This window comes from Bartonella sp. SL320, from assembly GCF_059687635.1.
In genome coordinates this window covers 517,501-632,843 of record NZ_CM185143.1, presented here as the reverse complement: position 1 = coordinate 632,843, position 115,343 = coordinate 517,501, and the positions used below count along the sequence as shown (strand labels likewise).

Below are 115,343 nucleotides of genomic sequence, written 5' to 3'. Positions count from 1 at the left end.
TAATTAAAGGTATTTTTTGTAGATCACAAACAAAAATGGTGTACCGAGCGAAAAACTTGAAGAAAAAATCACTTATAAGATATTAAGCCAAAGCTTGTGGTAAAAGTCGGGAGTTAACAAACTGTATAATAACGCCACCTTTTTATTTCAACAAGTATAAAGAGGATAGTGTACAATAGTTTTGCTATTATATGAATTGATCATTATACTCATCATACTATTCGACGCGCAGTGGTATAAAATAAACTTGGATACCTGATTTTTCTTTAAAATAAGCAGATGTGCAAAACGATGGGGCTCTGTGTACCATGGTTTCAACGATATTTGTCCTTTATCATCTGGTCAACTTCATCAAGCTCTCTGCAAGTGCGCGATGCTACGCGTCGAATAGTATAATGGTAAATTCATTAAACAGCACCACCTTGACGCTTAATAAAAGAGAAAGCCGGCATCATCATACAGTTTTTCAGAACCCAATGTTTACCCCCCCTTAAAACTTGAAACGGTTCATAAAAAAACATACTTACACAGTTTTACTCCACAAAGCTAATCCACTTGTGATGTACAAGAGAGATGGTTTTCACTAACTCAATATGGAGCAATTTGGGAATAAGGAAGTCTGACGATATTCGAGCCCCTCATTCAACATGAAAAAATAAACGCTCTTTACAAATCACTATCTTGTCATTATGCGATTTCATCTGACATAAATTCTTCTCATTCCATTCATTTTTTTATGAACACTAAAATCTGTAAAAACGCTGTTAAAGTAAAATAAAATGAGTGCACAAATATTTCTATCCTTTTGTAAGATGGATATGTAAACTTGAATTAAGAACGCAAAAATCCTGATTAAAATCAAAGTCTGTGCCAGCATAGCCTTCGACAACAATAGAAACAATTATTCTCGCTCCATAGTAAAAAGAAGGATAGATAACTTCATCTAAACTTATCCTCTTTAGAACATAATAAAAAGTATTTTTTATTTGCTACTGAGAAGTCTTTAATCTTCGAAAGATTGACTGATTAAACATGCTTACAAAAGAGACCTATCTTTAGCAGGAGCGCCCCCTATTCCATCAAAACTGTATTTGCTTATCTCAATAAAACCTTCACGATTTTTATAAAGTCCTCATTGTTAGAATATGACCCCATAGGATATAAAAATATGCCTATTTGCGTTTCTTTTATAGATAGATTAAAAGTGACAACACCTTTGATCACTTTGTCTGTATTAATTTCTCTGTTGGACAATAATTTATGGTATCTAACACGCCTTTTCTTGCTCTTTTACCTTTAGGGGCACACGAATATCACGGAGAGCATCTCCCCTTTGAAACAGACTGGATTATTGCTGACGCTTTTGCCAAAGCCCTTATGTTAGAAACAAAAGAGCACTATCATATCACTCTTTTACCAGTTGAAAAAATTGGTTATTCTATAGAACATATGGATGTTATAGGCACACAAAGCCTCACCTATTCTGATGCAATTCAACGCTGGATAAAGATTGGTGAAAATTGTTATCACAAAGGGATCAACCGTCTTCTTCTTCTCAATGCTCACGGAGGTAATTCCCCTTTAATGAGTATCGTTATTACCGAATTACGAAGGCGCTTTTCCATGCTTGCTGTGGCAACAAGCTGGAGCCGTTTTGGTTTGCCACAAGATCTGCTAGAACCTTCTCAGCAACATCTTGATATCCATGGAGGTTTTATCGAAACTTCTCTCATGCTTTATTTAGCCCCAGAAAAAGTCCATATGGAAAAGGCCGTAAATTTTCATAATAAACAAGAAGATATGATTGCCAATTATCGCTATTTACGCGCTTATGGTCCTCATGCCTTTGGCTGGACAATGCGTGATCTAAACCCGCAAGGAGCAGCAGGAAACGCAAGCAAAGCAACAGCAAAAGCTGGTAAAGCAATCTTTTTTCATGTTCTATCACAGCTTCGTGATTTACTGGATGATATCAAGCGATTTAATATAAACACATGGCAATAAAGCACAATAAAAGGTCTCTCCATGGAAACAACACCCCAAAAAAAGCTTCCTGTTACGGTTATCACCGGCTATCTTGGAGCAGGGAAAACCACCCTTCTCAACCGTATTCTCAGTGAAAATCATGGCAAACGTTACGCCGTCATTGTCAATGAATTTGGTGAAATTGGGATTGATAATGACCTGATCATTGAATCCGATGAAGAAATTTATGAAATGAATAACGGCTGTGTTTGCTGCACTGTGCGTGGTGATCTCATTCGCATTCTAGAAAGCCTGATGCAACGTTCTCATCGATTTGATGCGATTATTATAGAAACAACAGGACTTGCAGATCCCGTTCCCGTAGCACAGACCTTTTTCATGGATGATGCTGTCCATGAAAAAACAACTCTCGACAGTGTCATAACAGTCGTTGATGCAAAACATTTACCCTTTCAACTGAAAAAAGGTCATGAAGTTGAAGAGCAAATTGCCTTCGCAGATATCGTTCTTTTAAATAAGACTGACCTCGTCACGGCACAAGAATGTGCCCATGCAGAATCTCTTATTCTTGCCATCAATCCTCGCGCTATACTCTATACAACACAGCGCACCAATATTTCTCTTGATAAACTCCTTAATCGTGGTTTCTTTGATCTCCAACGAACGCTCGACCACGATCCTCATTTTCTTGATCACGAGAGTGCAGATCAACATGCTGACCATGTATGTGGTCCCGATTGTCATCATGACCATCATGACCATCATCACACGTCCCCCATTCATGATATTACCGTCACTTCTATAAGTTTAAAAACAGGTGCTTTGCAACCAGAAAAGTTTTTTCCTTGGATTCAGCAGATTACACAGCAACAAGGACCTGATATCTTACGTCTTAAAGGTATCCTTGCCTTTCAAGGAGATGATGATCGTTATGTCATTCAAGGTATTCATATGCTTCTTGAGGGACAACACCAACGCCCATGGCGTGAAGATGAAAGGCGAGAAAGCCGCCTTGTTTTTATCGGACGCTCTCTTGATGCTGAAAAGTTAAAAACTGGTTTTGAAAATTGTGCATAAATAAAATGAGTGAAAATGCCAAACATTATCCATTATGATCTCCAAAGTTACTGCCTTTCTTGTGGTTTTATAGGCAATAAACCAGCCTTTGTTTCGGTGGAAGGTTTCATTGTTTTTTTAACCCCCACCCCACAAACCTTTGAAGTTCACCAAGGCATAATTTCAAGTCATTTTTCCCATGACAATACCACGATCCTCACCGGGGGTGAAGATGGAAAAGTCTGTCAAACAACAGAAGGTGGTCACATAGAACTTCTCAGTCAAAAAGAACGCAAATGGATTAATCACGTGGCTTTTGGACCCCAAAAAGCTTTTGCCTTTTCCTCCGCACGTCTCGCATTTGTGCATGTAGAAAAAGAATGCCAAGAGCTCACGCATGAACGCAGTGTAGAGGGGCTTGCTTTTGCCCCAAAAGGTTTACGACTTGCCGTTGCCCATTACAATGGCGTTACGCTTCATTGGCTTTCAACACAAACATCTCCGACTAAATTAGTCTGGAAAGGGGCTCATTGTGGCGTCACCTTTTCACCAGACAACCGCTATGTCATTTCCACGATGCAAGAAAACGCCTTACATGGCTGGCGCCTTAGCGATCATCAACATTTACGGATGAGTGGCTACCCAAGCAAAGTCAAAAACTGGTCTTGGAGCGCAAAAGGAAAATGGCTCGCAACATCAGGTGCCTCTGCCGCAATTGTTTGGCCCTTTCATACAAAAGACGGCCCCATGGGAAAAACACCTCTCGAACTTGGAACACGAGCAAATGCACTTGTTAGCACCGTTTCATGTCACCCAAATCAAGAGATTGTCGCCATAGGCTTTAACGATGGCATGATTTTAGCGGCACACTTTCGTGATGGAAAAGAAGTCCTTCTAAAGGGGTATGGGAAAAGCGCTATATCAGCACTCAACTGGGATCAAAAAGGACAAAACCTTACCTTCGGCAGCGAAAATGGTGAATGTGGGGTGATTAATATCACGAATTAAGCCAAACACGAACAAACATAACCATCACCGATAAAATACCCACACAATCCTCTACAAATCTGAGCTCGCGCGCATCTCTAGAGCTCGTAAATTTCCAACCCCTCTCCCTCAAAAGTTCCCTGCCATTCCCAAAGTCTCTATAATTATGAAGCCTTCCACCTTGCTATCTCTCACCTTTAGATAAGAAAAAGCCTTAGACATATTTTTGACCTTTTAACGTTGTGCCCTCCATACAAAAATAACACCTATAAGAGCAAACCACCCCCTATCGCCTCTAAAAACTCTCCTCTCTATGAGAGACCTATACCATGGGCTGATACACCCATAAAAACACTTTTTCAAAACTTCAGTAAAATAAAGCTTATATTATCATCGAAAAAGGCTCATTTATTCCTACGATCAGAAAAAAGAAATCAACACTATTTTTCTAAATAAAAGTCCTTTAACCTCATCCCCTTACCGCAAAAAGTCAAACTCCCTACCCATTCTGATCAACAATCCGGTTTCTTGTATAGACATATCAAATTGGTTTATAAAAAGTGCTCATTATTTTACATATCGAATGAAAGTCCTTTAAATCGTAAAATTCTCTTATTTCAAATCTGTTTATATTAAATCAACCAAAACCATTTGCTTGCACATTAAAAATAGAATGATGATGCCCACTTATTACAGCCATCAAAATAATCTATATCTTATCAAAGTTGCTCTTGACATCTATCATCTGCCAAAAAGCCTGCCTAAAAACACGATCAAGCATCCTTTTTATTGATAATTTGACTTCAAACTCTCTCAGCCTTTTCTAAACAGACAAGTATTTCTCTAAAACCCTCAAGGAAACATCCTAAAAAAAGAAAACACTTATTTGTCACCTTTTATATCAAAAAATACATTCATGAAGAAAAATAGATCTCAAAATATTAAAAGGAAAAAGATTTTTCTGCCTTTGATATAAAAATAAACAAGTGTAGCTTTTTTAAAAAAGACGACGTAATCCAGCAGAGAAACTTGCTCCCGCAAAACCTACTTTCTTCAATCTATGCTGATAAGCGACATCCCCATGAAGAGAAAGTTTGGAAGAAAGTTGCGCCTTAAATCCAAGCCCTGCTTCCACAGAAGAACCAAAAGAACCTAACTGGAAATCATCTTTAAAAGAGACAAATTTCCTATCTTCAAAACTGTGCGAATAAGAAAGCTTGCTATAAAAGGAAACAAAACGTCCCTCTTCAGAAACATTAAGTGTCTTGCTTAAACGCCCACCAACACGCCCCACCCAGTGATGAAATTTTCCCAAATCAACATCAATATGATCAATATCATATGCCGGATTAAACTGAAGATGCTGATAAACAACCTGAAGCTGTGGATCAAAAACAATTCCTTTATAGCCTATTGAAAATGTTTTGCCACTCGTTAAAGAACCACTAAACTGTTTTCCCTTTAATTCTACAACCTTGCCTCGTGCAAGCGTCAAAACATCACCCTTGAAAAGACCATAGGATAACACCCCATCGATATAAAAACCCGTCTCATGCTGCAGACCTCCATAGGCCCCAACAGACCATTTATCAAACGTGCTTTTTTTGCTTTGTTCAACATTCTGAGGAGCAAGAGAAAGATTTCCATAGTTCCCTAAAGCCCCAAGAAATGTCCGACTATATAAACTTTCAATCTCGTTTAACAAAACCCCTGCTTGAAATGCATTATAATCGAGCTCAGCGCCATAACCATATTCAAAAGCCGATAAATTAGAAGCATAATAATGGCTCCCCCCATAAGCATGCAGAAAAAAAGCTGTCTTTTCATCATCTCTCCCCAAAGAATAAACAGCATTCCGCATAGTCTCTAACGTCTTATTTTGCATGGTTATCTCCATCAACCCCACATGGAAGAAAGCATTTGGCAAAAGCAGATATGTTGGCAATTGAGGAACAACAGCTCTAATTTCTAATTCCGGCTGAACATCAAACGGGATAGAATCCGTAGACGAAGGATCAACAGGAGCTGAAGGGTTAGAAGGCGAGTCAGATGTCAATGATGTGGGAAGTGGCTCAGGAGGAAAAGGTTGAGGATCAACAGGATCAGAAGATGAAGAAGAAGGTGAATCAGACATCAATGATGTGGAAAGTGGCTCAGGAGGAAAAGGTTGAGGATCAACAGGATCAGAAGATGAAGAAGAAGGTGAATCAGACATCAATGATGTGGAAAGTGGATCAGGAGGAGAAGATTGAGGATCAACAGGATCATAAAACGAAGAAGAAGGTGAGTCAGATGCCAGTAATGTAGGAAGTGAATCAGGAGGTGGAGAATTCATAAGATGAGACCGTGGAAAAGAATCAGGTTTAACAAACGGACCATGATAAGCTCCCATTCCAGAATGGATATAGACACCTTCAAGACGAAAATCCCAAAACCCCCCCTCACCTTCCACTAATCTTTGCCTAGCATCCGCTTCTCCAAAGGGTGAACCTGGACCATAACCACGAATACGATATTGATAAGGCAAACCTTTCACCGTAGTATAGCCATCATAACCATTGGCGATTCGAAAAGAACCTGCCTGCGCTGTTCCAGCAACTTGAATGAGTGAAATGCTTTGATCTATTCCCTCATAAATTTCTTCTCTTACCATTCTTGGAAAATTTTGCACATGAATGAATGTCGTTCCAGAGACATCACCAGAGATCAATATACGATCAGCTTTTTGGGGATCAAACAACCCCTTGTCATCCAAAAATACATTCAACCTAATCTGAGCATTTCCGCTAGCAGTGTATGCTTTCTTATATGTTGATGCTAGAGTCTTATCTCCTGCCTCTATGCCTGTTTTTTTCCCAATGCGCAGCGTTTGATAACCATTCGAGATATCTTCGTCATCAAAGATCAATATACTATCGGCAAGACTTAGAGATGAAAGTGATGAAACAGATTTCTGTAAACCATTATATTTACTTTTAGTAAGATACCATTTTGAATAACGGGTTAACTCTAAATTGGCAGTCGATCTATCGTCAACACGGGTTCCTCCTTTAAGAAAGGAAAAGTTTGTTTTCACCGATAGAGAAGCATTATTTTCAGCTTTTAGCAACAAATCACCATAAATTTTTGTTTCATCCGATAATTCAAGAATGCCGCGCGCTTCATAATCTTTATTTCCCTTCGCATAAAACGCCATGCCATCTAGAACTGTCATATTTGCCCGAGATAAAGAAACAAAGGCTTCCCCCGAAATAACTTTTTGAGTTTTTATAATTTTGTCATCATCGCGTTGTTTCAACATTTTAGCAAACTCTTCTGGAGCTAAAACATTAAAATACAGACCATGTGCCCCCACTCCTTTTACAGAAATATTATTGCCCTCCATTTTAATATTTGTCTTCTTAAAACCATCTGGTGAAACATATTTTTGCGTTAACTTGCCATTATCATCAGCATAGCCTGAAAAGTTTTTAATCAAAAATGCATGCATAGAATTAAGCTGAACATAACCTTTTTTCAAATAAACATTACCCCCTTGAAAAATCTCAAAAATGTTCGCTAACTCTTCTATAGAACCTTCATTATCTGTTATAGTTTCCTCGCCCCTCCCCAGTCCTACAATACTCACATTATCGAGAAAATAACGCCCCCCAAACTGGGTTGAAAATGAGCCAATCTTGTTAAAATTAACAGTACCGTGTGATATTCTCACCATTGCATCAAAACCGCTCATAATAGCGATCCCTTTTACATTTAAATTATCGGGCTCAATATCAATATTGACATTCTCTAAAGAAACATCTGTTCCTCTCCCCCATGCATAAATAGCATGTGAGGTCCCCTTAATTTCCCCTAGTGCCATATTAATAACGGCATTCTGAGCACGAAGAGCAGGTATATTTTTAAAATCTGTCATCTCTAGATTAAGCTTCCCACCATTTCTTACATAAGCCCCATAAGTAGATATTTTATCTGGATTATCGCCATAAACTGTTATATGAGACGCATCAACAACTGTACCTGGTTTTTCTATATATAGGGCTGCAATAGGCACAGAACCTGTAGTTTCTTCCTGTGAACTTTTTAAATAATAGATTTTATTTACAAGAAAATGCGTTCTCATATCATCGCATTTATAAAGTGCATCTCCTGGATCATTTGAAGACCCCGCAGCACTAACATAAGTAATCTGCAAAAAATAAAGAAGTGCTGTTGTAAAATTGCATAAAAATACATGTCTTTGAAATACATAAACCATAACTCTTCCCGACTCCTATTCCCCTACTTCTATTCATCGAAAAATAATATCTATATTTAAACTAATAAATTTCTTAAAATACAATAAATATAAAACTAAAGAGCTACTTTTAATACTTAATATAACAATATAATACTATATATACTTATATATAAGTTACTATATAGTTTATGTATAGCTAAAAATGATAATGTAATCCAGCAGAGAAACTTGCTCCCGCAAAACCTACTTTCTTCAATCTATGCTGATAAGCGACATCCCCATGAAGAGAAAGCTTGGAAGAAAGTTGCGCCTTAAATCCAAGCCCTGCTTCCACAGAAGAACCAAAAGAACCTAACTGGAAATCATCTTTAAAAGAGACAAATTTCCTATCTTCAAAACTGTGCGAATAAGAAAGCTTGCTATAAAAGGAAACAAAACGTCCCTCTTCAGAAACATTAAGTGTCTTACTTAAACGCCCACCAACACGCCCCACCCAGTGATGAAATTTTCCCAAATCAACATCAATATGATCAATATCATATGCCGGATTAAACTGAAGATGCTGATAAACAACCTGAAGCTGTGGATCAAAAACAATTCCTTTATAGCCTATTGAAAATGTTTTGCCACTCGTTAAAGAACCACTAAACTGTTTTCCCTTTAATTCTACAACCTTGCCTCGTGCAAGCGTCAAAACATCACCCTTGAAAAGACCATAGGATAACACCCCATCGATATAAAAACCCGTCTCATGCTGCAGACCTCCATAGGCCCCAACAGACCATTTATCAAACGTGCTTTTTTTGCTTTGTTCAACATTCTGAGGAGCAAGAGAAAGATTTCCATAGTTCCCTAAAGCCCCAAGAAATGTCCGACTATATAAACTCTCAATCTCGTTTAACAAAACCCCTGCTTGAAATGCATTATAATCGAGCTCAGCGCCATAACCATATTCAAAAGCCGATAAATTAGAAGCATAATAATGGCTCCCCCCATAAGCATGCAGAAAAAAGGCTGTCTTTTCATCATCTCTCCCCAAAGAATAAACAGCATTCCGCATAGTCTCTAACGTCTTATTTTGCATGGTTATCTCCATCAACCCCACATGGAAGAAAGCATTTGGCAAAAGCAGATATGTTGGCAATTGAGGAACAACAGCTCTAATTTCTAATTCCGGCTGAACATCAAACGGGATAGAATCCGTAGACGAAGGATCAACAGGAGCTGAAGGGTTAGAAGGTTTTTGTTCAACAGTTACAGAAGGAGGAATAACAGAATCCGTAGATGAAGGAGTGACAGGAACAGATGGCTTAGCAGGCATAACCACATCAGTAGAAGTCTCAACTGGAACAGTTGGGACAGAAGGAGACGTCGGCTGAGAAGGAGTAAGCGTAGAATCTGTAGGGAGCAATGTTTCAGACGGCTTAGATCCTTCAGGCAAAGAAGGCGTAGATGGGATAAGTGGGGGTTCAACAGTAGGAGGTTGTTCTGGGGAAAGAGTCTCTGTTGGTCGTTCAGAAGGAATCTTTTCCCCTTCAGGTTTAGGAGGAATCACTGTGGATGTCGGCTTAGAAGAATCTAACTTAGAATCAATGTAAACACTTTCGAGACGAAAATCCCAAAAATCTTCTTCCCCTGCAATCAATCTATTCTTTGGATCTGCTTTTCCAGAGGAAGAACCTGGACCATAACCATGAAGTTTATATTGGTAAGGGAAACCATTCACCGTCGTATAACTATTGACTAACTTAAAAGAACTCTCCTCTGCCGTTCCTGCAACTTGAATAAGTGAAATACTTTGACTACCTTCTTTACTGCCTGCTTCATTATCTAAAGTTTTGGAAAATTTCTCCATACCAATAAGGGTGGTTCCAGAAACATCACCATAGATCAAAATGCGATCTGTTTGTTGAGGATAAAATAAACCATCTTTATCCATAAATGCGCTCATCTTAATCTGAGCATTACCTTCTGCACTGTATACTTTATTAGGAAACTTATCCATACCCGCTGCTTTATCGGTATTATCTAATGCATGAATATTATCTCCATTAGATATTTTGTTTCCAATATACAATGTTTGGTAATCTTGAGAGCCATATTTCTCAAAAACAACGGTACTATCAACAAGACTTAAAGTAGAAAGCGATGAAACCGTAAAGTCTGCTTCTTGTGAGCCTTGATATTTACGCTTAGTAAGATACCATGTTGAACTACTTCTTAAATGTAAATCAATACGAGAGCTATCCTCAATGCGTGCTCCCCCTGTAAGAGTGGAAGAAGAGGCTTGAACACGAAGAGAAGAATTATTTTCAGCTTTTAATAACAAATCACCAGAGATTTTTGTATTTTCCGATAATTCAAGGGTAGCTTTAGCCCCATAACCAGAATCCCCCGTACTATAAATAGCAATCCCCTCTGGAACTAAAAAATTTGTCTTTGATAACTGAACAGAAGCCTTTTCCAGAGCAAAGCCTTGCGCTCCCAGATTTCTCAGATTTCCCCATATATCATTGGAATCTAATCCATAAAAATACAGACCATAGGTTCCCTTACCCTGAACCGAAATATTGGACTTTTCAATCTTAATATTCGTCTTCTTCAACGCATCAGCTAAATTAAATCCTTGCCTCAACAACCTACCTTTATTACGCACATTTCCTGAAGCATTTTTAATCAGAAAGACATGCATATCACTCAGTTCAATAGAACTATTATTTAATTGAACAAAACCACCTTGAGAGATATCAAAAGCTTCTGGTAATTTATTGATACTTCTCTCACCAACGATAACAGTTTCCTGTTTTCCTTTGCCCTTAATGACAGAACTATCAAAACTATACTCTCCCCCATACAATGATGAAAACGCACCTTTCTCATTAAAAGTAATGGTACTCCCTGACAGCCTAATCTTTGCACCCAAACTGCTAATCAGCGCCATCTCTTCTACACCATTCAATTCTTTTGGTGTCGTTTCTTTTGGTGTCGTTTCAATCTTAACACTCACTAAAGCAATATCCGTTCCTTTACCCAATGCAGAAATAGCATGAGAAATCCCCATAATAGTGCCATCTGTCATGCGAATAACTGCACTTTCAGCATGAAGAGCAGGTATATTATTAAAACTTGAATCTTTTAAATTAAGATGAGCTCCCTCTTTTGCTAATGCACCATAACCGTATAGTTCATCTGAGTTATCACCCGTAACAGTTATCTGAGAGGCATCAACAACTGTACCTGCTTTTTCTATATATAAAGCTGCAATAGAATCGGAATGAGAAGAAATTACCCCAGAATTTTTCAAATGATAAGTTTTATTTTTAAGCGTATGTTTTTTACCATCACTACATTTGTAAAACTGAGCGTTTGGATCACAATTTGCATTAACACTCACGATTGGTAAAAAAGAAACAACCGCTGTTGTAATAAATAAAAATCTATACCTTCTTAAGATATTAACCATAATTTATCCCCAATTTTCCCTTCTTCCCCCCTTTTTATTTAAGAATAAACAAGAGCTGAAATAACGCTCAGTTAAGCCCACAAAAAGTAAGAAGTATAAAACTGAAATGATCGTTTTATACTTCAAACTCCACTCTCTACTTACGAAAAACTTTTCTTATATTTCATCAGTATCTAAAAACGATAGCGTAACCCGCCTGAAAAAGTCATCCCTGAAAAACCTGCTTTGCTAAGACGCTGCTGATAAGTTACATCTCCACGCAATGCAAAATTTGAAGACAACTGGGCATTCATCCCTAATCCAGCTTCTAAAGAAGAACCAAAAGCTCCTAATTGGAATTCATCTCCAAACTGCACACGTTGTTTTCTCCCAAAGCTATTGGCAAGATGAAGTTTTCCATTGAAAGAAATAACAGAACCTTCTTCAGAGGCAGCAAACGTTTTGCTTAGAGATCCTCCAACACGCATAAGCCACTGACCAAGGCTCCCCATTTCAATATCAAAGTCATCAATATCTAACGTCTTATCAAACCGCACATTTTGATAAATGACCTGGACCTGCGGATCAAAAATAAGCCCATCATGTCCTGTCTTAAATGATTTCCCTGCAATCAATGAAGTACCCAAAGGAGTTCCTTTCAATGTTGCTGTTTTACCCCGCTCACGTGTGAGAACATCCCCTTTAAACAACTCAAAGGAAAAAAGGCCATCGATATAAAATCCTGTATCATGCTGCATACTGCCATACGCTGTAAGAGACCATTTATCAAAGGCACTTTTTTTGCTTTCTTCAACATCTTGAGGTTGTAGAGAAAATTTTCCATAATTTCCCATTATTCCAAAACTCAAAGTATGATCTGTATCCTCAATCGTATTGAGCAACATACCAGCCTTTAGTGCGCTATAATTCAAATTGCCACCATAACCATATTCAAACGCAGATAGATCAGAAACATAGCGATAATTTGCACCGTAACCTTGCGCAAAAAGGGCAGGATTTTCACCATTTTCTCCCAAAATTCTAGCAGTACTACGCAATGTTTCCAGCTGTTTGTTGGAATTATTCATATCCATCAAACCAACCTGAAACAAAGCATTCGGCATCAACAGATAAGTTGGAACTTGTGGAACAACAGCTCGAACGCCCTCTTCAAGAGAATGAGCAGAAGCATCATAATCAACTAAAATATTATCATGATGAACCTGAGATCCAACAGAACGAGAGACACGGGAACGAGCAACAACTTTCTTCACTTTAGAATAACGTTTTTGAAAAAGGTCATGAACATATTCAGCTTCAAGTCGGTAATCCCAAAAATCGCCGTTATACTCAATATCATTCCTCTTAACGGATCCATTCTTACTTTTTGGTCCATAAGCACGGAGACTGTATCGATAAGGTGCCCCTCTTAAAGCGACATAATCCGTTGCCAGTTTAAAGGAATCTTCCGCCGCCTTTCCATAAACCTGAATAATTGAAGCACCATGGCGATCCCCTTTCTTAGCTATTAGTGTCCTGCCTTTCCCTGTAATCACTGAAGGATTTACAATATACACCTTAGTTTTTCCATAAACATCACCATAAATAATAACTCGATCAGCTTTTACATTTTTGTTTTCACCGTTTGCAACAAGATGTGCATTGACATGCAGACGAGCATCCCCTCCTGCAACGTAAGCATAATCTAAGCCATTATCATCACTCAAGCTGCCAATGTTAAGGGTCTGATAATGAACACCTCTTGGTTTACTAAAGAAAATTGAACTATCAATAACCCTTACAAAGGAAACGGATGAATCATGCCTCTTATCATTTTTCCCTAGTGTCACTGTCCATGGTGTCACTGTCCATTGTGATTGATTGAACAACTCAATACTACCATAAGAACCTTTCTCAACATGTGCTCCCCCTCTAAGAAAAGACGCATAAGCATCAAGCGCAACAAATGAATTCTTTTTGACCTCTAATAACTGACCTGCAAAGATCTTTGAGCCTTCTGATGCTGTAATATAAGGATATCTTCTCGCATCATCACTATAAATCGCAGTACCATTGGGAATATGAAGTTCTGTATTTTTAAACCGAACCTCCCCTAAGCTCGCAAGCTGCTCACCTTCTTGATATTCATATTGCGAAGAACTTCCTCTAAAATGCAGACCATGCACTCCATGTCCTTTAAGAACGATCTTTGAGTTTTCAAAAGAAACAAAAGACATAAGATTATCCCGCAACTCAAATTTTTCTTTAAAAACAGGATTTGCACTTTCAATCGCTATGCCATGAACATCTGTAACATGAACGTTACCCTCATCAACGAAAAGAAAACCACCCTGCTTCACACCAAACACAGATTGAGATAACTTATTTTTACTACTTGTCTTTTCGCCATTCCCTGTAACAGACAATTTCTTAAAAGAAGTATTGTCATCTTTTGATACAAGAACTCCTGAAGTAATCTTTTCAGATTTATTAAATTCCAAAGTTCCACTAAGTTTTGGAGTACTGTTCTTTTCTGTACCTTTCTCTAACTTAATATTTACATTCTGATATTGCGATATAGAATTTATAGAATTTTTATCCAATCCCGGTACATATAATTGATCACCCCTTTTAACAGTCTCAGCAGCATCACATGGATAGGATTTAAAAAGAGAATTACACAAAGGTTTTTCCTGTGCATTTACATCTATATTATGCACAAAAAACAAAACAGACGTCGTAAGGGCACATAAAGATACATGGCGTTTTAATACTTTAATCATAATTTATTCTATAACTTTCTTTATTTAATCTTCATCGAAAACCCAAAAGACATATCTGGTTTATCTATGGATTGTTCCTATTATGTGCCGTTCACATAATTCGTTTTGTATTATATGTAAAGATAAAAGTCAGAGAAATAACACAATAATGTCACGTTTTGTGCATACGGTTTTCACAAAGAATATATTAAGAAAAATACAGCTAAAAATGATAGCTTAATCCACCAGAAAAATGCGTTCCAGAAAAGCCGGCCTTCGTAAATTTGTGCTGATAAATGAGATCACTATGAAAAATGATTTTTTCAGATAACTGCGAATAAATTCCAATTCCCGCTTCTAAAGAAGAGCCAAAAGAACCAAGCTCAAAAGCATCGTTAAAATACACAAATTGTTTATCGTTAAAACGACGAATAAAATAAAGCTTACCATAGAATGAAAGAGCCTGTGCTTCTTTCGTCAACGTCAGTGTTTTAATTAAATGTCCACCAATACGTAGTCCCCAATAATCTAGCCTTCGCATATTAATATTAAAATTATCAATATCACGAGTCTCATGAAACTGGAGATTTTGATAAACAAATTGGACCTGTGGTTCAAAAATAAAACACGGACAGCCTACCATAAATATGTTACCAGCCGTTAAGGAAAAACTTAAAGGTTTACCTCTTAATGCAGCCGTTTTACCTCGCTCTCGTGTGAGAACATTGCCATTAAATAGACCGTAAGAGAAGAGACCATCCAGATAAAAACCCGTATCATGCTGCATGCTGCCATATGCTGTAATGGACCATTTATCAAATATACTTTCTTGACGTTGTTTCACCTCTCGAGGTTGCAAAGAAAGTTTGCCATAATTTCCCATAATCCCAAAGGATGTTGTACTGTATGTATTTTCGATTTTCTTGAGTAAAATACCTGCCTCTAGTGCATTATAATCAAGTTCACCTCTAGATTCATATTCAAGTGAAGGCAAATTTGAAGTATAATGGTGATGTCCACCGTAACCGCGCAAAAATAAAGCGGGATTTTCATTAATTCTCCACAACCGATGAGAAAAAGTCCGCAGTGTTTGCATCTGCTTGTTTTGATTACTGATATCCATCAATCCAACATGAAATAAGGTATTTGGAACAAGAATATAGGTAAAAAACTGTGGAGCAGAAAAAAGCTCAAAAACAGGTGAACCAGATGTAAGCGGCACAACAGAAGAATTGGAAAGAGTAGACGGTGGGACAGATGGACCGGACGCCGAGGGAGCAACAACAGAAGGGATGTGAGAAACAGAAGGGGGAATAGAAGAGCCAGCTGTCGGCACAACAAGATGAGATTTGTGAATAGAGGGTCTAATAGGTTCAAGAGAGGGTGGCAGAGAAACAAGGGAAGAATTTGGAACATCCTGCATAAAAACATCAGAATTATTATCAAAATCATTAGATGAAGGCAGAAGAGGAGAAACAGATGAATCGACAGGAAAAGAAGAGCGTATCTCCTGATGAGTTTTTTTTCTAGAGTTAGAATCCATAAGCTCCCCCTTATCTCCAGTAATATGAGGATGAGTTTCAGGAAAAAAAGGAACGTCATCAGAAGGAGGAGGAACAACGTCAATAACAGGAATAATTTTAGCCGGATCAAGAGAGGGAGAATCAACAACTTGACTTTCAAGGCGAAAATCCCAAAATTTTCCAGTATTTTTAAGCACTCTTTGATTGGAATCGGCTTCCCCTAAAGTAGAGCCTGGACCATAGCTCTTAAGACGATATTGATAGGGGGAGGCATCAAGTGTGACATACCCCCCCTTTAACTGAAAAGAATCTTCAGCAGCTTGTCCATAAACCTGAACAATGGAAATCCCTTGATTATTACCCCCCTCTCCCGTCAGTGCTCCTGGACTTCCAGGAACCTTATAGATATCGATTGTTGTTTTTCCCTCAAGATCACCATTGATTAAAAGCCGGTCCGTTTTTTGTACTCCAAGTTCCCCCCTTTATCTAAATATGTATTGAGATAAAGCTTCGCATCGCCTTGCGTTTTATAGACAGTTCCTGATCCCTTTCCAATGAGCAGTGTCTGATAACCATTGGTTGTTTCAGATTTGAGTTCTTCAAAAATAAGAGAACTATCCGTAAGACTAAGTGATGAAACGAAGGAATAATCCCCTAACTTAGAATTAGAAACATCAGAACTTTGCAGTTTATCATATTTGGGTTGCGATAAAATCCACCTTGAACCATTTTTTAACACTATCTTGGCTGTCGAACTTTCATCCACATAGGCACTTCCTTGTAAGGTAGAAGCATCGGCCTCAATCGTAACATTGGAATGTTCAACAGCTTTCAGGAGTGAATCGCCAGAAACTTTTGAATCTTGCAAGAGTTTAACAGCGCTTTCAAATTGGCGACTATAAATAGCCGTACTTTCTGGAGCCACAAAGGTTGTCTTAGTTAAATGGACAGCTCCTTTTCCAGGTATAATTGTTTTTTTATCATTAAAAACAGCTTCCCAAAAAAAGTGCATACCATGAAATCCATTTCCTCTTACAAAAACATTGGAATGTTTAACATGGGCAGTATTATGATTATTTCCCTGCAATACAATGCCATGAGCCTGGTTAACATTAACGTTTCCCTTCTGAAAATTAATCATGCCTTTCCCCTGAAGCATACTAAAAGCTGAAGCTTCACGATAATTATCTGTCTTTGTTTCCTTTTTCCCCTTCCCAATAATAGAAACACCTTCTAAATGAATTTCTCCATCTCCTCCTGTTTGGACAGCAATACCCTCAGTAAAGTCAATTTTTCCGCCTTTCATATAGGTTTTAGCTCCACTATGACTCAAAAGACCTATCGCATCAGCCGCTGTTATAATCTCTGTCTTGGTCAAAGAAACAAAGGACTTCTCACTCGAAACACTGACCCCCATTCTGGTTGCTTTAATCACCCCATCCTGCATTTCAAAAGCGCCACCCTCATTAATATCGGCCCCTATCGACACGTTGTTTAACATGGAGTCAAACAGAGCAACACCTCCCCCCTTTGAAGCTTTTACACCCGTCGTCCAAGCGTTTTTTCCTGAATGGCTATTTACACTCAAAACACCGTTAATGATGATAGCGCTTCCCTCAATGACTGTATCTTCCCCTGATGCCTCTAAGGCTGCATCTAAACTCTCACCCGTGAGTTTATAAGTTTTCCGAGAAATTTCATGCGTTTGACCATCATTACAGTGATAAAATGAAGCACTTTCGCTACAGGAATATTCCTTCTTCTGAGAAGAAACTTCACCACCATCAGCATGATGTACAAAGAAAAAAACAACCGTTGTAAAACGACATAAAGAGAGATGATTTTTAAGCATAATTTTCTACAAACTTTCTTCCCCTTCTCTAAAAACAAGAAAATACGTGTTCTGTTGAATAACGTTAATTGCGTGTAATAATTTAAAATACATTTTGTATTTTTATATATCCACTACAACTCTCGTGTAAAGATAAAGGCTAAAAATATAGCAACTTAAGATTGTGTTTTATAAAAACGTGCAAAATAGAGATAATAAATCTCCCATACCCCAAAGTTGTAATCTCCAGAGAATTTATAAGCTTATACAAAAGGAGATGACATATCATCTCACACTTTATGTTTATCGCGCTCTTTAAGAGAGTCACAACTATCACGTAAAATAAAACGCCCTAAATAGAATATCGGTATATGACCAATATACATGCTTATTTTTAAGACACATACCTCTCAACGCATCCAATCCCATTTCACGAGTGCGCCTGTGAATAGTATAAAGATAAATTCACTAAGCCCTCCCATCTTTACATACAGGAATAAGAAAACCGACACCATTACTCACTTTGCCAGCCCTAAAATATGATAAAAAAACTTAGTGTTTGAGGCGGATCAGAAGAGGCTTCCTCGTATCCAGTTTTTATTTTCACGGCTCTCCCCCTTGTAACGTATATACGAATGGTTTTTATTGATTCAACATAGAACAAGATTTGAAATGAAAGAATCCCGCGATATTCATATTTCTCATTCAATATAAAAAAACGATGAATTATTATTATAAATCAGTATCTTGATTATAAGAGAAAAAACAGCATAAAAAGCAAAAGCTAGAAACTAGAAAGCCTTGATCTTGTTAAAAAAAAGAAACAAACATGCTGATGCAAAAAAACGTTTTTTAAAAGCTTATTTTCAAAATTGTCAATAAAAACAATCATAAAAAAAGCCACAAGCAATGCCTGTGGCTTTTTAAAAAATTAATCCAAAAGGCAGTCATCCTAAAAACGATAGCGCAATCCACCAGAAAAGCTGATTCCAGAAAAACCACCTTTACTCAACTTATGCTGATAAACCAAATCCCCATGAAGCGAGAATTTTTCAGATAAGCGGGCATTAAGCCCCAATCCAGCCTCTAGAGAAGAACCAAAAGCCCCTAGCTGGAAAGAGTCTTTAAAGTGCACAGACCTTTCTTTGCCAAAATCATGAGAAAAATGAATTTTACCATAGAAAGAAACATCACGGTCCTTTTCAGAGGCAGTAAGCGTTTTCGTCAAACGACCACCAAGACGGACCAGCCATTGATCAAGTTTACCCATTTCAATATTAAAATTATCAATATCATGGACTTCACTAAACTGAAGATGTTGATAAACAATCTGAGCCTGTGGATCAAAAACAACGCCTTCATATCCTGTGGCAATTTTCTGACCACTCATCAAGGAAACACTTAAAGGGGTGCCCTTTAATGTAGCTGTCTTCCCCCGTGCCAGAGTAAGAACATCCCCCTTAAACAAACCATAGGACAAAAGACCATCGACATAAAATCCTGCATCATGCTGCATGCTACCATAAACTGTCGCCGTCCATTTATCAAATGTACTTTTTTGACTTTGCTTAACATCTAAAGGCTGCAGAGAAAGCTTTCCATAAGACCCCATAACCCCAAAGGATAGGGAACTGTCAACATTTTCAATGCTTTTTAGCAAAACACCGGTCTCTAGTGCATAGTATCCCAGATCGCCTCCATAACCATATTCAAACGCAGATAAATCTGAAATATAACGGGAGCTCCCCCCATAACCACGCAAAAATGAAGCGGGATTTTCATGAACCTCTACGCCACGAGGATGAGCACGTTGTATCTCCAACTGCTTATTTTGATTGCTGATATCCATCAAACCAGTATAGAACAAACTATTCGGCAAGATGAGATAAGTTGGAACTTGCGGAACAACAGCCCTTACACCGCGTCCAGATAGAGGAACAATTTCAATCTTAGAAAGATTATTCTCAGAAGAGGCATTTTTAGGAGACGTACGTCCAGAAACCATAGAAGTATACTTATAATCAGCCAGTGATTGAACATCTCGACTTTCTAAGCGAAAATCCCAAAAATCTCCCTTACCCTCAACAAGCCTTTGAGCAGAATTCGCGTTTCCTAAATGAGACCCTGGACCATAAGCATAGAGCCTATATTGATAAGGCAATCCTTCCAATGCAATATAATCACCTTCTAACTGAAAAGAATCTTCTCCTGCTTTTCCAGAAACCTGAATGATAGAAATACCCTGATTATTTCCTCCCCTCCCCGTTTTTCCCCCTGGACTTCCAGAGACGCTTTGCACATGGACTATCGTTTTTCCTTCAACATCACCATAAATTAACAACCTATCAGTTTTCTGATTTCCAATCACTCCACCCTTATTTAAATATGTATTAAAATAAATATGTGCATCACCTTGCGCTTTATAAACAACACCTTCTCCCCTTCCAATACGAAGTGTTTGATAATCACTCATTGTATTGTCTGTGTTTTTTTCAAAAACAATAGAACTATCCATAAGATGCATCAACGAAACCAATGAAGCACCTACAGAACCAAAGCTGCGTAATTCTTTATTTCCTGATTTGGGCAGCAATAAAGTCCATTTCGAACCATTTGTTAACCGAAATTCAGCAGAAGAGCTTGCATCAACATGCACTCCCCCAATAAGCACAGAATCATCAACTGAAACCTTTACTAAAGAGCCCTCTACAGCCTTCAACAATAAATCTCCAGAAATTGTAGATTTTTCTAAAAGTCTAATAAGACCACCGGATTTAGTACTATAGATAGCCATACTATATGGAACTTCAAAAGAAGTCTTTCTCAATTCGACTTCCCCTCGCATGGGTAAATTCGTCTTTGGTAAACTTCCAAATAAGTCTTTCTCCCCACTAAAAATATAGGACACTGTTTTCAAAGAAGAGCCTACTGTTTGCTGGTTTTTTGCCTCTTCGCTTTCCACAAAGCGGATACCATAAGATATATCACTATTGATGGAAACAGTAGAATGCACAATATCAACCAAACCCGCATTTCCCAGCAATGATAGACCATGAGCATTAACAACCTTAACTTGACCTGCACCATAATAAATGTAACCACCATTCTTGGTCATCTGAAAAGCTGAGTTTTGTCTATGATTGTTTAAATCTATTGCCTGAATACCATTATCGATAATAGAAACGCCCCATAAGGCAACTTTTCCCCATTCTCCTGTATGAACACCAATACCACGTGATAAATAGATTTGCCCACCTCCTATCTCAACATTTCCATAATTATCTGCCTTTATACCGTACTTCCAAAAGTTTTTTGTCAAATCACTACTGTTATCTGAAATATCAGTAATAGATATGTTTTCGCCATCCACCGAGGTCCCACTTCCAAATACTTCTATAGCCACCTCTTTAACTTGATTCTCATCAGTTTTCTGATAAGTTTTATTTTGAATGCCATGCCTCTTACCATCACCGCACCGAAAAGGTATAACATTTTCAGAACAAACGACATTCTCCAAATAGATTGCATGCCCATCAACAGTATGTGTCAAAGAAAGAAGTGCGGTTGTAAAAGTAAACAAGGAGAGACGATTTTTAAATACCTTGACCATAATTCCACCATAATTCTGCCCCCGACTTAAGAGAAAAATTTAATACGTTTTGGTTTAAAATGCGTAGACAATTAATATTTTTTGTATTTTATGTAAATATGGAATTTAAAAATACACGCTAAATCCATCGTTTTTATAAAAAATTTATCAAAATAAAACTGAAAAACGAAAGAAAAATCATCTCTAAAGTTATTATAAAAGACAACTTTAGTTAGTTTACATATACTAACACGCTTCCTTTAACGGATGCCACATCAATCCTCAGAGCAGATCCCGTCAATATCTTTGCAATCAATATTCTCTTGAAAGAATAAGCCCTCTGTAAGCAGACAAAACATATATCCAAATTGGAAACAAAGGGATCATATATGTCTGCTTTTAGGCAATCTTTATAGACAAGATAGCCTAATTTAGAATGGGAATGTATAATAATCAAAATCAATTCCTATTTTTTACCATCTTCTTATTCGACTTTACAACATTCAAAATGCCATCAGAGCCATATCTTTAAAAAATAAAGATTACACATGACTTCATCTTATTATTGATGCACATTCTTAAAAAAATACATTTCCTGAAAAATCAGTATTATGTTTCTTATTCACCAGTATTTTCAGATATCTCTCATTTCGCCCATTCCTATTTCACAACAGCAGCACATATAATATAAAGTATCATCGGATACAGCCCTCATTCCCCTTGCGATGTATCATTTTCTTTGCCAATTTCTAATGATGCCCCCTCTCCTCTTAACACAATTTATAAAATCACATTGCAGCCTTTCTTAAAACGATTGTTATTCTCCTGCCAATCTACCCATACAAAGGACAAGCTTTTTATGGATTCAAGAGTATTGAAAATGAAAATATTTTTAGCATCCTCGATTAAAAAATATCTTTATTAATCAGCGCATTATAAACAATATAACAATCACTCTGAAATACATTCTTTGAAACGACAACATACAAAATTATTCAATTTTTCAAGGAAAATAAAAGCCCCCAAAACATATTAAAGAAATGCAAAATCATACTCTATAAAAAGACTATAACAACAAAATGATGAGAGCTCGAAAAAAAGCCACAAGCTATGTTTGTGGCTTTTTCAAAGATTAATCAAAAACAATAACGATATTAGAAATTATAACGCAATCCCCCTGAAAAACTGGTTCCAGAAAAACCAGCTTTCGTAAGCTTGTGCTGATAAACTAAGTCACCGTGAAGTGCAAAATTTTGAGACAATTGGGCATTAAAACCTAATCCAGTTTCTAATGAAGAACCAAAAGCCCCTAACTGAAAAGCATCTTTAAAATGCACAAATTGTTTTCCTTCAAAACCATGAGCAAGATTAAGCTTGCCATAGAAAGAAATAACTTGAGCCTCATCAGTGGTAATCAGCATCTTTGTTAAACGCCCTCCAAAACGCCCTATCCACTGATGGAGTTTTCCCAACTCAATATCAAAGCCGTCCACATCACGCACCTTATTAAATTGCAGATATTGATAAACAACCTGAACTTGCGGATCAAAAATAAAACCGTCCTCTCCCACCATAAATGTTTTACCAGCCGTCAATGAAGCACTTAAAGGGTTTCCCTTTAATGTTGCCGTTTTCCCCCGTGCTGTTGTCAGAACATCACCCTTAAATAAACCGTAAGACACAAGACCATCAACGTAAAAACCTGCATCATGTTGCATACCACCGTATGCTGCAACGGACCATTTATCAAAGGTACTTTTTTGACTCTGTTCAACATTTAAAGGTTGCAAAGAAAATTTCTCGTAAGACCCACTAATTCCCAAAGAAGTGGTCCCATACATATTTTCAATTGCTTTCAGCAAAATACCCGCCTCTATGGTATTATAATTAAGCTCGCCGCCATAACCATATTCAAGCGCTGAAAGATTTGAAGTATAACGATAATTGCCGCCATAACCGCGCACAAAAAAGAAAGGATTTTCGCGGCTTTCTAACAGTCCACCAGTTGCAATTCGCAAAGCTTCAAGCCGCTTATTTTGATGACTAACATTCATCAAACCAAGATGAAGTAAGGCATTCGGCAACAGCAGATAAGTCGGAACCTGCGGAACAACAGCCTTAATGCCCGGCTTAGGACGAGGTTCCGGCTCTGGTCCTGGAGGAGGTGTCGGACGAGGATCTGGTTCCGGTTTAACACCATCAATAGATCGACTCTCAAGACGAAAATCCCAAAATTTTTCACTCCCTCCAACTAATCTTTGAGCAGAATCAGCCTCCCCTAACTCAGAATTTGGACCATAACCATAAAGCTTATACTGATAAGGTAATTCGTCTAACGCTACATAACCACCTTCCAACTGAAAAGAATCCTGCTTTGCTTCTCCAGAGACCTGAATGATTGAAATACCTTCATTCCTCCCTCCCCTTCCCGTGTATCCTCCTGGACTTCCTGCAACAGCGCGCACATGGAGCTTTGTCTTTCCCTCAACATCTCCATGAATTAAAACACGGTCCGTCTTTTGCTGATCAAGAGAACCACCACTATTCAGATAGGTATTCACAAAAATAGAGGCACCTTCACGTGCTTTATAAACCTCACCCTTTCCATTTCCAATACGAAGAGTTTGATAACCATCAATAGAAGAAGTTTCATGTCTTTTAAAGTTAATAGAGCTCTCACCCATAAGACTGACGAGTGAAATAAAAGAAGCCTCTACATCCCCCTGTTGATCTGTTGGCAACTTTTGTTGTAAAATCCATTGAGAGCCACCTCCTAAATAAAGTTCGGCCTTAGAATCTTGATCAACGTGTGTACGACCTTCAAGCGTAGAACCATCAGCCAAAACTGTTATAGAAGCCCCTTTCTCAGCTTTTAATAAAAAATCCCCTGACTGAAGAGTGCTTTTCATCAAACTTACCACACCAGAAATAACGTTTTCACCATAAAGAGCCGTATCATCTAAAACAGACAACTTTGTTGTATCCAAATTAACAACATCCAATCGTTGTGGTGTTTTTTCTTCCTCTAATGAAGTTTCCTCTTTTTTATCTCCACCTTTGCTCCATGGTTTTTCTCCCTGAAAATAGACACCATAAGATCCCTCTCCCTTTACTTTAACAGAAGAAGACTTAAGATTAGCCTCAGTCACATAAAAGTTATTCGCTAAATCTTCTGCTTCATCTTCGGTTTCAGATTCTTCTTCAGATCGTTCTGACCCAGAATATAAAGGCTTAAATGAGTTTTTTAACAAGATACCATGCACCCCCTCAACATCAATCTTTCCCCCTTTAAACTCAACCTTTCCCCCTTCATCCATTAAAAAAGCGGCATTATTTTCGCCTTTTTTACTCTTTCCAGTAATCCTAACATCATCGAGAATAATCTTTCCATCTAATGTCGAAGAAACCCCATGACTATTCATAAAATCAATTGATCCACCTAACACCTCAATTTTTGCACCACCATAATTATAAAGGCTTGCCTTCCCACCATCAGTTTTAATTTTCGTATCTTTTAACATAACATACGTTGGCTGTCCTATTGCTTGAACAGCCATAGCACTTCCCTGAATAGTCCCACCATCCACTTTAATTACGCCATTACTCGCATGAAGAGCTACTGGCTTTCCCTCTTGAAGAGTTGCATTATTCTGGAAAGTAAAATTCTTCAAAGTAATTTGACCACCCTCTGATACAGACACACCACGAGTCAAGAGTTTATCAGAATCTTCACTACCAACAGTGACATTTTCTCCTTTCACTTTTGCATTCTTCCCTTTTACCGTTATAGCAACTGTGGAGGGATAGCGAGAAGCATTAGCTTTTGTAATCTTATAAGATTTATTATCAATTGTGTCCTCTCCACAACCATTGCATAAATAATATAACCCATTATACAATACCAACTTTTCCCCATCCTTTTTATAAATATACTTACCATCTTCCTTATCTCCACCCTCTCCACTAAGAGGGCGTCCAGCATTACTCCCACTAAGAGAATTTCCATCGCTAATGTTCCCCCTCCCTATACCCCCACCGCTGCCAGGAACAGTGATTATATCAGCCCTTTCCCCTTCCTCTCCACCAAGTGAGGGGCGCCCATTATTGTTCCCGCAAAGAGAACCACCACTTCCACGGATACTACCCGAAAGATTAATCCTACCACCATTAACACCAGCATTAGTATTAATACTATCTTCCTCAACACAGATGTTGCCACTTAAATTTCTCGTTAAAACATTCCCAGAGCTGCTCGTCCCTGGCCCTCCAGAAAGCACATTAGACAATATCGGAGTAACAGTGATGTTATAACGCACAACACTATCACGTCCCCCTCCATTTACAGCGATCGCTATTCCATTTTGGAGAAAAGAAAGGATAGCTGTTGTACAGGCACATAAACACACATGATTTCTAAACACCTTAATCATAGTTCCCTCGAAACTTTTCTTCCCCTCTCATTGAAAACAAAAGCACTCGAAAAACATGCCGCCATGCACCTAAAATATGAACGGTGTAACAAAAAGGACATGCCTCATGCTCATTTGAACGCGCAATGAATCATCCCTATAAACTTGGCAGAAACTCTACGTAAAAACCATCTATAAGAGAATAATAACAAAACACACTTTATAAGTGTATAATGCATTCTGTATCTCGTGTAAAGAAAAAATGAAATCAATACGTGTAATTAATTAAAGACACAATTTAGACTTGTGAGCTTTAAGAAATTATTCCACAATAAGATGAATGCAAAAATGATTCAAAACAGTGAACAAAAACTCTCAAAAATGAGTTTTAGAAAGCATCAAATATTATATTAGATAATATCAATATGGCATTCAAAAAGATAACATAACACATAGTGGACTCCTGCACGCTTTAAAAGCCCATACAAGTGAGTCACTCTATCACTTCATCAGCAGCACAAACTTTAAGAAAATTCGCTTTAGCGTAGAAAGACACGCTCATGCGTACAATAAACTATATCTTTTTTTACTCATATCAAGAAAACGAGCAATTTTTAAAGAACAAACGCAAGTTGTTATAAAGAAAAAAGGCAGCACATAGTGCTGCCTTTTTTTAAAAAGTACATACTGTACCTCATATTAGAACTGATAACGTACTCCTCCGGAGAAACTTGCTCCAGAAAAACCAGCTTTATTAAGCTTATGTTGGTAGAGAACATCAGCATGCAGAGAAAACTGTGGCAATAATTTGGCATTAAAGCCTAATCCAGCCTCTAGTGAAGAACCAAATGCTCCTAATCGGAAAGTATCACTGAAACGCACAGACTGTTTGCCTCCCAAACCATGAGCAAGATAAAGCTTACCATAGAAAGCAACGGCATCTACACCTTCAGAGCCTGTAGGATTCTTGGTTAAGCGTCCACCAACACGTGCCACCCATTGATCAAGGTTACCCATTTCAATATCAAAATTGTCGATATCACGAGCCTTATTAAATTGGAGATGTTGATAAACAACCTGAACCTGCGGATCAAAGACAAAGCCCTTATATCCTGTAGCAATTGTCTGACCACTCATCAAGGAAACACTCAAAGGTTTACCTTTCAATGTTGCTGTCTTACCGCGTGCAAGAGTGAGAACATCACCTTTTAACAGACCATAAGACAAAAGACCATCGACATAGAAGCCAACATCATGCTGCATACTACCATAAGCTGTAGCAGTCCACTTATCAAAGGCGCTCTTTTGACTTTGCTCAACATTCAAAGGTTGTAGAGAAAGCTTTCCATAAGTTCCCATAACGCCCAATGATATAGCACTGTCAGCATTTTCAACCGTTTGCAACAAAACACCAGCCTCTACACCATGATAGTTAAGATCGCTGCCATAACCATATTCAAGTGCAGATAAATCTGAAGCATAACGGAAACTTCCACCATAGCCACGCAAATACAAAGCAGGATTCTCACGAACATCTACCATTCCTTTAGGCGTCATCCGTAATGTCTCCAACTGCTTATTTTGATTGTTAATATCCATCAAGCCAGCATGGAATATGCTATTAGGCAAGGTAAGATAAGTTGGAACCTGCGGAACGACAGATCTGACAAACTGTTCAGAAACGGAAGCAGATCCAGTAGACTTCACATATTGATTTTCTAAACGGAAGTTCCAAAACGCTCCACCATCCTTAACAAATTTCTGTTGCGCATGTTCCTGTTTTGCAGTCGCTTCTGGACCATAAGCACGAAGAGTGTATTTGTAAGGTGAGTCTAACAGTGCAACATAATCGCCATCAAGTTGGAAAGAATCTTTCTTCGCTTGACCATAGACCTGAATAACTGAAACGCTGTGCGCAATCTTGGCATTCGCTTTAGCATTTCTTACACTGCTTGCATCACCCCGTACATGTATTTTTGTTGTTCCAGAAACATCACCATAAACAACAATCCGATCTGTGACTTGCTGATCACTTGGATCATGCGGGTTTAAACGTGCATTGAGATGAATTATAGCATCACCCTGCGCCTCATAAACTGTGCCTTTTCCATTTCCAATATGAAGAGTTTGATATTTCCCTTCAGATTCTGAAGATTTAAAATTAATAGCACTATTGATAAGACTTACAAAAGAAACACATGAATCCATACATCCTGAATCTGACGTAACCAAATTCTTCTGTGCACTTCTTTTGAGAATCCACTCTGATCCATTAGTCAAAATTAAGTTGATATAAGAGCTTTTATCAATATGTGAACCACCTATCATTGTAGAGTCATTAACCGAAACCAATATATTGGAATCATTTTCAGCCTTCAACAATAAGTCACCAGAAAGGCTTGTTTTATCTTTTAATGAAACAAGACCTACAGAAGTATTACCATAAATAGCAACCCCCTTGGCGACTTCGAAATTAGCCTTTTTCAATGAAACCGTCCCTGTTATGCTTACAGGTGTTTTTTCCTGTTTGGATTCAGCACTACGCTTAACAACACCAGAACGCTCTACTGCTTCTAAGCTTTCACTTCTATTTTGTTTTCCCACACCTTGCCCATCAAAATATATACCATAAGCTCCATCACCTTCCACTTTAACAGTCGAAGATTCGATATTAGCATGATTCATCGTAGGACGTGCATCAGAGGATCTTTTTCTTCTAGAAGAACCCGACCCAGCCACATCACCATCAGTAGTTCTCATAACCAAAGCGTGTCCATCAGTAGCAACATTTCCATTTTTAAAATCAACAGAAGCATTATTACTCAACACAAAAGCTGCACTCTCTATATTCTCTGTAGAATCTAGCTTCCCTGCCGCTTTTTTCACAGTAATGTGAACTTTATCTAACTGAACACTACCTCCAGATTTCGACTTCACTGCTACACCCCCTGTCATACTGACAGCCCCAGAGTTCATGGCTATCTTACCAGCCTTACTTTCCAAACCAGCCGCAGCACCTCCCCCCGTCACATTAATTGTCGTGCCTTTCAAGTTAACAGATGATCCAGAATCTGCCAAAGCGCCTACATGATAAGCATTGACTGTGCCCTCATTCATCGTAATTTTTCCGCCACTTTTAGCTTCAAGACCAATTACAGAAGATGTAATTGTTGATTTTTTATCCAAAACAACCTCAGCTTTTTCTTCTACCAATACAGCACTTACAAGCTTTGACTTTGGAAAATCAGTACCATTCTTCAAATCAGAACTATCCGCACCACTAATGGTAACATTCTCTAACTTGATAACTGTATCCTCACTCTTTGCATGCATAGAATGCTGAGTATCACTATTAACCTTCAGTGTAAGATCTTTCAGTGTATATGTTTTACCATCACTGCATGAATAAGACGTCTGCAAACCCTTCCCACCATTATTCTGTGTAGCATCACTACATGAAGTAGAAGACGAATTTACAGATGCAGCAGGCGAAGGCTCCTCAGATGTTTGTTTTCTCTTACTTGAAAGTAAAATACGCCCTTTTCCTAAAGTGTTACCCCCTTCTCCCTTAGCTGAAGAATCCTTTTTCTCAGATACAGTATCAACCAAGGTAGAAGAAACTTTAGACTCTGTTGTTTTCTTAGAATCGCCAAGTACTACGATCTTGGGATTCCCCGATATAGAAGATTGAGAAGTAGAAGTCCCAGAATCTATAGGAGGTATATCAACCGTAACACCATCAGTAGAAGAAGAGCTTCCTGCATTTTTCTTTTCTCCGCTTGTATCAATAGCTTCACTTGAGCCAACAAGATTCTCAGTAGGAGGAACATCCAACGAAGAAGATGGAGTATCTTCTTCAGTTTCAGAAACTGTAGAAATTTCAGATAGAGAACTTAAAGCTGCCTCATCATCACCTGTATCAGCTCTTAAAAGCGTAGGACTATTCGACGCAGAAGATCGAGAAGCAGAAGGCATAACGGTCTCAGTAAGATTCCCTTCTTCTACTATATCATAACCAGCTTCTTCTGTTATACCATACTCAGCTTCTTCTACTATACCATAATCAGCTTCTCCACGTGTGTTACTAAGAAGAACAATACCTAAACTATCACCGCCTTCAGTCGTTGTTTCTAACTCATTATCTTCAAATTCAAAATCTTTATAATCATCAATACCATCAAGATAACTATAATCATAACCCGTTGCCTGCCCATCTTCATTTAAGATCATTACAGGAGGAATATCAAACACATCACTTCTTCCCCGATCCTTCAAAATCTTACCAAGAAACGTAGGATCATCAGGAGTTTGAGAACTATACAGTATCGGATGTAAATCATAACCCATCACATATCTTGCTAAAACTCTAGCTGATGCAGAAGGATAGGTATTATCTTCACCATCCTTTTTATCCTTCTGCATTTTACCTTCTAAACGGAAGTCCCAAATCTGTTCATTTCTTACAAACCGCTCATCCAAAAATTCCATACCTGGGGCAATAACTGGACCATAAGCACGAAGAATATACTGATAAGGTGAACCGTCTAGTGTGACATAATCACTACTTAACTTAAAAGAATCTTTCGTTGCGTCCCCATAAACTTGGATAATTGAAATACTAGGAAAATGATTATTGCCATAATCAACATTTTTAGCCTCAGGTTTTTGTTTATTTACAGCATCATACATATGCTTGTCATTCACATATACTGTAGTTTTTCCTTGAACATCACCATAAATCACAAGTCTATCAGACGCTTGCCTGCTACGCTCTCTATTAAGAAGCAACTGTGTATCTACATTGAAGTAAATTTTAGAATCCCCAGAGGCTTTATAAACCGTTCCCTTAGAGGTTTTATAAACATTTTTCCCAGAGCTTGTATCAATCGTTTGTCCTCCTATAATGTAAAGCGTTTGATAATGTTCATTATTTTCTGGAGGAATAAATCCGATAATACTACCAGAAATATCGATAGATGAAATATACGAATCTGTATCAGTAACACCTGAGTTTTTCCAACCTCTATATTTATTTCTTGTTAAGTACCACTTTGAGTCTCCGTGTAGATAAATCTTGGCATCAGAATCCACCCCAGTATAGGCAGCACCTACAATTTTAGAATTAGAAGAAAAAACTGATAATTTTGCATTAGAGTAAGCGTCCAATAATAAACTACTTTCAAGTTCCGAACCATTGGCAAGAACAACATACCCACTTGAATTTTCACCATAAATCCCTACTCCATCTGGAATTTTGATTGTAGTCTTATTAAAATAAACCAAGTGTCTTACATCTCTTTTTTCTGGTAAGTTTTCTACAATTTTATTGCTCTGCTCTTCTCTCTGTTCAATTTCTTTTTCACCTTCTTTTCCCTTATCAAAATATACACCATAAGATTCCTCTCCCTTTAAGTTAATCTGTGATTCACCCACATAAGCATCAAATTTCCACCTGTTTACATCATTTCCGACTCCTACAATACCATTCATAGTATTGGAAACAGAAGTAAAGAACTCACTCTCTATAGTTTCTCCATCAATCGGATATACTATTTTAGCAGGTAAAATAGGAAATTCTCTATTTTCATGCAGAACGACCCCATCACGAATCCACATAAAAGCTGTATTAGATCCATTAAATTCTATCTTATTAAGGGAGACAAATCCCCCGTGCAACAGGAATCCAACACTATCAGGACCTTCAGACTCGCTACGAACACGTTGAGGATCTTTAGATAAATCCTCCGCTCTCTCTTTTGAACGAACTAGAATCTTAGTATCCTCTAACCTAATACCCCCCTTATGTTCTGATATGCCCCCGAAGCCCCCTTCTTCAAAGATAAGCCTCCCCTTATCCATCCTTATTCCAGCACCAATAGCCCTCAAACCAATGTCCATAACATCAACAACTACACCACTCAATAAAATAAGAGAATCTTCAGAACCATGAGACATAACACCCTGACGAACTTTGCTAATTGACCCTCTATTCAAGGTAATTTTTCCACCTGTACTTTCAACACCAACCAAAAATCCCCTAATACCTGAATCGGACAATTCAATCGTGGACACCTTCGCTGCGAGCAAAGCGCTTGCATAATCCAACTGAGACAAATCTTCAGCCAGAACCCCTAAACTTTCACTGAGCTCTAAATTTCCTGGATCGGTAATAGGTACTTTATGTCTAATACTCGTATTATACAACTTAACAGTTGTATGTTTCGTCTGCCCTACGCTACGTACCAGCCCTTGCGACTGGGTATTTGGAACAAAGTGTCCTGCCGTTTCCACAGCATGATCTCCCACCGTGTCCACAGTAATAATACCACCAGACTTTACTATATGTATCTCACCATCCTTACATAACATTGGTTTATTAGTCATCTGATAATTCTTAGCTTCACACTTATAATCATCCCGTTGCGAATTACCACTAACAACAGGATTATTAGCCATAGAAGCATCAAAACCTTGTAAAAAGAAGAAAGCACTTGTTGTCAGCGCATACAAACTTGTACGCTTTTTAAATACATTGATCATATGTCAAACTTTCTAAATAATGTTGCAAAAACACTAGAATTAAGTGAAAATGAGGTAAGTGAACAGTTTGTAACATATGTTAGTCAACTTTACAACATAGTGTTATTTATTGTCGCATCATTTTGTGCATAAAAATGTCTAAGTTAAGTTTTTAAGTGCACAAACTCTTGTAATTACGTGATAAAAAGGATGAAATCACAATGGTAAAATATATGAAATGGGTGACTTCTGTCTTACTGGTTGTAATCAGCTTTGCAACGACTTTATGGACACAGACCAGTATTGCAAATACCAGTGGTAAAAATGTAACAATTAATCATGTTTCAGGAACAACTTCTGTTCCTGATTCTCCGCAAAAGGTTGTGGTGTTTGATATCGCTACCCTTGATAATATGAACCGCCTTGGGATCAAAGCAGTTGTCGGTATTCCTGAAGGACACAAGCCTTCCTATCTAGAACAATTCAATGATGCAAAATATGAAAAAATTGGGACTCTTTTTGAACCTGATTATGAAAAAATTGCCACTCTCCAACCCGATTTGATTATTATTTCTTCCAGAACGCAACCAAAATATAAAGATTTATCCAAAATTGCTCCAACGATTGATCTGACAATAGGAAACGAAAATTCTCTTGATGATATTAAACGGAATGTGTCTATCCTTGGAAAAATTTTTGGTAAAGAACAAGAAGCAGAAAAGGAAATTGCAAAACTTGATGAAACCTTAGCTGAAGTCCGCAAAAATACTCAAGGAAAAGGCACAGGGCTCGTACTGATGACCTCTGGCGGGAAAATAAGTGCTTTGGGACCAAAATCACGTTTCGATATTTTCCATTCCGCTTTTGGAATTACTCCTGCAACCGATAAGCTCACTGTACAAAAACATGGACAACTCATTTCTCCTGAATTTATTCTTGAGACAAATCCTGATTGGTTGTTGGTTATTGATCGTGATGCTGCTATTGGACGGGAAGGACAATCCGCAGCACAACTGCTTAACAATGAGCTTGTGCACCGTACAACAGCAAGCAAACAAAACCAGATTATTTATTTGGACTCTTGGAGTTGGTATCGTGCAAGTGGTGGTTTAACAGGACTGCTTGAAACCGCTAAACAAATCAATGAAGCCTTTACAAAGAGCAAATAAGCACACAAAAAAACTTGCTTGCACTATAAATAAAATTTAAAAGCAGAGGGTGTTTATTAAGCAGCCTTTGCTTTTTTTATTAGGTTTTGTTAGAAAATGATTTAACGTGAAGAATTACTGGATAACCATAGCATTTCTCATTCTCCTGTCTATCCTCAGCATTTTTGTTGGTTATTCTGATGTCACACCCTCTGATCTCTTCGCTGCTGATCCCCATGCTTGGCTTATTTTTTGGCAAACACGTCTTCCTCGTACTATTGCAATTCTTTTGGTAGGAGCAGCACTTGCACTTTCAGGCATGATTATGCAACTGTTGACACGTAATCGCTTTGTTGAACCATCAACCGCAGGAACCGTTGAATCGGCTTCCCTTGGCATTCTTTTTATTATGATTTTTCTGCCCAATATCCCTGTTTTAGGAAAAATGGTTGTTGCAACACTTTTTGCCATGATGGGCACTTTACTTTTTATGTTTTTATTACGCCGCATTCCTCTAAAATCTGCTCTCATTGTCCCCCTTACGGGGATTATGCTAAGCTATATTATCGGCTCATTAACCAATGCCATTGCAGATTATGAAATGCTCCTTCCTTCTCTTCAAGCTTACTTATTTGGTAGTTTTGCCATGATTCTTGAAGGGAAATACGAACTTTTATGGCTCTCCCTTCCTTTGTGTATTCTTGCCTATTGTACTGCTGATCGCTTTACGGTTGCAAGTTTGGGAGAAGATTTAACCAATAACCTTGGATTGAATTATCGTGTTGTCATGTTCTTTGGTCTTTTTATTGTTGCCTCAATCACCGCGGTTGTGGTCTGTACTGTCGGCCGTATTCCTTTTATTGGATTGATTATTCCAAATATTGTTTCAAGTTTCATGGGAGATAATATGCGCTATAGTGCTCCTTGGGTAGCCATCAGTGGTGCAGGATTGGTCTTGATTTGTGACCTTTTAGGACGAATCATTCATCCTTCTTTTGAAGTTCCCATCAGCACCATGATGGGCGTGATCGGTAGTTTTATTTTTATGATACTGCTTTTACGCTGGAGAAAGCGTCTTGGATAGAAGAAAAAAAACAATATGTATCCTAACAGTGCTTATCATCTTAGCATGTCTTGTCATCAGTCTTTACATGACATGGAATATCAATGTTTATACATGGAGCTTTCGTCTTATAAAACTCATCTCTCTGCTTCTTATTGCCTATGCAATAAGCGTTTCTACGGTTTTATTTCAAACAATCGTTAACAACCGTCTTCTTACCCCTTCTATTATGGGATTTGATCAACTTTATATCTTAATAAAGACTGTTTTGATCTATTTTGTAGGCTCTCTTTCCTTGCCTTTTTTAAATGAAGAAGGACAACTCGTTCTCGAAGCTCTCATTCTCATTTTTTTTTCGACAAGCCTTTTTCGTTGGCTCTTTTCAGGAAGTCTAAAGGGACTTCACTTAACACTTTTAATTGGTGTTGTTTTAGGGGGATTTTTTTTCAGTTTACGAATGTTTATGCAATTGCAACTCAATCCAGACCAAATGATGAATTTAACGGATATTATGTTTGCAAATTTTAATAAATTTAATACATCCCTTATAAGCTTTGCCACCATCATTATTTTCATTGTGAGTTTGATTGGGTGGCGCTCACGTCATCTTCTTGATATTTTGGCTTTAGGACGTGAAAATGCTCTCAATCTTGGCGTTAATTATCATAAAAGTGCGACAGCTATCCTTATTTTTGTTTCCATTCTCGTATCCATTTCCACCGCATTGGTAGGCCCCGTCACCTTTTTTGGACTGTTAGTTGCCAACCTTGCTTATGAACTTTCACCTCAAGCAAAACACAGTGTTGTTGTCCCAATTGCAGTATTATTAGCGATTATTTGTTTGGTGGGGGGACAATTTATTTTAGAGCAAATTTTTCATATGGCAGGACGTTTAAGTTTTATCATTGAGTTTTGTGGAGGGACAGTCTTTTTAATGTTACTGATGAAGGGGAAATTAAAATGATTGAAATCAATCATCTTTCCAAGGCTTACGGAGCACGATTGATTATCGATAATTTATGCCTTCATCTTCCCAAAGGGGGGATTATTTCTCTTATTGGGCCCAATGGTTCGGGAAAGTCCACTCTTTTAATGCTGATAAGACGTCTTTTACCACACGACAAAGGAACAATTCATATCGATAATTTTGATATTGATAAATTGCCTCATGACATTTTGGCTCAAAAGCTTTCAATTTTACGTCAAGATAATCCTTTATCCTTCCGTTTAACCGTGTACGATTTAGTGAGTTTTGGACGCTATCCTTACTCAAAAGGCTGGTATAATAAAGAAGACAAACAGTTCATCGACAGCGCCCTACGCTATCTTGGTTTACAAGATTTAAAGGACCGCTTTTTAGATGAGCTTTCTGGAGGTCAGCGTCAACGCGCATTTATCGCCATGGTCATCTGTCAAGATACTGATTATCTTCTCTTAGACGAACCATTAAACAATCTAGATATGAAACATGCCGTTTCTATGATGAAACAGTTACGCCGCACAGCCGATGAACTGAAAAAAACCATTCTTATTGTGATGCACGATATTAATTTTGCCTCATCTTATTCCGATACGATTGTTGCATTGAAAAATGGGAAAGCAGCCTATTATGGAACTCCCAAAGAAATTATGCAGCCAGAAATTCTTAAGGACATTTATGATGTCGATATTCAAATCAAAACGATCAATGATATCCCTATTGCTCTTTATTATCGATAGTCTCAAAGATTTTTTGCACTTGTCTACACTGTAGAATCTGCTAGAAACATTAAAATAGACTTATTGGGGAATAGTTTAATGGTAGAACAGCGGACTCTGACTCCGTCAATCTTGGTTCGAATCCAGGTTCCCCAGCCAGTATGGCTGTAGCCTGCCTGCTGTTTGTAGCTTGCCAGCGGGTTTTGTATATTTTGACACTAGGTTTTGTACCAATTTATTTTTTTTCAGATGATTTTTAAGGGGTTCTCAAAGGGTCTTCAAAGGCCTTTCAAAGGGTGTTTTAAGATTCGTAATTTTTTGTAAGAATCTATGTTTTTTTCTTCTCAATCATCGGATCATCATTTTGAGCTCAAGCGGATATTTCTGAGAGATGAGTATGATCTGTTAAATCACTAAAGCATGTAAAGTCAGATTGGAAAGCAAGAGGGACGATTCCTGTTGGACCATGGCGTTGCTTGGCTATGATAACTTCGGCTTTGCCCTTGGCTTGCTCCATTGCCTCTTTCCATTTGTGATATTCAAGCGTGCCTTCTTTGGGTTCTTCATTGTTGAGATAATATTCTTCACGATAAACAAACAACACAATATCGGCATCTTGCTCAATTGAACCTGATTCCCGTAAGTCAGACAGTTGTGGACGTTTATCTGTACGGTTTTCAACTTGTCGTGATAATTGTGAAAGCGCAATGATGGGAATATTGAGTTCTTTTGCAAGTGCTTTAAGCCCCATGGTGATGGCTGTAATCTCTTGAACGCGGTTTTCTAAAGAACGCTTTGAACCGCTTGTCATCAGTTGGATATAATCAATGATCAAAACATCTAGACCATGTTGTCGTTTAAGACGCCTTGCACGCGCAGCCAATTGTGCAAGGGATACAGCCCCCGTTTGATCGATATAAAGAGGAATGGTTTGAAGGGAACGCGTCATGTGAACAATATTTATAAACTGATCATCAGAAAGATTCCCCCGCCGTATATCAGAAGAAGAAACCTTCGTTTGTTCTGAGATAATGCGGGTTGCAAGCTGTTCTGTTGACATTTCAAGTGAAAAGAAACCAACAATACCCCCTTCACCTTCTTTTGTGTTGCTATCACGCTTGCAAGCATTGGCAATGTTAAAAGCAATATTGGTTGCAAGGGACGTTTTCCCCATACCGGGGCGCCCTGCTAGAATAATCAAATCAGATGCTTGCAACCCACCCATTTTCGCATCAAGGCCTTTAATATGGGTTGCCATACCAGAAAGCTTTGAAGAACGCTGTTTCGCAGCACTTGCCATGTTAAGTGCCTTTGTAATGGCGGTATTAAACTTTTCAAAACCACCCCCATATTTGCCCTTTTCGGCTAATGCAAATAACTGATTTTCAATCGCTTCAATTTGTTGTAAAGGACTAAGTTCTAGAGGAGCATCAAAAGATCTATTCACAATTTGAGTGCCAAGATTAATTAAAGAGCGGCGAATAAACAGATCATAAATGACCTGTCCATACTCTTGAGTATTGATGATTGTGACAGCTTCTTTGGCTAAACGCACCACATAATTAAAGACTGTAATGTCTCCAACTTTCTCATCATTTGCAAAAAAGGGCTTCATGGTAATGGGATCTGCAACTTTTCCCTTTTGAACAATTTGTGAGATGATATCAAAAAGCCTTTGATGAAGGGCTTCAAAAAAATGTTCTGCTTTAAGAAAATCAGCAACGCTCTCAAGCGCATTATTATTGATCATGATTGCCCCAAGCAAAGCTTGTTCTGCTTCAATATTATGGGGCAGTTGCCGAAAAGAAGAGGCAAAAGTATCTCTTGGGTTTTCTGCTTCTAACACATTTAATTTTCTCATGCCTCTTTTCCTTGATTTGGTGCCTCAAAGGTGATTTCTGTGGTGTATCCGCTTTGCTTTTCATAGCGATGGGTCACGGTTACCGCATGCCATGGACCATTGATTTCTCTACGGAACCCTTGCAATAGCAGTGGTTGACCCGCCATGATCTCAGGGCGCCCCTCCAAGGTCAAAGAACCACTGCCCATCGCGCGGCAAAGCCTATCCGACTCAGAAGCTGCTGCTGCTTGTGCTTGGCTCTCACAAGGGTAGCAGGTCCGCAGACGACGCACCGGACCATGATACCCCGTGTGATGTTTGACAGAATGCTGTTGTCCTTTTGCGCGATCAAAATAAGAGGCTTCAATGGTGCCGTATTGGGTGCGCGGCTCAAGGCTAAATTCCCAATGGGAACAATCCTGTTGATGAATTGTCTGGAGAGGAAGATTGTCTCCGCTTAAAAATAAAAACTTATTGTCTTTGATCAAAAAACGCGCCTGCATCCGATCAGCAAGGCGGGTTAAAAAATCAATCGCCGATTGATCCGTGCGCACCACATAAGGCAAGGTTTGTTTGGTGAATTGTGGACTCACCTTTGCTTGATAGCCATGACGTTTGGCAAGGGTCTCAACAATCTTGCCAATGGTTTTGTGATCAAAATGTTCGCTCATCTGTTCTTTGATTTCCTCACGCATGGAAGCGCTTTTGCCACAAAGGCGTAAAATCTCTCCATCACTGCCCCCACAACTGATCACCGATTCTACAACAAAACGCCCCATAAAGGCACGAATGCTGTTCTCATAACCAAAGGTGACTTGGAGTGCGCTACCCGCTGCTGGAATCTCTAAATCATTGCCGCTATCATCAAATTCTGCTTCAAAGCTATCGGCTTCATTACTCGTATTGTCCGTGATGGTTGCCGTTAAAAGACGCTGGTAAAAAACCTCATGAACAAGTTTCTCCCCCACCCTTACCTCAATAAAGGGATATGTGCGCATTAATCCCATAGCCGTTTGACCACACTGTTCTTTTCGCATGAGACAAATTCAGGCAAAAAGACTTTTAATCCCCGCGGTAAAAAAGCCCCATACCCCGCAATTTCTGGATTAGCCTCCAGCGTGGCTTCTAAATAGCCTTTTAATAAACCCGCTTGCCTCCGGTCTCCTAAAACAGACAAGGCATGGTGATAACAAATCAGATCTAAACTCATATCCTCAAGCTCGACCACAAACTGCTTTGCGGGAATCTTCATGGGCTATCCTCCTCTTGATCATATCCCTCTTGATACTGATCACCTTGGTATTGCCCTATTTGATATTGACCTTGCGGTTTTCCCCCATCAAAAAACGGCAACAGGCTTATGGAATAGCGAATACGCCCCGATTGACCAGAACGGCTAATGTAATCATGATCTTTACGAATATGGATAATCACCACAGCGCCATGCATCAAAGCACTGTAGCTATCATCACGCATCCAACGGATCATCTGAACAGGTTTTGCTCTTCGAATGGTTCTGGTGATGGCATCAATGGCAACCCGATCACCAAACTCTTCTGGAAATAATACCCCGTGGAGGGTTTTGGGATCATTGCCATAGCCGGTAAATTGCAAACCAGGGGAGCGGCCAAAACGCTCTAAGCAAACCTCTGAGGCAGAAAACTCTTCCTCAAACGATTGGAAATTCAACCAGTCCACATAAAATTGATGCGGTCCTAACATCAGCAAAAGATCTTGTATTCCCCTCTTCTCCTCATTTTGTTGTTTGCATTATTTTGTCTCACCATTCCTGTATTGTTTGATCATATGACAATGAATATTGGCATAAAAGCGTATCTTACCATTAATAAAGAAAAATGAAGAAACTATCAGTATCTTATAATATTACATTGAATGTAAAAGTATTATTTTTTAATATACTGAAAAAATACATTATGTATTTCATATTTAAATATAAATTCAACTTTAATTTTGACAGATAAAGTAAAATAAATTATTAAAGAGATGAGTAATTAATGAAAAGCAATATCTATTTCTGTTCTTCTTTTAAAGACTACGGGGAAATGAATATTGGGGGCTTTAAAAGGAGAGTATTCGTGTATAAAAAATCCCTTCTGTCATCTATAGCGACAGCCACTATTGTGCTGTTTAATATTCAATTCAATGCACACGCTGAATCTCTAGAAGTTTCTGGAGAAGGACAAGTAGTTACTGGCGAAACTGGAAAAACCTATGAAACTCTTCATACCTTAAAAGGCGGTCAAATCACCGGAACTGATGTGAAGGTAACTGGAAATAAAGACACAAACTCAAATACTACCACTTACGTTGTAATCACTGAAGGAAAAGGCAGCACAATTAAATTAACGGGAGATCAAACAACCATTAAAGGAGCAGATTCTGACATCCGCTTTGGTCTTGAAACAAAAGATGATGCTATACTTCAAATGACTGGAGGAACTATTACCGTTTCCAACACTGGGGTTCACTTCTTGAACAGTAAGAACGCCGAAAACAAACTAGAAAATGTAACGATATCCAGTGGCAAAGACGACGTATCACTCATCAATGGAATCGTTGCAAACGAAAGTACAGTCGCTTTAAAAGATGTAAAAGTAACGCAAGCAACCAGTGCCATAATTGCAGATAAAAATTCTACAATAACAGTCACCGGCGGATCATTTGATAGCACAGGCGATGGAATATACGCAAAACAAGGAAGTTCCATTCATTTAAACAATGCTACGGTCACATCATCTTATGGAAACGGTGTCTATGCAGACGGTTCAGATTCAAAAGTTATAATGATAGGAGGAAATGCAACAACGAAAAATAAATATTCTTCTGCATTGCGTGCTGAAAATACAGGAGTAATCGATGCCACAGATGTTACACTCACAACAGATGGTACAGGAACCAGTGCATTTGCATTTGGTGAAAGCACAATTGAACTGCACGGGCATACAACGATTAACAATACTTTTAATGGTCTTGGAGCAAGCGATGGTGGCAAAATCACCAGCGAGAATTTAAATATCATCGGTGGAAAGTCAATTAATCACAATCCTGAAGAAGATAGCAATGGAATAATGACATGGAATCCTGGTAGCGAAATTAACCTAACGGGCATAACAACCATTAAAAATGTTGATATCGGTCTTTCTGCAAGTGATGGAAGCAAAATTATTAGTAAAGATTTAATAATAACCGGAGGTGAGAGCGAAAAAATAACTATTGGCGTAGAATCGTACGAAGATAGTGTAATTAAATTAAATGGTAACACAACCATTCAAGATATTGATATCGGTCTTGCTGCAGGTGAGGATGGTACAACCACAATGCGTAATGGTACCCAAAACGAAATAGAAGCAAAAAAAATTGCATTAATCGTGGAAAATGGCGGCCATATGGATCTCACGAATGTTTCTGCAATAGCAGAAATTGCTGGCTTACAATTCGCAAATTTTTCTGATAATGATCCACTTGACCCAAGTGATCCACAAAAATATCGTAGCAATGAAATCAATTTAAGCCATGCAATTTTTCACGTTGACAATGGTACAGGAATTCTCGTTGGAGCTTTCGCCGCAAAAAGCATTGAATATAGTCCTGCTCTATCAATCGGTACAGTCAATCTTAAAGATTCAGAAATCCATGGGGATGTGTTATTAGATGATGGTATCTTTTGGAACCAAATTTCTTGGCAAGATAAAAATACTTGGGATGGTAAAGAAGTTAAAGAAATCGTCAACGGTAGTTTCACATTAAATGCAGATCATTCCACTTTAGAGGGCAGAGCAAAAATTGCACAAGAGAGAAATGTACGCTTTAACCTAAAAAATGGGACACAATGGCTCTTAAAGACCAGCACACAAGACAAAGATGCTGAGGGTCATCTGCTTGATATCGCTCAAAGATCACGTTCTGATATTTCTGTACTGGATCTCGAAAATAGCTCTATTGCTTTTGCAGAACCAATAGAAGGTCATTACCACACATTGCATATAGGTTCTGGAAAACCAGAGACCAAAGCTGTTTATAATGCAACAGGCAATGGACAGATTTCTTTTAATACTTTGTGGAGTGATGGGAAACCAATAGCAGAGCAAAAAACCGATCGACTTTTGATTAATGGAAATGTTTCAGGAAATACGAACATTCTCGTCAATTTAAAAGGAAATGCTGCTCAAAAAAATATTTCTAATGTTGAGAAAAATGTGCGTGGACTTTCTCTTATCCAAGTTTCTGGAACAGCCGCAGAAGGCTCCTTTAAATTAGCCCATGGTTATACGACCATAAATGGTTCACCTGATAAATATATGCTTCGTGCTTATGGACCAGACTCAAGCCAAGGCAAAGCCAATATACAACAAAATCTGTTCGAAGAAAAAAACGAAGACTTCTGGGATTTTCGTCTACAACCTGAGTTTCTTAATTCTAATCCAGAGTCCGGTTCTCATACCGGTGGCTCTGGTTCCAACTCTGGCTCTATTCCTACCCCTGAAGAAAATGTGCACGCACCTGTCGCACAAATGGCAAGCTATCTGGTCATGCCAAACGCTCTTTTCTATAGCGGATTGACTGATATGGCAAAACAAAACGCATTGTTAGCCAATTTCAGAACATCTGTCGTAGAAAAAGGACAAAGACAAAATAATGGCTTTTTCTTATACACCTATGGAAGCACAGGAACCTTATCTTCTGAAAATGCTCCACGCCAATATGGTTATAGCGGTGCTCATCTTCGTTATACAGCTCTACAAGGGGGTGTTACCTTCGCAGCATTAGAAGAACCTAACATCACAACACATTTTGGTCTTATGGGAACCTACGGACAGCTTTCCTTTACGCCAAAAGATATGCAAGATGCTGGAAAAAACACCATTGATAAATGGTCGCTCACAGCCTATGGAACCATACAACATGACAATGGCTTTTATCTTGATACGCTGTTATCCTATGGCATCCTAAAGGGAGACATCACCAATGCTCTCATTGGAACAACCGCAAAATTGAAAAATGCAAAGATGTTGAGCATTTCCACAACTGTTGGCAAACAATTTGCCACCGGTATTCAAGGTGTAACATTTGAACCGCAAGCACAAGTTGCTTATCAACATTTGACATTTGATAAAATTTTAGATGCTGATAATCTGACGATTGACATGCAAAATCCTCATCAATGGATGATCCGTATTGGTGGACGTTTGACCAAAACCGTTATGAATAATGAAAACAACCGTCCTATGTCTTTCTATGGAAAAGTAAACTTGATCAAAACCTTTGGAGATGATCAAGCCCTCCATATTGATAAGGATTATAAACGTGATCCTACGGGAGCGGCCATTGAAGGAGGGCTTGGTATTAGCGCACAATTGTCTCAAAACCTCTCTCTTCATGGTGATGTTAGCTATCAACAAAAGCTGCAAAAAACCGGTATATCAGGCGCAAGCTTTTCAGGCGGAATACGCTATCAGTTTTAAATAAAAAACATAATAATAGCCTATTAATTTAACAAAAAAGGTAGCATACTCTGCTACCTTTTTGCTTTACAATCTATTTTTTTAAGTACTTAAAAAAAATAGAAAGCAGAAAAATATTTGAAGACTGCCATTGAACGTTGGAGAATGCTTATAACAACTTCTTGTTTTATAAAGAATAAAGCTTTGCACTTTTCAATAAAAAATGCCTAAAACAGTAAAAAAGAGCAACTAAAAGTTAAATGATATTATAAAATAATGAAAAGCTTTTCCGGGATATATAGCAATTATTATCTTCTGTTGTTTCTCACAAATTTAATGCTTGAAAACCCAAAAAGAAAACTTCTGAACATAAACTTATAAGCAAAAAAACAGGATAACACAATCAGACAAAGGATAGATGTTATAATCACTCGTATATTGCACAACCGTCGTTCTAAGAGGCTCTAATAGGATTGAAAAGATTATAGCGCAATTACTTCTCAGCAAATTGATAACTAAAAAAATCCGACAATACCCTCTAGCTTTCAATGGTATTATGGAACATCTCTAGAAATTTAAAGTGCACTTTTTCTTCTGTAAAATCAATCACACTCTTTCTTCTCTATGAGCGATAGGCTCAATACTTGCTTCAAAAAATGCCTTTGTATAATCGTGTTGCGCGTGTAGATTACGCAATTCATCATTGCTAAGCTCTTCAAGAATAATCCCTTTATGCATAATGCCAACACGTTCACAAATATGTGCAACAACAGCAAGATCATGGGATACCATCAAATAAGTAAGCTTTTTTCTCTCGCGCAGCGATTTCAACAAGTTTAAAATTTCAGCCTGGACTGACACATCCAATGCAGATGTTGGTTCATCAAGCAACAAAACCTCTGGCTCAATAATTAAAGCCCGTGCAAGAGCAATACGTTGACGCTGCCCTCCAGACAACTCATGTGGATAACGATAAAGAAATGAAGAATCCAAGCCAACGGCATCTAAAGCGTCCTCCACTTTCTCTTTTTGATTATCCATACCATGGATTTTGAGAGATTCAGAAAGAACCGTATGGACCATTTTTCTGGGATGAAGCGAAGCATAAGGGTCTTGAAAAACCATTTGAACACAGCGTAAAAAATCCTTACTTCTTTTTTTTTCAACTTCTTTTCCATCAAAAAGGAACGTTCCACTATAATCTGGAATAAGCCCTACCAATGTATTCAAAATAGTTGATTTTCCACATCCGGACTCACCAATCAACCCATAAGCTTCACCACGCTTAATATGAAAATTAACATTTTTAACAACGGTTACAGCCTTGTGCCTATGCCCAAAAGTTACAGATAAATTAGATACATCAATAATATTCTCATAATTTGTCATGGAGAAACCTCCTCAACACCATTAACAATCGTAGGATTATATAACCAATCAGGATCACGCTCAGGAACAGCCAAAACATCAACAGGATTATCAAGCCGTGGCAAACTTGCGAGCAAGGCCTTCGTATAAGGATGACAAGCATGAGACAAATCAGAAGCAGGCAGCTCTTCTAATACACGGCCCGCATACATCACCAAAATACGATCACAAAAATCAGCAATCATATTCAAATCATGACTAATGAAAATAAGTCCGGTTCCAGACTTTGTTACAAGTTCATCTAATACAGATAAAACTTGTCGTCTAACCGTAATATCAAGTGCAGATGTTGGCTCATCAGCAATGATTAAATCCGGTTTTGGAATAAGCATCATTGCAATCATCACACGCTGTCCCATCCCCCCAGATATTTCATGCGGGAAGAGACGCATCACACGTTCAGGATTACGAATATGAACAGATTCCAACATAGAGATAGTTCTCTCCCGTGCTTCAGCTTTTGAAACGCGGTAATGAATACGGTAAGCCTCCATAATCTGCTCCCCAATCCTTATTAAGGGATTAAGTGAATATTTGGGGTCCTGTAAAATCATTGAAATACGTTTCCCTCGGATTTTTCGCATCTGAGGTTCACTGGCCGCCAATAAATCGACATCTTCAAAGCGCATTTTTTTTGCTTTAACAATGGCTGATTTTGGGCTCAACCTTAGTATTGCGCGCCCAGTCATCGATTTTCCAGATCCGGATTCACCAACAATTCCAATTTTTTCTTTTCCGACAGAAAAGCTAACACCGCGCACAACTTCTGAAAGTCCACGTGTTGTAGGAAAAGAAATACGTAAATCTTCTACTTCTAATAATTTATTACCCATTGCGTGGATCCAATACATCACGAAGACCATCACCTAAAAGATTGAAAGCAAGGCTTGCAAATAATATTGCACAGCCTGGTATTGCCGCCAACCACCAATTTGTCATCATAAATTCCCGCCCTGAGGAAAGCATCGCTCCCCACTCAGGACTTGGAAGTTGTGCTCCCAACCCCAAAAAACCAAGACCAGCAGCTGTTAAAATAATTCCAGACATATCTAAAGTTAATCGTACAATCACTGAAGGAATACACATGGGTGCAACATGAAACAAAATAATTCTCCAAGCAGAAGCCCCTTGCAAGCGCACGACAGAAACATAATCAGAAGAACGTATCGTCAAAGTCTCAGCGCGCGCTAAACGTGCGATTGGTGGCCATGCTGCAATTGAAATTGCAATAGAAGCATTTTCAATTCCAGGGCCCAATGCAGCTGAAAAGGCGAGAGCTAAAATCAAACCTGGAAAAGCAAGAAAAATATCGACAATGCGCATGAGCACAGTATCAACCCATCCCCCCATATAACCAGAGACAGTCCCAACAATAAGCCCTATTGGACCGACAATAATTGTTGTAAGAAAAACAACATAAAGAGTAATCCGAGAACCAAAAACAAGACGACTAAAAATATCACGTCCTAATTCATCGGTCCCAAAATAATGCGCCATAGAGGGGGGCTGCAACCGATGTCCCAGATCATTGCTAAGAAAATCATGCGTAGCAATCCAAGGCGCAAAAAGTGCACATATGATAATGATACAAATAATAAGCAGACCAAATACAGCCGAGAAGTTATGAAAAAACTTAACCAGTGCGTGATAAACTCTTTGTAGGTTCGCTTGAATGATGGACCGTGGAACCGGATCATTTAACCAAGAACCCAAAGAAGATGATGATTGTGATTTTTGATGATTACGAGCTGTCATATTCAACGTGTCCTTGGGTCAAAAATGCGATAAAGCAAATCAGAAAATAAATTAATGGCAACAAAGATAAAGCCTACAAGTAAAGTACACCCGACAACGGCATTCATATCTCCAGCGAGAAGAGCATTTGTCAAATAATGTCCAAAACCAGGCCAAGCAAAAACAGTCTCCGTCAAAACAGCCCCTTCTAATAAAAAAGCATAAGAAAGTGCAACAACGGTAATAACTTGAACAGCAGCATTGCGAAAGGCATGCCCCCAAACCGTCCGTGCCCACGATAATCCCTTTACACGTGCAGTAATGATATATTCCTGATTAAGCTGTTCAATCATAAACCCACGAGTCATCCGACTAATATAAGCCATCGCACCAAAAGCTAAGATCAAAGCAGGCATAATAATGTGACTAAAGACATTGCCAAAAGCCTCCCACTGTCCTTGGGTTGCGGTATCCCAAAGAAAAAATCCTGTTTTGGGTTCAAAAGAATATTCATAAAGAAAATCAAGTCGCCCTGGACCACCGACCCAGCTAAGCTTGGCGTAAAATATTAACAACGCCATAAGCCCAAGCCAAAATGTCGGCGTAGAATAACTCAAAAGTGTAAAAACACGGACAACATAATCAATAAATGAATCGCGATACATTGCGGCAAAAACACCAAAGGGAATTCCAAGAGTTGTGCCAATAACAATAGCAACAGTTGCAAGCTCTAATGTTGCAGGAAACACGCGCATAATATCAGCTAAAACAGGACGCCCGGATGTTAAAGCATCTCCAAAGTCAAATAAAAATACATTCTGGAGATACTTCCAATACTGAACAATCAACGGCTTATCAAGACCCAGCTTATAATACATGGCATCATAAGCTTCCTGACTAATATTATCACCAAGAATAGACAGAACAGGATCAAGAGGAAGCAGATGACCAAGAAAAAAAGTAATCGTCACCAACCCAAGCAATGTGATAAAAACTGAAATAAGCAGCTTTAATCCTTTGAACAAAAAATCCCATACAAATAATCTTTTTTGCTTTTCTGATACGGCTCTTTCAGTCTCTGAAAGCGACAAAACCATTATAAAAATCCCCTCTGTAGCGATAAAACATAAAGCAAATACCTCTTTTTATATAACGAAACAACCTCTTATTAAGCATGTTCTAAAATCCTTCTCTATAACATGCCTCTTTTTTTATTTTTCTGCTTCATTGTAATAAAGTCTGTAAGTGTTCCAAACCCACTTTTTGACATCAGGTCCCATGCCAACGGTATAATATGTCTGAAATAAATAAACCATAGGACCATGCTCTAGCACATAATGTTGTAAAGTACGATATTGCATAATGCGCTTATTAGGATCTTGCTCAAACAAAGCATCCATCACCATTTTATTAATATTTTCATCATAATATCCAGCGCGCCAAGCCAAGTACATATTGTGCTTTTTTGTAAAGGTTGGATCAGGATTAAACACGTGATTTAATGAAGCAGGATGTCCATCAGGGTCAGCACTTCCCCACCCCATAAGGGCAGTATCATAATTTCCACCGCGCACACGGCTCAACAATTGATTTTGAGCCATTTTTTCAAGTGTCAGCTCAACACCAATTTTGCGTGCATTGGCTTGAATAGACTGCGCAACAGAGGACATATAACTAAGACTTCCAACTAAAAGATTAGCCTTAAAACCGTTAGGATAACCAGCCTCGGTAATCAACTGTTTTGCTTTTTTCAAATCTAACTTAAAAGGCAAGCCTTCTTTTTCATCCAAAGCCCCCGGAACACCCAAGGACATATAAGTTGCCCGAGGAATAGCAATCCCCTTCAAAACAGTTTTTCCAAGACCTTCATAATCAACCAAATAACGAAGGGCCAATCTGACCTTTTCATTCGCAAAAATTTTATTTTTATTATTCAGTGATAAATAAATAATCTGTGGGCGCAAAACACGACTAATTTTGACTGGACCGCCTTTTTTTTCAATATCTAAAATATCCTCTGAAGAAAGATCCCGTGCTATATCCACATCACCTTTTTCCAAAAGAAGTCTTTGACTTGATGAATCCCCTACGTGCTGTACAACAATATGCTTAATTTTAGGAACATTCCCCCAATAATGCTGTGTAGCCTCTAACACAACTTTATCTCCTGGAGACCAGCTTGCCAATTTATAAGGTCCAACACAAGCCGAATGTGTCGCTAAATACTTATTCCCCATATCCCCGTTAATACTCTGCGCTTCAAGTGTTTTCCGATCAAGCAGAGCAGAGGCATAAGACTGTCCAATAACAGTCAATATCAGCTGAGTAGGATAAGGTTTGTCTAATTTTAATTGTAAAGTCTTATCATCAAGAGCCTGAATATTTGTTGCGGCATTATCTTTGGTAAATCCATAATCCATTAAAGATTGAGCATAACTCAATCCTAATTTAATAATCCGTCGCATTGACCATGCCAGATCTTGCGCTGTTGCTACCCTTCCATCATCAAACTTCAAATCATCACGAAGATGAAAAACTATTCTTTTGCCATTATCTAAAACGTCCCAAGATTTTGCCATAGCTGGACGAATTTTTGTAGGATCATGCTCATCATACTGCACAAGCGCACTGCAAATATTTGTCAATAACTCACTCGTCACAACCTCAACGGTTTGTGCGGGATCAAATCCACTAATTGAATCAATATTCCACGCCATCACCAATACATCTTTAGATGAAGCACTAAATGCTGATGCTATAGCGCTATTTAAAAAGCCTATTGTACTTAATAAAATACAAATTCTTTTCAACATTCTTTTTTCCCCATTTTATCGCTTCCTGTTGTATTCTTGTACCTCTTCACACAACATAATTGTGATTTTGCTCTTTTATCTTTTAAACAGCATAGTATCAAACATCAACTTTATTTAACCAAACCAAACATCTAAAAATACTTCTCTCATACAGCAATCTATTACTTAGAATACTAAGAATCCATATGACCTTAAACAAAGATTCCTCCTCCGAATATACCTATCCCATCTATCAACAGCTTCAATCATATACTGCCCCCACACAAATGCATTCTTTTAAAAAAACTGAAAAGCTTTTACACAGGAGAATATTTGCATCACGTAATTATGATCAAGCTCTTTTTGCTTGGACAGCATTATAGACACACTTATTTTTCAATTTTACTATAAAAAACACGGGGCGCACTATTCCAAACCCATTTTTTGACATCCGGCGTCATCGCAACAACATCGTATTTCTGAAAAATAAAGGCATAAGGACCTTTTTGCATCAATTCACGTTGTAAATCAGCATAAAGCTGTGCCCGCTTTTTCGGATCTTTTTGAAACAATGCTTCTTCAACTTTTTTATTCATCTCTTCATCAAAATACCCACTCTTCCAACTAGGATAAGCTGTATTTCGAGCCTCAAACCGATTATCCGGATTATAAACAAGGCGTGAAGCCATGGTATGTGGATCCGCAGAATCATTATTCCATCCGATAAAAGCTGTATCAAAAGCCCGTGCATTCACCTTTGAAAACAACTGCGTCCCTGCCATACGTTCAATTTTAAGATGCACCCCAGCCTGCGCAGCACTGTCTTGGATTGATTGAGCAAGCAACAAAGTATAAGGCGTATTAGAGACCAAAAAATTGACTTCAAATCCATTCGGATAGCCCGCCTCTGCTAAAAGTTTCTTGGCTTTTTGAATATCAAGTTTAAAGGGCTGCCCTTCTTTTTCATCTAAAGCGCCAAAATTGCCAAGAGGAATAAAACTTGACCGTGGAATACCAACACCTTTGAGAAGTTTTTTGCCAAGTCCTTCATAATCGATAAGATAACGCATAGCCAAACGTACTTTTTCCTTCGCAAAAATGGGATTTGTCATATTAAATGCCCAATACATCATAGTTGGCACGAGGACTTCTTCAATTTTAACATTTGTTGTTTTTTTCAAATCTGTCAGATCTTCAGGGGTCAAGTTACGTGCAACATCAATATCATGCTTTTGCAACAACAAACGTTGTGTTCCAGGCTCTGCAACATGACGAATGAGAATCTGTTTCAATTTAGGGGCCTCTCCCCAATAATGGGAACTAGCACGCAATAAAATAGCCTCTCCAGGACGCCAACTTTTTAACTGATAAGGACCAACACACGCAGCATGAGCCTTCAAATAATGATTGCCCAAATCACCATTTTTTTCATGCTTCATAATCGTCTTACGATCAAGCAAAGCAGTCGCACGACTTGCCACAATATTATTAAGAATGAGCTCTGCTGGATAAGGTTTCTCAAACTTCATCACCACCGTTTTTTTATCTGGGGCTTGTAGCGCCTCATCAACATTTTTTTCTACAATGCCATATTCATTAAAAATGGCTGCATTGGCCATTTTTAATTTCACAATCCGCTTCATGCCCCAAACAAGATCATGGGCGTTGGCTGTTCTGCCATCATTAAACTTTAAACCATCACGTAAATGAAAGGTAATCACCGTACTGTGATCATCCCCTGAAACATCCCAATGCGTTGCCAATGCCGGAACGACTTTTGCTGGATCATCTGTCGCTGTGCTCACCAAATTATCACAGACATTGTAAATAATTTCACTTCCATAAACATCATTAAGTTGCGCAGGATCAAACGTACTGATTGCATCGAGATTCCAAGCCATGACAAGCGTATTCGCCGGTGTTTTGGCTTCAGCCTGTTGTGTCACCATTCCCAATGCCATAAGAACAGAAACAAGGCTACTGCTCCTTTTTAAGATTTTTCTTTTCAAGTTCATAAACTTTCCCCTTTATTCTTATCAATATTGTTATCAATGAATGACACTGAAATGACAGGTAAATTTATAATCATAAAGAGCAAACTTATGATTATAAAAATGAAACAAAGACATTTTCATCACCTATACAGAGTCATCTTATTTTTAAATTCCATCCACTTTATAAATTCCCACCCCATTTTATAAATTTCATTGACTGAAGTCTCAATTAAACAACAGAAAACATGCAATATATGTTTTTTCAACCAATATTATCTTTTTTCATAATCGCTCTTTGCACACAACAATGCGCTTTATATTAGGTCCTTTATATCAACCCCGCGCTTTATTATTCCCCCATAAATCATCAAATGATAAACCTTGTAAGCCCCAAAAAAACAGTAAACTAAAAAAGAAATCATTGCGTAACGTTTTATGAACGCACTATTTTTATTCCTTTTCTATTTCTTTAGGTTGTATTTAAAATAAAATACGTAAACTTCAAAACTCATTCTCCCCTTAGATACTCATTTTCAAGATGCCAGACATCTTTACGCCATGATCAAAACTGTATTAAAACAGTAGAAAACATTAAGAGAATATCTTGTCTCAAACTCCCCCCTCACAAAAATATGCTTAAGCTTTTGAAAATTAAGTATCAAAATTTTTCCTACCAGAAAGGCTAAATGCCTTAATAAAGAAAAATGAATAATGAGAAAACCACTTCTTCCAAATTTTATCTTCTGAGAGATAAAGCTTGCAATAAAACTTGCAATAAAAGAAGACCCATTAAAATAGCCTCCCTCATTGATAAAAACAAAATTCATGAGATGATTTTTCCCAAAAACATAACGAATATAAATCCTTCTAAATTTTAGTGTGCCTGATTACTTTTCCGTAACAAAAATAGAATAACAAGCAACACACCGTCACAAAGCCTTCGTTTGCAACAGCCCAATACAGAGATTTAACGAAGCAATGCAGTGGATACAAGTGCGCTTGAGCTTAAGTATCCTCCCCAAAACTGCTGCTTACACGCAGCAAAACTCCTCTCTAATGGGGGAAACTTATCAGATAATAAAACCTAACACAAGCAACTTAAGTTACTTAACGTCAATTTTTCATTATTGCGTTTTGTTTTAGAGTGCTTAGCAAGTCTTGGACAATCAATCACCACGCCAATAAATCAACCCTCATACAACCAAAGCAAAATACGATAATGCAACAATAACACCCCAGCTAAAAACCACTTTGCATTCATCGATAAACATGAATAAAATATTGATGAGTTAATTATAACGGCCAGCTTATAACGATGTTATTAACAAAAATACAAATATCTCTTCTAAGCCATTTCAAATGCCAAGTACTGACGCAACTTGGAGGAGATGGAAAAATGCTAAATGGTGCGGACACGTCCCTTCATGAACACAGGAGAGTAGTGCAAAATAACTTCATTGTTATAACATTCATAAGCCCCATTGCTAAATGAGAACATGATATTTTTTAAGAAAGCACATGAATTAGCAACTAGGTAATATCCTGTTTGACCAATGAATATCACCATTATCTAACGCCAGATACATGAAAACTCAAGATATAACTCTTTTTTGCATCTGTTTCTTCATCCTCAAAATTATACTTTATTTTATCATTTTGATAGCCCGCAACAGTAGAAAAATTATCATGATGGTTTCGTTTATATCATTCAGTTATCTTATACAGCGGTGTTATCTGTACATCGATATAATAATTATTATTCTCTTGATCATTGCCCTTGATAAGAGAAAATTGCCAATTTATCGACAAAAACACCCTTCAAGATGATCATTGACAATCCCGATAGACTGCATAAAAGCATAACAAATCGTGGGACCAACAAATGTCCAGCCGCGTTTTTTTAAATCTTTAGAAAGACGAAGAGAGGCAGGGGTTATAGGATGAGCCGAAAGTGTTTGAAAATCTATCTTTTCATAACGCTCCGATTGTGGTGGTTTAAAAGACCAAAAATAGTGGGACAAACTCCCCCACTCTATTATAATTTCCTGTGCTCTGAGTGCATTATTAAGCACTGAACGAATTTTCCCTTGATGACGCACAATGCCTTTATTCTGCATCAACATTTGCACCTTTAACGCATCATAATGAGCAATCTTTTCAAAATCAAAATCATCAAATGCAATACGAAAAGAAGGGCGTTTTTTTAAAATCGTCAACCAAGAAAGCCCCGCTTGAAAACCTTCAAGAGAAATTTTTTCAAACAAAGGAATATCCTCAAAAACAGGTTTTCCCCATTCGTTATCATGATAAGCACAATAAAGAGGATCCGTTCCAGCCCATGCGCAACGAACTTTTCCATCCATCCCCTTAAGAAGCCCTTCTGCCAGCATTAAATTCACCCTATTAAAAGAGAGTTCCTTGGTCATCGCTTGGTGACTTTATTTTCTTGTGTTTTGAATGTTTTGCAGAAACAGGCTCTTTTGTTGCAACACTGATATCCCCATCAAAAAAGCGTAAATTTACTTGTCCATTTTCAGGCAACTGCGCTAATCGTTTAATGGGCTTATAATCTTGCCCTAAAGCCAAAACAAAACCACGCTCTAAAATATTCTGATAAGAAGTGCTTTTTAAAAGCCTACATGCCAACTCTAACGCCGCGCGTTGTCTTTCCACACTGCGTACAAAAGCACGCTGAAGACGCGCCGTATATTCTTCTGTATGGCGTTGTGCTTTTTCACTATTTAACAAACGTGGCGAAAGACGGAGCTGAAGAGCATGAAAAGAAAAACGTTTTTTATCGTAGCTCACACAAAGAGCACGCTGTAATCGACTTGAAATTTCATCAAAACCACGCCGCGGTAGCGCAAAAAGTTGGTCGACAGTGGGAAGCCCTCGTCTGGCAGCACGCAACTTTTGTTGATGAAAATCAAAAGAACGTGCAAGTCCTTTACGCAAACGTGCTCCAAGGGATGCAACACTTACTTCAAGATCAAGCTTAACGGGAACAGCCTTTTCTGCCGCTCCTGTAGGGGTTGGAGCACGCCAATCAGCGACATAATCAATCAAAGTCCAGTCTGTTTCATGCCCAACAGCAGAAATAACTGGGAGCTTAGAAGCATAAACAGCACGAACAACAGCTTCATCATTAAACCCCCACAAATCTTCTAAACTTCCTCCTCCCCGTGCAACAATAAGCAGATCCGGTTTTGGAATGTGTCCTCCTGCGTCAAGGGCATTAAAACCTTCAACAGCAGCAGCCACTTCACTCCCACTTGTTTCCCCCTGGACACGGACAGGCCAAACCAAAATATGTAACGGAAAACGGTCAGATATACGATGAATAATATCCCGAATAACAGCGCCCGTTGGTGATGTTACAACACCTATAACGCGAGGCATATAAGGCAAAGGCTTTTTCTTTGTCTCATCAAATAAGCCTTCTTCTGCAAACTTTTTCTTACGGTTTTCAAGCAGAGTCATCAAAGCACCAACTCCTGTTGGTTCAAGAGCCTCAATGACAATTTGATATTTCGATGACCCTGGATACGTTGTTAGTTTTCCAACAGCAACGACTTCCATCCCTTCTTCAGGAGGAAATTTAAGCTTGTCCATGACCCCACGCCAAATAACAGCCTCCAGCCGTGCCTTGTCATCTTTTAAAGCAAAGTAAGCATGCCCCGAAGCATGGGCCCCACGATACCCTGAGATCTCACCACGCACCCGTACATACCCAAACTTCTCTTCAACAACGCGCTTTAAAGCCCCAGCTATTTCTGAAACAGTAAATTCTGCGACATTTGTTGCAACTGTTTTTTCATCAAACAAACTCACCATTTTTGAACTCGCTACATCCGTTTCTGTGAAGCCTTTAAAAACTCTGCATCTTTAACCTTTTGATGTATATTTTATCTAAATACCCATAACACCAAATCGGATACCTCTTAGCTTTAAAGCAATTATGAGAATTATCAATAATACCTAAAACCATTTCATGGAAATTTATAGAGCATTCTTCTCGCTTATAAAATGTAAAAGGTATCAACGACAGTTGAAACATTCAATCTTAACATCTATACAAACACAGCTTTTATCCAAATACAGCTTTCATGAGAATAGAAACTCTTTCTAAAGAGAATGTCTTAAAATTAAAATTTTCTACAAAATAAGAGCAATCGATCACCGATAAAATTCAACGTATTGCAAAATTTTTTGATGCTTTGCAATACGTCAAATATATCGTGATCATGCTTTTTTATATTTTATAAATTTGATCCCCTTTTATTTTTCAATTTTACTATAAAAAACACGGGGCGCACTATTCCAAACCCACTTTTTGACATCCGGCGTCATCGCAACAACATCATATTTCTGATAAATAAAGGCATAAGGGCCGCTTTGCATCAATTCGCGTTGTAAGTCAGCATAAAGCTGCGCACGCTTTTGCGGATCTTTTTGAAACAATGCTTCTTCAACTTTTTTATTCATACCTTCATCAAAATACCCACTCTTCCAACTAGGATAGGCTGTATTTTTCGCCTCAAATCGATTATCCGGATTATAAACAAGGCGTGAAGCCATGGTATGCGGATCTGTAGACCCGCTACTCCAGCCGATAAAAGTCGTATCAAAAGCCCGAGCAGCCACTTTTGAAAACAATTGCGTCCCTGCCACACGTTCAATTTTAAGATGCACCCCAGCCTGCGCAGCACTGTCTTGGAGCGATTGAGCAAGAGCTAAAGTATAAGGCGTATTGGAGACGAGAAAATTAGCTTCAAATCCATTTGGATAACCCGCCTCTGCTAAAAGTTTCTTGGCTTTTTGAATATCAAGTTTAAAGGGTTGCCCTTCTTTTTCATCCAAAGCGCCAAAGTTTCCAAGAGGAATAAAACTTGCCCGTGGAATACCTATCCCTTTGAGAAGTTTCTTGCCAAAACCTTCATAATCTATGAGATAACGCATTGCCAAGCGTACTTTTTCCTTTGCAAAAATGGGATTTGTCATATTAAATCCCCAATACATCATGGTTGGCACCAACACCTTTTCAACTTTAACATCTGTTGTTTTTTTCAAGTCTGCCAGATCTTCAGGGGTCAAATTACGCGCAACATCAATATCGTGCTTTTCCAATAACAAACGTTGTGTTCCAGGCTCTGCAACATGACGAATAAGAATCTGCTTCAATTTGGGTGCCTCTCCCCAATAATGGGAACTAGCACGCAACAAAAGAGCTTCTCCAGGACGCCAACTTTTTAACTGATAAGGACCAACACAAGCAGCATGACTCTTCAAATACAGATTGCCTAAATCGCCATTTTTTTCATGTTTCATAATCGTCTTACGATCAAGCAAAGCAGTTACGTGATTTGCAATAACATTATTAAGAATAAGCCCCGCTGGATAAGGCTTATCAAATTTTATGACGACTGTTTTATCATCCGGAGCTTGCAGCGCCTCATCAATATTTTTTTCCACAATTCCATATTCATTAAAAGTTGCCGCGCTGGCCATCTTTAATTTAACAACCCGCTTCATACCCCAAACAAGATCATGGGCGTTAGCGGGTCTGCCATCATTAAACTTTAAACCGTCACGCAAATGAAAGGTAATCACCGTACTGTGATCATCCCCTGAAACATCCCAATGTGTTGCTAATACCGGAACGACTTTTGCTGGATCATTTGTCGAAGTACTGACCAAACTATCACAAACATTTTCAATAATCTCATTGGCATAAATATCATTGCTTTGCGCGGGATCAAGCGTACTGATTGCATCAAGATTCCAAGCCATAACAAGCGTATTTGCCGGTGTTTTGGCTTCAACCTGTTGTGCAACCATTCCCAGTGCCATAAGAACAGAAACAAGACAGCTGCTCCCTTTTAATATTTTTTTCTTCAAGCTCATAAGTTTTTCCTCTTAATGTTTATTGTATTTCCCCACACAACAAAATCACGTAAAATAATGAGATTAGACGCGCCATAGGCTCTGCAAGATAAACATGATGAGCACTTTTGCCCCCCCTTACTCATTATCCTTTTGTCCTTGTACACCTGTTCACCTATAGGATACCCCCAAACCTACACAGGAAAACGCTCCGCCAGACAAACATTCCAATAGACAATGGATGATAATAGACAATGGATGATCCCCCATAAGAGAGCCGATTGATGATATCACCCACCATTTAAAGACGATAAACCCAAGATTTCTTCTCTCTTGTTGAGCAAACGTATCTCTTCTTTCTTCCCGTATTTTTCTCTTTTAACGTCTTTTACATTTTTTAAATATCGTCAAAAAACGCTCCCTGTGGGCTCAAGCGCTTAATAACAAACAACCTTCATAATCATTTGATGTTTCGATAAAGCAGAAAATTTCGCCAATGCGCCAAGTTGCACAACTTCTATCCCTTTCAAAAAGGGATTTCGAATTTTTTCATTGCTTACCATAAAATAACCTCCTCCCCGCAAAATAATGGCCTCAAGTATGCACCGTAGCAGCTTTCAAAGTAAAAGAAAATATGGGCACCATAAAAAACTAATATTCCTCGTATCCCCCATAACAAAACTTTTCTTACAACATTGCAAAATCTTTGTTCCTTTAGCAAAGTTCAATTATGTGACATGTGTTGCACTAATCTTTTCAGCAAATAAATTAATCCCTTTTCAATTCAGAGAAGTTGAAATCTTCACCCTACAAAATACCGCTTTGAATGAGAATGAAAAATCTCTCTTAAGATGAACAATCCTGATAAGACATGAAACAACATATCCCCCTCTTAATTTACAATCTTCGACGTCTCGCAAAGCTTGAAAACACGATGCAAAACGTCGAAGATATCAGACGATGTTTTTTATGCTTTACAAATAAAAATTATTTTTCAATGTCAGCATAAAAAATACGGGGTGCACTATTCCACACCCATTTTTTGACATCAGGTGTCATCGCGACAATATTATATGTCTGATAGATAAAAGCATAAGGGCCTTTTTGCATAAAATCACGTTGTAAATCAGCATACATTTGTGCTCGTTTCTGTGGATCTCTTTGAAAGAGGGCTTCCCTTACCTTCTTATTCATATCTTCATCCAAATAACCATGGCACCAACTAGGATAGCCTGTGTTTTTAGCCTCAAACCGATTATCCGGATTTAAAATAAAACGTGCAGCCATGGTATGGGGATCGGCAGAAGAATTATTCCATCCGATAAAAATTGTATCAAAACCCCGTGCATAAAGTTTTGAAAACAATTGTGTCCCGATAAAATGTTCAATTTTAAAGCGTACACCTATTTTTTTTGCATTGTCTTGGATAGACTGAGCAATAGGCAAAGCAAAAGGATAAGGAGATTTTCCTGCAAAAATATTAGCCTCAAAACCATCTGGATAGCCTGCTTCTGTTAAAAGCTGCTTGGCTTTTTTTAAATCAAGTTTAAAAGGTTGTCCTTCTTTTTCATCCAAAGCCCCAAAATTGCCAAGAGGAATAAAGCTTGCCCGTGGAATACCAACATCTTTAAGAAGCGTTTTTCCCAAAGCATCATAATCGATAAGATAGCGCATGGCCAAACGCACTTTTTCATTGGCAAAAATAGGATTTGTCACATTGAAGCCCCATACGATCAGAGAGGGAGCCAATATTTTTTCAACCTTAATATCTGTTGTTGCTTTCAGGTCTGCTATATTCTCTGGCGTTAAATTACGTGCCACATCAATATCGTGTTTTTCCAACAACAAACGCTGTGTTCCAGGCTCAGCAATATGACGAATAAGGATCTTCTTCAATTTTGGTGCCTTTCCCCAATAATGGGAACTTGCACGCAATAAAATCCCTTCTCCAGGACGCCAACTTTCTAACTGATAAGGACCAACACAAGCAGCGTGACTGGCCAAATAGCGATTTCCCATATCACCATCTTTTTCGTGTTTCATCAGTGTCTCACGATCAAGCAAAGCAACAGTACGATTAGTGGAAATATTGCTCAAAATAAGCTCTGCTGGATAAGGTTTATCAAATTTCATCACCACTGTCTTATCATCGGGTGCTTGAAAAGCCTCATCAACATTTTGTTCTGTGATACCATATTCATTAAAAGTTGCCGCATTAGACAGCTTCAATTTGACAACCCGTCTCATCCCCCAAACAAGATCATGAGCACCGGCAGGTCGACCATCATTAAATTTCAAATCATCACGCAAATGAAAAGTAATCATCGTACTCTGGTCGTCGCTTACAACATCCCAACTCTTTGCCAAAGAAGGAACGACTTTAGCGCCATCATTTTTGGCAGTATCAACCAAATTATCACAAACATTGACAACAATTTCAGCGCCATACCGATCATTGAGCTGTGCAGGATCAAAATTACTGATTGCATCAAGATCCCAAGCCATCACAAGCGTATCGGCCGGTGTTTTTGCTTCAACCTGTTGCACAAATATCCCCAATGTCATAAGAGCAGAAACAAAAAAACGGCTCCTTTTCAATATATTTTTCTTAAAGTTCATAGACTTTTCCTTTAAAGTTTATTGTATAAATTTCCCTTGGCCATAGGAGCGCGCAAAAATAAAAAGATCAGACTTGGGAAAGACATCTCCTAAAGATAAAATAGCAAAGCCTTCAAGCAGCAGAAACAACCCCCTTTAAGCAGTACTTGTCAGCTAAAGCAAAACAGACAACAAAGATCTGCTAAACACGGAAATCTGCTAAACAATGTGTGATCGCACAAATGACAGCGCCCATTGGTGATGTCACCACACCTGAAACTTTGAACATACAAACCAGAGAACTTCCTTGATCGCATCAAACAAAACTTCTGCTTTAAAAGTCTTTTTACGATTTTCTAAAAAGAGTCTTGAGAACACAAATTTCCGTTGCTTTAAAAGCCTTCAAAGCCCCTCTGATATTTTGCCAATCCTTATAAGCATCGTTCCCAACAATGGACACTCCTCTCCTTCCTCACATAGAAATTTGAGCATTTCCATATGAAGCCATACAGAGGATAGTCTCCAACATTTTATCATTTTTTAAGGAAAGCTGGTATCATTTGAAGCATCAGCTCCACAATAACCTCATATTCCCCCAACGCACCTACATATAATTCATTTTTTCTCAACAGCACATTTTAAGGTTCCCCGCTTTTTCTATAAAATACTAAACTCTGCTTATATTCAGTGTGCTCGTTTTTTTAACAAACAAATTCATTATTTTTTACTTCACTTAAGTTTTTTTACTTCACTTAAGATGGAAATCTCCAATCTTAATATCTACCTATGTAAATTTCATCGATACAGATAGTCTCTATGTTAAACGGCAGTATCTTCCGCATTATTCTATAATGCATTTTAGCGATAAACTTCGATATTTTGCAAAGCTTTTAAGCCTTATGCAAAACACCGAAGATATCATCATCATATTCATTGTTGTATATAACAACAGTTGAAAACATGCTTATTTTTCAATGTCATTATAAAAAATACGTGGAGCACTATTCCACACCCATTTTTTGACATCAGGTGTCATCGCGATAATACTATATGTCTGATAAACAAAAGCAAAAGGTCCTTTTTGCATAAAATCACGCTGCAAATCAGCATACATTTTTGACCGTTTTTTGGGGTCTTTTTCAAACAATGCATCCTGAACCTTTTGATTCATATCTTCATCAAAATAGCCATGGCACCAACTAGCATAGCCTGTATTTTTAGCCTCAAACCGATTATCCGGATTGAAAATAAGACGTGAAGCCATGGTATGCGGATCGGCAGAGTCATTATTCCATCCCATAAAAATTGTATCAAAATTCCGTGCATAAAGTTTTGAAAACAACTGTGTCCCGACAAAATGTTCGATATTAAAGCGCACACCTATTTTTTTTGCATTGTCTTGGATAGACTGAGCAATAGGCAACGCAAAAGGATAAGGAGACTTTCCTGCCAAAATATTAGCCTCAAAACCATCTGGATAACCTGCTTCTGTTAAAAGCTGCTTGGCTTTTTTTAAATCAAGTTTAAAGGGTTGCCCTTCTTTTTCATCCAAAGCCCCAAGATTACCAAGAGGAATAAAGCTTGCCCGTGGAATACCAACATCTTTAAGAAGCGTTTTTCCAAGAGTATCGTAATCGATAAGATAGCGCATGGCCAAACGCACTTTTTCATTGGCAAAAATAGGATTTGTCACATTGAAACCCCACATGATCACAGAGGGTGCCAACACTTTTTCAACCTTAATATCTGTTGTTTCTTGGAGATCTTTGATATCTTCTGGCATCAAATTACGCGCAACATCGATATCGTGTTTTTCCAACAATAAACGTTGTGTTCCAGGCTCAGCAATATGGCGAATAAGAATTTGCTTTAACTTTGCTGGCTCTCCCCAGTAATGGGAACTTGCACGCAACAAAATTGCCTCTCCAGAACGCCAGTTCACTAATTGATAAGGACCAACACAAGCAGCGTGACTTGCCAAATAGCGATTTCCCATATCACCATCTTGTTCGTGTTTCATAATGGTTTCACGATCAAGTAAAGCAGCAAGACGAACAGAAGCCATATGACTAAGGATAAGCTGTGCTGGATAAAGCTTATCAAATTTCATCACCACTGTCTTATCATCGGGGGACTGAAGAGTAGAATCAACATTTTCTTCAGTAATTCCATATTCGTTAAACATTGCCGCTGCAGATAATTTTAACTTAACAATCCGCTTCATACTCCAAACAAGATCATGAGCACCAGCAGGACGACCATCATCAAATTTCAAACCATCACGCAAATGAAACGTAAGGACTGTCCCCTGGCCATCATCTGAAACATCCCAACTTTTTGCCAAAGAAGGAACGACTTTAGCAGCATCATCTTTCGCGGAATCAACTAGATTATCACAAATATTGCTAATAATTTCATTGGCATGACGTTCATTGATCTGCGCAGGATCAAACGTATCTATTGCATCAAGATTCAAAGCCATCACAAGCGTATCAGCCGGTGTTGTTGCTGAAACTTGTTGTACAAACATCCCCAATGCCATAAGAGCAGAAATAAAAGAACTGCTCCTTTTCAATATATTTTTCTTAAAGTTCATAGACTTTTCCTTTTAACGTTTATTATATAAATTCCTCACGCAAAACGAACTTGCTTAATAATAAAATTAAACAAACCATGAGATCCTAAAAACACAGTTTTAAAACCTTCAATTTCTCTCTTGCCAACCAGTCTCTTTTGCCCATAAACACCTATAGGATAACAAAAAAAACATAAGAGAAAACAATGTGATAAATAATCATCCATCACAAAACAACTTTATAGTATCTTCTCTTCATGGTGTCCTAACATCTCACCATTGAAGACTCTCGACAAAGTTTTTATTTTTGTTTTGTTGGCAAACTTATCTCTGCTTTCTTCTGCATTCTTTAATATCATTCAAGCATTCCCCTCTATTGGCCCAAAAGCCTTCATTATAATTTGACGTTTTGATAACACAGGAAAATTCGGCAATTTGCCACGTACAACAACTTTTATTCCTTCGTTCAAAAGAAAAGTTGAATTTTTTGCTTCTCCTTGAAACACATTTTCCATTTGCCTCTCATCACCTTTCAGAAGCAAAAGGAAATATGTGCCTCATAAAAAACTGATATTTCCTCGTATAAACAAAACCTTTCTTCCATATTGCAAAGTCTTTGCATCTTCAGCGCGACTACATTATGCGACATATGTTGCACTGATTTTTTTTGCCAATAAATTGATAACCTTTCACTGCAAGGACTATGTCCAATCTCCACATCCACACAAATACATCTTTCGTGAAAATGAAACATCACCGTTCAATGAGTTATGTCAAAAATATTTAACAATACGAATTATTGACGATCTTCGATGTCTTGCAAAACTCGAAAATTTATGCAAAACGCCGAATAGATCATGACAAGTTTTTTATGTATTTGACAGCATTATAGACACACTTATTTTTCAATTTTACTATAAAAAATATGGGGTGCACTATTCCAAACCCACTTTTTAACACTCGGCGTCATCGCAACAACATCATATCTCTGATAAATAAAGGCATAAGGTCCCTTTTGCATCAATTCGCGTTGTAAATCAGCATATATTTGCGCCCGCTTTTTCGGATCTTTTTGAAACAATGCCTCTTCAACTTTTTTATTCATCTCTTCATCAAAGTACCCATGCTGCCAACTAGGATAAGCTGTATTTTTCGCCTCAAACCGATTATCTGGGTTATAAACAAGGCGTGAAGCCATGGTATGTGGATCCGCAGAATCATTATTCCATCCGATAAAAGTCGTATCAAAAGCCCGTGCATTTACCTTTGAAAATAACTGCGTCCCTGCCACACGTTCAATTTTAAGACGCACCCCTGCCTGCGCAGCACTATCTTGGATTGATTGAGCAAGCAACAAATTATAAGGCGTATTAGAGATAAGAAAATTGGCTTCAAATCCATTCGGATAACCCGCCTCTGCTAAAAGTTTCTTGGCTTTTTGAATATCAAGTTTAAAGGGTTGCCCTTCCTTTTCATCTAACGCCCCAAAATTGCCAAGAGGAATAAAACTTGACCGTGGAATACCAATACCTTTGAGAAGTTTTTTGCCAAGTCCTTCATAGTCGATAAGATAGTGCATGGCCAAACGCACTTTTTCCTTCGCAAAAATGGGGTTTGTCATATTAAATCCCCAATACATCATGGTTGGCTCTAAGATTTCTTCAACTTTAACATCTGTCGTTTTTTTCAAGTCTTCCAGATCTTCAGGGGTTAAATTACGCGCAACATCAATATCGTGCTTTTGCAACAACAAACGTTGTGTTCCAGGCTCTGCAACATGACGAATGAGAATCTGCTTCAGCTTCGGTGCCTCTCCCCAATAATGGGAACTAGCACGCAACATAAGAGCTTCTCCAGGACGCCAACTTTTTAACTGATAAGGACCAACACAAGCAGCATGACTCTTCAAATATTGATTGCCCAGATCACCATTTTTTTCATGCTTCATAATCGTCTTACGATCAAGCAAAGCAGTCGCAGGACTTGCCACAATATTATTAAGAATGAGCTCTGCTGGATAAGGCTTTTCAAACTTCATCACCACTGTTTTCTCATCCGGGGCTTGTAGCGCCTCATCAACATTTTTTTCTACAATGCCATATTCATTAAAAATAGCTGCATTGGCCATTTTTAATTTCACAATCCGCTTCATGCTCCAAACAAGATCATTGGCATTGGCGGGTCTGCCATCATTAAACTTTAAACCATCACGCAAATGAAAGGTAATCACCGTGCTATGATCATCTCCAGCAACATCCCAATGCGTTGCTAATATCGGAACCATTTTAGCAGGATCATCTGTTGCACCACTCACCAAAGTATCACAAACATTGCGAACAATTTCACTTCCATAAACATCGTTAAGTTGCGCGGGATCAAACGTACCGATTGCATCGAGATTCCAAGCCATGACAAGCGTATCGGCGGGTGTTTTTGCTTCAGCCTGTTGTGAAACCATCCCCAATGCTATAAGAACAGAAACAAGGCTGCTGCTCCTTTTTAAGATTTTTCTTTTCAAGTTCATAGACTTTTCCTTTTAACGTTTATTGTATAAATTCCCCACGCAACCAAAACGTGAAAAATAACAGTATTAAGCAGACCATAGCCTCCAAGAGACAAAGGTTAAAAACTTTTAAACAATACGACTTATTAATCACTCCTCTTGCCATATTTATGCCATACTTATAAGCCAGAATTTTGAACATATATCTAAAAACATTTTGATATACAATCAATGGTGTAATTGATAACAGAATTTAATGACGATATTACAATATCTACTATTGAAAACTATAAGATAGAAATTTTTTCTCTTTTATTGGATAGGTTTATCTCTTTTTTTCTGATGTTTCTTCTTTTTTCTAGTGTTTTTTATGCTATCAAAGCATGTTTCCTGTTGACTTAAGTCCCTTCATGAACAAGGGGACTTAATATTTTGATATTATAATAAAACAGGAAAATTCACCCATTTTCCAGCCTCAACCACCTCACCCTCTTCTACAAGAGGAATTGTGAATTTCTCATCATTCTCGTAAAATAATAATAACAGCCTTTAATGCTATCTTATTTCAAAATAAAAGAAGCATGAGGTTTCTGACATTCGCTTATACGCCCATACAAAAAACTTTTTTCAACATCGCTTTTAAATACCTTTGCCCCTTCAGCAATACTCAATTCATTGCTTATATTTTTTGAGCAAAAATATCTTTTTAATGAACTAAGGTTGAAATATCAAAATATAATATCTATATAAGCATACCCTTATCAGAATAGATAGTCTTTTTTTAAGTAAACTGTCTTAAAATATTATTTTTATACACAGCATAATAATTAAGCCCGTTAAAAAGTTTTTAATCTACGAGAACGCTCACCTCTGATGCGAAATATTAAAATGCTACAAAGTTTCTCTATCAATTCTTATAAAGAAAAGTATATCATTCCATCTAATAAAATAAGTACCATAAAAATTTCGCAAAAATGCTTCTTTTTTATGATAAGGGCATCACTATACTATAATGATACAACAAAAAAATAAAATATCCGAAAGTATATTAAAATGAACCGAAAGAAAAAATTATCCGCTTCTTTGCATATGTTTCTTGGAGGCTCATTCAGCAAAGTTAGTCTAAAGTTGCTCATTCTTTCATTTTTCATTGGTATCGTAATGAATTTTTTGGGATGGACACCTCAAAGTCTCATAAAAAAAATAGTTGGTTTTTTTCAATCCCTATGGGAAACAGGATTTATAACACTGACAAACTTGTTCCATATAACAATAATGGGAGCCATTATTGTTGTGCCCATTTTTCTTATCTTGCGCATTCTTCATAGAAAATAAGCACTTTAAACATTTTTCTTAACTAATCTTTTCGAAAAATAAAACGACATAAAAATCCGGTGGTAATAGCAATAATCACCGCAATAACGCCATAGAGAAAACGATATTTGTGTGCAGCATAAAAAATTGTATAAGCGATATGTGCTTTAACAATTTCAAGCGTTGTTGTCGCACTATCAATAAACTGTCCATCACGAAAAAGATAAGCACGAGCCTTATAATGCCCAACAGGGATATTGGCTGGCAAGCGAAAATGTGCTGTAAAAAGTGTATCAGAACCAAAACGAACACCGCCTACTTCCTCATAGTAAAGGCTTTTAGCTTTTTGTAATTTCACCAGTTCATCGCGAAAAGCTTGTATTTTTTTCTGATCTTTTCCGTCCGTCTGTAATGGCAAATAGGGTAACCCTAATCCCAAGCGTTTATAATTTTCAATGCTTGTAATATCCTCAATGTCACGTGTTGTAACCATAGAGTAAAAAAGAGGAACCTTTTTAAAAATAAGGGAATCTGTATTAACCCATACACCGGCATTGCGTTTTTTTTCCCGCATCACCATTGTCCGCCCCTGTCCCTCTAAGCTTACAACAACATCATAACGGCTTTGTCGAGAATATAAGGGATCAATATTTTCTAAAACACCCGCAATATAAAGATCACGACCAGCAAAATTTGCATCCACCGTAATCGTATTGGTTGTTACGATAATTTGGACAGTTTCATGATCAACCTTATCAACGAATGTCCCGATCGTCTCAAAATGTGACCACGTAGGAAAAGAAACAAAACAAAAGCAACCTGCCATGATGCATAAAGATAATAATCTACCCATTTTCATCTCATCAAAATATCCAGAGAGAAAAGATTATCTGGGCGTACAAATAACTGAAAAGCAAGACGCATACATACAACCAACACCAAAAATGCCAGTGCCATACGCAATTGTTCAGCTTTTAACTTCCGTCCAGCCCGTGTTCCATATTGCGCCCCAATACTTCCTCCAAGCATTAATAAAAAAGCTAAAACAATATCAACGGACTGATGAGTCATACTTTGTAAAATTGTCGTAAAAGAAGATACAAATGTAATCTGAAAAAGTGACGTCCCAATCACCACACTGGTTGGAACACGCAAAAGGTAAATTAATGCTGGGATCATAAAGAACCCCCCACCAATTCCCATAATAGAAGACAATAACCCCACAATAAGACCAATGCCTAACACAGGAATAATGCTGACATAGATCATAGATGTTCGGAAACGCATTTTTAACGGTAAGCGATGAATCCAGTTATGTCTATGCCGACTTGCAGGACGAACATTGGCTTTTCCTACCCTACGCTTGCGCATCATATCAAACCAACTCTCAATAATCATCAAGCTTCCAACACTTCCAAGAAGAATAACATAGAGAAGCGAAATCATCAGATCTAATTGACCTAACTTTTTCAAAATAGAAAAAATTTGAATCCCAATTAACGAACCAGCCCCTCCACCAAGTGCCAAAAGAATACCAAGTTTGATATCAAGCGTCCGTCTTCTAAAATGTGTAATCGCCCCTGTTACCGATGATGCAATCATCTGGTTAGCCCCTGTTCCAACAGCAATAGCAGGGGGAATATTATAAAAAATTAATAACGGTGTGATGAGAAAACCACCACCAATACCAAAAAGACCTGAAAAAAAACCAGCAACAACCCCCATACCAATCAAGATCAGCATATTGAGTGACATTTCAGCAATGGGTAAGTAAATACTCACGGATAGAACCTTCAAAATAATTTGAGGCTTTTTAACAGCTGGAGATTTTCTCTCCAACGATCCCTCTTGTCCAATAATCTCTGTTGCGTGTTTAAAAAGATAATTTTAACGGCTATAGTTTTTGCACAATCACGAATGCGCAATCTATTTCAACTCTATTAACATCAACATCATAAAAAATTAAAAAAGCGAACTCCTTTTAAAAAGCTATAAAAACATAACGTTATCGCGCCCACAAATGCAATGGTAAAAAAACAAAGAACACTTTTTTTTACAAAATGAGACAAAAACGATACACGTTTGCGAGGCCGCGCTTTTAAGACAGAAGAAACATCATTCTCAATGCGATGATTAGAGGTCTGAACATCTATCCCCTTTTCTTCTATCACAGCACGCTCCACTGTTTTCTCACCCTGTTTAAAAGCAGGCTTTAGAACATCCCCAGGCAAAAGTGCATCCCTTGGCGAAAGGGAATTACTGGACACAGAGCTTTTATTTTCTTGCTGTAACACATTTTTAACATGTAATCCATTCTCAACATTTGTCTGGAGTAGCGCTATAGTGTTTTGTTTGGAAAAGTTTTGTTCCTTTTGAAACCGTAACTGTTCTTGATTTTCCTCACATTCCATATGAGCCAGTTTTTGCACAACAGAATCAGATAATTTTGAACGAGATACCTGTCGTGTTACCGTTGCTTCTTCTAGGCTTTTCTTTTCACGCTGCAAATTTTGAACAAGTGTTTTAATCTGCTCTAAAGATTCAAAAAGCTTTTTTTCTCTTTGTCGACGGATATAATATTCAGCCAAAATAGCCCGACTAATGTCATCTAAATAAGATTTAAAATGTTCTTCGACAAAGCTCTGTTGCTTCAAAGGACGAGACGAAGGTTTCATTTGCATCTGTGCATAAACCGTGCGTAACTTTTGAGCAATATCCGACATTGTTACTTCTACAGGTGTGTCCATTCTCTTCTTTTGTTCAATAAAAGAAGAAAATTGATGACTTTGAACCGGATTGGTTGCTTGGTCGACCGAATGACCCTTCGTATTCACAAACGCCTACCCCTCATTAACCTTTTTGAAAAGAACAGCAAGAAATAATGAGACATCATACGCTATTTTAGTAAATAGAGCTTTAAGAATTCCCCATTTTTTGTTAGAAATACTTTTCCCTGATCTTCATCAAAAATATTTATATTCACCTCAAATATTTGCCTAATATTCATCCCCAACATTTTTAAAAAATATTTTTTCTCCTCTCAAGATTTTAAGAGCACAATCATTTCCCCCACTTTTATTTTTTTTTACTTAAATTTTCATGGCATAAAATCTCTATCGCATCATCATAAACAAAGCATCGTGAAACAAAAAATAATATTCTCACAAGATGGTTTTATTTTTTTACCTTTTATTCAAGCAAATAAGGCAATTATGGCCATGCAAAAGAAATGAAGATTGAAAATGATGACAAGAAAGTACAAGTAAACGTAAAAAAGGCTTAAATTAAAGAGAATACACGTTATAAATGAAACTTCATTCTAAACAATTTGGTTTCTTATACGTATTGCTATAAACTTGTGATCATATAAACCAAAGAGGATCATCATGAAGATAATTGTCGCTGTCAAACGTGTTGTTGATTATAACATCAAGATACGCGTCAAACCCGATAGCACAGGCGTTGATTTGTCTCACGTAAAAATGTCTATGAATCCTTTTGACGAAATAGCCGTGGAGGAGGCCATTCGCCAGAAAGAATCCGGTAAAGTTTCAGAAGTTGTTCTTGTTTCAATTGGGCCAGAAGCCGCCCAAGAAACTTTACGAACAGGACTTGCAATGGGGGCTGATCGCGCCCTTCTGATCACAACAGATCAAACACTTGAACCCTTGAGCATTGCTAAGGTTCTCAAAGCCATTGTCGATGAAGAAAAACCCGATATGGTCTTTTTAGGAAAACAAGCGATTGATGACGATAGCAACCAAACAGGACAAATGCTTGCCGCTCTTCTTGGTTGGGGACAGGCAACTTTTGCCTCACATCTTAACATAGAAAATGGGCAGGCTATCGTTACGCGTGAGGTCGACAATGGAACACAAACTCTTTGTCTTCCCCTTCCTATGGTTATGACCACCGATCTACGGCTCAATGAACCGCGTTATACTTCTCTTCCCAATATCATGAAAGCAAAAAAGAAAATCATTGAACAAAAAGCGCTTACTGATCTTGGTATCGATACGAAAGCACGCTTGACAGTTTTAAGTGTTGAAGAGCCCAAACCGCGTCAATCTGGGGTTAAAGTGGCGAATGTCGCAGAGCTTGTCAGTGCACTAAAACAAAAAAACTGCATTTAATATTTTCTAGAGTAAAAGCAATACGCACATAAAAGGAAAAAAAACTTATGGCAATTCTTTTATTGGCCGATCATAATACACAAGAAACCGCAAAAGCACTCACCGCTGCGCATGCAATCGGTAACGATATCGATATTTTGGTTTGCGGAGAAGACATTCAAACAATAGCGCAAAACTGTGCTAAACTTCATGGTGTGCGGCAAGTCCTTATGGCCGAAGCTGATTATTTAGCCTATCAACTTGCCGAACCGGTGGCAGATACAATCATTGCGCTCGCCAATGATTATGATGTGATCATGGCAGCCTCCAGCACGACTGGAAAAAATGTGATGCCACGCGTAGCCGCTCTTCTTGATCTTATGCAAATTTCAGATATTACCGCCGTTCTTTCACCCGATAGCTTCAAACGCCCCATTTATGCGGGTAATGCACTTGAAACTGTCCGCAGCAATGATCATAAAAAGATTATAACCATTCGCACCGCCTCTTTCACACCAACGCCTTCCCAAAATAATGTAGCCCCCATTAAAACAATAACACCAGCGCCCAATCCCAATCTTTCTTCTTTCGTAAAAGCAGAAACACATAAAAGTGATCGTCCAGACCTTACCTCGGCACGTGTTATTATCTCAGGCGGACGTGGTCTTGGTTCCCAAGAACAGTTTATGGCGCTTCTTCTTCCCCTTGCAAAAAAATTAGAAGCCGCTTTAGGAGCCAGCCGCGCAGCAGTTGATGCAGGCTATGCTCCCAACGATTGGCAAATTGGACAAACAGGAAAAATCGTTGCTCCCGAACTCTATATCGCCGTTGGCATTTCTGGTGCAATCCAACATTTAGCCGGTATAATGGATGCACAAATTATTGTTGCCATTAATAAAGATGAAGAAGCACCCATCATGAAAGTTGCCGATTACATCCTTGTGGGAGATCTCCACCAAATTATTCCAGAATTCGAGAAAACTTTATAAGCTATGCGTGCCCCTCAGCATCCTCAACGCGAAAAAATGTCCTTTAACAAAGTTGTTTTTGAAGAAAAACCGATAGAACTTTTTGCTACGTACATCGTTAATTTACCTCTTGTGGACAATCCACACCAAACTGTTCCAAAATTGGAGAAAGCTTTATAGGCCATGAAAGCACCTCTGTATGACCAGCGTGAAAGCATGGAGTTTGACATCGTCATTGTCGGAGCAGGACCGGCAGGGCTTTCTGCTGCCATTCGTCTAAAACAAATTAATCCTGAGCTTTCTGTCACAATTGTTGAAAAAGGAACTGAAGTTGGGGCACATATTATCTCTGGCGCCGTTGTTGATCCCATTGGTATCGATACACTCTTACCAGAATGGAAAAATGACCATGATCATCCTTTCACAACCCCTGTGACCCGTGATCAGTTTTTTTTTCTAAAGCCTCAAAAAGCGACACGATTGCCCCATATCTTGTATCCCAAAACCTTATCCAATGACGGGTGTTATATCGTTTCGCTTGGCAATGTTTGCCGCTGGCTTAGCAAAAAAGCCGAAGCATTGGGTGTTGAAATCTATCCTGGTTTTGCCGTAACACAAACCATTCAAAATGAAGACGGCGCGATCATTGGTGTTCTCACCGGTGATATGGGGCTTAACAAAGATGGAACCCCTGGAAAAAATTATATGCCTGGTATGGCGTTATTGGCAAAATATACTTTGATTGCGGAAGGCGCACGCGGTTCCATTGCAAAACAACTGATACAAACTTTTAACTTGAGCAAAAATCGTGACCCTCAAAAATTTGGTCTTGGTCTCAAAGAGCTCTGGGAAATTGATCCCGAAAAACACCAACGCGGCTTAGTTCAACATTTCACCGGTTGGCCCTTAGACAATAGTACCAGCGGCGGTGGTTTTCTTTATCACCAAGAAAACAATATCATTTCTGTTGGTTTTGTTGTGCACTTAGATTATAAAAATCCTTATCTTTCTCCTTTTGAAGAATTTCAGCGGTTTAAAACACATCCACAAATCTATGAAATCTTCAAAGATGCAAAATGTCTTTCCTATGGGGCACGTGTTATCAGTGAAGGAGGCTGGCAATCTGTACCAAAACTCACCTTTCCTGGTGGCGCACTGATTGGCTGCTCTGCTGGCTTTGTCAATGTTCCTCGTATCAAAGGATCACACAATGCCATTTTATCGGGCATATTAGCAGCCGATAAAATTGCGACCGCTCTTGCGCAAGGTCGTGCTCATGATGAGGTTACAGAAATCGAAGAACAGTGGCGAAAAGGCCCCATTGGCAAAGATCTTTATCAAGTGCGAAATGCCAAACCACTCTGGACAAAATACGGGACAAAATATGGAATTAAACTTGCCGGTTTTGATATATGGTGGCAGCAACTGTTCGGATTTTCTTTATTTAAAACACTCTCCCATGGCAAGGAAGATTATGCTTGTCTTGAACCCGCAGAAAAATTTCAACCCATTGCTTACCCAAAACCCGATGGGGTGATAACCTTTGACCGCCTGACAAGTGTTGCCCTTTCCAATACGCACCATGAAGAAAATCAACCTTGTCATTTAAAGATCGCCTCATTAGAAAAACAAAAGGACTCTGAATATGCAATTTATGGAGGACCTTCCGCACGCTATTGCCCCGCCGCTGTTTATGAATGGCTAAAACATAATGATCATCTAACATATATGATCAACGCTTCAAATTGCATACATTGCAAAACATGCGACATTAAAGATCCAAACCAAAATATCACTTGGATTTGTCCGCAAGGCAATGAAGGCCCTTTTTATCCCAATATGTAATCCCTCCCAATAACGCATCATTGTTTATTCTCTTAAAATATCAACATATTGATTTATAATCATATAGAATTATTCAACGTGAATGAGAAGCTTGAGTACCGTAAGCTTCTCTCATCTCAAATCCCTCTCATGATGAATTAATCAAATTTATTTGCTTGCACATTAAAAGTAGAAGGAGCCCATATGGATAAAAATCGTACAATAAAAATGCCTTTTTATAAAACCGTCGAAAAGTGCCAAAAACTATCACAACACTCAAAGGCAGATCCAAGTGTATTATGGTATCCTCCTGCTCCTTCATAAATATAAAAATGGGAGGCTCAATGGCTTAATCGTTATCCCCCGTTATCCCTTTAACGGGCGCCATCGTGAAATGGGTGTGACGGGCGCTTTGAGAGATATTTCTTTAAAACAAACTTATGAGTATACAACGCAACGGCTCTGTGTTCTTCGTGAAAATTGTGCCCCCATTAAAAAACGCGAGAAACAAAAGTATGAGGCAATCTTCATGATTTAAAAGATAGTGCTTTGGATGCTTTTGAAGGTTGCAAAACTAAAATGAAAAAGAGGATAAAATGCGTGATTAGTTTGCACCTTTAAAACTTCATATCTTCCCTAAATGAGGCTATCTGCCGGTTTGAGAGATGACACCAGTAAAAATACACTTATCTCCTTGCTCCCCTCTGGCATACAAAAGCTGGAATGGCTTGAATAATATTGATGCGTCTTAGTCTTTGTTTTAAACATGCGGCTGCCTTCAGTGTAGCTGTTGATTTACCAGAAATCGAAAAAGCATATGCACTCCCTTAAGATAAACAACATCATAAAACGCAAAACATGCCGACTATGGATCTATGAATCGGAGAGAAAGACCAGCTTTTTATAAGAGGGGTAAAGTGCGATAATTTAAAAGCTTTTACTCAAGATAAAAGATAATAAATTCGTCATTAAAATTATTAAGATAAAAATTAACCTTAAAAACTTCTAAGATAAACCTAATATTGTTAAAGATGTCGAGAATATAACAAAATATTTTTCTGATAAGGACTTATCTTTCATTCATAATGTTCGTGAGGCATTTTGTGTTTTAAAAGGGTCTGTTTATACTTGCTCAAAAAAATATTAATGGGACTTTTAAAAGATCAGCATGATAGAAATAGTCCTGACAGCTTCGTTTTGAAAAAAGCCCAACCAAAGGTGAGAGGATAGCATAGACAGTTTTTGTGCTTCTTGATAGGAAGGTTTTATAGAAAATAATAGCGCTGATAGGATATTGATATCTGAAATTTATTTTACTGAAAATAAGATAATAATGAGCAAAATAACGGGGCATATGAGACAAAAACGTTGAAGTTGAGAATAAAGTTATCTCATTATGAAGTAAGCGACTATTTAAGTAAGTAAACCCAAACAAATAAGCTGTTGTTAAACCGCTGTTGTTAAGCCATTGTCATGATAAAAATGTGCTGATAAAAAGTGAGCAAAAATAACTGATAAGTATGGATATAAATTTTGATAAGATCTTATAGTAAGGGAAGTTTGATGAAGAGACAAAAGCATGTCTAAGAACACCTATTTCATAGGTGCACATGCTTATTGTGCACCCATCATAGAACCAGGGCTTTATCTTGTAGCAACGCCCATTGGAAATCTTGCAGATATTACGCTTCGTGCTTTGCAAGTTCTGGCAAGCGTTGACATTTTAGCATGTGAGGATACACGGGTAACCCGTGTTTTGTTGGAACGTTACGGTATTGAGAAAAAACCTTTTCTCTATCATGAATATAATGCGCAAAAAGCAGGCCCGAAACTCTTAGCAGCTTTAGCAGAAAACAAAACGATAGCGCTTATTTCAGATGCAGGAACACCGCTTATCTCTGATCCTGGATTTCGATTGGTAGAAGAAGCCCGTACAGCGGGTCATAAAATTATTCCGATCCCTGGAGCCTCAGCTCTTTTAGCGGCTCTAATACCGACAGGACTCCCAACCGATAGCTTTTTCTTTGCAGGTTTTTTGAATGCACGCAAAACACAGCGTCAAAAACGATTGGAACAATTAAAAAACATTCCAGCAACTTTGATTTTTTATGAATCACCACATCGTCTTGTTGAAACTTTACAAGATATGGTCACTGTTTTTTCAGCAGATCGTCCTGCTGCAATTTGCCGTGAATTAACAAAAAAGTTTGAAACAATCGATGTTTCCAATTTGGGAGATTTGTTGGAAAATTATAAAAAACAGACACAAATTCGTGGGGAAATTGTTGTGCTTGTTGGAGAAGCTTCTTCTTCTTTCAATGTGATAAGTGATCAAGAAGTTGATGAAATGTTATTAGAACACGCACAAACACATTCTGCGGCTCAAGCAGCAGCTTTGGTTGCCAAAAAGACTGGACTGAAAAAGCAGAAACTTTTTCAACGATTGATTTTTTTAAAAAATGCGTAAAATAATGCCTAAGACGATACAAAAAAAACAGAGACAAAAGTCTTTTTATCGAGGGGTTCGTGCAGAAAAACTAGCCGCTTGGTGGTTACGTTTCAAAGGATTTCACATTGCAGAAATGCGTTTTAAAACCAAGTGTGGGGAAATTGATTTAATTGCACGACGGGGAAATCTTGTGTTAATTGTTGAAGTTAAAGCACGTTCAACGTTGATGGAAGCAATGGAAGCGGTTTCCCGAACAAATGAAAGACGAATTGAGGCCGCAGCCGATATTTGGCTTGCTCGACAAAAAGATTATGCTCGTTTATCTGTACGCTTTGATTTGATTGCCATTTTACCTTGGCGTTGGCCACAACATATCCCCGCATTTTTTACATCGGATCACTAAGAGGAGGCACCCGTTTTAACCATGCTCAATAAAAAACATTTCTCCTTTATGTGCATATGCGTTAAAAAGTGTCTAACCGTTTGAGCGCTATAAGGAGCAAAATATGGATGATTATGAAAAGTTTGCAACGGGTTTACTCATTGTTTTTGGAGCGCTGATTATTGGTGGTTTAATGGCAATGCATATTGTAATGATGAATAAACCAGGTTTTTTATTTGCCTTATCCGCCGCTGTTGTGGGTTGGTTTTCTGCTTTTGCTGTCCTCTTCGACAAGCCTAAAATCTATTTGGGGTTGATTATTCTTGCGATACTCTTTGTTGCTGCCTCAATTAGCATGTATGTAAGTTAAAATATTTAAAGATGTTTATCGAGATTTCTTTTAAAAGGTAAAACTGAAGAATAAAAAAACAAAACTGAGGCATAAAAATGAAACTTGGCTTTTTGGGAACCGGCACAATCAGCGCTTCAATGATCAATGGACTAATGAAAAGTGCCTTTAATGTTTCTTCCATTATTGTTTCACCGCGCAATGCACAAACAGCAGAGCATCTTTCACGCACTTATGATAAAGTGATGATTGCTGAAAATAACCAAGCATTGCTCGATATGAGTGATTGTGTTTTTCTTTGTTTACCCAACCAAATTGCAGAAGATGTTTTGCGCTCTCTTCGTTTTCGTCCAGAACAGCTGGTTATTTCCGTTCTTGCTATGGCCAAAGCCGCAGAAGTGGAAGCGTGGATCAATCATAAAGTTTATCGAGCTGTTCCGTTACCTTTTGTTGCAGAGTGCAAAAATTTAACCCCCATTTATCCCGATCACCCCTTTTTGCGCACTTTATTTGATGCCTTGGGGGGCACATTGGTGCTGGATAAAGAAGAACAATTTAATCTTTTTATGACAGCGGGTTCTCTTATGGGCGTCTATTTCAATTTTATAGAAACAGCCCATCAATGGTTTATCACACAAGGGTTAAAAAAACAGCAATCAGCAGAATTCCTTGCCATGATGTTTGGAAATCTTACGGATGAAATGCGTAAAATTATCACAAAGGATTATTCTTACTCTCTTAATTTTGCAGAACTTGAAAAAGAATTTTCAACAAAGGGGGGAACAAATGAATTTTTGTCAAATTACTTTTCTCAGCAAGGGGGAAAGAATGCTTTAACAACAGCTCTTGAGGCAACTTTACAAAAAATGAATGCTCCTTAAAAAGACTTAACCAACATTTTTTTATCTCACAGCTCTAGCGCTCTGATTGCTTCCTATTCAGGTTCCCAAAATACCAAATACATGATGTATTTTTTGTTTTAAGCGATATGCAAGGCACTGATTTATAAAGGATGCTCAGTATTTTGCATGTTGAATGAGATCCCCCAATGGCTATGACACACCTTGAGAGATGTTTTTTTTCATATGCCATAATATGCCATTCAACCATTAAGGCTCCCTTTATCCCATGGTAAAAAATTATTTTTATGTCTTTCATGACTGTATTTTAGCAAACGTTCTTCAATAAGCACCCATTCACAAAAGTTTATTTTTTATTTGATCAACAATTGTACGATACAGTTGAGCATGCTCGCCATCAGGCTGAGCAACACAAATAGGGATCCCCTCATCTGAAGAAAAGCGTAAAGCAGCATCAAGCGGTATTTCTGCTAAGAAAGGAACTTCTCGACGCTCCGCTTCTGCGCGTGCCCCACCATGGCCAAAAATATCGTAGCGTTTTCCTGTATCAGGCGCAATAAAATAACTCATATTCTCAATGAGACCTAGAATGGGAACATTGACTTTCATAAACATTTCTATCGCTTTACGTGCATCGACTAAAGCAAGATCCTGCGGTGTAGAAACAACCAAAGCACCGGTTAATTGTACCTGTTGCGCAAGCGTTAATTGTGCATCTCCTGTCCCTGGCGGCATATCTACAACTAAAACATCCAAAGGCCCCCATACAACATCGCGTAATAATTGCGTTACAGCCGCCATAACCATAGGACCACGCCATACGACCGGCTTTTCTTCCTCGACTAAAAATCCCATTGACATCAATTGCAGACCAAATTTTTCAAGAGGTTGAATCTTCTTTCCTCCAATAAGCTGTGGCTTTTGATTAACAAGCCCTGTCAAACGTGGCAACGATGGTCCATAGATATCCGCATCCATTACCCCTGTTTTTAAACCAGCATTTTTTAACGCTAAGGCGATATTGATCGCCGTCGTAGACTTTCCAACCCCTCCTTTTCCAGAAGCAACAGCAATCACATGCTGCACACCCTCTATGGGCATTTTTACGGGTAAGGGATTGGTTCTGCGTCTGGGCACTGCCTTTGTTGTCTTTTCTGCTGTAAGGGTGACAACAACAGATTTTACTCCCTCCAAAGTACACACCAGCTCTTCAGCAGTATGGCGCAATGATTCCCACTCTTGTACACGTCCATCCGGAACTGTAATGGAAAAGAAAACCTTACCATCTGCAATCAATATTTCTGAAACAAGCCCCAACGATACAATATCGCTTTCAAGATCTGGTCCCTTGATCTTACGTAATACGTTGCGGACAGTCTCACTTGTCATAGGATCCACATTCTTTCCTCTCTATCAAAATGCTAAAAATACAAGCATAAGAACGAAAAATATTTACAGGTTTATCCCCTAAAATTTTCTGCTTTACTCAGAAACGATAAAGTATAAATAACCTCTATCTTATCTCTTAAAAAATAAGAAAACACCCCTAAAATAAAGAAATTAAAACACAAAATCTGTTATAAAAACTTATCAAGCACGTTTGTGCGATAAACACTTTAACGAATTTTCTGATAAAAATTTTATAAAAAGCAAAATCGAGAAAAGCACTTTATATAAAAAGTATATTTAAAGCTGAGCATACAACAATCCGTCACATTTTCTCTCATTTTTTAATGCTTTAATCATTTATTTTCTATACACTCAATCATTATGTTTGTGCGCGTGTAAAATATCACAAAAAAAGTATCACAAACAGTTATAAAGCGTTTTGTATTTTTTCAAGAGAGAGAAAAGCAATCTAAGATTGACTTTTTTTATATTTTTCCTTATGGATTATCAGTCGTATGATAGGATAGTTTTTTCACGCATAACTGTTCATAAAACTTAAAGTATAAGAAGGGCCGCACGCCGCGGTATTTAAATAAATGAAACGTACCTACCAACCCTCTAAACTTGTCCGTAAACGCCGCCATGGGTTTCGTGCACGCATGGCCACAGCTGGAGGACGTAAAGTTATTGCTGCAAGACGTGCTCGTGGACGTAAGCGGCTTTCTGCTTAATCATTTAAATTTTCACAACCGTTGAGGATTGCTCATTATTTCTTCATTTCTTCGTTGTGAAACTTTTGTTATGAACTTCTAATGCTTGGCTCACCAAGCATTTAGTGAAATTACGAAATGTTCTTTTATGAAGAAAAAACACCCCTGCCGTATTCGCAAAAGAGCAGACTTTTTGGCTGTCCGTACCGGAGAAAAACGACGGGGTCCTTTATTTTTACTTGAAGTTAAGTCTCGTGAACAAACAACAGAAAAAAAATCTTCTCCTGTTGCACGTGTAGGCTTCACTGTTACCCGTAAAAACGGTAATGCTGTAAAACGTAATCGTATCAAAAGGCGCCTGCGTGAAGCCGTAAGAGTTGGTGTCACAAACCATATGGAAGCAGGAACAGACTATGTCATTGTGGCCTATCGTGATGCGTTACATGCCCCTTTTACATCTTTGATTAATGAATTAAACCGGCGAATAAAACCAAAAACAAAACATCAGCAACGACAACAAGGGTGTACGAATGGAATATAACCGCAATTTCTTCATCGCTATTGGCTTATCTTTCCTAGTGCTTATCGCATGGCAATTTCTTCATGTCGCTCCCAAACAAGCAAAGTTACAAAAACAACGAGTTATCGCACAACAAGAGCAATTGTCAAAGCAACAATCAACCCTTTCTACTGCCACAACGAATTTTTCTGATGATGCTTCAACACATCAAGCAACCTCGATTATCGAGCAACCAATGACTCCTGAAATTCGCAAAGCTGTATTAGCCAAAACAGAACGTATTGCGATCAAAACCAATGAGCTTGAAGGCTCTATTAATCTGGTTGGGGCTCAATTTGATGATCTTCACCTCAAGAGATATCGTGTAACTGTCGATAAAAAATCACCGGAAATCGATTTGCTGAATCCTAAAGGTTTCAAAACGACCTACCTTGCTGAATTTGGTTTTGCCAGTGCATCTTTGCCAGCAAAAGCCTTGCCACAATCTGATACCCAATGGCAAATAGAGGGAGATAATACAACCCTAACCCCTTCAACTCCTATCACTTTAATTTATAATAATGGACAAGGACAAATCTTCCGCCGCACCCTTTCTGTTGATGATCATTACATGTTTACCATTGAGGATTCTATCAGCAATGAAAGTGATCAACCAATACATCTTTCATCCTATGCTCGCGTTGCACGTGCAGCACCACCAGAACATACAAATGCCACCTATTTGCTTCATGAAGGGATGATCGGTATTGCGGGAGATTCGCTCAAAACTGAAAAGTATAAAACCTTAGCAGAACTTGATCCCAATCCTGATAATGGACAAAAGAGTATGACTTTCTCCAAAGTCACAGGAGGCTGGATTGGTATTACTGATAAATATTGGGCTGTAGCCGTTATTCCCCCACAAGATAAGGAATATACAAGCCGTTTTATTTATTTTGATCGTTTGCAAACGCATTATCAATCTGACTTGCTAGGATCGCTTTTAACGATTGCTCCAAATGAAACAAAAACCGTTACAAATCGTCTTTTTGCTGGGGCAAAACAAGTTGAAATTATTAATAACTATCAAAATGATCTAAAAATTAACAAGTTTGCTCTCTTAATTGATTGGGGTTGGTTTGATTTCATCACCAAACCCATGTTTGCTCTCATTGACATTCTTTATAAGCAAACAGGAAATTTTGGTGTTGCCATTCTTCTTGTCACAGTGCTCTTAAAAACACTTCTTTTCCCTCTTGCCAATAAATCTTATAAATCTATGGCACGCATGAAGCTGATGCAACCACGACTGCTAGAAATAAAAGAAAAATATCCCGATGACCGAACCAAACAGCAACAAGCAATCATAGAACTGTATAAAACCGAACAAATTAACCCCCTTGCCGGTTGTTGGCCAATGTTGGTTCAATTTCCCATATTCTTTGCTCTTTATAAAGTTCTCTATATCACCATTGAAATGCGCCATGCACCTTTCTTTGGCTGGATTCAAGATTTAGCAGCTCCTGATCCAACATCTCTTTTTAATTTGTTTGGACTCTTACCCTATACAACGCCAGCATTTCTTATGATTGGTGCTTGGCCTTTGATTATGGGGATAACGATGTTTTTACAAATGCGTATGAATCCCGCTCCGCAAGACCAAACCCAAGCCATGATCTTCACATGGATGCCTGTCGTCTTTACTTTTATGCTGGCCTCTTTCCCGGTTGGTCTTGTCATCTATTGGGCATGGAACAATATATTATCAATCATTCAGCAAGGCATCATAATGAAGCGTCAAGGCGCCAAAATTGAGCTATTTGATAATTTAAAAGCCATGTGGAAAAAATCACCCCAAAAAGAAGTACAGACCTCAAAAGAAGTGCAAAAATGACGAGAGATTCTTCCCTTTCTGGAATTTTTTCTCGTAATTGGATTTTTATTCGTGGTGTCCCTGCAATAGGCTTTCTCCCGCCTGAAGGGCCACCAGAGATCGCATTTGCGGGACGTTCCAATGTTGGAAAATCATCTTTAATCAACGCACTTGTCCAGCAAAAAGGTTTAGCACGGACCTCAAATACACCAGGACGAACGCAAGAGCTTAATTATTTTATCCCTGATGGTTTCAGTGGACAACAAGAAGATCTTCCCCCTTTTGCCTTGGTCGATATGCCTGGTTATGGTTTTGCTGCAGCTCCTAAAAATCTGGTTGATGCATGGACAAATTTGATTTTTAGTTATTTACGGGGACGCACAACTCTAAAACGTGTCTACCTCTTGATTGATTCACGGCACGGCATAAAAAAGAATGATGAGGATGTTCTAACACTCCTTGATAAGGCTGCCGTTTCTTACCAAATTGTTTTGACAAAAAGTGATAAAATCAAATCAAGTGCCTTGGAAAAATTAATGATGACCATGCAAACAAAACTTCTCAAACGTCCAGCCGCTTATCCACAGATCCTTGCCACCTCTTCAGAGAAAGCATACGGTTTGGAAGAATTACGTGCTGCCATTTTGCAAACCATTGCATAAAAGAACACCTTCATATTATTAACAGTTTATTAAGCATAACTGTGCGCCACTGCTAATGATCTTGTACTTCTCATCAAGCATCTTTATAAAAAAGATGACTTGAAAGAATTCTTATCAACTCTATTTTATAGTGTAAATTATGCTGACACTTTTTCACTCTCCTTTATCTACTGCCTCGCGCTTTATACGCCTTATTCTTGGGGAATATGGTTTAACCACTCAACTGATTGAAGAATATGAATGGGCTAGAAGACACGAATTTCTCGCTCTCAATCCTGCTGGTCATGTTCCTGTTTTTCTCGATGAACACGAGGTTCCATTATCAGGCCCCTTAGTTATCTGCGAGTATTTAGATGAAACCCATGGAAGTTTACGACAAGAAAATAAACTCTTTCCAGAAAATCCTTTAGATCGTGCGGAAGTACGCCGCCTCAATGACTGGTTTTTAAATAAATTTGAAAATGAAGCAACGCGCCATATTGTACGAGAACGAATCCATAAACGTGAAATGCCTCTTGCCATTGGCGGTGGCGCTCCCAATTCGCAAATTTTACGCAATGCACGCGCTAATATTCCACCCCATATGAATTATCTTAATTGGCTTTGTGCCTCTCGCGATAGCTTAGTGGGTTCTAGCCTATCCTATGCTGACCTAGCAGCAGCTGCTGCTGTTTCTGTCCTTGACTTTTTAGGGGAAATTGACTGGGAACAATCCCCTGCTGCTAAAGACTGGTATATGCGGATGAAATCACGCCCTTCTTTTCGTTCTCTTTTAACAGATCGTGTCCGTGGAATTGTTGCAAGTGCTCACTATGCTGATCTTGATTTCTAATCTCTTCTCACAAACAAAAATATAAGTGATCTTTTGCTTAAAAGAAACAGCCCCGTTTATGAATTTTTATGCTTGCGTATCGACAAAATACAGAGGTTCATCATCCTGTTGCTTATAATGGTATAAGAAAATATGTTTCCATCATAATCTCTTAATTTCAAGCCCTTATAACGCCCCCCAATAATCCTTTTTGCCGTATCACAAAAAAGATCAGTTTAGAGATAAAGATATCGAACAAGGGGTTTTAAAGTCTCTCTTTAAAGACAAAAGCTATAGCACCATGAAAAGCGAGGCAAATAAAATAACACTTCACTCAACGCATGTTATCTTCCATTCTTGCCAATATATGAAAAAAAGGCATTCCATAGCCTACATAACTCTTTACTCTTAATAAAAAAGCGCCCTAGCGCCATCATTGTGTTTTTATAAAATGATGATTTTTTCAACGGCCTTCCCTAAAAAATAACAAATCCAACCAACGCCCATGTGTCAAAAATCCAGCGTCTCAGACAGCTTTCTATTTTTTCCCCTTTTTATAGGTTTTTATTCATAGATAAAAAATAGTGATTCAAAATGATAATTTTTAAATTGAATGATGAACTCCCAATATTTTTCATACATGCCCCTCCTCACATTTGAAGCAATTAAAATCTTTTCCCTCTACAGCACTGCTGGGCTTTTCCATCACTGCTGAAATGAGCATATGAAAAAAATCATACAAAAAAGAATAAAAATACCGGTGAATCATTACAAACCCTAAAGGCTGTCAGCCACATTGAAGACTGAATAAACATATGAATGGTGCTCTCTTTTTTTATAAAAACATCGTAGTGCAGAATAAATTTTATATTATTTAAGCTTTCTCGCTATCCCCTTAGAAAGATCTCATCATCAAATGAACTTAAAGAACACTGAGACCCTCTTTTTTTAAGACAAGCACACAAAGGAATAGCTTAAGTATATTTTGTTTTAAAGCGTTCTATTTTGCATGAAAGTTGTGTCCTCTCTCAATAACCAGAGCAATAAAAGAAATAAAAGCCTAAAGCAATGCGCAATCGCCCTTAAGCTTTACAAGTTAAACCTCAAACGATCCATCCCATAACATAACAAAAAACATCTCTCTATAAACTTATAAATCTTATATCACTTCCCCTAAAAGATAAAATTTTACAGGACAAAAGAATGAATTAAAGCAGAAAAATTTTTTCTTATAAAGAAAAAGAACCCTTGGAAAGAAGGCAAGAATTTGCCTATACTACAAGACAATCAAATATCATAAGGAGATAAAAATGCGCCTTACAGTTGTTGGTGCAAATGGCAGAATGGGACGTGAACTCATTACAGCAATCCAACAGAGGAAAGATGTAGAGCTTTGTGCTGTTCTTGTCCGTAAAGGCTCAGCTTTTGTAGGAAAAGATGTGAGTGCCTTAATTGGTTCGGATTCTCTCGGGCTTCTCATTACCGATGATCCCGAAAATGCTTTTTCAAACGCAGAAGGTATTTTAGATTTTTCACAACCCCAAGCCAGTATTCTTTATGCTGATTATGCGGCCCAAAAAAAACTTGTCCATATTATCGGCACCACAGGATTTAGCCAAACAGAAGAAGAAAAGATTGCGGAGTTTGCTCAATATACAACAATTGTCAAATCCGGAAATATGAGCCTTGGAATAAATCTTTTAGCCAACCTTGTAAAGAAAGCGGCCAAAGCATTAGAAGCCGATGATTTTGATATCGAAATTTATGAAATGCATCACGCAAACAAAGTTGACGCCCCTTCTGGAACAGCTCTTCTTCTTGGACAAGCCGCCGCTGAAGGGCGCAATGTTATGCTGCAAGACGTACGTGTCAACGAACGCAATGGCCATATCGGTCAACGTGAAAAAGGCACCATTGGCTTTTCTTGTTCACGCGGAGGGACAGTTGTTGGCGAACACAGTGTCATTTTTGCTGGTTTAAATGAACGCATTGTTCTTTCCCATACAGCGCAAGAGCGTTCCATCTTTGCCAATGGCGCATTAAAAGCAGCTTTGTGGGCCCAAAACCATGAAAATGGTCTTTATTCCATGCTTGATGTTTTGGGGTTGAACAATGAATTTTAAACAATCAATAGAATAGAGGAAATTCATAATGGGACGCACACTTGTACTCATCCGTCATGGTCAAAGTGAATGGAATCTCAAAAATCTTTTTACCGGTTGGAAAGACCCTGACTTAACTAAAAAAGGTCAGGACGAAGCGATAGCAGCAGGAAAAAAACTGAAAGAATCTGGTTTAAAGTTTGATATTGCTTATACATCCGCCTTACAGCGTGCGCAAAAAACGGCGCGGCACATTTTAGAGCAAATGGATCAATCCGATTTAGAAATAATCAAAAACGCAGCATTAAATGAACGTAATTATGGTGATCTTTCTGGTTTAAATAAAGATGAAGTGCGTCAACAATGGGGGGCAGAGCAAGTACAAATATGGCGCCGCTCCTATACTATTGCTCCCCCGAATGGAGAAAGCCTACGCGATACCGGTGCACGCATTTGGCCTTATTATTTTTACCATATCCAGCCTCATATTTTACGCTCTCAAACGGTTTTGGTCGCAGCGCATGGAAATTCTCTTCGTGCTCTTATTATGGCGCTTGAAGGTCTTACCAGTGAAGAAATTATATCTCAAGAATTAGCAACCGGTATTCCTATTATTTACACCTTTAATCCTGATTCAACCATTTCCTCCAAGACGATCATCACACCTTAATTGAAAATTTAATGGAGCAAAAAATACAATCCAATGCCATGCTGTTTCAAAATGAACAGTTCCCTCTCCTCCTCACGATAAAGGATTAATTTTTCTTCTCTCCCCCAATAGGCTCATCAGTCCATAGGTCTATCAGTTCATCAACCCATCGCTCCCTCAGATGCATTTCTCTTGTAATGACTCACTTACAATGTCTCATAGGCTTCTTGGTTTTTTCAATCATTCCGCTCTTAATCTTTCATTTAACATTGTTATTTTATACGGATGAAAAAAAAGCGAAAATCTATACCTCAACAACATGACGCTTTATACGACGCATAGTACAATAAGAAGTACCTTCCCTACCCCGTACCAAAACATAATGTTTGACAGCACTATCGATAATTTTATTGACAGAACTGCTTCACAAGCTTAGATGAATTTCATGAGCCCAGATGGCGGAATTGGTAGACGCGCAGGTTTCAGGTACCTGTGCCGCAAGGCGTGGAGGTTCGAGTCCTCTTTTGGGCACCATATTCTTTTATCTGTCCTATAACTTACTGATTTCATGTATATTTTAAGAGGTCAGGGATACGCCAATAAAAGTAAGGGAATAAAGTTTCGCCACATGCCTCTATAGGGCGCTTCTTTTTTGCCAATTTTTTTAATAGTTTTTTAAATTTTTCTGCATCTTGTTGCAAGAAATTCTCTAAGTTTCGAACAAACATGCCAACAGCTCTAAAAAAGAGAAGCTTTCTCTTAATCTAAGAGTTCTATAATTTTGTCTTTCATACCAATAAGTACAGACTTTTTCCAATCTCCACAAAAGATAAAAATGCTAAAGCTTAGCCATATTTAAAAGCTGTTCTGAGACATCACAAAGTTTGCGTAAAATTTTACAAAGAATGTAAGCATCTAAAAAGCCCTGTTAGAAGAAGAAATATTCTTGTGAATCAAACAAACTTTTTGAAATTTCTCTCAATTATTGCAAATCATGATTTTTCTCGAGATATTTTTTGACTTTACCAAGTGCTTTTAAAGGAGCTCTACTTTTTTTAAGTAAAGATCTCTCTCATGACAATCATTCGTACTTCAAAATAAGATGGATCTCTAATGTTTAAAAAACTACATCTTTTAAAATCATAAGGGAAAATTTAACTTACCCCCAAAATCCGTAAAATTAAGATAAAAAACCCCTTCGACCATAAAGTCTGTTAATCATTATCTCGCTTCCCCCGATAAAGAGAGGCTCCTTAAATGAGCTCATATATATATTTCAACACCCGATCTCATGATTGATGAAAGACTAATTTTCACGCTTTGTTATTTGTGGTTCAAAAAAATCCCCTCTCAACTCATTAAACGCCCAATCCAATAAAATTGGAAAATCAGCACAAAATGATAAATCATAACAGTTCAAAAAAAACCATTTGATAAAATTTGATAAAAGAAGAGAGCAGAAATATATTTTAAAATATCCGGACACATTCTCATTCGTTACAAGAGAATACTGCGGCAAACTCAAAACAGTTTATCTCAATAATATTGGGAGAATTTGTTTTTTATACCTCCCTAAATCAAGAAAAAACCTCAGAAATATAGAACATAAAATCATTCGTCATGAGAAAAATTCTAATCACACACCTTGAGTTTTGTTCCCCCTCTCCTTTTGTTCTATCTAAACCATTAGATGGTATTCACCAATATGACACATCTCCATGCTTAAAATTAAACATGTATTCCATAAAAAAATTCGAACCTTGTGCTGCTTTTATTGTTTTTTCTCGAATAATCCCTCGATTGCTGCATCTCGCTCTCTTGTCACTTTTTCTAATTCTGCAACAACCTTTTTATACAATTTTGAACGCTTCGTAAAAGAATAACCAAGCATAATGATTGCTATGTTTAAAATACAATTAATAATTGTACTTATAAAAACAAACAATATCATAAGAGCTGTCATTTTCCTCTCACTTCTTGTACCGCAAGAGCTTTATCTCGCTGCTGAAGAGTGTCTTCTAATTGCTGAAGTGTTTTTTTCAACTTCTTCGTCAATCGTATGTATAAAATTAAAATAACCGAGATAGCCAAGCAACAACAGATTAAAATAAATAAGATCAAAATACATATAAAAGTCAGAATATCGAACTCTCTGACTCCATCCAACGTTTGGGTAATAGCCACATCAAATACTCGGATAATGTCTTCGTAAAACACCTGAGTAACAGAGTCCACTGCTAAACTTATAACAAATATGAAGACAATTATTTTATAGTCCTTCGATGAAAGTACCATAGCTTCTTTAAGCGCTAAAACTTTTGATTCTTTATCAAATTCTGAAGAGACTCCCGAAACCTTATTATCTGGATTTTAAAGTGTCTTATGCAATGGTTGGGGGGCTTGTATTGTCATACGGATCTCATCTTCTTTTTTCATTCTCAAAGCATGTCTCTCGTGCTTCTCCGTATTTTTTCTGTCTCGCTCTTTCGGCTCTTTCGCAATTCCTGTTACATAAAAAACAAAGAGTTCCTATAATCACCGTAACAGATAGAGTGAGTATTATGGCAAATCCCACTGTTCATTCCTTCTTTAATAAAATCATTGAACATTTCATGCCTTCTTTCCCATGGCATCAATGAACAACTGCTGTCCCTTTATCGCGATATTTTTTTCAAATTTTGAAGTTTTTTATTTAAATCATCAACTTCATGACCAAGCTTCTCAAGCTCTTTATTTAATTTATTAATATGTTCGTCATGTTGAGATATCACTTTTAAGTCATCTAATGACTGAGATTGGTTCTTAAGTTTGTTCACTTCATTGAGCATTCGAAAACCTTCTGTTCGTTTCTCAACATGCTCAAATAAAGTGAGAACTTTCTTTATTCGCTCAAAAACTGCTGTATTCCGTTTTTGAGTTAGCTCATATCTATAAGCAAGCTGTTTGTTATTTGGCATCCCTTTGAGCACTGCCAAATACATTTCCTGCTGTTCAAGAGCACTTCTCTGCAAATCCTCTACCACTACCCCCAATAACTTCATTGTATCATTCCATCCCCGTTCGGCATTTGCTTTTTCAAACGCAAGCGAATCCAACTTCTCAATGGCGTCATCCCGTTCCTTAGCAACTTGGGAACAAAAGAATTCACTTATTCCGGTATAGCCATGCGAGGCAGACACAAGATATGTCAGCAAAAATAGGACCAGCAATAAGCTTTCTCTCAACGGATTTTTTTTTGTAAACATCTTTCTATTTTCTCGTACAAAATACCTAAAATAAATACATAAATTCGTATCAAAGTGTGTATAATAAAATTTATTAAATTTACCGAAAATAATCTACGATAAAAATGATAAGCTGTATACCAATAAATATTCTGTAAACTAAATAAACTGATAAAAAATAATTTATTCAATAGCTTAGGTATAAACTTTTTTATCTCTATAGGAGAAGTTTAATCACTTTATACGTATTATACGAGATTTAAAAAGAATTTAAGATGACATTATAAACTAATCAATATTAATATTTTGATTAATATGACAATTATGAAATTGATGCATTCATCAAAATGGAGAAACACAATCAATGGGATAAAAACAATGATATAGAGATTACGTTTAAGACAGATTGGTTCATTCCATCAGCAACCGTAAACAGCAACCGTAAAAAATTGCGTTTTTTTTTACAAAAATTCAAAATGATTCATTTTCTATAATCTATCTTATATTATCTTCCTCAAATTCATTAACAGACCATAGAGTATGAAACGGATAAGACACCTTTTTCTCAAGCGGTATTTTTTTAAAAGAACAGTTGATTGAATCAGCAGAGGGGCGCCTAATGAGCAAGATTATAATTTAAGAGACAGTGTATATTGTTATTTGTAAAAAAATGCCATTTTGGAGCAGGTTGTTAAAAATGTTTATTGATCACTGATCAATGAGAGGCATAAATGGGGGAATTTGATTTTCCTTACAGTGCAGTAGATCACAAAAAAGAGCATTAATGAAGTTCCCAATTTTCCATTATTCATCATAAGATAAAAACTTTAATCATGTGTTGGGTTTTCTTATTTTGCGCTATTGTTTTGCTCTGTCTGCCCGATCAAAGAATTTCTTCAATTAAGAGTGCTCTTTTAAGATATCATCTCCATCATCAAAGTTATGCTATGCATTGAAGCTGCTTTCAGCGTATTTTTTTGCAAAAAAAGTGTCATCATTCTAGGGGGAATTTAATGATGAATCAGCAATTCTTGCATCCTCTCATACATGGGAATACAGCCTCTGATGCATGGAAAATTGTCTTTTATTAATAATGATGTGATCAAAGTGACGAACCTTGCAAGACAATTTTTTATTGAATAAAAGAGAAAGATTCTGAAAAACAATCAAAGAAAAAGGGGGGGGATACAAATGTTGATTATCGAAAAAAAATTACCCCAAGCTGATTTATGGATCATTTCTGCTGATTCATCTGATCAACGAGGACTATGGATTAATGAATGGTGCATAAAGAATAAACAAGTCTCTATAAATTTCGGTTATGTTCATGCTATATCCGGTTACGTTAATGACATAGCTGTCTTTGGTCCATTTTATATACCTGGACGAACTGGGAGCTATGCATGTCACTCATCTATAGGCAATCTTCCGGAAAAAAGTGATCATCTTCTTTATAATGCTTGTGTTACGATTAATAATAACTTCAAAGTGGCTATATTTCCTCCTGTGAATGCTCTTTCAGCCACCATGTGTGCCAATGATGCTCTTAAATTTTTGGGTGGTTATGGCAGCCTTCTTTCCACTGATCGCCGCTATGTGAGGATATTGTGGGAATATGGAACAGCCAACTTTTTACAGAAAAATATTCTATTCAATGAGAAACTTCACTGTATGATTGATGGAACAGCATAAATGAACAGACCACGCACCCTTGCTCTCACCTATGGCTCCTATAATGCCGTACGTATGCTCATTGGTGTTTACCATGCGATTTTTTTAATGTCGATGGGGGTTAGTCTCGCGCAATTGGCGCTGCTTCAAGTTGTCTTTTCTACAACCATTCTGCTGCTTGATTTTCCTTGTGCTGTTTTAGCGGACAGATATCGACGTAAATATTCCGTAATAGCTGGCGTCTTTATGACCGGAATATTTTATCTTCTCTGTCTTAAAGCCCCCAATATGACAGCGCTTATTATTGCGCAAATTCTCTATGCTGCCGGCATTTGCATCATTGTCAGTGCGATTGACGGATGGATTTACCATTCTCTTGGTGATCAACATGATCACTTTTCGCATTATGCTCATCTTTATCACCAAGTGAACTCTTTCGGGAGCATTTTCAGTGGGATTGTAGGCATTGGAACGATCTATTATTCTGGACAATATTTTATGGGATATATTCTCTCATGCTTCATGATGGGAATTATTTTTTTGGTTTTCCTTATTGTTCCTGAAGAAAAGAAAACAACGATTGAAACACATAAAACAAAAACAATCTTGCACAATGCCAAGGAAACCCTGTGGATCTTTCAAAACACCGTGGGAGGCGCATGGTTTATTTTCCTCATGTGTCTTTTTAGCGCTGGAATTCAGATTATTTATCATTTCTGGCAACCCATTATCCTTGGCAAGGGGGAAAAAATTGCTCACCTCAATGGTTCGCAAATGTTGGTCCTTATGTGCTGTCATATTGGAGCCTTTTCAGCACAGTATTTTTCAAATTTACTGATGGCAAAATATCATGTTCTTGATAAAAAATATAAGAACTCGATCAAATATTTTTCCTTCTTTTCTTCTCTGATGTGCATCGCACTTTATTTTTTCGTTCATAATAATCAAACGGCGGTATCAGTCATTGCCTTCTCTTTAATCCATGGATTTATTTGTACCGTACCGATAGGCGCAAAAAGCTTATTTTTCTCCGAACTGAATCAAACACAAAGGCAACATATTTCCGGTATTGTTGGTGCAGTCTCTTTTAGCGGAAGAATATTTTCAATCACCGTATTAAGTATTATTTCTTTTCTTCCTGCAAACGTTGCACCCTCTTCTTACCTCATATTACCAACCTTTACTTTTTTCTTATGTGGTGTAATCGTCATGAGATGGATGAAACACTCTCAAAAGTCTTGATAAGAGAAAAACCATAAAATTATCATCAACGATGTTTTTTAAGATTTTCTCTCAAAGAGATCGAGGCTTCTTGAGATCTTTGATAACTCGGGCTTTCAATAGAATAAATCCATACAGCAATCGTTTTATAGATAATATACCGCACTCAAACATCGTAAGATGTTTTTCACATCTGTTTTATGTTGAAATAATCAAAATCATTTGTTTGCAGGCCATAAGCCAAAAGAGCCACATTTTATTGTCTTTTCTTTTATTGGAATGTTGCCAACACTTGCACTTCTTCATTGGTGGATTTTTGATATACCCTTTTCATTGGCAGGCGACTGTTATCTTTGTAAGCTTTTTTATATTTTGGACTATTTTTCCGTTGGATAAATCTGTTGAGTAAAAACAATTGAGAAAGGAAAGAGATCTTTTATGAACGCTCATAGACAAATCCTATGCAACATGAAGATGAATATACCCCCCTCGTTTCTTCAAAAATCTCAAAATGATATGCTCGCTTTCTATAATTCACAAAAGCTTTTGCATTTTATACCATATTGCAAAATGAGCTTGGGAAGTTTGAGAGAGATCTCTTTAAAATCAGCTCATACACTGGCAACATGGGCATTGGTAACACGCACATTGGTAACACGCACATTGGTAACACGCGAATATTCTGTTTTGCGTTCGGAGCGTATACTCCTAAACGGGATAGACAAAAGCAAAAAGCCCATAATCTCCATTACTGAACGAACACGACTATTGAAGATTTATAAAAGTTATAAAGCTGTGTTCATTAAGATGATGATAAAGGCGGGAACCGATTTCTATCTTCGTTGCTTTCACATTTTTTTTAAATGCAATGATTTTTCCATTTTTAAAATTATTTGCTAACAAGTTACAATATTTTCTTCCCTATTTGACCTATAAGAGCAGATACAAGAGTAAAAACAATAAACCGCCTTAAATATTTCATATGCTGCTGTGTTAAAAGCCGATATCGATTTGACCCACCATAGCAAAAGCTTAGAAAACAACGTCATCAAACAACAAATATGCCTCAATAGATTGGAGAAATATATGGATATAAAACACTTTGTGGGACAACATCCCTCATACATCTAACTTTACATCTGCCTAATTTGTATAGGCATTCATGGCGTTTCTTATATTTATAAAAGTCTTTCAGCAATTCTTCGCTCAAAAAGATAAAACATCAATGTGATGACAGAGTTTCGCTTTCCTTATATCAACAAAAGCCTTTAAAATTTTGCAAGCCCTTTGATTTTCTCGCACGTTTTTTTTCACGAGATCATGTTCTTTTTATATAAATCAGCATAAAGATAAATTGGTATGGCGATTGGCATAAAACTTATAGGGGGATAAAACATCCCCGATTGACTTCATTTTAATTTTTCTACCCTTAGAAACAAGTTTTTGCCACTTATTTTACGAAATATAGCAAAGCCGCCGGTATGAAAAAGCAAGCAGCTCTACGCGCTGCTCCTGTAAACCCTTAAGCTTTTGTGAATGAAAACACTGATTGGCAAGACTGAAGATAATATGGCATTTCTTGAAACAAAGAAAACCAATCATCAACATCTAGCAATGGAAAACCAACAATGGAGCCCCAGCAATGAAAACCATGAAAAAACGACAAAAAGTCCAGCGTAGATAAAAAATAAGTTAAAGGAAGCAAACTTCCCTAGCCTTTATGAATATACTGGTTTTATTGAATATAATTTTTTCTGCATAATGGCGGAGAGGAAGAGATTCGAACTCTCGAGAGCCTTTTGAGCCCTACTCCCTTAGCAGGGGAGCGCCTTCGACCACTCGGCCACCTCTCCAAGGAGTTGCATAAATGGTATCAACAGAAAGTTCAAGACATTTTCGATTTTTTTCCCAAATATTTGAATTTTTTTCCTTATATTGCTTCCATCGGGAGAAAAAGTTAACAAAACAAAAATTGTGTCTTTTTTACCACATTATCTAGAATAGTACATGGATACATTACAAAAAAGTAATTTCATATTTGAAACTTTAAGAAGATTAGTATAGCTAGAATAATGAGTATCGCGTGTTTTGCTTTGTCTTTAACGCATTAGGCAAAGAAATTCTCTTATTAGACAAAGAATTCTCTTTAAGAAAAGATTAAACTTTTAAAAATGGACCTCGGAGATCCCATATGAATATTAAATCGCTCTTTTTAAGCTCTACAGCGGCTTTTTTAGCAATTTCCGGAGCACACGCTGCTTCCACCCCTGTGGCTGAACCTGAACCCGTAGAATATATTCGCGTTTGTGATGCCTACGGAAAAGGATATTTCTATATCCCTGGAACAGAAACCTGCATGCGTTTATCAGGAAATGTTCGGACTGATTTTATCGGTGGTGATAATATCGATGCAACCAACGAAGCTGAACTAAGAGACAAGAAAAGAAAAACCTATGGAGCATCATCACGGCTCACTCTTGTTTTTCAAGCCGCTTCTGAAACGGAAATGGGAACTCTTCGTTCATATGCAAGAATTTTTTCAAGTTGGGGTGATGGTGCCAATAAAGCTGGTGCAAGACTTTCAGCCGCTTATATTGAATTGGGTGGTTTCCGTGTAGGTCTTGATGATACCATTTTCAACACCTGGGTTGGTGGTTATGGAAATGTCTTCAATGATGACAGTATAGCGCCTGCCGGCACAACACGCACCAATTTTATTTCCTATACCTTTAATGGTGATTCCGGCTTTTCTGCTATTATCGGCGCTGAAATAGGCAATAATGCAGATGAACTTCCTGAAGCACCAGAGCAAAAAACTCTCCCGAACCAGTATATTTATAAAGATGGTAAACTTGTTCCTCTAACAAGAGATACTGCTCCAAGTAAATCAATTAAAAACTACACCCCCAACGTGGTTTTGGGTATAAAGTTTATGCAAAAATGGGGTGGTTTTTCAGCCGTTGCTGCCTATGATGCTTACTACAAAAAATGGGCTGGAAAAATCCGTGCAGATTTCAATGTTAATGACCGCTTTAACCTATGGGTAATGGCGGGCTATAAAAATGGTGTTGATTACTACACAGAAAATGCAGATGATGAATTATCACGCAGAAGCACAACGATCTATGCAAACTGGGGTGGTAAATGGGCTGCTTGGGCAGGTGCGACTTACAAACTCACGCCAAAGGCAAGTTTGAATGCTCAAGTTTCTTATAGTGCTGTAAAAACCTTTGCAACGTCTGTTAATATTGCATACACATTGGTCCCAGGATTTGTAATTACCCCTGAGTTGACCTATGTTTCTTGGAATGATGATCGCGTTATAAAAGATGCAGGTAATAATGATAAACATTTCTTTAATGGAAAAAGTGCTTTCCAAGGTATGATCCGTTTACAGCGTTCATTCTAATTCTATAAGACGACAGCTTTGAAAAACTGGCAACAGATGTTGCCAGTTTTTATTTTTAAAATCACATATCATCAGCCTCTTTTTCTGATACTTATTTTCTTAATCTTTCTGATAAAAACAGCTTCAGTTTCATAAAAACATTCGGAATAAAATAAACTTGACGTGCTGGATAAAAGCGGCTTCACAGGGGCATTATCGATTAATTCAAACACTTTCTTCCTGGCTCTTTAAAGTGTTCCCCTTCCTCTTATTTTAAAATGAGCTCTTGTTTATCATTTATATCTTACCCTTGATCATTTAAGATATAACCTTCTCGAATAAGTTTTACCTTAAATATCCAGCTTAACGGCACTAAATAACGGTCTCCTCATCCTCTTCGCTCAAAGAACGAGAATTCCTGCCAACATCAGTTTGTAAACAATTCAATCGCTTTTAAGAATCCATTTGTCTGGATTCCTTATGACTCACTTACACAAGGTCCTAAAGACAAACCCCATCCTAAACATTTGCCACGCTCTATTTTAAAAATACTGAAGAATGAAGTGTTATATTTTTTATATCTCAATATCAGTACCTTCAGTGATGATGTTTTATGGCATAATAGGGTAAGAGATTAAGAATAGACAGTCTAACCTAGATAGAACATTGATTGATCATGATAATTCATTGTTCCTTAACCTGAATGAGAAAGCGAAATGCCGTAGGATTTTCTTATTTCAAATCTCTCCCATGTTAAAACAATCAAAATCACTTTCTTGCACGCCACAAACAAGCGTCCATGTGGGTAAAAATTGGATAAGAAAGAACGACAAATACCTATAATAAAAGCTTTCACGCGTTAAAAACTGTAGCAACATTTAAGAGCGAGCAAAATCTATAATGGCCTCTCTTTGCTCTTTTATAAAGCATAAGGACAACGCCCCCAATAAGACAACACACTTCACAAAAAAGACTATATATTCTTTAAAAATTCCATTTATAAAACATGTGTGTAACACACAGCGAAAAATATTTTTAAAATAAACAGGCACATATATAATAAGGTACATATATAATATAAGTTCATTTTGTTAGAGACATTCTATCTTGCAATTCTATCTTGCATAAGCAGAATGCCTCATTATATACGGCATCTTAACTTTGAATATTTTTAAAGAAAACAGAATATAAAAAAAAATAGCAAAACTTAATCTCTGCAAGTTATAAAATTTTCTCTAGAGTTATATTTTCATGAAACGCCTTATGCCCTGCATACGATTTTTAAAGCGATAAAGCGCTTTTTTATCGAAAGTTAATCAGCAACAGGAAAGTTCTTTTAAGAAATAAAAAGCACTTCCATATTTCCATAAAATATCTTTGAATTCAAACAGATTAAATTCATGAAAAATATTTATCAACCAATGCATAAAGAATTGCTGCTGTTTCAACATCGAGGATCCCATCATAATTTTCTTGACGAAAATGAAGTTGAAAAGCTTGAATTAAATTTTTATATCCCATGTCAGTACAGGCAACTGAAATATCATACCCATAACATTTTAGCTTTTCCAAGGCTTCCTCTTTGGACGGAAGACTCTTAGAGAACTGTTCTTGATAGTGATTTTTTTGTTCATCATCATACCAAGCCCCTATCCCTGCCTCATAAAGTTCTTTCCATGGGAAAGCAGCGCCTGGATCACTTTTTCTTCCAATAGCAATATCACTATGCCCCACAACATCTGTTGGCATAATATCAGGATAGCGTTGAAGAATATTCAATGCAAGTTCCTTAACGCCATCAATTTGTACTGGATTATAAGGAGGAAAATTCAACATCTCGTTATGATGACCTACTAAACCAATAGTAGCCTGTGATCCATTTTCATCATTAACGGATTTTAAGACGTGTGTATCCTCTACCACCGTTCCAATCCCCCCCTCTTCTGAAGAATGAGAACAGCCGGTCGCTAAATTAACAATTTCAATCCCAATAGATGTATCATTAATATTACTCCGTCCTGCCCACGAACTCACACCTGCATGCCACGCACGCTCGTTTTCATCCACCAGATTAAAGATACGCATATCCTTAAATCCAGCCTCACGATATGTCTGCTCTGAAGGATCTGGCACAAGATAGTGTGCACTCACCTTTTCTCCTGTCAGCGCCATAATCGATTCTTTAAAATTAATAGCCGTATAATGCATAACAAGAAAACGAACACGACGATTAAAACTCTTGACAGAACGATAACTGTTGTAATCAATCCGATACATAAAGACTCTTTCTTTTTTACTTGATAAAGACTACCGCACCTCGCAAAAGATAGAACACAAACTGTTGAAACAAATTGCAATGAACTTCCCATTTAGATAATGAGAATTACGTTTAAAATTTGTTCATCTAAAAAATCACATCTCTTCTCAACAATAGAAATTTTTTATTTTGCCTCGACACACACGTATAAAATGTTTTTGACAGCACCTAAAAACACACCCTATCAAATATTTTCTTAAAAAAAATTCTACAGATGATCGATGGAAAAAAATAAAAGTATAAAATGATCATGCCTTAAATTTTCACATGTAAAAGCAAAGATAGCTGTTCTTGTTTTTATATCATCCCTCCCCCTCAAAGCCCCCAACCATCGTGCAATGACCACATAAAAACATAAAGCAATATGCGCTATCTTCATTTTTTAAAATGAGACAGCTGTGAAAACTTTTGGCAAGCTTGAAAGCAAAAGGACTAAAGGTTCTTGAACCAACACACTTCCTGTTTCGCACTATTTTTTTGTTTTCTATATCCTCGCAATTTTCTTGCTCAAAACAGTCTGTCGAATGATTAAGAAAAAATGAAACATACATCTCGTATGATTGACGCCCTAGCTTACAGAATTAATAAGCAAAAAGCAGATATTCTTTTGAGGTTACTTTAAGAGTCTTTTGCGCGTGCGATAAGAGATCAAAACAGGCTTCTCTTTAATGTTCCGATTAATATTTCAGAAAATGCCATAATTGGAGCAATATTTTTTTACCTTTCTATAGGATATCATTTAATATCATTGTTTTTTTGCGTTGATAAAACTCTTTTTAAAACTGACCAAGCGGCATATTCTTGTAAGACGACACTTAAAAGCGGACGCGTATAGGGAAAAGGAATATGATCACCGTCATAGCCTTTCATCTGTACCGTTATGGTTGCATGTCCAAGATTTTCCTGCTGCTTTTCTAAGATCTCAATGGAAGGGGATAGGCTCACTTCAACCTCAATCTGTGGAACATTTTTGGTACTTTGTTCTATAGGTTTAAAATATTTTAAAAGATGTTGATCATGGATCAACCAATGCACTTTTGCGTATTTTGCGAGTTGTTGAGACGCCGTGGTTACTTCTGTTCCAACCAAATAGGAGCGAAAATGATTTTCAAATTCTTCGATTAAATGTTGTGCCAGGGGGGTGGATGACTGACCAACCAATTGCACCAACACATAAGGGCTTTTCCATAAAAAATGGCGTTCAAAGGGCTCATTTTCAAAATGATGATCAACCCAATGCGCAAGAGTACTTTCATCAATTCCAATCAAAGTCCATGCATACTCTACCCGCGAGAGAGAAGAATATTTGTTTGCATTTTGCTGTAAATAATCCTCTAAAAGGGCCAGAGCCTGTGAGGGAGGACCAGGCAAAACAACCAGCATACTTTCATCACAAGAAAGGTAAAATCCTGGTGCTGTACCCGTGGGATTATCAAGCACTGTTGCTGTCTTGGGAAACAAGGCTTGACGCGCATTATGACTATCCGGTGCAATCTTTAACCGCTCCAATTGACCTTTGATGATTTGCCAAACATCTTCATGATGCACCAAAGGTTGCCTGACAGCTTGAGCAACCCCATCGCGTGTTTTATCATCAGAGGTAGGTCCCAATCCCCCACTGATCACGATAAGATCTTCTTGTCCAAGACAAGCAATGATCGTCTCACTGATTTGTTGTAATTGATCTGCACAAACAAAATGACGCGTGACTTGAATATTTCTTTTTTCCAAGCTTTGGCTTAAATCTTGTAAATTCGTATTCAAATATTGTCCTGAAAGAAGTTCATCACCAACAGTGATAATGGCTGCACGATAAACGGAATGTTTTAGAGAATTGCGGACAACTTCAGCCATTTGACGCGGTGAGGCACTGCCTCCTAGATCATGAGGAACCGTTTTTCCGCTACGGATAACCCGATCCACACTGTAAGATAATTGTTTTGCTTCCTCATAAAAGCCTAAATGCTCTAACAGTAAAGCCGTGGTATAAAACATCGCAGAAGGGTTTGCTTTATTCTGTCCAGCAATGTGTGGTAGGCTTCCATGAGCAGGTTTAAAACAGGCAATCTGATTTCCCACATTTGCACAAGAAGCAAACTCCAATCCACCCATCACGCCAGCGGCAAGATCAGAGAGAATATTGCCAAACATATTTTCAGTAACAATTACCCCAAACTGCTCTGGCTTTGTGGTAATCGACAAAGCAACCGTATCAACATTCTGAATATCTGCTTCAATTTCTGGATAGTTTTGCGCGATTTGCTTAAAAAATTTCTGAGCAAATTGTCCACTTTCTCGCATCATATCGGGCTTATCAGCAAAAGTAACGCGCCCAACCCCACCTCTGCGTGCATAAGAAAAAGCGTATTCAAATAACCGCTCCAAACTAAAGCGTGTTTGTAAACGGAATGTCCATGCAGCTTTTTTGAGACTATATTTTTTTAAATGGGGATATTTTAACCAAGCAGATATTTCAGGCGTGATCTCCCGAAAATCAACTCCAGAAGAAAAATCTTCCGCCATTTCGCTAATAACACAAAACTGAAAAGGTTTTTTGGGGCCAAAGATGTATCTTATAGGGCGTATATTGGCAAATAACCCTAACTTTTGTTGAAGCTGAACTATAGGAGAAATATAGCTAAGGTTTTTCTCTTTTAAATGCGGTGCCTGTTCTTTTAAAGCCGCTTCTTTTCCTTTGTCTGTCACAGCACCAAGTAAAAGTGCATCACTTTCTGCTATTTTTTGCCAAGTCGCTTGTGGAATAGAATCCCCCTCTTGTTTCCAACATTTCCAACCAATTTCACCATAAATAAATTCAATGGGTAAGTGAAATGGCTCTAAAACCATCAATGCGGCATCACAGATCTCTGGTCCCACACCATCACCAGGAAGTACAAGAACTTTCTTTTTCATAATCCCTCCATCCAGTCGCTAATAACAGCATTCGTCATGAGAGGATTATCCTCCCACAAACGCGTAGCAGCACCAGAAATGATCTGATATTCATGATTAACACAGGGGCTTTTTGTTTGATTATCAACCGTTGCAAGTTGCGATTTTTCCCCCACCAACGCTAAAAACTTACCCTTATATTGAACAATCTCATCTCGAGCATCCATGGCCAATAACAGTTTAAATCCTCTTGTCATCCGTTCAATGGCCATGCTTTTTTGATCTTCTGGAATTTTCAAGGCAACGCGTTTTTTTATAACGCCACGAGGGTGCATAAAACCACTCAGTATCTCTAAAGCCCCCGACAAATCATTATTTTCTAAGCAAGTCAGAATACCTCCAAAGCGCTGTTGTAAAAGCTTATCTGGATAGCCTGGTGCATTAAGAGCAAGCACCGCTTGAACATTGGGAAGCCTTGCGGCTAATATTTGCACCAACATGCCTGCCATAGAAAATCCCACAAGCACCGTGGGCTTTTGCAAATAGTTTTCCAGTTTTGCTGTCATAAAAGATAAAGTTTCAACAGTCGAATGATTGGAAGAATGGTCCCTCTTAGGAAAAAGAGCAAGTGTATCCAACAGCGTCACTTGAAATCCTTTTCTCAAGCATAGCTTTGTCAATGGAGAACAAAAAACACCCCGATCCCAAACAGGCATGACAGGAGAAAGAATAACAACAGAAAGGCTCATTGATCAATGTCTCCCCTTGTTTCAAAGCACACATGAGAGTCAAAGCTCTTCCCCTGCAATATCAATATAATGAAAATACCAAGATGCTGAAACTTTTTCCCCATAAAATCCCCCATAGCAATCAATTTGTCTCATTCATACGAAGCTTATGACAAATTTTAAATTCACGCAATCAACTAACTTCATAGCAAAAACTTATTCAATAACAAACAGCCCATTTATGAAAATATTAAAAACATTTCCGCATAATAGGCTCTTTTTATGCCTTAACTCAGCTTGTTTCTAAAGTCATAAAATCACGCGCTTTTTGAATATAAATGATAAAACCAATAACGCAGCATACTGCCAACAATGTTGCCATAACCCGTGGACTATGACCAGAGATTTTTCCAATAACCGCCGCACTAAGCGCTGCACTTCCTAATTGCAAAGAGCCCATAACACCAGAGGCAGCGCCGGCAGCTTGTGGGTGCGATGAAATAGCCAACGCTGTCCCTAAAGGCAATAAAAAACCATTGCCAAAAGTAAGAACAGCAATGGCCATAAAACTTGTCACAAGCGGCCATGGACTTAAATACATTTGCAAAGCAAAGAGCACACCGCCTATAACAAAAATAATGTATCCTCGACACACCGTTTTTTCCATCGCCTCGCGTTCGAAAAACCAGCGTGCTAAAAAATTTCCTAAAATATAAGGCACGGAGACACCAACATAGCTATAACTAATGTGTATCGGTGATAACCCTAAAGTCGTCAGTAAAAAAGGCGATTCCACAATATAAGCAAAATAAACCGCGTAAGAAAAACTGGGAATAAGTGCATAAAAAATAAATTGTTTATTTCTGAGAACCCCCATATATCCCTTCATAAAACCTAGGGGAGAAAAATTCTGTCGCTTTTGGGGTGGTAGCGTTTCGGTGAGCACAAAACAACACAGCAAAATGGTTAAAAATATAAAAAAGCTTAAAAAGATAAAAGTTGCCTGCCAATGAAAAACTTGTATTAAAAGTCCACCAATAAAAGGAGCAAGTGCTGGCGACATGCCAATAAAAGGAAAAACAATCAAATAAAGTTTTCCTGATGCTTTTTTATCCAACAAATCATTGACAATCGCACGACTTAAGACAAGGCCTGCACAAGCACCAAGACCTTGCAAAAAACGTAAGACAAGAAAAGCGTGAATATGAACCGTATAAATCACCCCCAGTGTTGTGAATAACCATAAGAATAAACCCAATAGAAGTGTTTTTTTACGCCCAAAACTATCACTCAGCGGTCCATAAATGAGCTGACCAAGTGCCAATGCAAACAAAAAAACAGCCACCGCACTTTGAATTTGAGATTGTGTCACGTGATAATATTGACGCATATCTCCCAGAGCTGGTAAAAAAATATCTGTAGAGATCAATCCCCCAGTCGATAAACATACAATAAGTATAATAAATGGCAAAGTATATTTACGATCCATAAATAAAACCACACTTTTAAATTTAGAGATTAAATATTATTGAGTTAAAAATAACAAATATAATTGTATTTTTCTTATATAGATAAATAATTATAATTAAAAGTGTTATTATTTTACTTTATAAAATAAAATTTCTATTATTCTTTTAATAAATAAAACTCTATTCTACATGTTTTACATATAGAAAAATCAATCTATGAATAAGCTTTTCTTTACACACACTTTGCCGTAATCTTCTGCTGTTTTTTTCATTGCGATCATAAGCAAAAGCAAACTCTCTCTACGGCAACAATCCCACTTTCTATACACTATCCATAAAAGTTGCCATACAATATTTATAAGTTGATCGATAAAACGCAAAGCAGGAAAACAATCCTTCACGTCTCTACCCCCAAAATCACTATGGTATAAACACAGCATATAACACAACAACCGCTAAAAAAGACCCTACCAACCAAAATCGTTATTGTAAAGAATTTAAGTCTGGCAGCTTACAGAATACTTATAAAATATAAGAGCATTTCTCCCCTCCCCCTCACAACCCAATATATTTTGAAACGCCTCAATAAAATCAGTGCTCGACAAAATAATCAGCATCCGTAACAATCTGAAAACAGCTTTGAAAAATCCATTCACAAACTGTCTCAAAAGTTTTCCCCACGAACTAAAGAACCTAAAAATACACATAGAAAAAGTGACGCATATCTGTCTTTTCAGCAATACCATATCAGAAAAATTCAAAAACAGTTTTTATAAAGATAAATTTGAAACACAGGATATAAAAGACACAAAAGAAGAAATCTGTAGCAACTATACACAAAGAACAGTGCCTAACCCTTCTAATGCATCAATTCAAATAAACATTATAAATATGGTACCTTCACACAAAATAATCCCTCAGGAGCTGATGCCTATGACATCATTTTGCGCAACCAGCTCATGATATAAAAGACGTTTCATCTCTTTGCACCTTGGTGCGCTCAACAAAATTCTTCATAAAGAGCTCTAAACAAAAACTTCAAAAGCCAATAAATCTTTTTATGATATATATTGCTTTGATTTCCCCCCTAAGAGGCCCAAAAAATATAAAAAAGCCTGAGCAGATAATTGAGATCTTGCAGCCTTACACAAAGCCCCACAGCCTACAGTAATAGCTTGGAACAGCTTCTCTTACCCCCCATGACACAAGGTATCATTAAAAACTATTTTGTCTTAGTAAGAGATACAATGATCACACGAATATATCTTTTCTCAAGCATAGATTAAACTCTTTAGAGTTGTTTAGTTTAATATTTTTTCTCTCATAAAATATTGAAGCGTTTTTCTTATGCATTTTTCGCACCTCTCCCTCCACTTTGGAACATAATGGACAATAAGGCATTGTATCTCCAGCATATTCAAGGAGATAAAACATGGAAACCCGTATTCCTGAAAACACACCTTTTGATACGAATTTTCTAGGCAAAACATCCCTAGAGACAGAGTATCCTTTTTTTCAAACACCCATTTCATGGTCCGCCATTTTTGCTGGACTGGTTACAGCGCTTGCTGTCTCAATCTGCCTCTCTTTTCTGGTAGGAGCCCTAGGATTAAGCCAAATGGACTTTACCTCGTCCTCCCCTTTTGAAGGCTCTTTCCTCTCAATGGGCATAGGCTCCCTTATCGTTATGCTGATAAGCCTTGCTTTAGGAGGCTTTGTGGCGGGGCGTTTTGCTGAAACCGCTGGGGCTCTTCATGGTTTCTTAACCTGGGCTCTCATAACACTGCTGATGACCCTCCAAGCTATTCACGTGGTTTCAAGTACAGCAAAAATAGGAGCAAAAGCTACCCTAGAAAGCAGTTCTATGATCGAAAAGACTATAGACGGTTTTAAAACCAATATTTCTCCCTTGCTTACAAAATTAAACAGTGAGGATTTTACAAAGTTTTTTACAACAAAAAATGACAATGGGATTAATTTTGACCAACTTGGCAATGAATTGCGCACCCTTCTCAAAAAAAGTGACATTCCTGCCCTAAACCCAGAGCGCTTAAAAACCTCCTATCAGGCAGCACTCAACGATATTGGTTCTGCAATAACCGCTTTCAAAAATGATCCTTCGCATTATCGCACGACCTTTAAAAATCTAGAAGAACGCCTTTCTGATCGTGTAGAAGATTTGACAGCAAAGTTTGATAAAAACGATATCATCAATGCCCTCATAAAAGATGGTATGAGCCGTTCAGATGCCCAAACCGCAGCCAACCGTGCCGTTCAACTTTATCAAAGTGCAGAGGCAAAAACGACAAAAGCAATAAAAGTGCTTGAAGAACGGGCTGAAAACCTTTCTGACAATCTTGAAGATACTATCAAGGGCGCTAAAAATACCGCCACAAAAGTCACAAACACAGCCTCCAAAATGGGCTGGTGGGGTTTTTTAGGCAGTCTGATAGGTGCTTTTATTTCAAGCATTTGTGGTTATTATGGTTACAGAAGCCGTAAGGATAGTTTTAAGCTTTAAAATTTCTCGCTTAAAAAAATAAACACTTAAAAAGCTGTACAAATCTGTGCAGCTTTTTTTACACCGATTTGAGAAGCTTTTTCTATAATAAGACAATAAGAAAAATTTCTTATCTCAACCTAATCACGAGGAAAAAACTAGACAGCGCAAACCTACCTGATATACCATACCACCACAGGCAGGGAGAAGTTTTAAAAGCCATAAAAGCTTTATCGTTTTGGGGAGCGTTGTGACAAAGAAAAAATCTATAATTTTTGCCCAAATAGGACTTTTCCTCATTTTGGGATTTAGCAGCTTTGCCGATGAAACGGCTCAAGTCACATTTGCTTTAAACTTGGCAGAAAGTACAGCCTCCATTTCCATGCTGCTTTTTGCAGGGCTTATCGGAGCCATTTGTGCAGGCCCCATTGCCCCGCGTCTTTTGCATCGCTTTCAGTCAGCGCACACGATCACGGTTGTTTTATTGTTTGAAGCACTTTTCATAGCCACAGCCGCAATCGCTAACCAGTTTTGGGCTTATATTGCCCTTTCTTTTGCATTAGGCTGTGCGGGTTCACTCTTTTGGTCTGCTATCCTTGTTGCGGTACCTGAATTGGCAAAAAATGATCAGCAATTAGACCGCATCAATCGCATTATCCAAACAGTTCGTAATCTTGGCTATATTGCCGGACCACTGCTTGGGGGTGTCTTATATGGTCTATCAAACGGACAAAAAGGGCTCTTTGCACTATCCCTCATGGTTTTCTGTGCCGCCTTGATCACTACATACTGTTTTAAAAGTTTAAAAACACCTGTGCCAACAACAACGCCTCCAAAACAGCAAAGCAAAAAGGGACTAGATTTAACAGGGCTCTTGCGTAAGAAAAATGTTGTCTATGCTCTTTGCCCCCTCATTATCACCATCATTCTCACCTCCGCTCTCAATGTGTTGTCGATTGTCCGCATCCGCACCGAGCTACAGTTTAGTGCACAAACCTATGGAATAATCACAAGCATGTTAAGTCTTGGCCTTGTGGTCGGTCCACTGTGTTTTTCCAGCCTTTTTCACCGCCTTGGCAATGCTGCCGGTGCCTCACTGGCTGCTGCAACCATTGGCTTGTCGATTTTCTGTTTTTCCTTAACACCGCTTATATGGCTGATGATGCTGTCCTTTTTTATCCTTGGGAGTGCCAACGGTGTGCAAAATGCCCTCATGGCAAGTTTTATGATGAAAGCTATTCCAAAAGAACAACGAAACAATCAAATGCCCGCCTATATCTTCATTATACAAACAGCCGTATGCATTGGTTTTATCAGTGCAGGTTTTGTAAAAGTGCACCATACCCAATCCATACTCCTTATCATCGGCATTGCCACCATGATCACCGGCATATTAGGCTTTATTGTAAACAGCGCTCTACAAAAAAAACAATAGGATAATGTTCAACTTCCTTTGCCAACGTATCGGAAAAAATAAGAACAAAGCGAAAACCTGTGATATATCATGAACATATAGGAAAAAAACGTAACTTTATCGTCTTGGGGAGGAGCATTGTGACAAAGAAAAAATCCATGATTTTTTCCCAAATAGGACTTTTCCTCATTTTAGGACTTAGCAGCTTTGCTGATGAAACGGTTCAAATCACTCTTATCCTGCATTTAGCAAAAAATACCTCCTCCATTTCAATTCTTCTTTTAGCAGGATTTATCGGGGGAATTTGTGCAGGCCCCATTGCCCCATACCTTTTGCATCTCTTCAAACCTGCACGAACAGTTCCCCTTATTTTATTTTTTCAAGCAATATTCGTAGCTATAGCTGCAATGACGAGCCAGTTTTGGTCTTATATTGCCCTTTCTTTTGCACTGGGCTGTGCTGGTTCACTCTTTTGGTCTTCTATCCTTGTTGCAGTACCTGACTTCGCAAACAATGATCAGCAATTAGACCGTATCAATCGTATTATCCAAACAGTTCGTAATCTTGGCTATGTTGCCGGACCACTGTTGGGGGGTGCATTGTATGGTCTATCAAACGGACGAAAAGGGCTCTTTGCACTGTCCCTCATGGTTTTCTGTGCCGCCTTGATCACCACATACTGTTTTAAAAATTTTAAAACACCTGTGCCAACAACACCCCCAAAACAACAGACAAAAAAAAGACTCGATTTAACAGGACTCTTGCATAAAAAAAATGTTGTCTATGCTCTTTCCCCCCTCATCATCACCATCATCCTCACTTCTATTCTAAGCGTAGTGCTCATTGTCCGCATCCGCACCGAGCTATCCTTTAGCGCACAAACCTATGGAATGATCAGCAGCATGGCCAGCCTCGGCCTCGTAGTGGGGCCTCTCTGCTTTTCCAGCCTTTTTCACCGCCTTGGCAATGCTGCTGGTGCATCCCTAGCTGCCGCAACCATTGGCTTTGGTATTTTCTGTTTATCCTTAACACCGCTTATATGGCTAATGCTGTTATCCTCTTTCATCCGTGGATCAGCCAACGGCGTGCAAAATACCCTTATGGCAAATTTTATGATGAAAGCTATTCCAAAAGAACAACGAAACAGCCAAATGCCCGCCTATATCTTCATCATACAAACAGCCGTATGCATTGGTTTTATCAGTGCAGGTTTTGTTCATGTGCACCATAACACCCAACCCACACTCCTTATCATCAGTATCGCCACCATGGTCACCGGCATATTAGGCTGTATCATAAACAGCACTCTGCAAAAAAAGGAATGGGATAATGCCTAACAAACCTTGCCATCTTTTCCATAAAGTAAACCATGCTAAACAAGGACATGACAATCACCACCCGATCAGATCCTAATAAAATCCCAATCACATCATTGTCTTCTCCCATGCAAACCCAGAACAGCCAGCAACCCCAGAACAACGAATGTAAGACTTTGATAAACTACTCCGTGAGAAGCAGAAAACAACCATTCCCGCAGCAATATGGGGACTTTAAAACAAAAACCAATAACATCATGCAACAAGATCCTATAGGCTTAAATTTTTACCACGGAACAGGTGGTTATGTATGGCAACAAGCCAACACCATGCAACATGACTTGCATGAAAACATCCACACTCTTGCCTTACAAAAAACCACACCGCCCATAACCATTCATTCTTTTGCCGTCTACCCACGCAAATTAGCCCCCCTCGCACACGTTCAATGGACAAAGGATATACAGAGCATAAAAAACAAACCAGCACTCATTGGCAAACGTCAAATACAGCCTATCACCTTTGTTTCTACCAAAAACAAAGCTTTTGGTGGATTTGATTTGCTAACCTTTACAGCGCTTCATAATGGCTGTTCCGTTCAAACCTTGAAAAAAATCAAATTCAATGGTTGCCTTTTTGACGGGGACAATCTTTTGATATCCTTGTTGCAATACGGTCTCATTCAAACAAACCAACAAGCCTTTTCATCAGATCATGCAACGGCTCTCGTACAAGAACCAACATGTCGTATTAATTTTCCTCTTGGTACTCTTGCCATTTATCAACTCAACGGAGGCACAATCCGGCTCAATGAAACAACCAAACCTCTCTTGCAAAAAACCACAACAGCAATAGATCTCCAACACCCCATAGAACCAACAACAACATTTTTTATCAAAGCAGAAATGCTGCGACTAGTAAAAGGATAAGGAAATGTCTCTGATAAGACCTGGTATGGGAACAGAAAACAGTATTGAACTCACTTGTACGCTCATTCAAATGGCAAGACCGCGCACCGTTCTTGAAATCGGTGCGGGGGATAGCACACGCTTTATTGCTAAAGCACTGCAAAAAGCAAAACAAGCATGGCAACAAGATAAAAAACTTTTAGAATCCTCCACTTGGGAAGAACGTACAGCTTTGCTTGATCCTTCAAGCGTCCTTGAAAATTATCAACCACGATTGATCACCATTGATGATTTTTCAGCAGAAGGTCAATCAGCTGAAGAAGCATGGCAAAAATTGCTCCAAGACGACAACATTGAAAAAAATACTGTAATATTTATCCATGAGAATTTCTTCTCTCTTGATGATGAAACGCTTAAATCTTGGGGTCCCATAGATTTTGCTTGGCTTGATGCTGGAACACCCGCAGATGATGTGCGACTTATTACCACACTGTGGGAACATATTACACCTGGTGGTTATCTTTGTCTGCATGAACCAACCATGACCATTGCTCTCGATGGAGAACAACGGGGGTGCCGTGTGAGAACTCCTTTGTGGGAAGAAATTCTCTACCGGCTTGATGGAACCTATGAGGCTTTAACACTGCCCGAAAACCACAAATATCGTCAAAGTGGTCTGGGGATTATTCGCAAACGCACCCCTGCTGAGCAAATTTTCCGCACACAATCGCTCCAAGCAGAACTCATCGAAATCAACGAGCACCCTCTTCGCAATGATCTTTTACCCATGGGAAAAGAAAGCCTTCAAAAACGATATACTTGTAATTCAGTGATTTCTGCCATGACCTCACCAACACTGCGCGCCGTTTACGCCGCCATTATCCTTGGTGCGAAAAATCTTTCTGATATCCTAAAACATGTCGATTATGATGCAAAAACCATTCACAAATCGATCAATCGTCTTTTGAATCTTGGTCTTATTCAAAACACAACAGCAGGATTTCAAGTAGAAGAGACACTCTGGAAAATGCTAGAGGATAAACGTGAGCGAGAGAGGGAAAATTTAAGCGACCGCCATTTAGAAACAGAAGAGATGCTACCCAAAATTGCCCAAGCCTTCCAAAGAGAAAAAATCTATAGCGAAACGGAAGTCTCTAAGATATGCAACCTCTTCACGATAGATTTTGCCCGATTACGACGCACCCTCGTTGAGAGAGGATTTTTACAACGCCATGGAGGAAAATATCAGCGTATACGCTAAAAGGAAATCTAAAAATAGTCGTGAACGCAATCGTTTTTCTCCAACACTTTAAAATAATGAATAACCTTCAACTCAAAAAATATAAAATACATCATTCATCCAATTCATAAGTTGACAATCTATAGAAATACATCCACCCTCTTTATAAGCGTTTCATGGGAGAAGCAAAAATGCGGGATATCAATTGGTTATCAAAAAGAATAAGGAACAATCAAAATCATCACGGGGAGATGGGGGTTCAAAATCTCAATGACCTCACAATTGTTGCGAAAACATCAGGACACAGTATTATTGCTCAATCAGAGGAAACTTATATTGATAGTATGTCATGTTCCTATCTAAAATTAGAACGTCATCCAGCATTAAGGAATGCCGTGAAATCTTCCGTAGAGAGATTTGCTGTGCGATACGCAGCGGCATGAACCCGTGCAAAATGCATATTATTCGATAAGCTTGCGTTACAAATTAAACACTATTTTTCTCGATCTCTCTTCCGTTACATTTCATTCATATTAGGAAAACTCTGTTTTATGAAATTCCATACAGCTCAAGGAGACAGCACTATTGGCAAAATGGTGCACACAAAAACAATATTGGCTGAAAAAATTTTTATAAGCGCCTATGGTAAGGAAAACTTCTATTCTGAAATGCTCAATATTTCTAAAAACAGCGTAGAAAAAAATAATATCCTTGCAGTGAACTGGCTGATAAATCCGAAAGGATACTATTACAACGAAATCTGTACAGCAAAACAGGGCTGATAAAACTTCCCCAAGAGATAAAACAGATTGCTTTTGATCATTTAACAACACTTCTATGGAAATTCCATGAGCAAAAATAAAATTCCTTTTTTTATCTATAGTTCAGTTTTTCTTTCTGAATTTTCCTTTTTCTTTGTACTCCCTCTCCTTGGAAACTCTGCTCTTATAACGGCTGCAAATGTTGCGTTTTATCTCGCTGGATCGGTAATCCTTGAAAGCATTCTCATGGTAACCACAACAGGTTTCTTAGAGAGATTTTCGCGTAAACTTTTAATAGCTATCACTTTTATTTTAAGGAGTAGCGCTTTCCTATGCGTTATCTTGTCAACCACAGCTTCTGCATGGCTGGCCTTTTTCACTTTAATGGCTTTTTCAAAAGCAATTTCAAAGCCGTTTTTAAGAGAAATTTTATCAGAACATCTCGATGGCAGTGCTCTTAAACGCGCATTAACCCTTTATTCTTTTTTTCAAAACGCTGCTGTCGTTATAGCCCCTCTCGTTGCAACGATCGCCATAAAATATAATGCATCCGCTTTTTTAATGGCTTTTTTTGCAATTATTAGTTTGTATCTTTGTGTTCTATCCATTCAAATTGTTTACAATTACCCTCATAAAAAATCATCCGTTGAAAAGAATAAAAAAACAAATGCTTCTCTTCTGTCTTCTTTAAAAGAAATCATGCGTCATCATGCTATTGTTTATTTACTGGTCACAGCTTTTCTTTGCACGTTTATCATGGGAATTTTTATCACTACCACAACACTTCTCAGTAAATTTGACAGCAATCTGGCTCCTTATAGCGGAATTTTCTTTTCAATTGTTGGGATCAGTATTTGTATCTGGCAAGGAATAATCAATAAACATCTCACCCTTTCCGATAAAACAACTTTTTACCTGTTATGGCTTATGGGAAGTTTTGCTTCATTTTTCCTCATGGGTGGAGTCTTTACCGCTGTGGCTGCATTAATTTTCTACAGTATCTATGAATCTGTCATGATCCCAGAGATATACTATCAAGCCAACAAAACAACCGCATCCCTCTCTGCTAGTGTTCTTTTTAGTTATATCCTTGTTGTTTCAAATATTGGTCAAGCGATAGGCTCATGGACAAGTGGAGGGATCATTAGTCATTTCAACAATCATATCGCTTTCATTTTTTGTATGATCATTATCGTCTCCTCCTTTGCTTCTTGCCTTTGCCTCATGCAAACGAAAAAATAAGGAATTTCAATGGTGCCTACCCTTTTTGCAATCGATGATACAACAAGAATACCCATAACACTTCGGCATAAGTGGCCTCATTATGAGTTTGTAACATAACGCTGCTGTAAAAAAAACGCAAAACTGTTTTTAAGGATTTCTCTGTAAGCTCTAAAGCCAATTGCCTCACAACTGGAGGAAATTATGGGGCAGATTTCTATTTGTCCATAAAGTTTATTATTTTCTTAAAGTGGCATATGATCCATATTGATTTTTTCTGTTTGAGTTTATTGGAAAGGTATTAGAGCTTTGATTTGTATGGGCTTTTTTTGGGATTTATATGTTGTGTATAGATTTTTTAGAGTAAAGGCAGAATATATTGGGCATTTTTATCTTTGAATACACTGGTTAATTATCCGCACTGTATGTGTTTATATGCGGCTCTGTTGTTCTGATTTAAGAATTATCTTTAGAAGTATTTAGAGGCTGTTTTTTTATAGTCTAATTTGCAACTTATTTTTCATCGATCCCTCCCCTTATTTACGTCTTACGAGGCGTATCCCCTCAAAAGATAATTCTCATAACACCTATGCTTCATGTACTTAAGCATTTTTAACGGATCAATCATTTTTTTTGCCCTCTCGGCTTTTCCTTAAGCACAATGATGTGAACATGGAAACGTTTGTAAGATATCCTATTTGCAACAAATTTAGCCAGCTTTACAGTTGATCCATTCTCTCTCATAGTTAAGACAGGTTTCAGCACCCATAGGCTATAAAGTCCACTGTTGCTATTTTCTGCTTTAGCAAAAGATAGGAAGGCATTTCAAACGATAAAGAAGCAACAAGAGCATGAACTTAAAGGAGCATTATGAGCTTCAAACTGCAAATCTTCTTACGCAAATTATTTTGCATGTCTCCCCCGCCCCTCCCCCGTTATTTACGTTTTCTGAGTGGGAATTATAGAGAATACAATGAAGAGAGAGAAGGTACTAATTTTTTATTTTCTTCATTGTCGCGAGGATTTTTAAACACTGATGATTTTTCGGGGAATACTCGTATTTTTACGACACACATAAAAGTTTTATTTTGGACTGGCCCTGACTGACTTAAGCAATATGATAGGGGATATAAAATAGGATGGGCATCTTTTATTATTTTGATTTCAGGGTTTATTTTTGCCATGTTTTGATCCGGAAAGGTTTCAACCATACCCTTCTCCAGTCCATAGCTTTTAGGTAGACTTATTTGTCATTGAAGTGAGCATTTTTTGTGGTGAGAGAAAGCAGCTCTACAAATGATGGTTTAGAAGGTTATGATGCCCCCCATATGATTTACGAAACCTGCGTTATGATGCATGTAGTGCCATTATTTTACATTTTCCTTTTCTCTTTCCAAATCAGTAAAATTTATTGATTTTTGGCAAATTTTTATTTTGCAGAGATATGTGTAAGCATTTTTGCTGCTGATGTTTTGAGAATGGTTCCTCGTGTTTTTTTACTGTATTTTTGCGTAAGAAGCCTTTTTGGCTAATTTTCTATTTGTCAATGTTATTTTTACGCGCGCTTAGGCTCTAGAACTTTGAATTATTGTTTTTCGGCATATTGTATATTTTAGCTTTTGGAGATTAAAGGGAGATTTTTTTGTTGTGGTGAGAGAAAGCAGCTCTACAAATGAACGTTTAGAAGAGTATGATGTTCGCCATATTATTTACGAATCCTGCGTTATGATGCATGTAGTGCCATTATTTTACATTTTCCTTTTCTCTTTCTAAATCAGTAAAAATTATTGATTTTTGGCAAATTTTTATTTTGCAGAGATATGTGTAAGCATTTTTGCTGCTGATGTTTTGAGAATGGTTCCTCGTGTTTTTTTACTGTATTTTTGCGTAAGAAGCCTTTTTGGCTAATTTTCTATTTGTCAATGTTATTTTTACGCGCGCTTAGGCTCTAGAACTTTGAATTATTGTTTTTCGGCATATTGTATATTTTAGCTTTTGGAGATTAAAGGGAGATTTTTTTGTTGTGGTGAGAGAAAGCAGCTCTACAAATGAACGTTTAGAAGAGTATGATGTTCGCCATATTATTTACGAATCCTGCGTTATGATGCATGTAGTGCCATTATTTTACATTTTCCTTTTCTCTTTCTAAATCAGTAAAAATTATTGATTTTTGGCAAATTTTTATTTTGCAGAGATATGTGTAAGCGTTTTTACTGTTGGTGTTTTGAGAATGGTCTCTTGTATTTTTTATTGTATTTCTACGTAAGAAGCCTTTTTGGCTAATTTTCTATTTGTCAGTGTTATTTTTACGCAGGCTTAGATTTTACGAGGTTTATTCTGCTCGTCCTCGATGACTTATTTTAGAGAGGCATCTTGCCTTAAAGGGAATACGATTGGATGAGGTAACATCTGATTGTTTTTTCTTGTAATAAGCTTGTACTTGTCCCATGGCACCTATATTCACCCATATTGATTTTTTCTGTTTGAGTTTATTGGAGGGAGGCTTTGATTGGTATGTTTTTTTGGGGTTCAGATGTTGTGCATAAAGTTTTTTAGAGTAAAGGCAGAATATATTGGGTATTTTTGATGTTGGGTTAATTTAGCTTTGAACACAGTAAATTTTCAGGGCTAGATGTGTTTACATACGGCTTTGTTTTTCTGGTTTAAGCATTATCTTTATTTGGCTTTTGTTTTTTTATTTTGCGTGGTTTATTTGTTATGATTTTTACATAGCTATATTTTGTATGCGTATTATAGATGGGTTGTGCAAATTTTATGCCTGAGATTTGTTTTCTTGGTTGCGGGGGCAGGATTTGAACCTGCGGCCTTCAGGTTATGAGCCTGACGAGCTACCGGGCTGCTCCACCCCGCGTTATTATATTAAAACAAGAGTTTTTTGTTGTCTACAGAGTGTATTTATAATGTTTTATTATATTATATTTTTATTAAAAAGTTTTGAGAATATTTTATGCATTTAGCAGACCTGGCAGCGACTTACTCTCCCGTGCCTTAAGGCAAAGTACCATCAGCGCTGGAGCGTTTCACGGCCGAGTTCGGG

72 protein-coding genes, 4 tRNA genes, 1 rRNA gene and 2 pseudogenes (1 of these 79 running past the window's edge) are annotated in these 115,343 nt (G+C 37.9%); 37 read left to right on the top strand and 42 right to left on the bottom strand.

Annotation, left to right across the window (positions count from 1 at the left end; translation table 11 throughout):
- The first annotated feature begins 1,260 nt into the window (after window positions 1–1,260).
- From AC6ER8_RS02575 to AC6ER8_RS02565, 3 genes are read left to right on the top strand one after another with little or no spacing between them, the layout of a single operon-like run.
- Complete coding sequence (locus tag AC6ER8_RS02575; protein WP_497079079.1) at window positions 1,261–2,004, top strand: creatininase family protein; 744 nt, start codon at window positions 1,261–1,263, stop codon at window positions 2,002–2,004.
- A gap of 21 nt (window positions 2,005–2,025) precedes the next feature.
- On the top strand, window positions 2,026–3,063 hold the full coding sequence (locus tag AC6ER8_RS02570; RefSeq protein ID WP_497079078.1) for a CobW family GTP-binding protein: 1,038 nt from the start codon (window positions 2,026–2,028) through the stop codon (window positions 3,061–3,063).
- Between the two features lie 15 nt (window positions 3,064–3,078).
- A complete protein-coding gene (locus AC6ER8_RS02565) occupies window positions 3,079–4,050 on the top strand; it encodes a WD40 repeat domain-containing protein (RefSeq protein WP_497079076.1) in 972 nt (323 codons plus the stop codon).
- Window positions 4,051–5,026: 976 nt separating this feature from the next.
- Here the strand turns inward: AC6ER8_RS02565 and AC6ER8_RS02560 are convergent.
- The 9 genes and pseudogenes from AC6ER8_RS02560 to AC6ER8_RS02520 all read right to left on the bottom strand — a co-directional run bounded on the left by AC6ER8_RS02560 (window position 5,027) and on the right by AC6ER8_RS02520 (window position 32,365).
- Entirely contained in the window at window positions 5,027–8,287 is a 3,261-nt protein-coding gene (locus tag AC6ER8_RS02560) for an autotransporter outer membrane beta-barrel domain-containing protein (protein WP_497079074.1), read from the bottom strand.
- 178 nt (window positions 8,288–8,465) lie between these two features.
- Complete coding sequence (locus tag AC6ER8_RS02555; protein ID WP_497079072.1) at window positions 8,466–11,732, bottom strand: autotransporter outer membrane beta-barrel domain-containing protein; 3,267 nt, start codon at window positions 11,730–11,732, stop codon at window positions 8,466–8,468.
- 173 nt (window positions 11,733–11,905) lie between these two features.
- Window positions 11,906–14,494 carry an autotransporter outer membrane beta-barrel domain-containing protein gene (locus AC6ER8_RS02550; RefSeq protein WP_497079070.1) on the bottom strand — a complete coding sequence of 863 codons (2,589 nt, stop codon included), beginning with the start codon at window positions 14,492–14,494 and terminating at the stop codon, window positions 11,906–11,908.
- A 202-nt stretch (window positions 14,495–14,696) separates the two neighbouring features.
- A complete protein-coding gene (locus tag AC6ER8_RS02545; RefSeq protein WP_497079068.1) occupies window positions 14,697–16,193 on the bottom strand; it encodes an autotransporter outer membrane beta-barrel domain-containing protein in 1,497 nt (498 codons plus the stop codon).
- Window positions 16,194–16,241: 48 nt separating this feature from the next.
- Window positions 16,242–16,409: pseudogene (locus AC6ER8_RS02540) on the bottom strand (hypothetical protein); the annotation flags it as partial.
- Between the two features lie 29 nt (window positions 16,410–16,438).
- A complete protein-coding gene (locus tag AC6ER8_RS02535; protein WP_497079066.1) occupies window positions 16,439–17,848 on the bottom strand; it encodes a hypothetical protein in 1,410 nt (469 codons plus the stop codon).
- Window positions 17,849–18,779: 931 nt separating this feature from the next.
- Window positions 18,780–21,437 carry an autotransporter family protein gene (locus AC6ER8_RS02530; protein WP_497079065.1) on the bottom strand — a complete coding sequence of 886 codons (2,658 nt, stop codon included), beginning with the start codon at window positions 21,435–21,437 and terminating at the stop codon, window positions 18,780–18,782.
- A 1,133-nt stretch (window positions 21,438–22,570) separates the two neighbouring features.
- Window positions 22,571–25,846 (bottom strand): autotransporter outer membrane beta-barrel domain-containing protein, encoded by a 3,276-nt coding sequence (locus AC6ER8_RS02525; RefSeq protein ID WP_497079063.1) that lies wholly within the window; start codon window positions 25,844–25,846, stop codon window positions 22,571–22,573.
- Between the two features lie 678 nt (window positions 25,847–26,524).
- On the bottom strand, window positions 26,525–32,365 hold the full coding sequence (locus AC6ER8_RS02520; protein ID WP_497079061.1) for an autotransporter family protein: 5,841 nt from the start codon (window positions 32,363–32,365) through the stop codon (window positions 26,525–26,527).
- A gap of 200 nt (window positions 32,366–32,565) precedes the next feature.
- Here AC6ER8_RS02520 and AC6ER8_RS02515 point away from each other — a divergent pair, with 200 nt between their 5' ends.
- The 5 genes from AC6ER8_RS02515 (at window position 32,566) to AC6ER8_RS02495 (ending at window position 36,412) form a co-directional block, all read left to right on the top strand.
- Complete coding sequence (locus AC6ER8_RS02515) at window positions 32,566–33,513, top strand: siderophore ABC transporter substrate-binding protein (RefSeq protein ID WP_497079059.1); 948 nt, start codon at window positions 32,566–32,568, stop codon at window positions 33,511–33,513.
- 106 nt (window positions 33,514–33,619) lie between these two features.
- Entirely contained in the window at window positions 33,620–34,576 is a 957-nt protein-coding gene (locus AC6ER8_RS02510; protein WP_497079057.1) for an ABC transporter permease, read from the top strand.
- Window positions 34,569–35,519 (top strand): iron chelate uptake ABC transporter family permease subunit, encoded by a 951-nt coding sequence (locus AC6ER8_RS02505; RefSeq protein ID WP_497079055.1) that lies wholly within the window; start codon window positions 34,569–34,571, stop codon window positions 35,517–35,519. Before AC6ER8_RS02510 ends, AC6ER8_RS02505 begins: the two co-directional genes overlap by 8 nt.
- Window positions 35,516–36,274, top strand: coding sequence for an iron ABC transporter ATP-binding protein (locus AC6ER8_RS02500; RefSeq protein WP_497079053.1), 759 nt, complete (start codon window positions 35,516–35,518; stop codon window positions 36,272–36,274). Before AC6ER8_RS02505 ends, AC6ER8_RS02500 begins: the two co-directional genes overlap by 4 nt.
- Before the next feature lie 64 nt (window positions 36,275–36,338).
- Window positions 36,339–36,412 (top strand) — tRNA-Gln (locus AC6ER8_RS02495).
- Window positions 36,413–36,623: 211 nt separating this feature from the next.
- Here the strand turns inward: AC6ER8_RS02495 and AC6ER8_RS02490 are convergent.
- Genes AC6ER8_RS02490 through AC6ER8_RS02475 form a run of 4 tightly spaced genes read right to left on the bottom strand, consistent with a single transcriptional unit; the run spans window position 36,624 to window position 39,833 of the window.
- Window positions 36,624–38,114, bottom strand: coding sequence for a replicative DNA helicase (locus AC6ER8_RS02490; protein ID WP_497079052.1), 1,491 nt, complete (start codon window positions 38,112–38,114; stop codon window positions 36,624–36,626).
- Window positions 38,111–39,100, bottom strand: coding sequence for a phage late control D family protein (locus tag AC6ER8_RS02485; RefSeq protein ID WP_497079572.1), 990 nt, complete (start codon window positions 39,098–39,100; stop codon window positions 38,111–38,113). The genes AC6ER8_RS02490 and AC6ER8_RS02485 overlap by 4 nt, the downstream gene beginning before the upstream one ends.
- Window positions 39,091–39,345 carry a tail protein X gene (locus AC6ER8_RS02480; RefSeq protein ID WP_497074126.1) on the bottom strand — a complete coding sequence of 85 codons (255 nt, stop codon included), beginning with the start codon at window positions 39,343–39,345 and terminating at the stop codon, window positions 39,091–39,093. Before AC6ER8_RS02480 ends, AC6ER8_RS02485 begins: the two co-directional genes overlap by 10 nt.
- A complete protein-coding gene (locus AC6ER8_RS02475) occupies window positions 39,342–39,833 on the bottom strand; it encodes a phage tail protein (protein WP_497079570.1) in 492 nt (163 codons plus the stop codon). Before AC6ER8_RS02475 ends, AC6ER8_RS02480 begins: the two co-directional genes overlap by 4 nt.
- 356 nt (window positions 39,834–40,189) lie before the next feature.
- On the opposite strand from AC6ER8_RS02475, the gene AC6ER8_RS02470 reads away from it, so the two are divergent.
- Complete coding sequence (locus AC6ER8_RS02470) at window positions 40,190–43,576, top strand: autotransporter outer membrane beta-barrel domain-containing protein (protein WP_497079050.1); 3,387 nt, start codon at window positions 40,190–40,192, stop codon at window positions 43,574–43,576.
- A 585-nt stretch (window positions 43,577–44,161) separates the two neighbouring features.
- Here the strand turns inward: AC6ER8_RS02470 and AC6ER8_RS02465 are convergent.
- The 14 genes and pseudogenes from AC6ER8_RS02465 to AC6ER8_RS02400 form a co-directional block, all read right to left on the bottom strand.
- Entirely contained in the window at window positions 44,162–44,944 is a 783-nt protein-coding gene (locus AC6ER8_RS02465) for an ABC transporter ATP-binding protein (RefSeq protein ID WP_497079049.1), read from the bottom strand.
- A pseudogene (locus AC6ER8_RS02460) lies at window positions 44,941–45,729 on the bottom strand (ABC transporter ATP-binding protein); the annotation flags it as partial. The pseudogene AC6ER8_RS02460 and the gene AC6ER8_RS02465, both read right to left, overlap by 4 nt.
- Window positions 45,730–45,808: 79 nt before the next feature.
- The gene (locus AC6ER8_RS02455; protein ID WP_497074626.1) at window positions 45,809–46,738 is read right to left on the bottom strand and encodes an ABC transporter permease; all 930 of its coding nucleotides are present in this window, start codon (window positions 46,736–46,738) and stop codon (window positions 45,809–45,811) included.
- Between the two features lie 2 nt (window positions 46,739–46,740).
- Window positions 46,741–47,814 carry an ABC transporter permease gene (locus tag AC6ER8_RS02450; protein ID WP_497079047.1) on the bottom strand — a complete coding sequence of 358 codons (1,074 nt, stop codon included), beginning with the start codon at window positions 47,812–47,814 and terminating at the stop codon, window positions 46,741–46,743.
- A 114-nt stretch (window positions 47,815–47,928) separates the two neighbouring features.
- A complete protein-coding gene (locus AC6ER8_RS02445; RefSeq protein ID WP_497079045.1) occupies window positions 47,929–49,530 on the bottom strand; it encodes an ABC transporter substrate-binding protein in 1,602 nt (533 codons plus the stop codon).
- 368 nt (window positions 49,531–49,898) lie between these two features.
- The gene (locus AC6ER8_RS02440; RefSeq protein ID WP_497079044.1) at window positions 49,899–51,524 is read right to left on the bottom strand and encodes an ABC transporter substrate-binding protein; all 1,626 of its coding nucleotides are present in this window, start codon (window positions 51,522–51,524) and stop codon (window positions 49,899–49,901) included.
- A gap of 1,778 nt (window positions 51,525–53,302) precedes the next feature.
- Window positions 53,303–53,929: a DNA-3-methyladenine glycosylase I gene (locus tag AC6ER8_RS02435; protein WP_497079042.1), complete on the bottom strand. Its 627-nt coding sequence runs from the start codon at window positions 53,927–53,929 to the stop codon at window positions 53,303–53,305.
- A complete protein-coding gene (xseA, locus tag AC6ER8_RS02430) occupies window positions 53,907–55,334 on the bottom strand; it encodes an exodeoxyribonuclease VII large subunit (protein WP_497079568.1) in 1,428 nt (475 codons plus the stop codon). Before xseA ends, AC6ER8_RS02435 begins: the two co-directional genes overlap by 23 nt.
- Before the next feature lie 447 nt (window positions 55,335–55,781).
- Window positions 55,782–57,407, bottom strand: a complete 1,626-nt coding sequence (locus tag AC6ER8_RS02425; protein WP_497079040.1) for an ABC transporter substrate-binding protein — start codon at window positions 57,405–57,407, stop codon at window positions 55,782–55,784.
- A 416-nt stretch (window positions 57,408–57,823) separates the two neighbouring features.
- On the bottom strand, window positions 57,824–57,949 hold the full coding sequence (locus AC6ER8_RS02420) for a hypothetical protein (protein WP_497079038.1): 126 nt from the start codon (window positions 57,947–57,949) through the stop codon (window positions 57,824–57,826).
- A gap of 424 nt (window positions 57,950–58,373) precedes the next feature.
- Complete coding sequence (locus tag AC6ER8_RS02415) at window positions 58,374–60,005, bottom strand: ABC transporter substrate-binding protein (protein WP_497079037.1); 1,632 nt, start codon at window positions 60,003–60,005, stop codon at window positions 58,374–58,376.
- Window positions 60,006–60,948: 943 nt separating this feature from the next.
- On the bottom strand, window positions 60,949–62,580 hold the full coding sequence (locus tag AC6ER8_RS02410; RefSeq protein ID WP_497079036.1) for an ABC transporter substrate-binding protein: 1,632 nt from the start codon (window positions 62,578–62,580) through the stop codon (window positions 60,949–60,951).
- A gap of 338 nt (window positions 62,581–62,918) precedes the next feature.
- Window positions 62,919–63,074: a hypothetical protein gene (locus AC6ER8_RS02405; protein WP_497079035.1), complete on the bottom strand. Its 156-nt coding sequence runs from the start codon at window positions 63,072–63,074 to the stop codon at window positions 62,919–62,921.
- A 383-nt stretch (window positions 63,075–63,457) separates the two neighbouring features.
- Complete coding sequence (locus tag AC6ER8_RS02400; protein ID WP_497079034.1) at window positions 63,458–65,083, bottom strand: ABC transporter substrate-binding protein; 1,626 nt, start codon at window positions 65,081–65,083, stop codon at window positions 63,458–63,460.
- Between the two features lie 1,032 nt (window positions 65,084–66,115).
- Between AC6ER8_RS02400 and AC6ER8_RS02395 the strand changes: the two genes are divergently transcribed.
- Window positions 66,116–66,397, top strand: a complete 282-nt coding sequence (locus AC6ER8_RS02395; protein ID WP_497079032.1) for a DUF6460 domain-containing protein — start codon at window positions 66,116–66,118, stop codon at window positions 66,395–66,397.
- A gap of 22 nt (window positions 66,398–66,419) precedes the next feature.
- On the opposite strand, the gene AC6ER8_RS02390 is transcribed toward AC6ER8_RS02395, so the two are convergent.
- From AC6ER8_RS02390 to AC6ER8_RS02380, 3 genes are all read right to left on the bottom strand, one after another.
- The gene (locus tag AC6ER8_RS02390) at window positions 66,420–67,229 is read right to left on the bottom strand and encodes a TIGR02186 family protein (protein ID WP_497079030.1); all 810 of its coding nucleotides are present in this window, start codon (window positions 67,227–67,229) and stop codon (window positions 66,420–66,422) included.
- 2 nt (window positions 67,230–67,231) lie between these two features.
- Complete coding sequence (locus AC6ER8_RS02385; RefSeq protein ID WP_497079028.1) at window positions 67,232–68,158, bottom strand: sulfite exporter TauE/SafE family protein; 927 nt, start codon at window positions 68,156–68,158, stop codon at window positions 67,232–67,234.
- 170 nt (window positions 68,159–68,328) lie between these two features.
- On the bottom strand, window positions 68,329–69,210 hold the full coding sequence (locus AC6ER8_RS02380) for a hypothetical protein (RefSeq protein ID WP_497079026.1): 882 nt from the start codon (window positions 69,208–69,210) through the stop codon (window positions 68,329–68,331).
- A 552-nt stretch (window positions 69,211–69,762) separates the two neighbouring features.
- Here AC6ER8_RS02380 and AC6ER8_RS02375 point away from each other — a divergent pair.
- The 7 genes from AC6ER8_RS02375 to AC6ER8_RS02345 all read left to right on the top strand — a co-directional run bounded on the left by AC6ER8_RS02375 (window position 69,763) and on the right by AC6ER8_RS02345 (window position 77,341).
- A complete protein-coding gene (locus AC6ER8_RS02375; protein WP_497079024.1) occupies window positions 69,763–70,509 on the top strand; it encodes an electron transfer flavoprotein subunit beta/FixA family protein in 747 nt (248 codons plus the stop codon).
- Window positions 70,510–70,556: 47 nt separating this feature from the next.
- Window positions 70,557–71,477: an electron transfer flavoprotein subunit alpha/FixB family protein gene (locus AC6ER8_RS02370; protein WP_497079023.1), complete on the top strand. Its 921-nt coding sequence runs from the start codon at window positions 70,557–70,559 to the stop codon at window positions 71,475–71,477.
- A 162-nt stretch (window positions 71,478–71,639) separates the two neighbouring features.
- Window positions 71,640–73,301, top strand: coding sequence for an electron transfer flavoprotein-ubiquinone oxidoreductase (locus tag AC6ER8_RS02365; protein WP_497079022.1), 1,662 nt, complete (start codon window positions 71,640–71,642; stop codon window positions 73,299–73,301).
- A 1,558-nt stretch (window positions 73,302–74,859) separates the two neighbouring features.
- Complete coding sequence (rsmI, locus tag AC6ER8_RS02360; protein ID WP_497079020.1) at window positions 74,860–75,747, top strand: 16S rRNA (cytidine(1402)-2'-O)-methyltransferase; 888 nt, start codon at window positions 74,860–74,862, stop codon at window positions 75,745–75,747.
- A gap of 16 nt (window positions 75,748–75,763) precedes the next feature.
- Window positions 75,764–76,132 carry a YraN family protein gene (locus AC6ER8_RS02355; RefSeq protein ID WP_497079567.1) on the top strand — a complete coding sequence of 123 codons (369 nt, stop codon included), beginning with the start codon at window positions 75,764–75,766 and terminating at the stop codon, window positions 76,130–76,132.
- A gap of 103 nt (window positions 76,133–76,235) precedes the next feature.
- On the top strand, window positions 76,236–76,481 hold the full coding sequence (locus AC6ER8_RS02350) for a hypothetical protein (RefSeq protein ID WP_497079018.1): 246 nt from the start codon (window positions 76,236–76,238) through the stop codon (window positions 76,479–76,481).
- 77 nt (window positions 76,482–76,558) lie between these two features.
- Window positions 76,559–77,341 (top strand): pyrroline-5-carboxylate reductase, encoded by a 783-nt coding sequence (locus AC6ER8_RS02345; protein ID WP_497079016.1) that lies wholly within the window; start codon window positions 76,559–76,561, stop codon window positions 77,339–77,341.
- 315 nt (window positions 77,342–77,656) lie between these two features.
- Here AC6ER8_RS02345 and AC6ER8_RS02340 read toward each other — a convergent pair whose 3' ends face one another.
- Entirely contained in the window at window positions 77,657–78,718 is a 1,062-nt protein-coding gene (locus AC6ER8_RS02340) for an Mrp/NBP35 family ATP-binding protein (RefSeq protein WP_497079014.1), read from the bottom strand.
- 587 nt (window positions 78,719–79,305) lie between these two features.
- Between AC6ER8_RS02340 and rpmH the strand changes: the two genes are divergently transcribed.
- The 8 genes from rpmH to AC6ER8_RS02300 all read left to right on the top strand — a co-directional run bounded on the left by rpmH (window position 79,306) and on the right by AC6ER8_RS02300 (window position 86,549).
- Window positions 79,306–79,440: a 50S ribosomal protein L34 gene (gene rpmH / locus AC6ER8_RS02335; RefSeq protein WP_005864709.1), complete on the top strand. Its 135-nt coding sequence runs from the start codon at window positions 79,306–79,308 to the stop codon at window positions 79,438–79,440.
- 127 nt (window positions 79,441–79,567) lie between these two features.
- Window positions 79,568–79,960 carry a ribonuclease P protein component gene (gene rnpA / locus AC6ER8_RS02330; protein ID WP_497079012.1) on the top strand — a complete coding sequence of 131 codons (393 nt, stop codon included), beginning with the start codon at window positions 79,568–79,570 and terminating at the stop codon, window positions 79,958–79,960.
- On the top strand, window positions 79,950–81,812 hold the full coding sequence (gene yidC / locus AC6ER8_RS02325) for a membrane protein insertase YidC (protein WP_497079010.1): 1,863 nt from the start codon (window positions 79,950–79,952) through the stop codon (window positions 81,810–81,812). Before rnpA ends, yidC begins: the two co-directional genes overlap by 11 nt.
- Complete coding sequence (gene yihA, locus AC6ER8_RS02320) at window positions 81,809–82,453, top strand: ribosome biogenesis GTP-binding protein YihA/YsxC (RefSeq protein WP_497079008.1); 645 nt, start codon at window positions 81,809–81,811, stop codon at window positions 82,451–82,453. Before yidC ends, yihA begins: the two co-directional genes overlap by 4 nt.
- 139 nt (window positions 82,454–82,592) lie before the next feature.
- Window positions 82,593–83,285 (top strand): glutathione S-transferase family protein, encoded by a 693-nt coding sequence (locus tag AC6ER8_RS02315; protein ID WP_497079006.1) that lies wholly within the window; start codon window positions 82,593–82,595, stop codon window positions 83,283–83,285.
- A gap of 1,289 nt (window positions 83,286–84,574) precedes the next feature.
- The gene (dapB, locus tag AC6ER8_RS02310) at window positions 84,575–85,387 is read left to right on the top strand and encodes a 4-hydroxy-tetrahydrodipicolinate reductase (RefSeq protein ID WP_497079004.1); all 813 of its coding nucleotides are present in this window, start codon (window positions 84,575–84,577) and stop codon (window positions 85,385–85,387) included.
- Window positions 85,388–85,415: 28 nt separating this feature from the next.
- Window positions 85,416–86,036 carry a 2,3-bisphosphoglycerate-dependent phosphoglycerate mutase gene (locus AC6ER8_RS02305; RefSeq protein WP_497079002.1) on the top strand — a complete coding sequence of 207 codons (621 nt, stop codon included), beginning with the start codon at window positions 85,416–85,418 and terminating at the stop codon, window positions 86,034–86,036.
- A gap of 428 nt (window positions 86,037–86,464) precedes the next feature.
- Window positions 86,465–86,549 (top strand) — tRNA-Leu (locus AC6ER8_RS02300).
- Window positions 86,550–87,786: 1,237 nt separating this feature from the next.
- Here AC6ER8_RS02300 and AC6ER8_RS02295 read toward each other — a convergent pair.
- The gene (locus AC6ER8_RS02295) at window positions 87,787–87,978 is read right to left on the bottom strand and encodes a hypothetical protein (RefSeq protein ID WP_497079000.1); all 192 of its coding nucleotides are present in this window, start codon (window positions 87,976–87,978) and stop codon (window positions 87,787–87,789) included.
- A gap of 691 nt (window positions 87,979–88,669) precedes the next feature.
- Entirely contained in the window at window positions 88,670–89,260 is a 591-nt protein-coding gene (locus tag AC6ER8_RS02290) for a hypothetical protein (RefSeq protein WP_497078998.1), read from the bottom strand.
- A 1,170-nt stretch (window positions 89,261–90,430) separates the two neighbouring features.
- Between AC6ER8_RS02290 and AC6ER8_RS02285 the strand changes: the two genes are divergently transcribed.
- Together AC6ER8_RS02285 and AC6ER8_RS02280 are read left to right on the top strand one after the other, a co-directional pair.
- Window positions 90,431–90,931, top strand: a complete 501-nt coding sequence (locus tag AC6ER8_RS02285) for a hypothetical protein (RefSeq protein ID WP_497078996.1) — start codon at window positions 90,431–90,433, stop codon at window positions 90,929–90,931.
- Window positions 90,932–92,152 (top strand): MFS transporter, encoded by a 1,221-nt coding sequence (locus AC6ER8_RS02280; RefSeq protein WP_497078995.1) that lies wholly within the window; start codon window positions 90,932–90,934, stop codon window positions 92,150–92,152.
- A 590-nt stretch (window positions 92,153–92,742) separates the two neighbouring features.
- Here AC6ER8_RS02280 and AC6ER8_RS02275 read toward each other — a convergent pair.
- Complete coding sequence (locus AC6ER8_RS02275) at window positions 92,743–92,871, bottom strand: hypothetical protein (RefSeq protein WP_497078993.1); 129 nt, start codon at window positions 92,869–92,871, stop codon at window positions 92,743–92,745.
- A 796-nt stretch (window positions 92,872–93,667) separates the two neighbouring features.
- Here AC6ER8_RS02275 and AC6ER8_RS02270 point away from each other — a divergent pair.
- A complete protein-coding gene (locus AC6ER8_RS02270) occupies window positions 93,668–93,811 on the top strand; it encodes a hypothetical protein (RefSeq protein WP_497078991.1) in 144 nt (47 codons plus the stop codon).
- Window positions 93,812–93,893: 82 nt separating this feature from the next.
- On the opposite strand, the gene AC6ER8_RS02265 is transcribed toward AC6ER8_RS02270, so the two are convergent.
- Window positions 93,894–93,984 (bottom strand) — tRNA-Ser (locus AC6ER8_RS02265).
- A gap of 338 nt (window positions 93,985–94,322) precedes the next feature.
- On the opposite strand from AC6ER8_RS02265, the gene AC6ER8_RS02260 reads away from it, so the two are divergent.
- Entirely contained in the window at window positions 94,323–95,540 is a 1,218-nt protein-coding gene (locus tag AC6ER8_RS02260; protein WP_497078990.1) for a porin, read from the top strand.
- Between the two features lie 1,377 nt (window positions 95,541–96,917).
- On the opposite strand, the gene AC6ER8_RS02255 is transcribed toward AC6ER8_RS02260, so the two are convergent.
- The 4 genes from AC6ER8_RS02255 to AC6ER8_RS02240 all read right to left on the bottom strand — a co-directional run bounded on the left by AC6ER8_RS02255 (window position 96,918) and on the right by AC6ER8_RS02240 (window position 102,945).
- Entirely contained in the window at window positions 96,918–97,796 is an 879-nt protein-coding gene (locus AC6ER8_RS02255) for an N-acetylmuramoyl-L-alanine amidase (RefSeq protein WP_497078988.1), read from the bottom strand.
- Between the two features lie 775 nt (window positions 97,797–98,571).
- The gene (locus AC6ER8_RS02250; protein ID WP_497078986.1) at window positions 98,572–100,749 is read right to left on the bottom strand and encodes an isocitrate/isopropylmalate family dehydrogenase; all 2,178 of its coding nucleotides are present in this window, start codon (window positions 100,747–100,749) and stop codon (window positions 98,572–98,574) included.
- Complete coding sequence (locus AC6ER8_RS02245; protein ID WP_497078984.1) at window positions 100,746–101,477, bottom strand: alpha/beta fold hydrolase; 732 nt, start codon at window positions 101,475–101,477, stop codon at window positions 100,746–100,748. Before AC6ER8_RS02245 ends, AC6ER8_RS02250 begins: the two co-directional genes overlap by 4 nt.
- Window positions 101,478–101,748: 271 nt before the next feature.
- Window positions 101,749–102,945: a multidrug effflux MFS transporter gene (locus AC6ER8_RS02240; RefSeq protein WP_497078982.1), complete on the bottom strand. Its 1,197-nt coding sequence runs from the start codon at window positions 102,943–102,945 to the stop codon at window positions 101,749–101,751.
- Window positions 102,946–104,357: 1,412 nt separating this feature from the next.
- Here AC6ER8_RS02240 and AC6ER8_RS02235 point away from each other — a divergent pair.
- From AC6ER8_RS02235 to AC6ER8_RS02200, 8 genes are all read left to right on the top strand, one after another.
- Window positions 104,358–105,446, top strand: coding sequence for a DUF3792 domain-containing protein (locus AC6ER8_RS02235; RefSeq protein WP_497078980.1), 1,089 nt, complete (start codon window positions 104,358–104,360; stop codon window positions 105,444–105,446).
- 229 nt (window positions 105,447–105,675) lie between these two features.
- Complete coding sequence (locus tag AC6ER8_RS02230; RefSeq protein WP_497078978.1) at window positions 105,676–106,860, top strand: MFS transporter; 1,185 nt, start codon at window positions 105,676–105,678, stop codon at window positions 106,858–106,860.
- A gap of 119 nt (window positions 106,861–106,979) precedes the next feature.
- Window positions 106,980–108,176 carry an MFS transporter gene (locus AC6ER8_RS02225; RefSeq protein WP_497078976.1) on the top strand — a complete coding sequence of 399 codons (1,197 nt, stop codon included), beginning with the start codon at window positions 106,980–106,982 and terminating at the stop codon, window positions 108,174–108,176.
- 236 nt (window positions 108,177–108,412) lie between these two features.
- A complete protein-coding gene (locus tag AC6ER8_RS02220; RefSeq protein ID WP_497078974.1) occupies window positions 108,413–109,084 on the top strand; it encodes a hypothetical protein in 672 nt (223 codons plus the stop codon).
- Between the two features lie 4 nt (window positions 109,085–109,088).
- Entirely contained in the window at window positions 109,089–110,324 is a 1,236-nt protein-coding gene (locus tag AC6ER8_RS02215) for a DUF2087 domain-containing protein (RefSeq protein ID WP_497078972.1), read from the top strand.
- 170 nt (window positions 110,325–110,494) lie between these two features.
- Window positions 110,495–110,746: a hypothetical protein gene (locus AC6ER8_RS02210; RefSeq protein WP_497078971.1), complete on the top strand. Its 252-nt coding sequence runs from the start codon at window positions 110,495–110,497 to the stop codon at window positions 110,744–110,746.
- Window positions 110,747–110,854: 108 nt separating this feature from the next.
- A complete protein-coding gene (locus AC6ER8_RS02205) occupies window positions 110,855–111,085 on the top strand; it encodes a hypothetical protein (protein WP_497078969.1) in 231 nt (76 codons plus the stop codon).
- A gap of 66 nt (window positions 111,086–111,151) precedes the next feature.
- A complete protein-coding gene (locus AC6ER8_RS02200; protein WP_497078967.1) occupies window positions 111,152–112,306 on the top strand; it encodes an MFS transporter in 1,155 nt (384 codons plus the stop codon).
- Between the two features lie 938 nt (window positions 112,307–113,244).
- Here AC6ER8_RS02200 and AC6ER8_RS02195 read toward each other — a convergent pair.
- The 3 genes from AC6ER8_RS02195 to rrf form a co-directional block, all read right to left on the bottom strand.
- Window positions 113,245–113,496: a hypothetical protein gene (locus tag AC6ER8_RS02195; RefSeq protein ID WP_497078965.1), complete on the bottom strand. Its 252-nt coding sequence runs from the start codon at window positions 113,494–113,496 to the stop codon at window positions 113,245–113,247.
- A 1,584-nt stretch (window positions 113,497–115,080) separates the two neighbouring features.
- Window positions 115,081–115,157 (bottom strand) — tRNA-Met (locus AC6ER8_RS02190).
- Between the two features lie 109 nt (window positions 115,158–115,266).
- Window positions 115,267–115,343 (bottom strand): 5S ribosomal RNA (rrf, locus tag AC6ER8_RS02185) (it continues 38 nt past the right edge of the window).

Coding starts and splice junctions, on each gene's coding strand:
- AC6ER8_RS02575 (WP_497079079.1), top strand. CDS start 1,261: ATGGTATCTAACACGCCTTTTCTTGCTCTTTTACCTTTAGGGGCACAC.
- AC6ER8_RS02570 (WP_497079078.1), top strand. CDS start 2,026: ATGGAAACAACACCCCAAAAAAAGCTTCCTGTTACGGTTATCACCGGC.
- AC6ER8_RS02565 (WP_497079076.1), top strand. CDS start 3,079: ATGCCAAACATTATCCATTATGATCTCCAAAGTTACTGCCTTTCTTGT.
- AC6ER8_RS02560 (WP_497079074.1), bottom strand. CDS start 8,287: ATGGTTTATGTATTTCAAAGACATGTATTTTTATGCAATTTTACAACA.
- AC6ER8_RS02555 (WP_497079072.1), bottom strand. CDS start 11,732: ATGGTTAATATCTTAAGAAGGTATAGATTTTTATTTATTACAACAGCG.
- AC6ER8_RS02550 (WP_497079070.1), bottom strand. CDS start 14,494: ATGATTAAAGTATTAAAACGCCATGTATCTTTATGTGCCCTTACGACG.
- AC6ER8_RS02535 (WP_497079066.1), bottom strand. CDS start 17,848: ATGCTTAAAAATCATCTCTCTTTATGTCGTTTTACAACGGTTGTTTTT.
- AC6ER8_RS02530 (WP_497079065.1), bottom strand. CDS start 21,437: ATGGTCAAGGTATTTAAAAATCGTCTCTCCTTGTTTACTTTTACAACC.
- AC6ER8_RS02525 (WP_497079063.1), bottom strand. CDS start 25,846: ATGATTAAGGTGTTTAGAAATCATGTGTGTTTATGTGCCTGTACAACA.
- AC6ER8_RS02520 (WP_497079061.1), bottom strand. CDS start 32,365: ATGATCAATGTATTTAAAAAGCGTACAAGTTTGTATGCGCTGACAACA.
- AC6ER8_RS02515 (WP_497079059.1), top strand. CDS start 32,566: ATGGTAAAATATATGAAATGGGTGACTTCTGTCTTACTGGTTGTAATC.
- AC6ER8_RS02500 (WP_497079053.1), top strand. CDS start 35,516: ATGATTGAAATCAATCATCTTTCCAAGGCTTACGGAGCACGATTGATT.
- AC6ER8_RS02490 (WP_497079052.1), bottom strand. CDS start 38,114: ATGAGAAAATTAAATGTGTTAGAAGCAGAAAACCCAAGAGATACTTTT.
- AC6ER8_RS02485 (WP_497079572.1), bottom strand. CDS start 39,100: ATGGGATTAATGCGCACATATCCCTTTATTGAGGTAAGGGTGGGGGAG.
- AC6ER8_RS02480 (WP_497074126.1), bottom strand. CDS start 39,345: ATGAAGATTCCCGCAAAGCAGTTTGTGGTCGAGCTTGAGGATATGAGT.
- AC6ER8_RS02465 (WP_497079049.1), bottom strand. CDS start 44,944: ATGACAAATTATGAGAATATTATTGATGTATCTAATTTATCTGTAACT.
- AC6ER8_RS02455 (WP_497074626.1), bottom strand. CDS start 46,738: ATGACAGCTCGTAATCATCAAAAATCACAATCATCATCTTCTTTGGGT.
- AC6ER8_RS02450 (WP_497079047.1), bottom strand. CDS start 47,814: ATGGTTTTGTCGCTTTCAGAGACTGAAAGAGCCGTATCAGAAAAGCAA.
- AC6ER8_RS02445 (WP_497079045.1), bottom strand. CDS start 49,530: ATGTTGAAAAGAATTTGTATTTTATTAAGTACAATAGGCTTTTTAAAT.
- AC6ER8_RS02440 (WP_497079044.1), bottom strand. CDS start 51,524: ATGAACTTGAAAAGAAAAATCTTAAAAAGGAGCAGTAGCCTTGTTTCT.
- AC6ER8_RS02435 (WP_497079042.1), bottom strand. CDS start 53,929: ATGACCAAGGAACTCTCTTTTAATAGGGTGAATTTAATGCTGGCAGAA.
- AC6ER8_RS02425 (WP_497079040.1), bottom strand. CDS start 57,407: ATGAGCTTGAAGAAAAAAATATTAAAAGGGAGCAGCTGTCTTGTTTCT.
- AC6ER8_RS02420 (WP_497079038.1), bottom strand. CDS start 57,949: ATGGTAAGCAATGAAAAAATTCGAAATCCCTTTTTGAAAGGGATAGAA.
- AC6ER8_RS02415 (WP_497079037.1), bottom strand. CDS start 60,005: ATGAACTTTAAGAAAAATATATTGAAAAGGAGCCGTTTTTTTGTTTCT.
- AC6ER8_RS02410 (WP_497079036.1), bottom strand. CDS start 62,580: ATGAACTTTAAGAAAAATATATTGAAAAGGAGCAGTTCTTTTATTTCT.
- AC6ER8_RS02405 (WP_497079035.1), bottom strand. CDS start 63,074: ATGGAAAATGTGTTTCAAGGAGAAGCAAAAAATTCAACTTTTCTTTTG.
- AC6ER8_RS02400 (WP_497079034.1), bottom strand. CDS start 65,083: ATGAACTTGAAAAGAAAAATCTTAAAAAGGAGCAGCAGCCTTGTTTCT.
- AC6ER8_RS02395 (WP_497079032.1), top strand. CDS start 66,116: ATGAACCGAAAGAAAAAATTATCCGCTTCTTTGCATATGTTTCTTGGA.
- AC6ER8_RS02390 (WP_497079030.1), bottom strand. CDS start 67,229: ATGGGTAGATTATTATCTTTATGCATCATGGCAGGTTGCTTTTGTTTT.
- AC6ER8_RS02375 (WP_497079024.1), top strand. CDS start 69,763: ATGAAGATAATTGTCGCTGTCAAACGTGTTGTTGATTATAACATCAAG.
- AC6ER8_RS02370 (WP_497079023.1), top strand. CDS start 70,557: ATGGCAATTCTTTTATTGGCCGATCATAATACACAAGAAACCGCAAAA.
- AC6ER8_RS02365 (WP_497079022.1), top strand. CDS start 71,640: ATGAAAGCACCTCTGTATGACCAGCGTGAAAGCATGGAGTTTGACATC.
- rsmI (WP_497079020.1), top strand. CDS start 74,860: ATGTCTAAGAACACCTATTTCATAGGTGCACATGCTTATTGTGCACCC.
- AC6ER8_RS02350 (WP_497079018.1), top strand. CDS start 76,236: ATGGATGATTATGAAAAGTTTGCAACGGGTTTACTCATTGTTTTTGGA.
- AC6ER8_RS02345 (WP_497079016.1), top strand. CDS start 76,559: ATGAAACTTGGCTTTTTGGGAACCGGCACAATCAGCGCTTCAATGATC.
- rpmH (WP_005864709.1), top strand. CDS start 79,306: ATGAAACGTACCTACCAACCCTCTAAACTTGTCCGTAAACGCCGCCAT.
- rnpA (WP_497079012.1), top strand. CDS start 79,568: ATGAAGAAAAAACACCCCTGCCGTATTCGCAAAAGAGCAGACTTTTTG.
- yidC (WP_497079010.1), top strand. CDS start 79,950: ATGGAATATAACCGCAATTTCTTCATCGCTATTGGCTTATCTTTCCTA.
- yihA (WP_497079008.1), top strand. CDS start 81,809: ATGACGAGAGATTCTTCCCTTTCTGGAATTTTTTCTCGTAATTGGATT.
- AC6ER8_RS02315 (WP_497079006.1), top strand. CDS start 82,593: ATGCTGACACTTTTTCACTCTCCTTTATCTACTGCCTCGCGCTTTATA.
- dapB (WP_497079004.1), top strand. CDS start 84,575: ATGCGCCTTACAGTTGTTGGTGCAAATGGCAGAATGGGACGTGAACTC.
- AC6ER8_RS02305 (WP_497079002.1), top strand. CDS start 85,416: ATGGGACGCACACTTGTACTCATCCGTCATGGTCAAAGTGAATGGAAT.
- AC6ER8_RS02295 (WP_497079000.1), bottom strand. CDS start 87,978: ATGACAGCTCTTATGATATTGTTTGTTTTTATAAGTACAATTATTAAT.
- AC6ER8_RS02290 (WP_497078998.1), bottom strand. CDS start 89,260: ATGTTTACAAAAAAAAATCCGTTGAGAGAAAGCTTATTGCTGGTCCTA.
- AC6ER8_RS02285 (WP_497078996.1), top strand. CDS start 90,431: ATGTTGATTATCGAAAAAAAATTACCCCAAGCTGATTTATGGATCATT.
- AC6ER8_RS02280 (WP_497078995.1), top strand. CDS start 90,932: ATGAACAGACCACGCACCCTTGCTCTCACCTATGGCTCCTATAATGCC.
- AC6ER8_RS02275 (WP_497078993.1), bottom strand. CDS start 92,871: ATGGGCTTTTTGCTTTTGTCTATCCCGTTTAGGAGTATACGCTCCGAA.
- AC6ER8_RS02270 (WP_497078991.1), top strand. CDS start 93,668: ATGAAAACACTGATTGGCAAGACTGAAGATAATATGGCATTTCTTGAA.
- AC6ER8_RS02260 (WP_497078990.1), top strand. CDS start 94,323: ATGAATATTAAATCGCTCTTTTTAAGCTCTACAGCGGCTTTTTTAGCA.
- AC6ER8_RS02255 (WP_497078988.1), bottom strand. CDS start 97,796: ATGTATCGGATTGATTACAACAGTTATCGTTCTGTCAAGAGTTTTAAT.
- AC6ER8_RS02250 (WP_497078986.1), bottom strand. CDS start 100,749: ATGAAAAAGAAAGTTCTTGTACTTCCTGGTGATGGTGTGGGACCAGAG.
- AC6ER8_RS02245 (WP_497078984.1), bottom strand. CDS start 101,477: ATGAGCCTTTCTGTTGTTATTCTTTCTCCTGTCATGCCTGTTTGGGAT.
- AC6ER8_RS02240 (WP_497078982.1), bottom strand. CDS start 102,945: ATGGATCGTAAATATACTTTGCCATTTATTATACTTATTGTATGTTTA.
- AC6ER8_RS02235 (WP_497078980.1), top strand. CDS start 104,358: ATGGAAACCCGTATTCCTGAAAACACACCTTTTGATACGAATTTTCTA.
- AC6ER8_RS02220 (WP_497078974.1), top strand. CDS start 108,413: ATGCAACAAGATCCTATAGGCTTAAATTTTTACCACGGAACAGGTGGT.
- AC6ER8_RS02215 (WP_497078972.1), top strand. CDS start 109,089: ATGTCTCTGATAAGACCTGGTATGGGAACAGAAAACAGTATTGAACTC.
- AC6ER8_RS02210 (WP_497078971.1), top strand. CDS start 110,495: ATGCGGGATATCAATTGGTTATCAAAAAGAATAAGGAACAATCAAAAT.
- AC6ER8_RS02205 (WP_497078969.1), top strand. CDS start 110,855: ATGAAATTCCATACAGCTCAAGGAGACAGCACTATTGGCAAAATGGTG.
- AC6ER8_RS02200 (WP_497078967.1), top strand. CDS start 111,152: ATGAGCAAAAATAAAATTCCTTTTTTTATCTATAGTTCAGTTTTTCTT.
- AC6ER8_RS02195 (WP_497078965.1), bottom strand. CDS start 113,496: ATGGTTGAAACCTTTCCGGATCAAAACATGGCAAAAATAAACCCTGAA.